General features: G+C 58.5%; 73 protein-coding genes, 3 tRNA genes and 1 other RNA gene. 41 read left to right on the top strand and 36 right to left on the bottom strand.

Features of this window, described 5'->3' with window-relative positions:
- A partial coding sequence (locus tag ABD013_RS10700; protein WP_343805665.1) for a retention module-containing protein occupies positions 1 to 1,697 on the bottom strand: 1,697 nt, incomplete at its 3' end.
- Between the two features lie 380 nt (positions 1,698 to 2,077).
- Between ABD013_RS10700 and ABD013_RS10695 the strand changes: the two genes are divergently transcribed.
- The 7 genes from ABD013_RS10695 (at position 2,078) to ABD013_RS10665 (ending at position 5,210) form a co-directional block, all read left to right on the top strand.
- Positions 2,078 to 2,153: transfer RNA gene (locus ABD013_RS10695), tRNA-Asn, on the top strand.
- Positions 2,154 to 2,181: 28 nt separating this feature from the next.
- Positions 2,182 to 2,257 (top strand) — tRNA-Asn (locus ABD013_RS10690).
- 8 nt (positions 2,258 to 2,265) lie between these two features.
- A tRNA-Pro gene (locus ABD013_RS10685) sits at positions 2,266 to 2,342 on the top strand.
- Between the two features lie 147 nt (positions 2,343 to 2,489).
- Positions 2,490 to 2,621, top strand: coding sequence for a hypothetical protein (locus ABD013_RS10680; RefSeq protein WP_343805663.1), 132 nt, complete (start codon positions 2,490 to 2,492; stop codon positions 2,619 to 2,621).
- 82 nt (positions 2,622 to 2,703) lie between these two features.
- The gene (locus ABD013_RS10675; RefSeq protein ID WP_343805661.1) at positions 2,704 to 3,945 is read left to right on the top strand and encodes a glycosyltransferase; all 1,242 of its coding nucleotides are present in this window, start codon (positions 2,704 to 2,706) and stop codon (positions 3,943 to 3,945) included.
- Between the two features lie 9 nt (positions 3,946 to 3,954).
- A complete protein-coding gene (locus ABD013_RS10670; RefSeq protein WP_343805659.1) occupies positions 3,955 to 4,728 on the top strand; it encodes an ABC transporter ATP-binding protein in 774 nt (257 codons plus the stop codon).
- Positions 4,729 to 4,829: 101 nt separating this feature from the next.
- Positions 4,830 to 5,210 carry a rhodanese-like domain-containing protein gene (locus ABD013_RS10665; RefSeq protein WP_343805657.1) on the top strand — a complete coding sequence of 127 codons (381 nt, stop codon included), beginning with the start codon at positions 4,830 to 4,832 and terminating at the stop codon, positions 5,208 to 5,210.
- On the opposite strand, the gene ABD013_RS10660 is transcribed toward ABD013_RS10665, so the two are convergent.
- Positions 5,182 to 6,144: a LysR family transcriptional regulator gene (locus tag ABD013_RS10660; protein ID WP_343805655.1), complete on the bottom strand. Its 963-nt coding sequence runs from the start codon at positions 6,142 to 6,144 to the stop codon at positions 5,182 to 5,184. The genes ABD013_RS10665 and ABD013_RS10660 overlap by 29 nt on opposite strands.
- A 119-nt stretch (positions 6,145 to 6,263) precedes the next feature.
- Here ABD013_RS10660 and ABD013_RS10655 point away from each other — a divergent pair, with 119 nt between their 5' ends.
- The 3 genes from ABD013_RS10655 to ABD013_RS10645 all read left to right on the top strand — a co-directional run bounded on the left by ABD013_RS10655 (position 6,264) and on the right by ABD013_RS10645 (position 10,945).
- The gene (locus ABD013_RS10655; RefSeq protein ID WP_343805653.1) at positions 6,264 to 7,205 is read left to right on the top strand and encodes a sodium-dependent bicarbonate transport family permease; all 942 of its coding nucleotides are present in this window, start codon (positions 6,264 to 6,266) and stop codon (positions 7,203 to 7,205) included.
- A 75-nt stretch (positions 7,206 to 7,280) separates the two neighbouring features.
- Positions 7,281 to 8,324: a response regulator gene (locus ABD013_RS10650; protein ID WP_343805651.1), complete on the top strand. Its 1,044-nt coding sequence runs from the start codon at positions 7,281 to 7,283 to the stop codon at positions 8,322 to 8,324.
- Entirely contained in the window at positions 8,321 to 10,945 is a 2,625-nt protein-coding gene (locus ABD013_RS10645; protein ID WP_343805649.1) for an ATP-binding protein, read from the top strand. Before ABD013_RS10650 ends, ABD013_RS10645 begins: the two co-directional genes overlap by 4 nt.
- Before the next feature lie 6 nt (positions 10,946 to 10,951).
- On the opposite strand, the gene ABD013_RS10640 is transcribed toward ABD013_RS10645, so the two are convergent.
- From ABD013_RS10640 to ABD013_RS10625, 4 genes are all read right to left on the bottom strand, one after another.
- A complete protein-coding gene (locus ABD013_RS10640; RefSeq protein ID WP_343805647.1) occupies positions 10,952 to 13,990 on the bottom strand; it encodes an efflux RND transporter permease subunit in 3,039 nt (1,012 codons plus the stop codon).
- 5 nt (positions 13,991 to 13,995) lie between these two features.
- Positions 13,996 to 15,078, bottom strand: coding sequence for an efflux RND transporter periplasmic adaptor subunit (locus ABD013_RS10635; RefSeq protein ID WP_343805645.1), 1,083 nt, complete (start codon positions 15,076 to 15,078; stop codon positions 13,996 to 13,998).
- Between the two features lie 274 nt (positions 15,079 to 15,352).
- Entirely contained in the window at positions 15,353 to 16,660 is a 1,308-nt protein-coding gene (locus ABD013_RS10630; RefSeq protein ID WP_425543401.1) for a M18 family aminopeptidase, read from the bottom strand.
- Entirely contained in the window at positions 16,660 to 17,184 is a 525-nt protein-coding gene (locus ABD013_RS10625; protein WP_343805644.1) for an FKBP-type peptidyl-prolyl cis-trans isomerase, read from the bottom strand. Before ABD013_RS10625 ends, ABD013_RS10630 begins: the two co-directional genes overlap by 1 nt.
- A 192-nt stretch (positions 17,185 to 17,376) precedes the next feature.
- Here ABD013_RS10625 and ABD013_RS10620 point away from each other — a divergent pair, with 192 nt between their 5' ends.
- The 5 genes from ABD013_RS10620 (at position 17,377) to ABD013_RS10600 (ending at position 24,393) form a co-directional block, all read left to right on the top strand.
- Positions 17,377 to 19,473 carry a carboxy terminal-processing peptidase gene (locus ABD013_RS10620; RefSeq protein ID WP_343805642.1) on the top strand — a complete coding sequence of 699 codons (2,097 nt, stop codon included), beginning with the start codon at positions 17,377 to 17,379 and terminating at the stop codon, positions 19,471 to 19,473.
- A gap of 3 nt (positions 19,474 to 19,476) precedes the next feature.
- Positions 19,477 to 20,268 (top strand): hypothetical protein, encoded by a 792-nt coding sequence (locus ABD013_RS10615; protein ID WP_343805640.1) that lies wholly within the window; start codon positions 19,477 to 19,479, stop codon positions 20,266 to 20,268.
- Positions 20,269 to 20,462: 194 nt separating this feature from the next.
- On the top strand, positions 20,463 to 22,145 hold the full coding sequence (rpsA, locus tag ABD013_RS10610; RefSeq protein WP_343805638.1) for a 30S ribosomal protein S1: 1,683 nt from the start codon (positions 20,463 to 20,465) through the stop codon (positions 22,143 to 22,145).
- A 35-nt stretch (positions 22,146 to 22,180) separates the two neighbouring features.
- On the top strand, positions 22,181 to 23,146 hold the full coding sequence (locus ABD013_RS10605) for an eIF2B alpha/beta/delta subunit family protein (protein WP_343805636.1): 966 nt from the start codon (positions 22,181 to 22,183) through the stop codon (positions 23,144 to 23,146).
- Positions 23,147 to 23,445: 299 nt separating this feature from the next.
- Complete coding sequence (locus ABD013_RS10600; protein ID WP_343805634.1) at positions 23,446 to 24,393, top strand: LysR family transcriptional regulator; 948 nt, start codon at positions 23,446 to 23,448, stop codon at positions 24,391 to 24,393.
- A 33-nt stretch (positions 24,394 to 24,426) separates the two neighbouring features.
- Here ABD013_RS10600 and ABD013_RS10595 read toward each other — a convergent pair whose 3' ends face one another.
- Genes ABD013_RS10595 through dnaX form a run of 6 tightly spaced genes read right to left on the bottom strand, consistent with a single transcriptional unit; the run spans position 24,427 to position 29,228 of the window.
- Positions 24,427 to 24,873, bottom strand: coding sequence for a YcgN family cysteine cluster protein (locus ABD013_RS10595; protein WP_343805632.1), 447 nt, complete (start codon positions 24,871 to 24,873; stop codon positions 24,427 to 24,429).
- 2 nt (positions 24,874 to 24,875) lie between these two features.
- Complete coding sequence (locus tag ABD013_RS10590) at positions 24,876 to 25,166, bottom strand: YcgL domain-containing protein (RefSeq protein WP_343805797.1); 291 nt, start codon at positions 25,164 to 25,166, stop codon at positions 24,876 to 24,878.
- A gap of 3 nt (positions 25,167 to 25,169) precedes the next feature.
- Positions 25,170 to 26,351 carry a ribonuclease D gene (gene rnd / locus ABD013_RS10585; protein ID WP_343805630.1) on the bottom strand — a complete coding sequence of 394 codons (1,182 nt, stop codon included), beginning with the start codon at positions 26,349 to 26,351 and terminating at the stop codon, positions 25,170 to 25,172.
- A 21-nt stretch (positions 26,352 to 26,372) separates the two neighbouring features.
- Complete coding sequence (gene recR / locus ABD013_RS10580; protein WP_343805628.1) at positions 26,373 to 26,984, bottom strand: recombination mediator RecR; 612 nt, start codon at positions 26,982 to 26,984, stop codon at positions 26,373 to 26,375.
- 2 nt (positions 26,985 to 26,986) lie between these two features.
- Entirely contained in the window at positions 26,987 to 27,313 is a 327-nt protein-coding gene (locus tag ABD013_RS10575; protein ID WP_343805623.1) for a YbaB/EbfC family nucleoid-associated protein, read from the bottom strand.
- Positions 27,314 to 27,338: 25 nt separating this feature from the next.
- The gene (dnaX, locus tag ABD013_RS10570) at positions 27,339 to 29,228 is read right to left on the bottom strand and encodes a DNA polymerase III subunit gamma/tau (RefSeq protein ID WP_343805621.1); all 1,890 of its coding nucleotides are present in this window, start codon (positions 29,226 to 29,228) and stop codon (positions 27,339 to 27,341) included.
- A 176-nt stretch (positions 29,229 to 29,404) separates the two neighbouring features.
- On the opposite strand from dnaX, the gene ABD013_RS10565 reads away from it, so the two are divergent.
- On the top strand, positions 29,405 to 29,893 hold the full coding sequence (locus tag ABD013_RS10565; RefSeq protein ID WP_343805619.1) for an Lrp/AsnC ligand binding domain-containing protein: 489 nt from the start codon (positions 29,405 to 29,407) through the stop codon (positions 29,891 to 29,893).
- 485 nt (positions 29,894 to 30,378) lie between these two features.
- Entirely contained in the window at positions 30,379 to 31,728 is a 1,350-nt protein-coding gene (locus ABD013_RS10560; protein WP_343805617.1) for an alanine/glycine:cation symporter family protein, read from the top strand.
- Positions 31,729 to 31,814: 86 nt separating this feature from the next.
- Here ABD013_RS10560 and ABD013_RS10555 read toward each other — a convergent pair whose 3' ends face one another.
- Positions 31,815 to 32,615 carry a M48 family metallopeptidase gene (locus ABD013_RS10555; RefSeq protein WP_343805615.1) on the bottom strand — a complete coding sequence of 267 codons (801 nt, stop codon included), beginning with the start codon at positions 32,613 to 32,615 and terminating at the stop codon, positions 31,815 to 31,817.
- A gap of 263 nt (positions 32,616 to 32,878) precedes the next feature.
- Here ABD013_RS10555 and ABD013_RS10550 point away from each other — a divergent pair, with 263 nt between their 5' ends.
- Together ABD013_RS10550 and ABD013_RS10545 are read left to right on the top strand one after the other, a co-directional pair.
- Positions 32,879 to 34,321, top strand: coding sequence for a YcjX family GTP-binding protein (locus ABD013_RS10550; protein WP_343805613.1), 1,443 nt, complete (start codon positions 32,879 to 32,881; stop codon positions 34,319 to 34,321).
- Complete coding sequence (locus ABD013_RS10545; protein ID WP_343805611.1) at positions 34,318 to 35,382, top strand: TIGR01620 family protein; 1,065 nt, start codon at positions 34,318 to 34,320, stop codon at positions 35,380 to 35,382. The genes ABD013_RS10550 and ABD013_RS10545 overlap by 4 nt, the downstream gene beginning before the upstream one ends.
- Before the next feature lie 44 nt (positions 35,383 to 35,426).
- Here ABD013_RS10545 and ABD013_RS10540 read toward each other — a convergent pair whose 3' ends face one another.
- Positions 35,427 to 35,708, bottom strand: coding sequence for a hypothetical protein (locus ABD013_RS10540; protein WP_343805609.1), 282 nt, complete (start codon positions 35,706 to 35,708; stop codon positions 35,427 to 35,429).
- 361 nt (positions 35,709 to 36,069) lie between these two features.
- Between ABD013_RS10540 and ABD013_RS10535 the strand changes: the two genes are divergently transcribed.
- Positions 36,070 to 36,573, top strand: coding sequence for a phosphate-starvation-inducible PsiE family protein (locus ABD013_RS10535; RefSeq protein ID WP_343805607.1), 504 nt, complete (start codon positions 36,070 to 36,072; stop codon positions 36,571 to 36,573).
- Positions 36,574 to 36,585: 12 nt separating this feature from the next.
- Positions 36,586 to 37,863, top strand: a complete 1,278-nt coding sequence (locus ABD013_RS10530) for an MFS transporter (protein ID WP_343805606.1) — start codon at positions 36,586 to 36,588, stop codon at positions 37,861 to 37,863.
- Between the two features lie 193 nt (positions 37,864 to 38,056).
- On the opposite strand, the gene ffs is transcribed toward ABD013_RS10530, so the two are convergent.
- Both ffs and ABD013_RS10520 read right to left on the bottom strand, forming a co-directional pair.
- Positions 38,057 to 38,153: signal recognition particle sRNA small type (gene ffs / locus ABD013_RS10525), an RNA gene on the bottom strand.
- 84 nt (positions 38,154 to 38,237) lie between these two features.
- Positions 38,238 to 38,849 carry a LysE family translocator gene (locus tag ABD013_RS10520; protein ID WP_343805604.1) on the bottom strand — a complete coding sequence of 204 codons (612 nt, stop codon included), beginning with the start codon at positions 38,847 to 38,849 and terminating at the stop codon, positions 38,238 to 38,240.
- A gap of 105 nt (positions 38,850 to 38,954) precedes the next feature.
- On the opposite strand from ABD013_RS10520, the gene ABD013_RS10515 reads away from it, so the two are divergent.
- Both ABD013_RS10515 and ABD013_RS10510 read left to right on the top strand, forming a co-directional pair.
- On the top strand, positions 38,955 to 39,497 hold the full coding sequence (locus ABD013_RS10515) for a DUF2058 domain-containing protein (RefSeq protein ID WP_343805602.1): 543 nt from the start codon (positions 38,955 to 38,957) through the stop codon (positions 39,495 to 39,497).
- Between the two features lie 97 nt (positions 39,498 to 39,594).
- On the top strand, positions 39,595 to 40,395 hold the full coding sequence (locus ABD013_RS10510; RefSeq protein WP_343805599.1) for a response regulator: 801 nt from the start codon (positions 39,595 to 39,597) through the stop codon (positions 40,393 to 40,395).
- Here the strand turns inward: ABD013_RS10510 and alr are convergent.
- From alr to ABD013_RS10490, 4 genes are all read right to left on the bottom strand, one after another.
- A complete protein-coding gene (gene alr / locus ABD013_RS10505; protein ID WP_343805597.1) occupies positions 40,386 to 41,468 on the bottom strand; it encodes an alanine racemase in 1,083 nt (360 codons plus the stop codon). The genes ABD013_RS10510 and alr overlap by 10 nt on opposite strands.
- A 21-nt stretch (positions 41,469 to 41,489) precedes the next feature.
- Positions 41,490 to 41,879, bottom strand: coding sequence for a RidA family protein (locus ABD013_RS10500; protein WP_343805596.1), 390 nt, complete (start codon positions 41,877 to 41,879; stop codon positions 41,490 to 41,492).
- 83 nt (positions 41,880 to 41,962) lie between these two features.
- On the bottom strand, positions 41,963 to 43,219 hold the full coding sequence (locus ABD013_RS10495) for a D-amino acid dehydrogenase (RefSeq protein ID WP_343805594.1): 1,257 nt from the start codon (positions 43,217 to 43,219) through the stop codon (positions 41,963 to 41,965).
- A 459-nt stretch (positions 43,220 to 43,678) separates the two neighbouring features.
- Positions 43,679 to 44,347 (bottom strand): response regulator, encoded by a 669-nt coding sequence (locus ABD013_RS10490; RefSeq protein ID WP_343805593.1) that lies wholly within the window; start codon positions 44,345 to 44,347, stop codon positions 43,679 to 43,681.
- A 157-nt stretch (positions 44,348 to 44,504) separates the two neighbouring features.
- On the opposite strand from ABD013_RS10490, the gene folE2 reads away from it, so the two are divergent.
- From folE2 to ABD013_RS10460, 6 genes are all read left to right on the top strand, one after another.
- Entirely contained in the window at positions 44,505 to 45,449 is a 945-nt protein-coding gene (folE2, locus tag ABD013_RS10485; protein WP_343805592.1) for a GTP cyclohydrolase FolE2, read from the top strand.
- A gap of 55 nt (positions 45,450 to 45,504) precedes the next feature.
- On the top strand, positions 45,505 to 46,260 hold the full coding sequence (locus tag ABD013_RS10480; protein ID WP_343805591.1) for a TlyA family RNA methyltransferase: 756 nt from the start codon (positions 45,505 to 45,507) through the stop codon (positions 46,258 to 46,260).
- Positions 46,261 to 46,339: 79 nt separating this feature from the next.
- Complete coding sequence (locus ABD013_RS10475; RefSeq protein WP_343805590.1) at positions 46,340 to 47,869, top strand: GNAT family N-acetyltransferase; 1,530 nt, start codon at positions 46,340 to 46,342, stop codon at positions 47,867 to 47,869.
- An 83-nt stretch (positions 47,870 to 47,952) separates the two neighbouring features.
- Positions 47,953 to 48,951: an HlyD family secretion protein gene (locus ABD013_RS10470; protein ID WP_343805589.1), complete on the top strand. Its 999-nt coding sequence runs from the start codon at positions 47,953 to 47,955 to the stop codon at positions 48,949 to 48,951.
- A 10-nt stretch (positions 48,952 to 48,961) separates the two neighbouring features.
- Positions 48,962 to 51,691, top strand: a complete 2,730-nt coding sequence (gene rbbA / locus ABD013_RS10465) for a ribosome-associated ATPase/putative transporter RbbA (protein WP_343805588.1) — start codon at positions 48,962 to 48,964, stop codon at positions 51,689 to 51,691.
- Position 51,692: 1 nt separating this feature from the next.
- Positions 51,693 to 52,814 (top strand): ABC transporter permease, encoded by a 1,122-nt coding sequence (locus ABD013_RS10460; RefSeq protein ID WP_343805587.1) that lies wholly within the window; start codon positions 51,693 to 51,695, stop codon positions 52,812 to 52,814.
- 99 nt (positions 52,815 to 52,913) lie between these two features.
- Here ABD013_RS10460 and ftsZ read toward each other — a convergent pair whose 3' ends face one another.
- From ftsZ to ABD013_RS10445, 3 genes are all read right to left on the bottom strand, one after another.
- On the bottom strand, positions 52,914 to 54,125 hold the full coding sequence (gene ftsZ, locus ABD013_RS10455) for a cell division protein FtsZ (protein WP_343805585.1): 1,212 nt from the start codon (positions 54,123 to 54,125) through the stop codon (positions 52,914 to 52,916).
- Positions 54,126 to 54,183: 58 nt separating this feature from the next.
- A complete protein-coding gene (gene ftsA / locus ABD013_RS10450; protein WP_343805795.1) occupies positions 54,184 to 55,422 on the bottom strand; it encodes a cell division protein FtsA in 1,239 nt (412 codons plus the stop codon).
- Positions 55,423 to 55,612: 190 nt separating this feature from the next.
- Complete coding sequence (locus ABD013_RS10445; RefSeq protein ID WP_343805583.1) at positions 55,613 to 55,786, bottom strand: hypothetical protein; 174 nt, start codon at positions 55,784 to 55,786, stop codon at positions 55,613 to 55,615.
- Positions 55,787 to 55,900: 114 nt separating this feature from the next.
- On the opposite strand from ABD013_RS10445, the gene ABD013_RS10440 reads away from it, so the two are divergent.
- The gene (locus ABD013_RS10440; protein WP_343805581.1) at positions 55,901 to 57,607 is read left to right on the top strand and encodes a phosphoethanolamine transferase; all 1,707 of its coding nucleotides are present in this window, start codon (positions 55,901 to 55,903) and stop codon (positions 57,605 to 57,607) included.
- Here the strand turns inward: ABD013_RS10440 and ABD013_RS10435 are convergent.
- From ABD013_RS10435 to ABD013_RS10410, 6 genes are all read right to left on the bottom strand, one after another.
- Positions 57,594 to 58,814 (bottom strand): sensor histidine kinase, encoded by a 1,221-nt coding sequence (locus ABD013_RS10435; protein ID WP_343805579.1) that lies wholly within the window; start codon positions 58,812 to 58,814, stop codon positions 57,594 to 57,596. The genes ABD013_RS10440 and ABD013_RS10435 overlap by 14 nt on opposite strands.
- The gene (locus tag ABD013_RS10430; RefSeq protein ID WP_343805577.1) at positions 58,811 to 59,500 is read right to left on the bottom strand and encodes a response regulator transcription factor; all 690 of its coding nucleotides are present in this window, start codon (positions 59,498 to 59,500) and stop codon (positions 58,811 to 58,813) included. The genes ABD013_RS10435 and ABD013_RS10430 overlap by 4 nt, the downstream gene beginning before the upstream one ends.
- A 30-nt stretch (positions 59,501 to 59,530) precedes the next feature.
- Positions 59,531 to 60,247: a phosphatase PAP2 family protein gene (locus tag ABD013_RS10425; RefSeq protein ID WP_343805575.1), complete on the bottom strand. Its 717-nt coding sequence runs from the start codon at positions 60,245 to 60,247 to the stop codon at positions 59,531 to 59,533.
- Positions 60,248 to 60,310: 63 nt separating this feature from the next.
- Positions 60,311 to 62,113 carry a methyl-accepting chemotaxis protein gene (locus ABD013_RS10420; protein WP_343805573.1) on the bottom strand — a complete coding sequence of 601 codons (1,803 nt, stop codon included), beginning with the start codon at positions 62,111 to 62,113 and terminating at the stop codon, positions 60,311 to 60,313.
- Positions 62,114 to 62,258: 145 nt separating this feature from the next.
- Positions 62,259 to 62,885, bottom strand: coding sequence for a gamma-glutamylcyclotransferase (locus ABD013_RS10415; protein ID WP_343805571.1), 627 nt, complete (start codon positions 62,883 to 62,885; stop codon positions 62,259 to 62,261).
- A 4-nt stretch (positions 62,886 to 62,889) separates the two neighbouring features.
- Entirely contained in the window at positions 62,890 to 63,243 is a 354-nt protein-coding gene (locus ABD013_RS10410; RefSeq protein ID WP_343805569.1) for a hypothetical protein, read from the bottom strand.
- Between the two features lie 119 nt (positions 63,244 to 63,362).
- Here ABD013_RS10410 and ABD013_RS10405 point away from each other — a divergent pair, with 119 nt between their 5' ends.
- The 10 genes from ABD013_RS10405 (at position 63,363) to gcvP (ending at position 74,782) form a co-directional block, all read left to right on the top strand.
- Positions 63,363 to 64,421 carry an ion channel gene (locus ABD013_RS10405; RefSeq protein ID WP_343805567.1) on the top strand — a complete coding sequence of 353 codons (1,059 nt, stop codon included), beginning with the start codon at positions 63,363 to 63,365 and terminating at the stop codon, positions 64,419 to 64,421.
- A 48-nt stretch (positions 64,422 to 64,469) separates the two neighbouring features.
- Positions 64,470 to 65,111, top strand: a complete 642-nt coding sequence (locus ABD013_RS10400; protein ID WP_343805566.1) for an O-methyltransferase — start codon at positions 64,470 to 64,472, stop codon at positions 65,109 to 65,111.
- Positions 65,112 to 65,182: 71 nt separating this feature from the next.
- Entirely contained in the window at positions 65,183 to 67,504 is a 2,322-nt protein-coding gene (locus ABD013_RS10395) for an intermembrane phospholipid transport protein YdbH family protein (protein WP_343805564.1), read from the top strand.
- A gap of 147 nt (positions 67,505 to 67,651) precedes the next feature.
- Entirely contained in the window at positions 67,652 to 67,846 is a 195-nt protein-coding gene (locus ABD013_RS10390) for a YnbE family lipoprotein (RefSeq protein WP_343805562.1), read from the top strand.
- Positions 67,847 to 67,856: 10 nt separating this feature from the next.
- A complete protein-coding gene (locus ABD013_RS10385) occupies positions 67,857 to 68,195 on the top strand; it encodes a YdbL family probable chaperone protein (RefSeq protein WP_343805560.1) in 339 nt (112 codons plus the stop codon).
- Positions 68,192 to 69,235 (top strand): lipid A deacylase LpxR family protein, encoded by a 1,044-nt coding sequence (locus ABD013_RS10380; protein ID WP_343805558.1) that lies wholly within the window; start codon positions 68,192 to 68,194, stop codon positions 69,233 to 69,235. The genes ABD013_RS10385 and ABD013_RS10380 overlap by 4 nt, the downstream gene beginning before the upstream one ends.
- A gap of 80 nt (positions 69,236 to 69,315) precedes the next feature.
- Positions 69,316 to 69,684 (top strand): response regulator, encoded by a 369-nt coding sequence (locus ABD013_RS10375; protein ID WP_343805556.1) that lies wholly within the window; start codon positions 69,316 to 69,318, stop codon positions 69,682 to 69,684.
- On the top strand, positions 69,684 to 70,307 hold the full coding sequence (locus ABD013_RS10370) for a hypothetical protein (protein WP_343805555.1): 624 nt from the start codon (positions 69,684 to 69,686) through the stop codon (positions 70,305 to 70,307). The genes ABD013_RS10375 and ABD013_RS10370 overlap by 1 nt, the downstream gene beginning before the upstream one ends.
- On the top strand, positions 70,291 to 71,751 hold the full coding sequence (locus ABD013_RS10365) for a diguanylate cyclase domain-containing protein (protein ID WP_343805553.1): 1,461 nt from the start codon (positions 70,291 to 70,293) through the stop codon (positions 71,749 to 71,751). Before ABD013_RS10370 ends, ABD013_RS10365 begins: the two co-directional genes overlap by 17 nt.
- A 124-nt stretch (positions 71,752 to 71,875) precedes the next feature.
- Positions 71,876 to 74,782 (top strand): aminomethyl-transferring glycine dehydrogenase, encoded by a 2,907-nt coding sequence (gcvP, locus tag ABD013_RS10360; RefSeq protein WP_343805550.1) that lies wholly within the window; start codon positions 71,876 to 71,878, stop codon positions 74,780 to 74,782.
- A 95-nt stretch (positions 74,783 to 74,877) separates the two neighbouring features.
- Here gcvP and ABD013_RS10355 read toward each other — a convergent pair whose 3' ends face one another.
- Positions 74,878 to 75,879, bottom strand: a complete 1,002-nt coding sequence (locus ABD013_RS10355; RefSeq protein ID WP_343805548.1) for an SPOR domain-containing protein — start codon at positions 75,877 to 75,879, stop codon at positions 74,878 to 74,880.
- Positions 75,880 to 76,081: 202 nt separating this feature from the next.
- On the opposite strand from ABD013_RS10355, the gene rfaH reads away from it, so the two are divergent.
- Positions 76,082 to 76,576 (top strand): transcription/translation regulatory transformer protein RfaH, encoded by a 495-nt coding sequence (gene rfaH / locus ABD013_RS10350; protein ID WP_343805546.1) that lies wholly within the window; start codon positions 76,082 to 76,084, stop codon positions 76,574 to 76,576.
- 1 nt (position 76,577) lies between these two features.
- On the opposite strand, the gene ABD013_RS10345 is transcribed toward rfaH, so the two are convergent.
- The 6 genes from ABD013_RS10345 to ABD013_RS10320 all read right to left on the bottom strand — a co-directional run.
- Positions 76,578 to 77,126: a YaeQ family protein gene (locus ABD013_RS10345; protein ID WP_343805544.1), complete on the bottom strand. Its 549-nt coding sequence runs from the start codon at positions 77,124 to 77,126 to the stop codon at positions 76,578 to 76,580.
- A gap of 72 nt (positions 77,127 to 77,198) precedes the next feature.
- On the bottom strand, positions 77,199 to 77,891 hold the full coding sequence (locus ABD013_RS10340) for a response regulator transcription factor (protein WP_343805542.1): 693 nt from the start codon (positions 77,889 to 77,891) through the stop codon (positions 77,199 to 77,201).
- Positions 77,891 to 79,834: a sensor histidine kinase gene (locus tag ABD013_RS10335; protein WP_343805540.1), complete on the bottom strand. Its 1,944-nt coding sequence runs from the start codon at positions 79,832 to 79,834 to the stop codon at positions 77,891 to 77,893. Before ABD013_RS10335 ends, ABD013_RS10340 begins: the two co-directional genes overlap by 1 nt.
- Positions 79,834 to 81,945 carry a site-2 protease family protein gene (locus ABD013_RS10330; protein WP_343805538.1) on the bottom strand — a complete coding sequence of 704 codons (2,112 nt, stop codon included), beginning with the start codon at positions 81,943 to 81,945 and terminating at the stop codon, positions 79,834 to 79,836. Before ABD013_RS10330 ends, ABD013_RS10335 begins: the two co-directional genes overlap by 1 nt.
- On the bottom strand, positions 81,939 to 83,285 hold the full coding sequence (locus ABD013_RS10325) for an efflux RND transporter periplasmic adaptor subunit (RefSeq protein WP_343805536.1): 1,347 nt from the start codon (positions 83,283 to 83,285) through the stop codon (positions 81,939 to 81,941). Before ABD013_RS10325 ends, ABD013_RS10330 begins: the two co-directional genes overlap by 7 nt.
- A 9-nt stretch (positions 83,286 to 83,294) precedes the next feature.
- Positions 83,295 to 85,244 (bottom strand): putative Ig domain-containing protein (locus tag ABD013_RS10320; protein ID WP_343805534.1); only part of this gene is annotated, 1,950 nt, incomplete at its 5' end.

Here is an 85,244-nt window from a genome sequence, read left to right as displayed (position 1 = left end):
GTCCGGCTGGTGTCGGACACGCTGCCGCTCGCACCGTAGGTCAGGGTCTCGACATCCACGTCGTCGCCCTGCAGGGTGCCGCTCAGGTTGCTGCTGCTCAGGTCACCGCTCAGGCGCACTTCGCTGATCGCGCCATCGCTGACATCTTCCAGAGTCGGTGGGTTATTCAGACCTTCCAGATTGATTGTCACATCAGCAAAGGAACCCGTATTGACGCCATCAGTGACCTGATATGCGTCCGCAAACTGAACAGGGAACTCTTCCCCCTCATCCAGTTCCTGAAGTTTCTGCTGCCCTGCCGCGTTCAGAACAAACTGATAGCTGCCATCTGCATTAATGGTCAGGTCGCCATACTCATGACTCAGCTGGATGCTCTGCTGTCCGTCAGGGAGAACAACGGATACGGCGTCACCATCTTCATCAGAATCGTTAACCAGCACATTGCCTTCTACGACCTGCTGTTCAGGGCCGATATCTGCGAAGTCATCCTGCGCCACCGGACGATGATCATCGTCATAAATAGTGATAGTACCGGCATCAGCTTCAGAGTTAATAATGGCGTTATCCGCACTCAGCAGCTGGATACCAAAGCTTTCGGTATTTTCTACCAGCTTGTCCTGAACGATATAGACAGTCACCGGGAAGCTGGTGTCTCCAGCGGCAATGGTAACGGTGTAGGTATGGTCGGGACTAGGCCCATCCAGCCAGTCTTCCCCGTAGATGGCAGTACCACCATTGAGTCGGTAGGTAACCGTCACGTCCTGGTCAAACGCTTTATCGAGTACCAGGTTGAAGGTCACTTCCCGGACATTTTCGACATCCGAGCCTTCCAAAATCTTGACGCTGTTACCGCTTACCAGAACAGGATTATCTGGTGTCGGGATTGCCGGTACCGTGGGGTCTTCAGGATCCACCGGAACAATGGGTTGCCCTGGGTTGTTCGGATCCTCAGCAGAGACTTCAACAGTAACGACCGGCAGTGCCTCAATCAGCGGCTCCTCACCTTGCGGGGTCTGTGCTGTATAGTCCAGCCCAATGGTATCGAAGCCGGCTTCGGGTGTGGTTTCACCGGCGGTACGGTTAAGCAGGACGAAATCAGCCCCTTCATTACCGCCCGCAGGTGCACCACCAGCCGGAGCACCGGCCGCAGTGGGTTCGAGGATTTCAGTCGGATCCTGACCGGCCAGGATCGCCTGCTGCAGCGCAGTCACATCAGCGGTCGCTTCGCTGGTGTCAAACTGATCAGCCGGGGTATAGGTGTCAGCACTGGCCAGCCAGCTTTGGCCACCGGACAGCGCCACCGGGTTACCGCTTTCCATGGTGATCTCAGCGCGGCCGTCAGGCGAGGTACGGATCACTTCATCGGCATAGATTACGTCGCCTGCCACCAGCACACGCTCGCTGCCATCCGCTGCAACCGCGACCACCTGACCGGAGGTTACGGATACTACGCCGACGCCACCTTCCAGTCCGGAGGTCGCCATACCAGCTTCAGCGGCCAGCCAGCTCTGGCCCGAGGCCAGCGCCATCGGTTCGCCATTCATCATGGTGATTTCGATGCTTGCATCAGGCCCTGTGCGGATGACCTCATCCGCCATCACCTGATCCCCAAGCGCCAGCACACGTTCAGTGCCGTCCGGCGCTACTGCAACTACTTGTCCTTCTACGAATGAAACAGAACCGATTGCCGTGCTCATCGCTGCTACCCTGCTTTGGTTTTTGTTACTGTTAACTAAAGACACTGACCACTGTTTCAACAACTGTACTCTGGTACACCCCCGCCTCCAGCCCTTGATCCTGGTCAATTTTCAACGGGTTCAACACTGCACAGGCACACTAGCGAGCACTATTCAGTTTCAGAACTGAAACACTGCCGTTTGTCATAACCAGCCCGCTGTCTCCCTTTCACGCGAAGCATCCCCCCTTGCTGCAGCCCCCAGCCCCTCGTTTACGGCAGTCTCAAGAACCCTGATCAAGAGTCGCCACTATATCCTTGATGCAACAAGAAATTTTTTTCACATTTATGCTTGACGATCTGCGATCTCATCACTAATATACGCCCCCACAGTTCAGGTGTTCCTCGATAGCTCAGTTGGTAGAGCAGTAGACTGTTAATCTATTGGTCGCTGGTTCGAGTCCAGCTCGAGGAGCCAACTGCCTGATCTGTGAACAATTCGGTGTTCCTCGATAGCTCAGTTGGTAGAGCAGTAGACTGTTAATCTATTGGTCGCTGGTTCGAGTCCAGCTCGAGGAGCCAACCGAAGTCGGAGTGTAGCGCAGCCTGGTAGCGCATCTGGTTTGGGACCAGAGGGTCGGGGGTTCGAATCCCTCCACTCCGACCATTTTTCCTCCCTGAATTGCCTAATCCTAGATTTTTTCTTAAAAACGCCCTTTATTCCGTGGCGAGTTTCCTATTTATCTCCTTTTTTGACTCTAACTAAGCCTCCCCTGATGCCTTCGGCTGGAAGGTGCATACTGAACAGGCCTTGATGCCAATGTTCAGCGTATTTCCCGTTATCGCCGGTGGTTACGGCTACGGCCGCCAGTGCGCCGGCATGCTGCTGGTCACCACAGCGTTGGCCTTTATCAGCCTGACTCTGATTCTGGCACTCATGGGCTAAGACAGTCCCGATTTCTCCGGACAGGTGGTAGTATCCGCGCCTGATTCATTTTCAGGAGGCGACGCCCGTCGCATATGTGCCCATGCAGGTTCTGGTAATTGGTTACGTTTGGCCCGAGCCGGCCTCAAGTGCAGCAGGCTATCGCATGCTTGCCCTGCTCGATGCCTTTCGTCACCAGGGCTGGCAGGTGACATTTGCCAGTCCCGCCGAGAAAAGCATCCACCGGGCCGATCTGCCTGCACGCGGCATCAACGAGGTCAACATCGCGCTCAACTGCTCCAGCTTCGATGACTTTATCCGCGAGCTTCAGCCTGACCTGGTGATGTTTGATCGCTTCATGATGGAAGAGCAGTTCGGCTGGCGGGTGGAGAAACACTGCCCTCAGGCGGTCCGACTGCTCGATACCGAGGATCTTTCCTGCCTGCGCCACGCCCGCCATCAGGCCACAAAGCAGAGCGGCAATGTCAGCCTTGATGTATCGACAGAACTGCTGTTCACGGAGCACGCCAAGCGCGAAATCGCGGCCATTCTGCGCAGCGACCTGACACTGATGATCTCCCAGGCGGAGATCGACCTGCTCACAACAAGGTTCAAAGTGGATTCAGCCCTGCTGCTGGACAGCCCCTTCATGCAGCCGCCTGTACCGGAAGAGCAGCAGCGACAGCTCCCCGATTTTGATCAGCGCCAGCATTTCATCGTGATCGGAAACTTTCGCCATGCTCCCAATTGGGATGCTGTGCTCTGGCTGAAACAAACCATCTGGCCGCTGATACGCAGCCGCTTGCCGGAAGCCGAACTGCATATTTTCGGTGCCTACCCGCCCCCCAAGGCCACACAACTGCACAACGCTCAGCAGGGCTTCCTGATCAAGGGCTGGGCGGACGATGTAAACCGGGTGATGCAACAGGCACGCGTCAACCTTGCTCCCCTGCGGTTCGGTGCCGGCCTCAAGGGCAAACTGGTCGATGCACTCGCCTGCGGTACCCCCTCAGTCACCACCTCCGTCGGTGCAGAAGGCATGAGCGGTGAGCTCGACTGGCCACAGCCGGTCACGGACCATCCGGAACAGTTTGCCAACCTTGCCGTCGAGCTTTATACCGAAGCGCATCAATGGCGCGACTGCCAGCAACAAGGCTTTGACCTGCACAATCAGCGCTTTGATTTTGGCCGACATGCCGATACATTGATCAAGCGCCTGCAACAGCTCAGGGACGATCTGGACAGCCACCGTCTGGCCAATTTTACCGGCGCCATGCTGCGGCACCACAGCATGAAAAGCACTCAATACATGGCACAGTGGATCGAAGCCAAAAACCGCAAGTGAGCCCCGTTTATGATCGACATTCAGGACGTCACGGTTTACCAGCAGCAGACCCCCGTACTGCAAAACTTCTCGCTACAGATAAAGGAAGGCGAAAAGGTCGCACTGCTTGGCCCAAATGGAGCTGGCAAGAGCACCCTGCTCAAACTGATCAGCCGGGAGCTTTACCCTGTCGTCAGGGATGGCAGCCATGTGCGCCTCTATGGCAGCGAGACCGTCAACCTCTGGGAACTGCGCCGGCGTATCGGCTTTGTCTCCGGCGATCTTCAGGATGACTACACACCCTACGCCAGCGCGCTGGATGTCATCCTGTCAGGCTTTTTCGGCAGCATTGGTCGCCATGATCATCTTCAGCCCACCGAGGAACAGCGACAACAGGCCAGCCGCTTGCTGGAAGAGATGGGACTGGCCGACTACGGCCAGCACATGTATCAGCGTCTTTCCACCGGGCAGAAACGACGCCTGCTGCTCGCACGCGCCCTGATTCATCAGCCGCAAGCACTGATCCTGGACGAGCCGGCCAGCGGTCTCGACATGGGCGCGTCGGTCAAGATGCTGCAGCTGATGCGCGACTTCTGCCAGCAGGGCGGCTCCATGTTGATCGCAACCCACCATATCGACGAGATCATCCCCGAGATCGACCGCGTCATCCTGTTGCATCAGGGCCAGATACTGGCCGACGGCTCCAAACAGGAAGTACTGACCAGCGTTAATCTGTCACGCCTTTACGGCACCCCGCTGGAAATCAGCCAAAGGAATGACTGGTATCGTCTCTGGCACGACTAGCAGCACAAGTTATAACCAAACAGACCATTTATATATCTTGTTTTGCTAATATATATCCCCCTACAATAGGGCTGTCCATCTCATCGCCACAGGAGACACCCATGAAGACAGCCCACGATCTGGTCGCAGCCGCCAAGGAACAGATTCACGAAATCCCGGTCAGCGCCGCCGATGAAGCCATTCAAGCCGCCGACCTGCTGGTTGATGTTCGCGAAGGTGACGAATACCACAACGGCCATATCGCAGGCGCCATCAACATCCCGCGCGGTCTGCTGGAGTTCAAATTCAGCAATGACGAAGCACTGACATCACGCGACCTGAACATCGTGCTCTACTGCAAGAACAGTGGCCGCGCGGCCCTGAGCGCCCAAAGCTTGAACGCCATGGGTTACCTGCACGTGCAGTCAATCTCCGGAGGCATCGAAGCCTGGGAAGCCGCCGACAAGCCGGTTGTTACGCCAACCCTGCCGTCGTTTGACTGAACAGCTCCGACACCTCGTTACAGAGGTATTCGGCCGGCAGACACTGCTCCAGTGAGCCGGCCGCATACTCCAGAAAACCCCGTGCAGCGTGAGGCAGACGCCGATCCCGTCGAATGATGAAATGCCAGTGACTTTCGAGCGGAAACCCCTGCACCGGCAGGATCGCAATTCCCGGATGCGTCTCCGGCAGCACATGACGTGACACCACGGCCAGTCCCATACCGGACGCCACCCCCACCCTTATCGCCCCATTGCTGGCCATCTGCAGCCCGTGGGACCACTGTGCACCCTGCCCCTGCAGCCAGCTCTCGAACAGCATCCGGGTCGCCGATCCCGGCTCACGCAGCAGCAAGCGCTCCTGCAGAATCTCTGTCAGACTGACCTCCGGCTGTTGGGCCAACGGGTGCTGCGCCGGCGCGATCATCACCAGCGGATTACGCAAAAAGCGCGCTGCGTGCACCTGTTCCAGTGACGGCGGATGGCTGAATACGTAGATGTCATCCAGTTGGCGCTCAAAGCGTTCCAGCAACTCCTGACGGTTGCCTATCTCGACGGTCATATCCACATCAGGAAACGCGCGGGAATAGGGCCCCAGCAGCCTGGGCAACACGTACTGAGCAGTATTAACCAGCGCAATACTGAAACGCCCTCGTTGTCCGCCATGAAGTTCCGTCAGGTAGTCCTGAAAATCGGCAAAACGACCGGTCACATCCAGCGCCGTGCGATACAGCTCACGACCCGTATCGGTCAGATCGGTAGCACCTGAGTGCGCCTCAAACAAAGGCTCCCCCACCGTTTCCGCCAGTCGCTTGAGCTGCTGGGATACTGTGGGCTGGGTCAGGTGCAGCTGCCGAGCGGCCGCCGTGACAGAGCCTGTCCGCACGACGGTGACATAGACCTCCAGCAAACGAAAAGTGAGATGGCGCAGGTTCATAACGGCTCAAAGCATAGATAATTATCTATATATCATTACCCAATAATTAATTAGAGACAATGTATTGATCAAGGCACAATCCCAGCCATCTGAAACCAACGGATCAACAAGGGGATTCCATGCCGGACATAGTTGTCATGTTTTTTCTGCTGGGCGTTATCGCCGGGCTGGTCAAATCGGACCTGAGCATACCCAAAGCGGCCTACGACACGCTGAGCCTGCTGCTGATGCTGACCATCGGCCTTAAAGGCGGCATGGGGCTGCATGGCAATCTGGATCTTGAACTGGTGCCCGAACTGCTGCTGGTGATGGCATTGGGCGCACTGATCCCCCTGATTATCTTTCCATTGCTGCGCAAGATACTGCGCCTGTCACTGGCTGACAGCGCCAGTATCAGCGCCCACTATGGATCCGTCAGTGCCGGCACCTTTGCCGTCGCCCTGGCCTATGCCGAAAGCCACAACCTGCTGACAGGCCCGGAGGTAACACTCTACCTGGTGTTGCTGGAACTGCCAGCGATCATGGTGGGTATCGCTCTGTTTCGCCACTTTGATACCAGCGTCGGCGTCAAACATTCCCGCCTCAGCCTGCTGCATGAGACCCTGACCAACCGGGGCGTGATTCTGCTCGCCGGCGGCGTCGTGATCGGCTACCTGTATGGCCCGCTCAATGGCGCACCGGTTACAGACCTGTTTACCGGTGCCTTCAAGGCCGTACTGGCGCTGTTCCTGCTGGAGATGGGCCTGACGGCGGCTGAAACACTGCGTCCCATTCCCTGGCAACAGTGGCGCCTGCTGACCTTTGCCTGCCTGGCCCCCACGGGACTGGCCGGCTTCGGTATTGCCGCAGGACTGATGCTGGAACTGCCGCTGGGCAGCACCCTGATCCTGGCCAGCCTGACGGCCAGCGCATCTTACATCGCCGCCCCGGCCGCGATTCGCGCCGCCATCCCTCAGGCGAATATCGGCCTGGCGATGCTGGCTTCACTGGGATTCACCTTCCCATTCAACGTGATCATCGGCATTCCGCTGTACCACCAGCTATTGCTGGCCCTGAACTGAAGCTGAGCCGATATACATCCTCGGGCGAGTGTGCAATCCTTGAATCAAGGGCCTGCCTCTCTCCCGAAGGTGACAATGGAACATATTTCCGAACTGGCAGTGCTGGTCGTGGACGACCAGCCAATCATCAACGAGTTTTACCGCAAGATCCTGGAGCAGTTGGGCTGTAAATGGATCTACTCGGCGCTGAGTGGCGAGGAAGCTGCCAAGCTGCTGGCCAGCCGCGGTGACATCAACCTTGTATTGACCGATATCGACATGCACCCCGGTAACGGACTGGAACTGCTGCAGGCGATACGTTGCGGAGATATTCCCAATACCTCCCGAGACCTCTGCGTGATGGTGGTGACTGACTACAACTACCGGCATAACGTCATGAAAGCGGTTGGTCTGGACTGCCAGGGTTTCCTGAGCAAGCCGCTCAACGCCGGCCTTCTGGCTGACAAGATCCATGCAGCCCTGCATCGCACAGTCAACCTCGCCCCGGCTGAAACCTACAGAGGCATAGAGACTGATATTCGACTGAACAGAGCCATCGCGTCGCCGGACAGCCTGCCACCACTGGAAAGCAGATCACCATCAGTCTCTTCCCCGGCAGAATCCTCTGCAACCATGATTCAGGACCGCGCCCCCCCCCTGGAGAACGAGGGCTCAACCCATCCCTCTGTTGCGCCCCCCGGTCCATCTGATGCAGAAGCCGCACTGGAGACGGCTCTCAACGAGCTGCTGCCCGCCGGCATCAAGGACGGCTTTCTGATCCATAAACAGGGAGCTATTCGTGAAATTCTCAACCTGCTGGATCACATTGGTAAAGCCCTCAATTTTGCCAGCGAAGCCGAACTGGTCGAGATGATTGACCAGCTGGAGCAGATGAGCACCGACCTGTTCCAGCAGGAATACCTGCACCAGCGCGAGCACAGTTACCAGCCCCTGTCCGCTCACCAGGCCGAGCACGGACTGATCCTGCAACGCACCCAGATGCTAAGCGGCAAGCTCGGGCGTCACCCTGAACGGGCCATCAAGGCACACCAGCAACTACGCGAAGCGTGGTACCGGCACATCAGCGGCAAGGACCGAATGTACGTCAATTTTTTGCAAAATCAGGGAAGCCGGGCATGATGCTTGACTGGGAACACTGGAAAACCACATTTCTACTCCTGACCAGTCTGGTGGCTGCCGGAGCAACGGGTTTCGCCCTGCTGAAGACCCGCCAGCACCTGCGGGAAACCCAGCGACAGCAACAGGTGCTCACCGCCGTTTCAAAGGTCAATAACAACTTCCTGCTGCATAAGGACCCCAAGCGCCGGTTTGGAGAGCTGCTGGAAGTCCTCAAGGAGCTGACCGGTTCCCCGATGGGCCTGATTGGCGAACGGATGGAAATGGATGGCCAACCCTTCATGCGCTGCTATGCCATCACCAACCTGGCCTGGGACAAGACTTCCCGAGCACTGTATGACGACAATATCGAACAGGGGATCGACTTTTTCAGCCTCGACAACCTGTTTGGCAATACGCTTAAATCCGGTGAGGTCATCATTTCAAACCAATATGATGCCCCCCCTGGCGGCAGGCGAGTACCCAAGGGACATCCGGAGATCCGATCGTTCATCGGCATTCCATTGAAATTTCAGGGTGAAGTTCTGGGCATGTTCGGACTGGCAAATGCCAAGTCCGGCTACTCGGACTCCCTGGCAGAGTGGCTGAAGCCCCTGACCGACACTCTCACCGGCCTCATGTACGCCTTTCGCATCGAGCGAGCGCAAAGGGAAGCCAGCCACAGGATGCTGCTGGCCCTGAACGAGGCGGAAGATGCCAACCAGGTCAAAAGCGACTTTCTCGCCACCATGAGTCATGAGATACGCACCCCTCTCAATGCAGTGGTCGGCATGCTCGATTCCCTGGGCAACACCCAGGCCCTGTCTCCGGAACAAAGGGATTACATTCGTACCGCCGACAGTGCAGCTGACACCCTGCTAAGCCTGATCAACGATGTGCTCGACTTTTCCAAGATAGAAGCCGGCAAACTCAACCTGGAGGCCATCCCGGTCAATCTCTGCCAGCAGGTGGATGCTGTCATGAGCCTGGCAGCAACCACGCCAGGCGCACATGAAATAGACCTGTATTTCAGTCCTACACCGAATACCCCCCTTGAAATCATCGGCGACCCGGTTCGATTGCGCCAGATTCTGCACAACCTGATCAACAATGCGGTCAAATTCACGCGCCAGGGGCACGTCAGTGTTTCGCTTCAGCCCTGCAACCCTGAAGATCAGCCAGGCGATGGCATTAGTATCAGTGTAGAGGACACCGGCATCGGCATTGCCCCCGAACATCAGTCCATTATTTTCAATGCTTTTCGCCAGGCGGATCACTCAACGACAAGGGAGTACCAGGGGACGGGGCTAGGCTTGGCCATAACGCGCCATCTCGTAGAGGCCATGGGTGGCACTATCAGCGTAACCAGCCGGTTAGGCGAAGGCTCCCGATTTACCGTCAGCCTGCCACTGCAACAGCACGGTAGCTCTACGCTTGCGAGCAGCTTGGCACAACTGCCGCTGTCGCAGTGCCGCGTACTCTGCGTGAGCAACTCGCACCACTTCTACCAGTTCCTTTACACTTTACTGTCACCCCATGTGGCCTGCATTGACTGCCATTACACACCGTTGGCCGAAGACGCAGAGGCTGGTGGATATGATCTTCTGCTGGTGGATGATCGACGTTATCCGCTCGATAACGACAGCCTGCGCCACTGGATCCAGCAGCAGTCAGGCCAGGGTGAGTTGATTGTTTTCAGCAACCGGAACCTGGCCGAACTGTTCATTCCGGTCAGTGCGCAAATTCCGCTGCCCCTATCCACTCTGGATCTTCTGCAGGCGCTTACGGCCCTTTATCGCCCTGAACTGCTGCCACCTGAGACACAAGGGCTTGCCTTGCCCGATGGGCCAGACGACAACCTGGCGTCTATCACTCAGGGCTTGAACATCCTCATCGCCGAAGACCACCCGGTCAACAGGAAGATGATGGAAGTATTAATGGAAAGGGCCGGTGCGGAGTACACCCTCTGCGGGGATGGTCTGGAAGTGCTGGACGCCTTGAACTCAGATGAAGACTACGACCTCATCCTGATGGACCTGCACATGCCCAACCTGGACGGCTTTGACACTACTGAAGCGATTCGTGCCCTGCCCTCCCCTCTGTCAGGGATTCCGATCATCGCCGTCACCGCGGATGCACTATCAGGCGATCGAGAGAAATGCCTTACGGCAGGCATGGATGATTACCTTGCCAAACCGGTAAGACTGACCGATCTGCAGCGGGTAATCAGCCGAACGCTGGCGGCTTCCTTTATGCCTGCAAACGAAATCGTCGAACATCCGGCACAGCCAGAAGCTGTCGATTTTGATGCTGAAGGCTTGATTTCCGAACTGGGCGGTACCGAAAATGCGGTGCTGTTGATCCACGAGTTTGCCGCCAGCCTGCACACAGAACTCAGCCGCATTGAGCAGGCACTGAGCAACAGTGACAATGAAAGCGCCAGCTCTGCTTCACACCGGGTCAAGGGCAGTGCCCGTACTCTACGCTGTGGGCTGCTGGCAAAGCAGCTGGAAACGGTAGAACATTTCAGCCGTGCCGGCCAGACCGATCAGGCACGCTCAGCCTACACGGCACTGCAGCAAGACCTGCCCGCGCTGGAGCTCAAGCTGCTGCGCTTTTGCGCCCAGCACCTGCATCACAGCTAAACAGGATCAGTCACACCTGATCCTGAACAGCACGCAGTAGAACAACGGCAGCACTACCAGCGTCAGTGCAGTCGCGAACAGCAAACCGAACATCACCGTCACCGCCATGCTCTTGAAGAAAGGATCCACCAGCAATGGCGCTACGCCAAGAATGGTGGTCAATGCCCCCAACACAACCGGGCGAGCACGACTGAGACAGGCGTTGACGACCGCATCATAGGCAGGCATCCCATCGTGGATATTGTGGTCAGCCTCATCCACCAGCACGATGGCGTTCTTCACCATCATCCCGATCAGACTGAGGAAACCCAGTATCGCCATGAATTCGAAGGGCGTCTGGAACAGAATCAGCCCGATCACCACGCCGATAACCGCCAGTGGCGCCGTCACCCAGATCACCAGCGGTTGCCTAAGGGCGTTGAACATGAACACCACAGCCAGAATCATGGCGGTAAAGCCATAGGGTGCCGAGGCCGCTATCCCGGCATTGGCCTCACGTGAGGAGTCATACTCACCGTACCACTTCAGCTTGTAGCCAGGCGGCAGCTCCATCGCCTCAATCTGCGGCCGGATCAGGTTGAAGGCTTCGTTAGTGTAAACGCCAGGCGCAGGGTCGGACTGCACCTTGATCGTCGGTTCACGATCGATGCGGCGAATCATCGCGTCTTGCCACACCATATCGACGTCTGCCATCAACTGGTTGACCTGAACCGTCCGTCCTGCGGCCGGGCTGTACACCTCAGTGTTCTCGATCGCCCGCAGCTCGGAACGCTCCTCGATCGGCGCCCTAACCACCAGCGGTATCAATTTATCGCCCTCGCGATAGACACCGATCTGACGGCCACTTAGCGTCTGTGCCAAAGCGGCATTCACATCAGACTCCGTCAGCCCCAGCCGCTGCAGCTGTTCCTGCAGCCAGCGTGGTCGCGCCACCGGCACCTGCTGCCGCCAGTCATCCTGGACGGCGATCAACGCCGACTGCTGCTCCATCCGCGCCTTGGCCACTTCCGCCAGCCGTCGCAACACTCTGGGATCCGGCCCAGTAAACGCAGCTTCAATCTTCTTGCCGCCGCCACGGCCGAGCATGAACTTCCACACCTTGATCGAGGTATCCGGGAACCGCCGTGACAACTCATCCTGCAGCTGCGCCACCAGCGGGACGATGCGTGCATAGTCGTCAACATCGATCAGCAGTTGCGCATAGCTTGGGTTCACCGGCTCAGGGGCATAGCTGAGCATGAAGCGCAGTGCACCACCGCCGACAAAACCGCTGGTATGCGTAACGCCCTCCCTGGCGGCAACCCATTGCTCTACCTGCGCCAGCCGTTCGGCGGTGCGCTGAATGTCAGTCCCCTGGGGCAGGAACAGGTCCACCACAAACTGCGGACGCTCGGAGTCAGGCATAAAGCCGGGTGGTATCAGCCGCGCCGCCGACACTGCCCCCGCCAGGGCAAGCAACAGCATGACGATGGTCAGGCCACGATGCGACAGCGCCCAGTGCAGCAAGACCGAATAACGTCGCGTCACCCAACCCGGACCATCAACCTTCTCCTTCGGACTCACTTTAAGGAACTGGTAACACAGCAGTGGCGTCACTGTGATTGCAAAGATCCAGCTTAACAACATGGAGTAAAGGATCACCCAGAACAGGGAGCCGGCATACTCGCCCATGTCACTCGGCGACAGTCCGATGGCACTGAAAGCCAGAATACCCACCAGGGTACCGCCTAGCAGCGGCCAAATGGTGCTTTTCACCACGGCTGAGATCGCGGCCAGGCGCTCCTCGCCCTGTTGCATACGCACCAGGACACCGTCACTGACCACGATGGCGTTATCGACCAGCATGCCGAGCGCGATGATCAACGCCCCCAAAGAGACGCGCTGCATGGCAATATCATCGATCAGCATGACGATCAGGGTGCCCGCAACGGTCAGCAACAGGCCAAAGCCGATAATCACGCCAACCCTGAGCCCCATGAACAACAGCAGTACCACAAAAACGATCACCACAGCCGCGCCAAGATTACCGATGAAGGCGGACACCGAAGTGCGTACCGAGTCGGACTGTAACGAAATCGGGTGCAGCTCCATACCGACGGGTTGCTGGCCCTCGAGCGCCAGCAGGCGCTGCTTGACCGCATCCCCCATCTCGACCACATTGCCCCCTTGCACGTTGGAGATGCCCAGACCGATGGCTGGCATGCCATCGTAGGTCATCAGCATGTGGACCGGGTCCTTGTACCCCCGCTTCACCTCGGCGATATCGGACAGGTGCAGCACGGTATTGCCGGCCCCAACTCCGATCTGCAGGTGTTTGAGGTCATCGAAAGCGCTCACCGAGCGGGTCGGCACAACGGGCACACGCATGCCGTCCGCTTCCATCTCTCCAGCCACGGTCACCAGATTCTGCTTTTGCAAGACCTGATAGACCTGCTGCGACTCCAGGCCAAAACTGGCCAGCCGCTCACGCGAGAGCTCAATGAAAATCTGTTCCTGCCGCTGCCCCAGCAGCGCGGTCTTGGCTACTCCGGGCACCAGGGCAAGATCACGCGCCAGCCCGTCGGCATACTCCTGCATCTCACGATAGCTGTAACCATCACCGGTAATGGCATAGAACTGAGCATAGACATCGGAAAAGTCGTCATTGACGACCACCGGCCCCACACCCGGCGGCAGACTCCGCTCCACATCGGAAACCTTGCGGCGAAGCTTGTCCCATACCTGCTGAAGTTCGGCCGTGCTGGAGGCAAACTCCAGCTTGATCTCGACCGTGACCTCTGAGTAGCCCTGACGCGAAACGGAGCGTACTTCGTCCAGCTCCTGCAGCGCCTGTACCGCCGCCTCGATCTGGTCCGTCACTTCATCGGCTACCTCCTGAGCACTGGCACCCGGGTAATAGGCAGAAATGACCGCCTGACGGATCACGAATTCAGGGTCTTCGAAGCGGGCCAGCTGGCCGTAGCTGATGTAGCCGCCCAGTAGCACCATCAGCACGATGACCCAGAGACTGGTCCGCTTGGCAATGGAATAGCGGGCAATATCCATCAGCACTACTCCCCGCTTTCACCCATGGGACGCACAGGCATACCTTCATGCACGCTACGCACACCAGCGGTGATGATACGGTCTCCCGCCCGTAATCCCTGGGTAATGACAACCTTATTCCCCAACAGCGTCCCTACAGCCACATCCTGGCGTTGCGCCCGGCTCTCGTCATTCACCTTCCAGACGTACTGCTGCCCCTGGTTGTCAGGCACCACCGCACTGAGCGGCACGGCCACCTGCTTACCGGCCGACTCTCCGGAGGTTACAAACACTTGAGCCGACATGCCCGGCAGAACAGGCGCATCACCCTTTTCACCCAGCCCGAAAATGGCCTGATAAGTCTGGGTAACGGGATCGGCCTCGGTAGCAAAAAACTTGAGTGTCAACGGGAAGCTTTGCTCCAGACCGACGATTCGGGCCACCACCTCGCGATCACGCCGATTCTGCAGCACCACCTTGTCCGGCACCTGAATCATCACCTCAAGCTCCTGCAGGTTCTGCAAAATAATCAGCGTCTGGTTAGCCCCAATCTGGGCGAAGTCATCTACCAGTTTGCGCCCCACGATACCGGCAAAGGGGGCCAGCAGCCGAGTTTCCTCCAGCGCCAGCTGTGCCTCCTTCAGTCGGTTGGCTGCCAGGCTGCGCTGGGTGGCCAGCTTCTCCAAATCGCTCTTGGAGATCGCCTGGCTGCGATCATAGATCGCCTTGCCTCGCTTGTAGTCGGCATCAGCACTGGCATATTCGGCTCGTGCGGAACCCAGCGCGGTCTGGAATTCACGGTCATCCAGCTGCGCCAACAGGTCGCCCTGCTGTACCCGGTCACCCTCATTGACCAACACCTTATCGACGCGGCCTCTGACCTTGAACGCCAGCTCAGCGCGCTGGGCCGCTCTTACAGTGCCGTTGAAAACCAGACCATCCGACTGCAGCGGTTGCACCTGCTCGATGCGGGCCGGCCTTTCGATATCCGCGACCGTAGACGGCTCCGATTCAGGCTGCTTATCGCACCCGGTCAGCAAGGCACTCGACAACGCCAGCAACATAAGACCACCAACGCCCCTCTGTTTACGCGACAGGAAATGCAGCATCCGAACCTTCCTTATCATGACGGCACTTAACGGTGTGATAGATAGCAGTATAGAAACAAGACGCGCGATCTGGCATCACGCCAGTTTGAGGCGCAAACGCACAGCCTACTTCAACGAAGACTGCAGGACCGTTACAGGACGAATGGTAAGAAGGTTGCGGGAGATACCTGGCGGTGTGCCGTCCGAGGATAAGAGGTTTACTGGGTAAGCGAAGAGAAAGCTCGACTGCCGCCTGAGGCATGCGCCTGGCGACAGTCGTGCCCCTGAAACAGGCTCAGACCTGATCAGTCTGCAGGAAACGCTGCAGCACTTTATACAGGCCGTGAGCATCCTGGCTGCCGGCCAGTTCACGGATCGAGTGCATGGCAAACTGGGGCACGCCGATATCCAGGGTTTTCACGCCCAGTTCAGCCGCCGTGATCGGACCGATGGTGCTACCGCAGGCCATATCGGTGCGCACAACGAAACTCTGTACCGGCACCTCGACCTGCTCGGCCAGATGGCGGAAAAGCGCACTGGTTTCGCTGTTACTGGCGTAACGCTGATTGGCGTTGATCTTGATCACCGGGCCGCCATTGAGCAGCGGGCCATGGTTGCCATCATGTTTGTCGCTGAAGTTGGGATGAACGCCATGGGCATTGTCCGCCGAGATCAGCATGGAGCGTGACAGCGAGCGGTTGCGCTGATCGGCGTCCGGCAGCACCCGCTCCAGCCACTGACTCAGCATCGGGCCCTGAGCGCCGCAGGCACTCATGCTGCCCACTTCCTCGTGGTCATTGCACACCAGCACCTGCCCAGCAGCGGCCTCGCCACCGTCGATCAAGGCCTGCAGGCCGATAAAGCAGCTGAGCAGGTTATCCAGTCGCGCCGAGGCCAGAAACTCCTGATTCAGGCCCACCAGCGCTGCGCCCTGGGAGTCATAGAAGCAGAGTTCGTAGTCCAGCACCGTCTCGACCTCTGCCACACCCTGAACTTCCAGGCGCTGCTTCAGCAGTGCGCGGAAGTCAGGCTTTTCATCCGCCTGCCCCATCACCACCGGCAGATAGGTCTGAGCATTGATGCTGCGGCTGGCGTTGGCTTCGCGGTCCAGGTGGATCGCCAGGCTCGGCAGTACCGCGACCGGCTGCTCAAAGTCGAGCAAGGCGCTTTTGATACGGCCCTCATCGTCGCGGTAACTGACCCGGCCGGCCAGCGACAGATCGCGGTCGAACCAGGGGTTAAGCAGTACACCGCCGTAGACTTCGACACCCAACTGGAAATAGCCCTGACGGTGCAGCTCCGGGTTGGGTTTGACCTTCAGGCAGGGCGAATCGGTGTGCGCACCGACCAGACGCCAGCCCAGATTAACCGCGGCATCCACGGCCGGCTGACGCCAGGCGATGATGGACGAACCATTGCGGGTGATGTAATAGCCCTTGCCCGGCTCCAGCACCCAATCATCCGACTCATCCAGCCTCTGGAAACCTGCCACATCCAGGCGCTGCGCCATTGAAACGACGGCATGAAAGGGTGTCGGCGATGCATCAAGGAAGGCTTGCAGGGAAGCATTAAAGTCCTGCAGCGGAAGACTGTCGTTCATCATTAGTTGCTCCCTTCGGTCTTGACCACTTCCAGCAATTCAACCTTGAAAATCAGCGTGGAGTTGGCGGGAATATCCGGTGCCGGGCTGGTCGCACCATATGCCTGCTCAGGCGGCAGGTACAGCATGGCCGTGCCGCCTTCCTGCATTCGAATCAGGCCATTGCGCCAACCTCGCACCACCTGCTTGAGCGGAAACTGAGTCGGCTTGCCGCGCGCGTAGGAGCTGTCAAAAACATGGCCATCAACCCGCTTGCCTTCATAATGCACGATCACGGTGTCCGCTGCCGTCGGGCTCGCACCCGAGCCTTTGACCAGATGCTCGATCTGCAAGCCGTTTGCCAGCACTTCCACCCCTTCCCGCTTGGCATTTTCGGCCAAAAAGGCGTCTCCGGCCTTGCGGGTATCATCGTTCAGGGCACGCTCCAGGCGCTCCTGGCGCTGACGCTCCTGTTCAGGGTCTTCACCACAGCCTCCCAGCAGCAGTGCGGCCGCCAGCGCCAGAGCGGTTGTTTTCCAGATCGGCATCAGTATTGACTCCGTATATTCAGAGGTAAGCCAATGATTTTACATTACCAGGCACGATGACTACACTCACAAAGCTCTAGCTGATGGAACTGATGACCGTTACCGCCGTCCTATATAGGAGCCGAGTGCAGGAACGGACCTCTGTGCCCTCGGGACTCAGCTCCAGCCATACGATCCGGAGATCCGCTGCTCATGACCAAGCGATTCGCCCAGCCCCTTGTCGCCGCGCTGACCCTCACCCTGTCGATGGGGATCAGTGCAGCCAACGCCACTCTTGCACCGGCCCCTGTATATTCACAGACGATGCTGGATGTGGTCACGGCGCTGCAGCAGGGACACTACAATCAGGTCGCTTTCGATGACAGTTTGTCGAGTGCCGTACTTGATCAGTACCTGGAAACACTGGACCCGGAGCGCAGCTATTTCTACACCAGCGACATCGCCGAGTTCGAGGCCTACCGCAACCAGCTGGATGACGAGATCCTCGCCGGCAAAAGCAATGCTGCTTTCGACATTTTCAACCGCTACCAGCAGCGTCGCAGTGAGCGTATCGACTATATCCTGACCCAGCTGGACCACGCCGAATGGGACTTTTCCCTTGACGAAAGCCTGTCCACCGATCGCAGCGAAGCCCCCTGGCCGGTCAATCAGGCCGAGATGAACGAACTCTGGCGCAAGCGCCTGAAAAGCGCTGTGCTGAGCCTGAAGCTGGCAGATAAAACCGCCGATGAGGCGCGGGACATTCTGCGCAAGCGCTACCAGAACCAGAAGCAGCGCATGGAGCAGACCAAGGGCGACGATGTATTCGAAAGCTTCGCCAACGCCCTCACCCATGAATTCGACCCGCACACCCAATACTTCTCGCCACAGGGCTCAGAAAACTTCGAAATCAACATGAGCCTGTCTCTTGAAGGCATAGGCGCCGTACTCCAGGCCGAAAACGACCAGACCAAGGTGGTGCGTCTGGTCCCGGCCGGACCGGCCGATAAGGGTGGCCAGTTGCAGCCTGCCGACCTCATCGTCGGTGTTGGCCAGGGCGCTGACGGCGCAATTGAAGATGTGGTCGGTATGCGTCTGGATGACGTAGTGAGCAAGATCCGTGGCCCCAAGGGCACCATTGTCCGTCTCGAGATCATCCCGGCCGATGCAGCCGATCGCCAGAAGCGCAAGGTGATCAGCATCGAGCGCAACAAGGTAAAACTTGAAGAGCAGGCCGCCCGCAAACGTGTGCTCGAACTGACCCGAGACGGCAAGCCTTTCCGCCTTGGCGTAATTGAGGTGCCGACCTTCTATATCGACTTTGCCGCGCTGCAAAGCGGCGACCCCAACTACAAAAGCACCACCCGTGACGTGGAAAAACTGATCAATGAGCTGCGCAGTGAAAATGTCGACGGCCTGGTCATGGACCTGCGCAACAACGGCGGCGGCTCACTGCGCGAAGCCAATGAACTGATCGGCCTGTTCATTCAGCGCGGCCCCACCGTACAGATTCGCGATGCATCGGGTCGTGTCGATATTCTCGGTGATTTCGACCCCAAAGTGGTCTGGGATGGCCCTCTGGCCGTAATCGTCAACCGCCTGAGCGCGTCAGCTTCGGAAATCTTCGCCGGCGCCATTCAGGACTATAATCGTGGCCTTATCGTCGGCAACCGCACCTTCGGCAAGGGTACCGTACAGACGCTGCAACCGATCGATCACGGCCAGGTCAAACTGACGCATGCCAAGTTCTACCGCATCTCCGGTGACAGCACCCAGCACCGCGGCGTTGAACCGGACATTCACTTCCCGTCCCTGTACACCGTAGAAGAAATCGGTGAAAGCTCTCTGGACAGGGCATTGCCCTGGGATCAGGTGCGCCCCGTTCGTCACGGCCGCTTCCCCAGCCTCAGCCCCTTCATGCAGCAACTGATCGATCGCCACGAACAGCGTACGGCGCAAGACCCCGATTTCGTCTTCATGCGCAAGCAGGTGGCTCATCTGGCCGAGCAGAAAGACAATTCGATGCTGACCCTCAACGAAGCCAAGCTGCGCGCCGAGCAGGAGCGCAACGAAGCCTGGATGCTGCAAGCGGAGAATGAACGCCGCGTTGGTCTGGGTTTGCCCCCGATCAGTCAGCTCAGCGAAGCCGATGATGACCTGCCCACCGATGACCAGGGCCGACCGATCAACCCTGAAGCCGAGGCCATTCTGGCCGAGAGCGGGCAGATCCTGCTGGACCTGATCGATCTGTCGATCAGTCATACCGCAGCGGCTCAACCGCTGCGCACCCCTGCCCTGTCAGCGGAGTAACGGGTGAAGCTCAATAAAGTCGGTATACTGCTGCTGGTCCTGATCCCCCTGCTGCTGATCATCGGGGGGACCGTCAGCTTTTTCGCCTACCAGAAGATGCAATCGCAGCACCAGCTCAATCTGGCCGAGCTGGAAAAGTTCGGCTATGAAATGGTCCCCACGGACGTGTATACCGAAACCGTGGGTGAACTGGGCGCCAACCAGTTGCCGCCGACCTTCGGCGAGAAAAAGCTGACCCCGACTGAACGGGTGATTCGCGGCCTGATGCAGGACAAGGAAAACCTGCTGACGGAGCAGCAGGCGCTGAAAGACCAGATCACAGCTCTGCAGCAACAGATAGCGGAACTGGAAGATTACAAGCGACTGAACCAGCATTTTGCACCCGATACCTTTGCCGAAGAGCTGGCAGAAACCAGGTCGATCCTCAAAAGCACTCTGGCCCGAATGCCGGAGTCTGAGCCGTTCGACAACACTCGTCTGGACGTGATGGCCGCCGCCGGCACCCACGAATACCGTCGCTTTGTCAGTGCTAACCGGCTGATGCTGGAGCGCTCGCACAAAGCCCGCATTATCGAAGAGCTGCTCCCGGTTTATGCCTTCTGTGTCGGTAACGCAGTCGACCTTGCGGCCAACAGCCGGTCCGAAGAGCGCCTGTTGACCAACTGGTTCAACGATCCTGACAACACCCGCCTCCCGACAGCACTGGCCACCGACATCAACAAGTTGCTGCCGGCCTGCCAGCGCCCCCTGCGCGAAGCCCTGCACGCTACACTGGCCACAGGAACAGCTGGTTAAAATTGACCCTGCAGACTGGCGCAAATCGCCATACGCCTGTATAATTTTGCAACTTTATATTTCCCACGCCGTCTGCACATCGCCAGCCCAGTGCAGACTGACGTGGTTATCGACAACCGACCCTGTATAGCTGGCATACAGGCTGGAAGCTGTTCCTTTGATCTCGAAGGGCAGCGACAATATAGGACACTTTCATGAGCGAAAGCTTTGCTGAACTGTTTGAAGAATCCCTGCAAGACATCGCAATGACTCCGGGCACCCTGGTAATGGGTGAAGTTGTCGACATCGACAGCGACTGGGTCACTGTTAACGCAGGCCTGAAATCTGAAGCAGTTATTCCCCGTGCGCAGTTCCTGAACGACAACAACGAACTGGAAATCCAGGTCGGTGATTCTGTTAAGGTCGCACTGGAAGCGGTTGAAGACGGTTTCGGTGAAACTCGTCTGTCCCGTGAAAAAGCCAAGCGCGCCGAAGCCTGGGAAGTTCTGCAGGCCAAATTCGACGCAGAAGAAGTGGTCAAAGGCTACATCTCTGGCAAGGTCAAGGGCGGTTTCACTGTCAGCATCAACAACATTCAGGGCTTCCTGCCGGGCTCCCTGGTTGATGTTCGTCCGGTACGTGACGTTGACCACCTGGAAGGCAAAGAGCTTGAATTCAAACTGATCAAGCTGGATCCGAAGCGCAACAACATCGTTGTGTCTCGCCGTGCCGTTCTGCAGGAAGCTAACAGCGCTCAGCGTGAAGAGCTGCTGGCTACCCTGGAAGAAGGTCAGGTTGTTAAGGGCTACGTCAAGAACCTCACCAACTACGGTGCGTTCATCGATCTGGGCGGTGTTGACGGCCTGCTGCACATCACTGACATGGCGTGGAAGCGCATCTCTCACCCGAGCGAAATGCTGAACCCGGGCGACGAGATCTCCGTCAAGATCATCAAGTTCGACAAGGAAACCAACCGTATCTCCCTCGGCCTGAAACAGCTGAGCGAAGATCCGTGGGATGACATCAAGGATCGCTACCCGGCCGGTACCAAGGTTGCTGCTCGCGTCACCAACCTGACTGACTACGGCTGCTTCGCGTCTATCGAAGATGGCGTTGAAGGTCTGGTACACGTATCCGAAATGTCCTGGACCAACAAGAACATCCACCCGTCCAAGATTGTAAACATCGGCGACGAAGTGGAAGTGATGATCCTGGACGTCGACGAAGAGCGTCGTCGTATCTCCCTGGGTATCAAGCAGTGCACTGCTAACCCGTGGGTATCCTTCTCCGAGCAGAACGCAGCCAACGACAAAGTCAGCGGTACTATCAAGACCATCACTGACTTCGGTATCTTCGTTGGTCTGGACAACGATCTGGACGGTCTGGTTCACATGTCCGACATCTCTTGGGACGCTGATCCGGAAACCGCTCTGCGTCAGTTCAAGAAGGGCGACGAAGTTGAAGCCGTTATCCTGTCTATCGACGCCGAGAAAGAGCGCATCTCTCTGGGCATCAAGCAGCTGGAAAGCGATCCGTTCGCTGAATACCTGGCCGCTAACGACAAGGGCAGCATCGTAACCGGTACTGTTAAGAGCGTTGAACCGAAAGCCGCTATCGTTGAGCTGGCTGAAGGTATCGAAGCGACTCTGAAGGTTTCCGAAATCGCTGCTGAGCGCATCGAAGACGCTACTACTGCTCTGAAAGTGGGCGAAACCGTTGAAGCCAAGATCACTGGTGTTGACCGTCGCAACCGCGTCATCAACCTGTCTATCCGTGCGAAAGACCAGGCTGACGAAAAAGCGGCTCTGAACGCGGTTCGCAACCAGGAAGTCGACGTTCCGGGTCCGACCACTATCGGCGATCTGATCAAGCAGCAGATGGCCAACCAGAACAACTGATTTTCCTCTTCAGTTGCATTCTCAAGGGGCGCCTGATGGCGCCCCTTTTTTGTGCTGACAAACACCCTCATCCCAACCATCAATCCCTCCATACCCCTTCTATACTGGAGGTAGCACCAGCCCTAACCCCCCCCTACTCATACCCGACTGGTGATTGTGAGCCCTCGAGACAGGACTGCATCATGGACCACCATGCCCTCACCAGCCTGCTACGCCGAGACACTACCTCCGGAAGCACAGCACTGACACTCAGGCTACTGCAGACACTTAGAAAACAGCTGAGAGCCGACCAGACCCTGAGCAGTAGAATACTGGATCAACTGGTATCGGAGTTATCAGCCATACGCCCAAGTATGGTTGTGCTAGCCAATGTACTGCACCGCTGGCAGCACAGGCTAGCCGACTGCCCTACCGCAGAACTGTACGCCCAGGCACTGAACAGCCTCGACCAGCTTGAGAGCTGCTTGAAAAGTGCCAGCACCAGACTGCAGACCCAGGCCCGGCAACTGGTACACCCTGGCATGACCCTGCTGCTGCATAGCCGCAGCTCAGCTATCAGTCAGCTACTGATAGAGCTGGCCGCCGACAATATAGCGTTCGACGTCATTTTGACCCAAAGCCTTCCCGGCAGAGAAGGCGCACTTCTGGCTCAGGAGCTGCAAGCCGCAGGAATACCTTGCCAACGAATCCACGATGCACAACTGATGCTTTTCATGGAGCAAGCAGACCTCTGCCTCAGCGGATGTGACGCCTGGTTGAGCGATGGCTATTTCATCAACAAGTGCGGCACGGCACTCCAGGCTCTGGCCGCGCGCCAGTGCAACATTCCCTTCTGGGTACTTGCCGACAGCTTCAAGGAGAGCCCATTGCAACACACCGCGTTTCCACTGGAAATCCTGCCGGGCGAAGGCGACATGACAATCAGCAGGATCGCTTTCGAACCCATACCCACATCCTGGGCGAGCGGACGAATTACCGAACATGGCCTTCAATCAGCATAAAAAAGGCCGCTCACTTACGTGAACGGCCAATCCGTCTAATTAAACACTGTGTAACCTTGTCAATCGATCTCGATAAGTACCTCCTCAGGCGTAACTTAATTACCCCTGACACCACACTCCAGAGTCATGCAGCCAAACAGAGAGCACGAGGCTCCCTCTCTGTGACCGCATACGTCACAGCGCATGAATTTAGTACAACAGCAGAAAAAGAAAAAATTGATATTTTTTCTATCTACCATAAGCTATTACTTATACCTATGACTATTTCCCAAGATTTCAGATAGTTACAACACCTCATCATGCCCTATTCTCTTGCCCGATTACTGACCCGCCTGTCCTTTCGCCAACTGCAAGTGTTTCACACCGTATGCCATCATCTGAGCTACAGTCGTGCCGCCGAACAGCTCGGTCTGACCCAGCCAGCGGTCAGCTCACAAGTGCGACAACTGGAGCAGGCCCTGGGCCAGCCGGTATTCGAATACGTGGGCAAGCAGCTGTACATCACCGCAGCAGGCCAACGACTCGAACAGGCCGTCGGTTCAATCTTTTCCGATCTGGAGCGATTGCAGATGGAGCTGGCGGAGATGGAGGGGCAGGTGCGAGGAGAGTTGAAACTGGCGGCCGTCAGCACCGCCCAGTATGTAGTGCCCTACCTGCTGCAGGGTTTTCTGCGGCAGTACCCCCAGGTCGATGTGCATCTGGAGATCGTCAACCGTGCCCGCGCCACCCAGCGGCTGACCGAGAATCGCGATGACCTGGTGATCATGGGCATGCCGCCCGAGTCCAGTGCGCTGCGCAGCACCCCCTTTCTCGACAACGTGATGATTCCGGTGGTCAGGGTGGACAACCCGCTGCTGCGCAGCAAAAAGGTCGACCCACAAACGTTTTTGAATGCAAAATTGCTGATCAGGGAACCGGGCTCCGGCACCCGCAAGGCACTGGAACAATGGTGCCAACAGAAGCGACTCACGTTCAATCCGCATATGGAGCTGGGATCCAACGCCGCGATCAAGCATGGTGTTCTGGCGGGACTGGGGGTCGCAGTACTGCCCAAACTCAGCGTCCGTGCCGAGCTGAAACTGGGTGAACTGGCCAGCCTTGACCTGGAAGGCTTTGCACTACGGCGCGCCTGGTGCTCGGTCTACCCGGCAGCCAAGCACCCGACCCCGGTCATGCAGGCGTTTCTGGATTATATTCGGAATACGATGGGCGAGCTTGAACAGCTGGTCTATGGCGAGGCTCTGTAGCCAGAGGCCCTGCCACTTAACACTCCGAGGGACTCAGTAGTCCTCGTCCAGCACATAATCGATCAGCTGGTCCTCGCTGATCTCGTTGTCCTTGACTTCGTACACACTGAGCACCGAGGCATTGGCTTCAATTACGGTCTTGCGATCACCGGTCAGCAGCGGGTGCCAGTCCGGCAGATCCTGGCCTTCATGGATCAGGCGGTAGCTGCAGGTGGGTGGCAGCCAATCGAAATTTTCCACATCTTCCGGCTGCAGGCGGATGCAGGTAGGTACCAGCTCACAGCGCCGCTCGTACTCGGTGCACTGGCAGTTTTCCATATCCAGCAGATGACAAACCACCGTGGTGTAGAACACCTCTTCGGTATCTTCGTCTTCTACCTTGTGCAGACAGCAGAGCGCGCAGCCATCACAAAGTGATTCCCACTCGGTACGCGTCATTTCACGCAGCGTCTTGCGCCGCCAGAACACCTCCTGAGCCATGCTCAACGCACCCCTGTTTCGGGGCGATCCTTGAACAGGTCCAGCATGTATTCTTCCTTGGGAGGCGGCATCTGAAGATAGTAGCCCTTGTTTTCGACTTCATCCATCAGCTTCTGCGTATCTTCCACTCGCGCCAGCTTGCGATCCGCCTTCAGCGGCATATCCATCACATGAACCGGTGCACCGAACAGTTCCATCAGCTGTTCAGGCACACGTTCCAGCTGCTCGCGCTTGTCCACGTAGAGGTACATCTCGTCCTTGCGAGAGCTCTTGAAAACACTGATGATCTTCATCATTCAACTCTTATCAAACTGTTCAATTCGCGCCAGCAGCGCATCTCCCACCAGCGGCTTGCGCCAGCCGGACAGGCTCGGCGGCAAACGGTAGTGGCCAAATTCATCATGCGTCCTGATCAGTGCGTCCAGGTCACGCTTGCGCAGCAGCACTTCCGGCATCAAGCCATGCTGTTCCGCCGCCTGACGACCGATGGCACGCAACTGCTTGAGGCGCTTGTTCCAGACGTAATGCAGTGGCCGATCAATCTCGGCCGGCGGGTTTTCACGGGCCGACTCGCCTGCGTTGGCGATCACCCTCAGAATATCGGCCCCGAACTCACGCACCACACGGCCACGCTGGATGATCTTGTCCAGCTGGTTCTCCGTGGTCGGCAGCTTCTCGGCGATTTCCAGCAACGCCTGGTTGCGTAGCAGTCGGTTGCGCGACACATCACGCGTGCGGCAGGTCCGTTCGCGCCAGGCCGCCAGATCTCGCAGCGCCGCCCGATGCAGATCATCGAAGTGCCAGGCTTGACTGAAGCGCTGAAAATAGGCTTCAGGATCCTGCTCGTCCTGCGAGGCCACCGCTTCGGCCAGCGCCGCACACTCCTCTTCCGCCCAGGTCAGACGCTCCTGCTTGGACAGCTGCTCACGCTGTAACAGTGCCAGTGCTGGCAGGTAAGCCACGTCCAGAGCCGCATAGTGCTCCTGCTCGGGTGTCAGCGGGCGCTGCAGCCAGTCGGACGTGGTCTCGCCCTTGCCAAGCTCAACCTCCAGCACCTCGGACACCATACGCTGCAAGCCCATACTGAACCCCCAGCCAACAAAGGCGGCACCGATCTGAGTGTCGTACAGCGGGCTCGGCAAGACGCCATAACTGTGGCGGAAGAGTTCCAGATCCTCACTGCCGGCATGTACCACCTTGAGCACTCCGGGCGCCGCTAGTACACGGGCCAACGGCGCCATGTCCTTAACCTTGAGCGGATCGATCAGGTAGCAGCCCTGCTCATCCGCGACCTGGACCAAACCAGGAATCGGATAAAACGTCTCGGTCCGCATGAACTCGGTATCCAGCGCCAGCAGCGGCTGCTCCAGCCAGCGCTCGGCATGCTCGGCCAGTGCAGCGTCATCGTTGATGCGCACAGGATCCGCGGCCTGGCGCTCAAGCGAGCGCCAGTCATATCGTTGGCTCAGATCAGTCATCGGCACTCTCAATCGACATTCTCAATCGGCATTCCGTTTCAATGAACGACGCCCGGCAAAAGCATGCGCCAGGGTTCCGCCATCGACAAATTCCAGCTCCCCCCCGACCGGCACGCCATGTGCGATGCGGGTGATGTTGACCGGGCTCTGCTGCAATTGTTCAGCAATATAGTGTGCAGTCGCCTCACCCTCTACGGTCGGGTTGGTCGCCAGAATCAGCTCGCCAACCTCCCCCCGGTCGACGCGCTCGAACAGCTGCTCCAGCCCAAGTTCGTCCGGACCTATACCGTCGATGGGTGACAGATGCCCCTTGAGCACGAAGTAGACGCCATTGAAACCGCCGGTCTGCTCCACCGCCATCAGGTCAACCGGCGATTCCAGTACGCACACCACACCGGTATCGCGGGTCTCGTCTTCACAGATGGCACAGGTCTCGTGCTCCGACAGGTTGCGGCAGACTCGGCATTCACCGATCCGCTCCACAGCCTGTTCAAGCGCCGCCGCCAGGCTCAGGGCGCCACTACGATCGCGCTCCAACAGGTGCAGCGCCATGCGCTGGGCCGACTTGGGCCCTACACCGGGCAGCGCACGCAGTGCACTGATCAACTCTTGCAGTAAGGGACTCAGGCTCATTATCAGAACGGCATCTTGAAGCCCGGCGGCATACCCATGCCGCTGGTGACCTTGGCCATGCGCTCCTGAGTGGTCTGCTCAACCTTGCGTACGGCGTCATTGACCGCCGCGGCGATCAGGTCTTCCAGGATCTCCTTGTCCTCTTCCATCAGGCTTTCGTCGATCTGCACCGCCTTGACATCATGACGACCGTTCATGGTGATCTTGATCAGGCCGGCACCGGACTCACCGGTCACTTCCGCACGCTGGATCTCTTCCTGCGCCTTTTGCATATCTTCCTGCATTTTCTGGGCCTGCTTCATCAGGTTCCCCATGCCACCTTTCATCATGGTGTCGTTCCTCTTATCTAATCAGTCAATCGATCGGCCGTACCGAGTCATATTCGATACTGGCACCAAAATGTTCAATCAATGTATGCACGGTCGCATCGGTTTCAATGGCCACAACAGCCTCAACCAGACGCTCGCCGCGCTTGCGTTCAGCACGCTGTGCCGGCGTTTCCAGGGTTTGTGCAGCCTGGATGAACTCAATTTCGCACTCGGCCCCGCGTACCTGACGCAGCGCCTCAATGATCCGCTCGCGACGGTCGCCGCTGAGCAACGCTTCCTGTTCGGGTGTGTAGTGGAAACACAGCCGTCCCTTCTCTTCGACCTCCAGTGACAGGTTCCGTGCCAGGCTTTCCGCCATGCCGGTCAGGCCCAGGCTGGCCATCAGTTCAGCCCAGCTCTCGTTCTCGGGCGCAACCGCTGTCGGGGTTACAGGCCGGGAGGTTCCCTCTGCCACCACCTGAACAGGAGGCGAAGACGGTTGTTCAATGGAGACTCGTGACTGCCGAGGAGGTTCCGCCACCGGCTGCACAGAAGCTATGTCAGCCGGTCGGGACTTTTTTGGCTCACTATCTCCCATGGCAGCCAGGTCCGGCGGCAGATCCTCCCAGGGGGGGACCTCCTCCGACTGCACCGGTGCCGACGGCTGAGGCGCAGCAGGAGGCGGCTCGACCGCGGCAGGCTGCGGCGCGGGCCGGGGCGCAGGCTTGACCTCAGGCTGGGGCGCAGGACGCTCAGGCTCGGGCGGGGCAGAAGCCGCCGAAGATGTAGCTGCGGCGATGGGAGCCTGTGCCTCGGATGCCCTGAGGGCCCGAGTCGGCAGCGGCTCACTGCCGGCCGGCCGGAACGCCAGCATGCGCAACAGGGTCATCTCAAGCCCTTCGCGAGGTTCAGGCACCAGCGGCAAGTCCTTGCGCCCCATCAGCGCGACCTGATAGTACAGCTGCACCTCTTCGGCGCGCATCTGCTGCGCCAGTGCCAACACTTGATCACGGTCGCCCAGACTGTTGTCCACGGCGGCCGGCACCACCTGGGCCAGCGCGACACGGTGCAACAGGCTGACAATATCCCCCAACACACCGTGATAATCCGGCGAGAATTCGGCCAGGGACTGTACCGCTTCCAGCACGGCCTGCGGTTGCTGAGCCGCGACCTGTTCGACTATGCGATAGACCAGGTGCTGGTCAATCGTACCCAGCATGGCCCGCACATCGGTTTCGTTTACAGCACCGGCACCAAAGGCGATCGCCTGATCGGTCAGACTGAGCGCATCACGCATGGAGCCATCCGCTGAACGCGCCAGCAACCAAAGTGCCGCCGTTTCGAAGGGGATGGATTCAGCCTGGAGCACATGGTCCAGGTGCTGCTGGATACGTTCAGCCGTCAGGTTCTTCAGGTTGAACTGCAGACAACGTGACAACACCGTCATCGGCAGCTTCTGCGGATCGGTTGTCGCCAGCAGGAATTTGACGTGGGGCGGCGGCTCTTCCAACGTCTTCAGCAGCGCGTTGAACGAACTGTTGGAGAGCATGTGCACCTCGTCGATGAGGTAGACCTTGAACCGCCCGTGGGTCGGCGCATACTGCACGTTTTCCAGCAGTTCGCGGGTATCCTCGACCTTGGTACGCGAGGCCGCATCGACCTCGATCAGGTCAACAAAACGCCCCTCGGCGATCTCGATACAGGCACTGCACTGGCCGCAAGGCTCGGATGATACGCCCTGCTCGCAGTTCAGGGATTTGGCGAACAGGCGCGCGATCGAGGTCTTGCCGACCCCTCGAGTACCGGTGAAAAGATAGGCATGGTGCAGACGGTCGTCATCCAGGGCATTAACCAATGCCTTGAGGACGTGTTCCTGCCCCACCATTTCCGCAAAGCGTTTGGGCCGCCATTTACGTGCCAGTACCTGATAGCTCATGCTGCCTCGTTGCCGAATTTGAACATATTCATGGGCGCGAATCTTAACATGCTTTCCCGGCCGGCGCCGCACCACTGCCGTACGACCTTCTACCCCATAGGTCGAGCATGGATTGCTTTATCGAGGGTTTCGATTAAAACTAGGGAGCAGGCCCATTTTCAAGGCAACCGGGATCGATGAAAGCGAATAAAGTCAAAAAGATAGACCGAATCGACCGCAACATTCTGACCATTCTGCAGCAGGAAGGGCGCATCTCCTATACCGAGCTGGCCGACCGGGTCGGACTGTCGACCACTCCCTGCATGGAAAGGGTCAAACGTCTCGAACGCGACGGCATTATCACCGGCTACCGCGCCACCGTGGATCCGGAAATGCTCAACTACAACCTGCTGGTCTTCGTCGAGATTGCCCTGTCCTATCAATCTCCGGATGCCTTCGAACGTTTCAGCCGTGCGGTCCGCACTCTGCCCTATATCCTGGAATGCCACCTGGTCTCCGGCGATGCCGACTACCTGCTCAAGGCACGCTTGCACGACATGTCTCAGTATCGTGAACTCCTGGGCGACATGCTGCTGACCCTGCCCGGCGTCAAGAACTCGAAATCCTACATCGTTATGGAAGAAGTAAAGGAAGAAAGCACCCTTCCGGTCGAGATCAGCAAATGATTCTCCACAATCCAGCCATTTTTAAAGAGAATACCTCTTTGACCTGAAAGTCATATCCACTACGCTTATGAAAGGTCCGGCCAGCCCATAATAACAACACGAGGACAGAGCTGATGACGACCCACTCTTATCCAGCACACCCAACGCTGCCCACTCCTGGTGCATCTAGGCTCCAACGCCGTACCACCGAGCCCATTTCGGCCCTCCAATACCTCTATTGGTGAGAGGGACTGGCTCGAATCGTTGATTCAAAACAGAAATTAATTCCGAAACAAGAACAAAAAATAGACCTTTACTCGGTTTTTCACTAAAAATAAAAAATGAATCAATAGCAAAAAGCGAATTGGCATCTTTTCTGCTGGAACTTAAAGGACTATCCCGCTCATACACGGATACGAAGATGACCAATACTGGAGTACTGCTCTACGGCTTACTCACGTTTTCGCGTTCAGCTATTGAAGAACACCTGATGGAGGTACACACTGATGGAAGCCATTGAATCCGCCATTGGCGCGGTCAACGGAATCGTCTGGGGCCCTATGATGCTGGTCCTGATACTCGGCGTCGGGCTCTTCTTGTCGATCGGCCTTAAATTGATGCCGATCCTCAAGATCGGAACCGGCTTCAAGCTGCTATGGAGCGGCCGTACAGCCGCCTCCGGCGATGAAAAGGAAGGGGAAATTCCACCATTTCAGGCCCTGATGACCGCCATGTCCGCCACCGTGGGTACCGGCAACATCGCCGGCGTCGCGACGGCCATCTTCCTTGGCGGCCCTGGCGCGCTGTTCTGGATGTGGATTACAGCGCTGATAGGCATGGCGACGAAATACTCGGAAGCCGTCCTGGCGGTGCGTTACCGTGAAACCGACGAAAATGGCCAGCATGTCGGTGGCCCCATGTACTACATCAAAAACGGACTGGGCAAAAACTGGGCCTGGATGGGTGTACTCTTCGCCATCTTCGGCGCTTGTGCCGGTTTCGGTATCGGCAATACCGTACAGTCCAACTCGGTTGCCGATGTCCTGCATGCCAACTTCGCCATTCCGACCTGGGTCAGCGGCCTGATCATGGCAGTTCTGGTCGGCGCCGTGCTGATTGGCGGTATCAAGCGTATCGGCCATGTAGCCGGCGCTCTTGTTCCTTTCATGGCGATCTCTTACCTGGTAGCGGGCCTAGTGGTACTGGGCATCAACTCCCACCTGCTGCCGCAGGCAATTGACCTGATCTTCACCCACGCCTTCTCACCCGTTGCCGCGCAGGGCGGCTTTGCCGGTGCTGCGGTCTGGGCCGCCATTCGTTTCGGTGTAGCCCGTGGTGTCTTCTCCAACGAAGCCGGCCTGGGCTCCGCTCCAATTGCACACGCGGCCGCGCAGACCCACGATCCGGTTCGCCAGGGTCTGGTCGCCATGCTGGGTACCTTCCTAGACACGCTGGTGATCTGTACCATCACCGGCCTGGTCATCGTCAGCTCCGGCGCCTGGACCGGCGGCGAATCCGGTGCCGCCCTGACCAGCCAGGCCTTCGCCACCGCACTGCCATCCCTTGGTAATTATCTGGTCGCAATTGCGCTGGCGATATTTGCCTTCACCACCATCATCGGCTGGTCTTTCTATGGCGAACGTTGTGTCGAGTTCCTGTTCGGCATCAAGGCGGTGCTGCCCTACCGCATCCTGTGGATCCTTGCGATCCCGCTGGGTGCAACCCTCAGCCTGGACTTTGTCTGGCTGGTGGCTGACACCCTCAATGCAATGATGGCAATCCCCAACCTGATCGCCCTGGCATTGCTGAGCCCGGTAGTGTTCAAGCTGACCCGGGAATATTTCAACAAGAACTGATTCATCAAACAGTGACGGCGTCACTTAAAAAAACACCCCGACAGAGTGATCTGCCGGGGTGTTTTCATTTGAAACGAGCCGATGAATCAGGCCGCCTGAGCCGCCACCGGCTGAACCGAGCGGCTATCGTAGAAGGCTTCGATTGCCAGAATGCGTTTGGTCATGCGCGGATGCGATGACAGGATCTCCTGCAGGAAGCCGAACACGGCCGGAATCTTCTGCTCCTGACGCTTGAATGCCTCAACACTGGTATGCGGTGTCAGCACCTGGCTGCCGGAAGCCAGCGTAATCATCGCGGTCACGGCCGCTTCACGGTTGGCCGGGATGCACGCCGCAGCAATACGGTCGGCGGTCAGTTCGCAGGAACGGTTGTAGGCCGCACCCAGGAAGGGAATCATCATCGCCGGCTTCATCAGCAGGCCGACCCAGAAGTTGACATGACCGGCCGCGTGATGCGCCAGTTCATGAGCCACGATCATGCGGACACGATCGCTGTCTTTCTCGTCCCAGAGCAGGTCCACCAGGCTGGAGAACATCAGCACGTACTGAGTCGACAGGAACTTCACCGCCAGAGCGTTGGTCAGACCACCTGCATTGACAACGAAGGTTTCCGGAATACGGCTCAGGCCGAGCTTGTGACCCACATCCTTCACGATCGCATTCAGCTCGGCATACTGCTGCTCATCCACCAGCACACTGTTACCGAACAGGGCGGCTCGGAAAAAGCGACCGGCAATCCACAGCATCAGCGCGAGAGGCAGCAGCATGATCAGGATCGAAAACATGGTACCCAGCAGCAAACCGGCCCATATCAGGCCACCGAACACCATGCAGAGCATCCGATAGAGTTTTTCTTTCGGATGGCGCAGTTCATTTACGGAAATCATCACTATTCCTTTATCAAGATGGTAAACGAAACCAGCAGGGAAGCGAGGACTCAGGAACAGCAGGCGCACGCAGGGCGACAGGGCACGCGAAGGCAGGCTGATATGGAAGTCCTTTTCCATTGCTGGGCGCGACTATATACAGCTTTTGTGACAAGTGGAATCAATGATCGAGCTACAGTTGAATAACAACTGATTTTCAGGTGTTCTCAGCTCCATTTCAGCTTAATCCTGTCACAATAAAGCAAACCACATCTGGAGCGATGATGAGCCTACCCAAACGACTGCGTACGCTGGCACGTAAAAGCGGCCTGAACACGCTTCCCGCGCAGATCAGAACCGGGGTCGAGCGAGGCCTGGAACAGCGAGTCAAGCTCGCCATTACCGGCCTCAGCCGCAGCGGCAAGACCGTTTTCATCAGCACCCTGGCCCGACATCTGCTGCAAAGTGATCAGGGCCAGTCGCTACCGTTTTTTGCTGCCTCCGCCGAAGGCCGCATCATCGGCGCCCGAGATCTGAGCCAGCAATCCGAACGCCCGTTCCCATTACAGACAACATTGGCTGGACTGCAAGCCTCCCCTCCGCACTGGCCGGCCTCCACCGAGCAGTTGTCTGAAATCAGGCTCGCGCTGCGCTATCGTCGCGCACCGGGACTCAGCCGTGCACTGGGCGAATACTCCACACTATATGTTGACCTGATCGATTACCCCGGTGAGTGGCTGCTGGATCTGCCGCTGCTGCAGCTGAGCTTCGAGCAGTGGTGCCAACAGCAACAGGCCCTGTTTGCGGCCGAGCCACGCGCCCAAGTCGCCGCCGAATGGCTGGCACGTCAGCACGCGATAGACTGGCTGGCCCCGGCCAGTGATGAGCAACAGGCCCGGCTCAGCGAGGCGTTTCGCGCCCTGCTGCAACAGCTGCGAAAATCGCCGCACAGCCTCAGCCTGCTGCAGCCCGGCCGCCTGTTGATGCCAGGGGACCTCAAAGACAGCCCACTACTCAACCTTTTCCCGATCATTGTTCCCTTGCCGGAAAACATGGACCAGGCCGCTACTGACAGCCTGTACAGACGGCTGCAGCAGGCCTATGAGGCCTATCGTGATCAGGTGATTCGTCCCTTCTACGAAGACCATTTCCGCCACTTCGATCGCCAGATTGTACTGGTTGATTGCCTGAAAACCCTGAATCAGGGCGAGGCCTGTTTCAACGACATGCAGCAGGCCCTCAATACCCTGCTGCACAGCTTTCACTATGGCCGCAACGGCTTGCTACGCAGGCTGTTTCGACCCCGTATCAACCGGGTATTGTTCGCTGCCACCAAGGCCGACCATGTAACCGCCAACCAGCACCACAACCTGGACCGCTTCCTGCAATTAATGGTCGAGTCGGCACAGCGCGAGATCCGTTTTGAGCAGGTGGATACCCGCTGTCTGGCGCTGGCCTCACTGCGAGCGACCACCGCCGCCGAGGCACGAATGGATGGTCAGCACCTGTCCTGCCTGCACGGCCATCGCAAGGACAATGGCGAGGAGATAGCCCTTTTCCCGGGCGAGGTGCCGGTCGAATTGCCACGCGCCGAAGACTGGAACAGCGATCGCTTCCGCTTCGTCGACTTCGCCCCTCGCCCCCTGCCTGCCGGCCCCTTGCGGCCGGAGCACCACATCCGTCTGGATCAGGCAGTCGAATACCTGCTGGGAGACCTGTTTCGATGAGCAGCAAAGAAAATTGGCAGCGCCCGGTCGAGCTGGCGCCGGAAGACCTGTCATCCGGCGATCAATCCGATACCTCTCAGCCGAGCGCGGCCCGACCGAACGCGGCCCGACCGAACGCGGCCCAACCGAACGCGGCCCGAGAAATACCGCTGGAAATGACACATGCAGTTGATGACGCAGAGCCTGTCATCCCGCCGCCCCAGCCTCCGGAACGACACCGCTCCCGACGCTGGCTCTGGGGCTCCTTGGGCGCACTGGTCATCGCGGCCTTCGGTGCAGAACTCTACCGCCTGCTCAACTGGAGCAGCAACCTCCACCCTTTGCTCGGCATGACCTTCGGACTGCTCACGCTCGTGCTGCTGGGCGCCCTCGGGCTGGAGATCCGTCGAGGACTAAAGGGCAGCCGACAGCTGAAGCAGGTCCGCTTGCTGCAACATGAGGCACTGGCACTGCAGGAGCAAAGCACCCACGGCAACAGCACCCGGCTGACCCGACAGCTGGAACGGCAGTACCGCCACAGTTCGCTCAACCGTGAACTGCAAGGTGCCCTGCAACAGCTCGACAGCAGTTACAACGACGGGGAGATTATCCACTACCTGAACCGGCACGCACTCACCCAGGCCGACGAGGCGGCACAAGCCTGCGTGCAGCGCTACAGCATCGAATCCGGTGTACTGGTCGCTTTCAGCCCCTGGGCCAGCTTCGACATGCTCCTGGTAGCCTGGCGCAACCTGCGCATGCTACGTGAAATTTCGACAATCTACGGGGTCGCGCCGGGGCTGTTGACACAGGGGCGGCTGTTGAAACAGGTACTGCAGAACCTGGCCTTTGCCGGAGCGAGCGAGATGGCAATGGAAGCTGGCTCAGCCCTGCTGAGCAGCTCGGTGACCGCCAGCCTGTCCGCGCGAGCCGGTCAAGGGCTCGGCGCTGGCCTGTTCACGGCTCGAACCGGCTTAACGGCAATTACACTCTGTCGTCCACTGCCCGATCCACGCCAAAGCACCGGCATGCTGAGCAAGATCGCCAAAGGGATCATGCAGCGCCTGGCCTCCAGAACCTAGCCCCTGGAGGCCACTTCCCGCAACACCCAAAATCCAGCGCAGCCTCACGCACCCGATTTTTTGGTTACCCTGGCCTGATATTTGGCCAGTTCAGCCTTGAGCAGCGCCACCTCATCGGCGTTCAGCCACTCTTCAATCCAGTCACGGATATGACGACGCCTGCGCGGGGTATTTGACCAGGTTTTGTACGCCCGGATATGGGACGGGCATACACAGGAGTCACCTTCTGCAGGTGCCGAGCATTCACAGGGAAACAGGCGGTTACTGTCAAACTGACGATCGATCCACCCTGCCACCCAGACTTTTTGATCTTTGCTGAATTCCATCGTACTCCCCCATTGAACAATCGGTGCTCAATTTTAAGAAGCTTCGAGAACATTCTTGTTACATGCCACTGCTCAATGTGGTCAATAAATAGAAGACCATCACAGAAGGTCTGTGAACGAACGCTCATGCGTTACGTGAGAAAGTAGTCGGTACGCTCAAATCACACTGGGGTTACGGACCGACCACGCGCCAGGCTAAAAACATATGCTGCATTGAAGCACGAGATTGAAAAAGACCTTTCAGTCCACCTGATCACCTTCCAAATGCCGGCGACAGACACTAATGGCACGACACTGAATCTTCACCCAAAATGTAGTGACAAGCACTGCCGTTTAACTTCATTAAGTTGAGACGTCTTCAATGACCGAAAACAACGATTCTCACCCGCTGATTCATGAAGAGCTCCCTAAAGAGCATGCCGATCCATTCATCGCTTTTCTACACCGCATCATCAGGCTGGCCATCAAGGTGCTGGCTGTTTTGATGGTTCTGGTTATCATCTGGGGGATTGGAGATGTCATCTACGTTCTCTATCAGCGGCTAGGCACCGAGCCGTACTTTCTACTTGATGTGAATGACATCTTTCAAACGTTTGGCGCCTTCATGGCGGTGCTTATAGCGGTCGAGATTTTTATAAACATCCGGCTCTATTTGGGTACAGATGAACTCCCCGTACGCCTGGTTACAGCAACCGCATTGATGGCTATAGCCCGAAAGGTCATTGTGTTGGACCTCGATAAAATCAGCGCGGACTACGTACTGGCAATAGCCGCTGTAACCATCGCACTTGGGGTTACCCACTGGTTGATATCCATAAAGCCTCAGAACAGCGGCAAGAACCTCCGAACGGATAGCGAGTCTTAAAAAGGGAATTTAATGACCCCTGATCAACAAAAATCAATTTGGTCCTGGGCTTTCTATGATTGGGCCAACAGTGCATTTTCCACCGTCGTGATGGCTGGTTTTTTCCCGCTGTTCTTCAAAGAGTTTTATGCAGCCGGGGCATCTTCTACAGACAGTACATTTTACCTGGGCCTTATCAACTCAATTGCCAGTGTCATTGTGGTAATGATATCCCCAGTTCTGGGTGCGATTGCTGATCAATTAGGGCGACGCAAAGGCTTACTGATACTGTTTGCCAGCTTTGGGTCGATATCAACAGCGGGCCTTTTTTGGGTGGAACAGGGCCATTGGATACAGGCAGCCTGCCTTTACATTGCCGCTGTAATCGGCTTTTCCGGAGGCAACCTTTTTTATGACGCCCTACTGACCCTTGTGTCGCCAGAAAAGGACCTGGACCGGGTTTCAGCGCTGGGGTTTGCTCTGGGGTACCTGGGTGGCGGCTTGCTGTTTGGCCTGAACGTCTGGATGACATTGCACCCCGAAGCCTTTGGGTTAGGCAGTAGCTCTGAAGCTGTAAGAATAGCCTTCATTCTGACTGCCCTCTGGTGGATAGGCTTCACCACCCCCCTTATGCTTTTTGTTCATGAACCACACCCTCCTGAAAAAAAGGTCATGAACATTGCGAAATCCAGCTTAAACCAACTATTCCTGACATTAAAAAAGATATCCTTACTTCCACAAACCTTCCAATTCCTGATTGCTTACTGGCTTTATATCGATGGTGTTGACTCCATCGTACGTATGGCTTTGGATTACGGACTATCTATCGGTTTAAACTCAAAAGACCTGATTAGAGCCCTGCTGATTACCCAATTTATTGGCTTTCCTGCCGCCATTCTGTTCGGCCGTATTGGAGAGAAAATTGGCGCCAAGCACGGCATCCTGATTGCCTTGGGGGTTTATATACTGGTAACCATCTTTAGCGCATTCATGGATGCTGCCTGGCAGTTTTACCTGCTGGCGGTTGTTATCGGTCTCGTTCAGGGTGGTGTACAAGCCTTAAGCAGGTCTGTATATGCGCGTATGGTTCCACCAGAGTATACGGCTGAGTTTTTTGGTTTCTACAACATGATGGGTAAGTTTGCAGCCGTACTTGGCCCCGCCCTGATCGGCTGGGTTGCCATGATGTCGGGCAGTAATCGAATCGGGATCCTGTCTTTAGTAATCCTGTTTGCGGCAGGCAGCTATCTTCTATGGCAGGTCGACATCAGGAAAGGTCATCAACTGGCCAAAGCATTCCAGGTCGAATGACTTCGTTATGGGTAACCACTGATGCATCAGTATCGTCGACACATCCCACGCAGTTGAAAGCTACGCATTACCCACAGTTATACAGGGCATTTTCACTATCCCGATACAGCGCTGGGTTTATGCCTGTAGCTATAGCAAATACGAATCGGGGAAAAACGTTCAGATCATGTGCGGGGGAAGGCAATGGAGGCAGCCCCGCCAGCCACATCCCGGCACACGAATCCACCGCTGTGGCTGCTCCCTTCCGGGCCTGACCAGGTTCACGGTTTATCGTTGCGAGAGGACCAACAGGGCCACCATAAAGTGGCATTGCGCCCTGTCTCAACAAGACAGGCGCGCAGTATAAGCATAGATTCAGTGAAATGCAAACAGGATCAAGGCATTGCAACCCGAACAGCCAGCCCGATCAGCACCACGCCGGTCAGTTGCTCCACCCGCTTCAAGTGACGACGCAGCCAGTCCAGAAGCCTCGGCTGCGAAAACAGCAAAGCCACAAGCGTGTACCAGGCACCGTCCACCAGCGTGGCCGTCAGTACCAGAATCAGCTGATCGGACAGAGTTTGCCCGGCAGTGACGAACTGGGAGAACAGCGCCGTGAAAAATACTGCCAGTTTCGGATTCAGCAACGAAATGAACGCTCCTGAGCGTGCCGCCTGCCAGTAGGACTCCTTAGCGCCCTGCCCAGCCTGAAGCTGCGGCGTCGCCGCCAGCCGCAAGGCGTTAATCCCCAACCAGACCAGATAGCCGGCTCCCAGCCAGGTGATCAACTGATACAGAGGCTGGTACTCGTTGACCAGCACTCCGAGCCCCCAGACCGTCATCGCCGCCCATAGGCCCACGCCCAGCGCATGGGAGCAGCCGGCCAGGATACCGTGACCACGACCGTTACTGACCGTCTGCCGGAGCACCACCGCCAGGCTAGGCCCCGGCGACATCGCCCCGAGCACACAGATCAACAGCAATGACAGCCATAACATCAACGACATAGCAATTCCTTATCAATATTACTGAATAGCCAGCCCCTGCCTGCCTGCAGGCAATATGCTATAGTCCTGCTCCGAAATACCGAGCATCTGATTCGAGGAACCACGATGGCAGGCTCACTGCAGGACCAACTGCTCAAGGCAGGTCTGGCCAACAAGAAACAGGCCAAACAAGCTAACGAGCATAAACGTAAAAAGACGAAACAGAAACGCTCCGGTCAGGCGGTTGATGAGCAGCAACAGCAACAGGCCGCACTGGAAGCAGCGCGCAAGGAAAAAGCCGAACGCGACCGTGAGCTGAATCTCAAACGCCAGCAGGAGCAAGCCCAAAAGGCTGCTCAGGCGGAAGTACGTCAGTTGATTGAAGCACACCGTATCGCACTGCCCAAGGATGCCGAGCTGCGCTACAACTTCGCCCACGGCAGCAAAATCCACCACCTTTATCTGGATCAGAAGCTGATCGATCAGCTGGCCCGTGGCCAGCTGCGCATCGCATTTCTGGATGAAACCTACCATCTGGTGCCGGCTGAAATCGTCGAGCGCGTCGAACAACGCCAGGATGAAGTGATCCTGCCGCGCCCGGTGGACGACACCCCAGCCGAAGACGACCCTTACGCCGACTACGTCATTCCCGACGACTTGATGTGGTAACGCCCCTGGAGCTGACCCCGGTCAGCTCCAGGACTGTCCTCAATCCCTGACACCTGCTAGTCTCAGCTGTTTCCGCTTGAAATCAGGACAGGCCCCGATGAGCACACTCTGCATCAGTGAACTCAACATCCTGCTGGTGGAACCATCCGCCCTGCAGCGCAAAATCATGATCCAGCAGCTGCGGGATGAACAGGTCACCGCCATTGACACGGCGGCCTCCCTGCATGAAGCACTGGAAAAGATGTTGAAGGTCACACCGGACCTGGTCATCAGCGCCCTTCATTTTGACGACGGCAGCGCGGTAGAACTGCTCGGCGCCATGCGACGCCTGCCCCAATTGGCTGAGATTCCCTTTATGCTGGTATCCAGCGAAACCCGCAAAGACCACCTTGAAGTATTCAAGCAGTCCGGCGTGGTTGCCATCCTGCCCAAGCCGTTCACCCGCCAGCACTTGGGCTCGGCCCTGAATGCCACCCTGGACATTCTCGATCCGGACCATATCGAACTGGAGCATTATGACATCGAAAACCTGCGCGTTCTGGTCGTCGATGACAGTCGCATGGCACGCAACCTGATACGACGCGTATTGGGGAACCTGGGCATCCGCCACCTGCTGGAAGCTACTGATGGGAGTGAAGCGATGCAGGTACTGGCCCGGGAAACGGTTGATCTAGTGGTCACCGATTACAACATGCCCGAAGTCAATGGACTGGAATTGACCGAGTTCATTCGCCGCTCAGAACTGCATGCCCACCTGCCCGTGTTGATGGTCACCTCGGAAGCCAACGAAGCCCACCTGAGCCAGGTTGCACATGCAGGCGTAAACGCACTGACCGACAAGCCGTTCGAACCGGAAACAGTCAAACGACTGCTGGTACAGATGCTGGATCAGTCGTAGTCGTAACAGCGCGGCACACGCGGCGTCAGGCAGGTCAGCAGCGTATAGGGAATGGTATCGCACCAGCGAGCCACCTCGGAAACGGCCAACTGCCGCCCCCACAGCTCTACCCGGCTGCCAACACCGGCCTGTGGCAGATCGGTCAGATCCACGGTCAGCATATCCATGGACACACGCCCAACCAGCCGAGTCCGCTGCCCCGCCACGATCACCGGCGTCCCAGTGCGGGCATGACGCGGGTAGCCGTCGCCGTAGCCCATGGCAACCGTACCGATACGGTGCGGGCGATCACAACTGAACGTCGCACCATAGCCAACCGCTTCACCGGCCGGCACTTCACGTACTGCAATGATTTCGGAACTTAGCGTCATCGCCGCCTGTAGCTGATCCGCCACCGGGTTCGGCTCTTCGAAAGGCGTTGCTCCGTAGAGCATCACGCCGGGACGCAGCCACTGGTGATGAGCTTCGGGCCAGGCCATCACCGCTGCCGAGTTGGACAGACTGGCATCCAGGCCCAACTCATCAGCCAGCCTGCCAAAGCGCGCCAGCTGTACTTCAGTCATGCCATGCCCCGGTTCATCTGAACAGGCAAAATGGGTCATCAGCAGGATATCGGCCACCGTTTCACAGGCACGCAAGCGGGCCACCATGGCGGGTACTGCCTCAGGCTCAAACCCCAGCCGGTGCATGCCGGTGTCGACCTTCAACCAGACCGGAATAGGCGCCGGCAACTCGACCTGCTCCAGCATCTCCAGCTGGTGCTCAGAGTGCACGGCCGGCCAGAACCCCTCCTGGGCGATAACCGGCAGTTCGTCGGCATCAAAGAAGCCCTCAAGCAGCACGACCGGTTGAGTCAGCCCCGCCTCACGCAGCTCCAGCGCCTCTTCAATGCAGGCCACGCCAAAAGCATCGGCTTCGACTGCCAATGCGCGTGCCACCTGCACAGCACCATGACCATAGGCATTGGCCTTGACCACAGCCACGGCTCGCGCTCCAGGGGCCTGGGCACGCGCCAGGCGATAGTTTTGAACAATCGCACCCAGATGGATATCGGCGCGGACCTTGCGGCTCATAGTGGCCCTGTCCCCCTCAGATCAGTCCTTGAGCACCATCACGGCGTCGATCTCGATATCAGCCGCTTTCGGCAGCTCTTTGACCGCGAACGCGGCACGTGCCGGGTAAGGCTCACTGAAATAACGCGCCATCACTTCGTTGACTTGAGCAAAGTGGCCCATATCGGACAGCAGGATGGTCAGCTTGACGCACTCGCCCAGAGAGCCACCCGCTTCTTCTGCAATCGCCTTCAGGTTTTCAAACACACGCACCGCCTGAGCCTCGAAGGATTCAGTCACCATTTCCATGGTGGCCGGGTCCAGAGGAATCTGGCCGGAGATGTAAACAGTGTTGCCAGCCTTAACCGCCTGAGAGTAGGTGCCGATAGCCGCCGGAGCCTTGTCGGTCTTAATGATGCTTCGATTGGACATTCTGTTGTTCCTGATCGCAAAGTTTCAATTAGCGGCAAACTATGGCGCAGAGCCATCGCCTTGCCAAGAAAACGCTTTGTTGCTCAACGATTATAACGGCTTATCGCCAAACCTTCGGTATCGATTGCCGGTGTCTTACCACAGATGATATCGCTGATGTAACGAGCCGACCCCATCGACATGGTCCAGCCCAGTGTACCGTGACCGGTATTCAGATAGAGCCCCTGGTAGCTTGTGCGCCCCAGAATCGGTGTGCCATCCGGCGTCATCGGGCGCAGACCGGTCCACAGCTCAACCGATGATGGGTCACCGCTGCCCGGGAAGAGGTCGTTGACCACGAACTCGACGTTGGCACGACGGCTATCCGGCGTCGAGAGGTCAAAACCGGTCAGCTCGGCCGTACCGCCTACGCGAATGCGGTCACCCAGACGACTGACGGCCACCTTGTAGGTTTCATCCATCACGGTTGACTCGGGCGCACGGGAGGCATCAGTAATCGGGATGGTCAGCGAGAAGCCTTTTACCGGGTAGATCGGTGCCTTGATGCCCAGCGGAGACAACAGTTCAGGGCTGTAGCTGCCCATCGCAACCAGATAGGCATCGCCGCGCACCAGACCCGCATCGGTTTCCACGCCAGTGATTTTATCCTGCTCCACCTGCAGCTTGTGAATATGGGTATTGAAGCGAAACTCCACACCCAACTCACGGCAGCGCTCAGCCAGCCGCTGTGTAAACATGAAGCAGTCACCGGTCTCGTCACCCGGCAAGCGCAAACCGCCAACAAGCTTATCACGCACGTGCTGCAGCGCTGGCTCGTGCTGGAGGATCTGATCCACGTTCAGCGACTCATAACGCACCCCGCAGGATTCAAGAATACGGATATCATCAGCCGAAGCCGCCAACTGTTTCTCCGAGCGAAACAGCTGGATCAAGCCTTTGGCACGGTTGTCATATTCGATCCCGGTTTCCTGGCGCAGTTCGATCAAGCAGTCACGGCTGTATTCAGCGATGCGCAACATGCGCGCCTTGTTGCGGGCATAGGCCTTCTGCGTGCAGTTGCCCAGCATCCTGGCCAGCCAGCCCAGCATGACCGGGTCAAGGCTGGGCTTCACCCGAAGCGGCGCCAGGTCCTGCATCATCCACTTGATCGCCTTCAACGGCACCCCAGGCGCAGCCCAAGGGGCCGAGTAGCCCGGCGAAATCTGGCCAGCATTGGCAAAACTGGTCTCCATGGCAGGCTCCGGCTGACGGTCAACGACGACCACCTCATGCCCTTCCTGCGCCAGATACCAGGCCGAGGCCACTCCGATCACACCACTTCCAAGAACGACAACACGCATACCAGCACCTTTATTTTTGTATTCAAAAGATACCGCTATTCTTAAGCAAAAAAAGCAGAATTAATTACTATATTTAAGATTTAAATTAGATTTATTTACTGCATACATCAGGTATCACCACGGATTGATGAGCATGAAGCCCTTCAATCCAGCTGTTTCTAAGCATGGCTCGAATTGCTGAAAAGTCGACCGTATCTGCCGCGCGTATCGAACCGAAGCACTGGAAAAGGAGAAAAGGAGAAAAGGAGAAAAGGAGAAATGGAGAAATGGAGAACAGAGAACAGAGAACAGAGAACAGAGAACAGAGAACAGAGAACAGAGAACAGAGAACCGTAGAGGGAGTGGCCCTAATAAACTACATCAGATGGCCCCCACCTTACTGATATAGCCGTTCAGGCCATAGAAGCGAAACCAGACCGGTTCCGCTTTTTCCGAATATAGGGGGTCAAAAAGCGAAAATCAAGAAAAAACTTCCCGAGCCGTGAGAATTTCTTCAATACGCTCACGAATTCGCTGGAAGGGAATAGGCTTCGGCAGCACCTCTATCCCGGGACGCAACGCATCCACCCGACGCTGCACCTGTCCCTGATTCAGCGCCGTTACAACGACCAGCTGCATCTGCTCCAGTATTCCCTGTTGCTCCAGCGCCTGAATGATACTGAAACCATCGATATTGGGCAGATTAAGATCCAGCACCAACAACTCCGGGTCGAACTGCCCCAGTTCCAGTAGCCCCTGATAGCCATCGGTCGCCTGCTTCAGCTCGATCGGCAGCCCCCAATTACGGAAGGTCAAGGCGTAGAGGCGCTGCAAGCTGGGCTCATCCTCAATGACCTGAACCCTGACATGACCCGCACTGTCAGTCGCCGGCTTACCTTCAGGCCGAGCTGCACTCGACGGGATACCGCCAGAACCAGGGCCTCGACTCTTCAGCTCCCCTGGCCGAACGTCACCATTACGAATCTCGGCCGCAAGGCGCTCGATAGCGCTAATGCTGAAACGACGATGCCCACCAGGCGTCTTCCAACTCTGCAGAATGCCCGAATCAGCCCACAGCTGCACTGTCCGAGAGGTAACCCCTAACAGTTCGGCGGCCTTGCGACTGGTACAAAGATCTTGATTAGACACCTGGGACTCTCTCTTTGATGGCAACCGCCTATGTTAATCCTTCGCTTCATTTTTGCAAAAACCAAATCGGCCTTCCCCTGCTTGATGCCAATTAAATCAACGGGACAGCACCGCAATAGATATGTTATAAAATAACAAAACAAAGCCGGTAGCCACCATGAACATTGCAACACACCCACTCCCCGACATCGCTCACCAAACCCATGCCGACCAGCAACAAGCACTGAGCTGGGTCGGCATGAGCGGTATCGACCTGCCTCTACTGATGAATGATGAGAGCCAGGCCACTACCCTGCCCGCCAAAATTGACCTGCATGTCGACCTCTACGACCCGCGGCAAAGAGGCATTCACATGTCGCGTCTCTACCTGGCATTACAGGATACCCTGGCACAGTCACCGCTCAACCGCTCCAGCCTCGAACAGCTGCTCAGCCGCGCCCTGGATAGCCATACCGATACCAGCTTGCAGGCCTCCATCAGTATTCACTTCGATCTGCCGCTGTTGCGCCCGGCGCTCAAAAGCGAGTTCAGCGGCTGGAAAGCCTACCCGGTTACGCTGCAGGCACAACTGGGTCTCCGGGGGCTGACCACTGAACTGGCGGTCGAGATACCCTACTCCTCGACCTGTCCCTGCTCGGCCGCGCTCTCGCGCCAGTTGCTGCAGCAGGCTTTCAGCCAGCAGTTCGCCCCCGATGTACAATTATCGGTCGACCAGGTAAACGACTGGTTACAGGAGCACGGCAGCCTGGCCACCCCGCACAGCCAGCGCAGCACGGCCCGACTAAGGGTTGAACTGCCTCAGGATCGATGGGTCGAACTGCCGCTACGCAAGCTGATCGACTGCGCTGAAGCGGCCCTGCAAACTCCCGTACAGACAGCGGTCAAACGTGAAGACGAGCAGGCGTTCGCTGCCCTCAACGGCAGTAACCAGATGTTTGTCGAGGATGCCGCCCGACGCCTTAAGCAGGCCCTGCTGGCCAATGATGACTGGCAAGATTTCTGGATTCGAGTCGAACACCATGAGAGCCTGCACGCCCATGATGCCGTGGCGGTCTGCACCAAGGGTATCCCCGGCGGCTACAGCCCCTTGCTGACACGCTGATATCCGCCTGTGACCAGTGCTGTATAATGACGCCGGTTTCAGCGGGGAAAAACAGATGCAGCGTTTGGATATTCTTATGGTCGAACGAGGTTTGGCCGACACACGTACACGGGCTCAGCGGCTGATCAAGGACGGCCGGGTGCAGGCCGAGCTGGGCCAGTGGCAAACCCTGACCAAGCCCGGCTTCAAGCTGGCCGAGGATACCCCCTTACAGGTGGAAGCCCGCGACGAGGACCGCTTCGTCTCCCGCGGCGCCCTCAAGCTGCAGCATATCCTCAAGGCATTGGCACTGGACCCCAAGGGCCTCACAGCCATCGACGTGGGCCAGTCCACCGGCGGCTTCACCGACTGCCTGCTGCAAGCAGGTGTCGCCCGTGTGGTCGGCATCGAGGTCGGCCACGATCAGCTGCACCCCAGCCTGCGCGCCGATGAGCGCGTCACCTGCCTGGAAGGCTATAACGCCCGTGAACTCAAGACCGAGTTGCGCGACTACACACCCGACTCGCAGGGCTTTGACCTGGCGGTGATGGATGTCTCCTTCATCTCCCAGCGCCTGATCCTGCCATCATTGGCCCCGCTGATCCGCCCCGGCGGCTGGCTGCTGACCCTGGTCAAGCCCCAGTTCGAGGTAGGCCCCCAGCATATCGGCAAGGGTGGCATCGTACGCGACACCGCGCTCTACCAGTCGGTGCGCGCTTCAGTCGAGGCCTGCTGCCTGGAGCAGGGCCTGCAGCCACTGTACTGGGATGAGAGCCCGATAAAGGGCGGCGACGGCAACCGCGAGTTTTTGCTTGGCGCCCGCCAGCCCTGATACTGCCGTTGTAATCTTCTTGCGCCAGGATCAACGCTATCGCACACTGAGTGACGGTATCTGTTGAAGAGGATTGAGCATGCGCATCGAAGATATGCATCTGGTCATCCGCAACCTCGAGCATGATGACTACCCCAGGCTCCAGGCGCTGATGGATCAGGTCTACAAGGACATCGGCGGAGCCTGGCCCGAACACACCATCAACAAACTGATCGACGATTTTCCCGAAGGCCAGATCTGCGTCTTCGACGGCGAGGAGCTGGCCGGCATTGCCCTGACCGTGCAGGTTCGCTATGACCGCTTCAGTAATCCGCACTCCTACGATGATCTGATCGGCAAACGCATGACCATCCTGAACGACCCGGATGGCGACGCCATGTACGGGCTGGATGTGCTCATCCACCCGGATTACCGCGGCTTCCGGCTGGGACGGCGTCTCTATGAAGCCCGCAAGGAGCTGTGCCGGCAGTACAACCTGCGCGCCATTCTGGCGGGCGGTCGCATCCCCAACTACTACAAGCACGCCAAGGAGATGACCGCCAGCGAATATATTGGCAAGGTGCGCCAGCGGGAGATCTACGACCCCATCCTGACCTTTCAGCTGTCCAACAACTTCCAGGTCAAGCGTCTGCTCGGCAGCTACCTGCCGGAGGATGCCAAATCCAAAGGCTACGCTACCCTGCTGGAATGGAACAATATCCTGTTCGAACCGGAAGAGAGCGTGATCAGCAGCCGCCCGACCCGGGTGCGTATCGGCGCCATTCAATGGCAGATGCGCACGGTGGAATCCGTGGAGGAACTGCTGCAGCAGGTGGAATACTTCGTCGACACCCTGTCGGAGTACCAGAGCGATTTTGCCCTCTTCCCCGAATTCTTCAATGCCCCGCTGATGGGCCTGACAGACCAGACCAGCCAGACCGAGGCGATCCGTTTCCTCGCCGGCTTTACCGAGCGCTTCCGCAATGAAATGTCACACTTGGCGGTGAGCTACAACATTAATATCGTTACCGGCTCCATGCCGCTTCTGGAAGGCGAAACGCTCTATAACGTCAGCTACATGTGCCATCGCAACGGCACCGTCGAGGAACAGCGCAAGCTGCATATCACGCCACATGAACGTCGTGATTGGGTGATCAAGGGCGGCAACCAGCTCAAGGTTTTTGAAACCGATGCCGGCCGGGTCGGCATCCTGATCTGCTATGACGTCGAGTTTCCCGAACTGGCACGCCTGCTGTCCGACCAGAACATGGATATTTTGTTTGTACCCTTCTGGACCGACACCAAGAACGGCTACCTGAGGGTGCGTCACTGCGCCCAGGCACGTGCGATCGAGAACGAGTGCTACACCGTGATCTGCGGCAGCGTCGGCAACCTGCCCTCCGTCGAGAGCCTTGATGTCCAGTACGCCCAATCTGCCGTCTTCTCGCCCTCCGACTTCGCTTTCCCGCATGATGCCGTGATGTCGGAAACCACGCCCAACACTGAGATGATCATGTTCTCCGACCTGGATCTGGACCAGATCCGGGTGATCCGTAACGAAGGCTCGGTGACCAACCTCAAGGACCGACGCAAGGACCTCTACCGGCTCAAATGGCGGCACGAAGTCTGACCTGAAAGTGCACGCTGCTCTGGCCCGCGCCGGAGCGGCGGAGTAGACTGATCGGATAAGGAACTGGCTACAAGGAGTCACATGTGCGCCGTCTGCTCCCCTTCGTTGTGATACTTTCCCTACTGGCCATCGCCGGCATCTACCTGCTCAATCCGCTGACCGGTGACCGCCAGCTGCCACCGGGCCTGACAGCCGCCAACGGCCGTATCGAGGCAGCCGAAGTCGATATCGCAACCAAGGTTGCTGGCCGGGTCATCGAGGTACTGGTCCATGAGGGCGACATGGTCAAACCGGGACAGCCCCTGGCACGCCTGGACAGTCGTCAGCTGGAAGCCCAGCTGGCCGCCGCCGAATCGGCCGTGCGTCAGGCCGAACAGCAGCACCTCTATACCCTGGCCGTTGTCCAGCAGCGCGACAGCGACCGGGTCCTGGCCCAGAAGGAACTGACCCGCGTACGCAGCATGGTCGACAAGAAGCTGGTGTCCCAGGACAAGCTCGATCAGGCGCTCAACGCCAGCCAGAGCGCTGCGGCGGCTCTGCTGGCCGCTCGGCGCCAGGTGCAGCTGGCCCTGGACCAGATCAGTGCCGCCAAAGCCAATGTGGAACAGATTCAAAGCCTGCTGGATGACACCCTGCTGACAGCCCCCGTTGCCGGGCGGGTACTCTACCGCCTGACCGAGCCGGGCGAGGTACTGGCGGCGGGCGGCAAGGTGATCACTCTGCTCGACATCGGTCAGGTCTACATGCCGGTCTACCTGCCAACCGCCGAGATCGGTCGCCTGAATCTGGGTGACGAGGCGCGCATCCTGGTCGATGCCCTGCCGGAGATTGCCATCCCGGCCCGGGTGACCTTCATCTCGCCACAATCCCAGTTCACGCCCAAGGAGGTCGAAACCCGCAGCGAACGCGACAAGCTGATGTTCCGGGTCAAGGTCAGCATCGAGACCGCCGTGCTCGAACAGCACCGCGACAAGGTCAAGACCGGCTTGCCCGGCATCAGCTACCTGCGTCTCGATCCTCAGGCCGGCTGGCCTGAATGGCTGACGCCTCCTGCCAGTCTGACAGCCGCCAGCGTCCTCTGAGGAGACAACCATGTCAGACACTGTTGCCCATTTGGACAGTGTCGGCCACCGCTATGGCGATGTGACCGCACTGGAGCCCACGACCCTGACACTGCCCGCCGGCCGCATGATTGGCCTGATCGGGCCGGACGGTGTCGGCAAGTCCACCCTGCTCAGCCTGCTGGCCGGTGTTCGCACGATCCAGACAGGCCGTATCCAGCTGTTCGATGGTGACCTGGGACAGGCCCGCTTTCGGCGCCAGGTTTGTCCCCGTATCGCCTACATGCCCCAGGGTCTGGGCCGCAACCTGTACATGACCCTGACGGTGGCTGAAAACATCGACTTTTTCGCCCGCCTGTTTGACCAGGATCGGAGCACCCGCGCAGCCCGCATCGACGAACTGCTGCACAGCACCGGACTGACGCCCTTTCGGGACCGGCCCGCCGGCAAGCTGTCCGGCGGCATGAAACAGAAACTGGGGCTCTGCTGCGCCCTGATCCATGACCCGGACCTGCTGATTCTGGACGAGCCGACCACCGGTGTAGACCCGCTTTCACGCCGCCAGTTCTGGCAACTGATCGAACGGATACGCACTCAACGCCCCGGCATGAGCGTACTGGTCGCCACGGCCTATATGGACGAGGCCATGGGGTTCGACTGGCTGGTGGCAATGAATGCCGGTCGCGTACTCGCAACCGGCAGCCCACATGAACTGCTTGCGCGCACCGGTGCCCGGGAACTGGACACCGCGTTCGTGCGCCTGCTGCCCGAGACCGAAGGGCTGACTCACCAGCCCCTGCAGATTCCGCCACTCGAACTGGATGACCAGAGCATCGCCATCGAAGCCGAAGGATTGACCCGCCGTTTCGGCAGTTTTACCGCCGTCAATGACGTCAGCTTTCGAATCAGACGCGGCGAAATCTTCGGTTTCCTCGGCTCCAACGGCTGCGGTAAAACCACCACCATGAAAATGCTGACCGGACTACTGGAACCCAGTGATGGCCGAGCCCTGCTGTTCGGACAGCCATTGGATGCCCGCGACCTGACCACCCGCTCCCGTGTCGGCTTCATGTCGCAGGCCTTTTCCCTGTATGAAGAATTGAGCGTCACCCAGAACCTGCTGCTGCACGCTCGCCTGTTCCACCTTCCTGCCGAGCAGGTCACCCTGCGTATCGAGCAATTACTGACGCAATTCAGCCTGAGCGAGTACGACGATCAACTGGCGGCACAGCTGCCACTGGGGATCCGCCAGCGCCTGTCACTGGCCGTCGCGATCATTCACGAGCCCGATATCCTGATTCTGGACGAACCCACCTCCGGCGTCGATCCCCGCGCCCGTGACGACTTCTGGCGCGAACTGGTACGCCTGTCCCGCGAACAGGGTGTCACCATCTTCATCTCGACCCACTTCATGAACGAGGGCGCCCGCTGCGACCGTATTTCGCTGATGCATGCTGGCCAGGTGCTCGCCTGTGACACACCCGAGGCACTGACACTAAGCCGTGGCAGAGACACATTGGAAGAGGCATTTATCGATTACCTGCAGGATGCCGCCCAGCCCTCCCGGGAGCAGCCGAAGACAACACCCCGAACGGCCCCAGGACAGGAGCAGTCCTCCTCCCGACACAACCGGAGATTCAGCCCGCGTCGCCTGCTGGCCTATTCCCGTCGTGAAACACTGGAGATCCTGCGCGACCCCGTGCGTACGGCCTTTGCACTGCTGGGCTCGGTCATCCTGATGCTGGTACTCGGCTACGGCCTGTCATTCGACGTGGAAGATCTGAGCTTCGCCGTGCTGGATCATGATCGCAGCCCGGAAAGCCGGGCCTACATTGACAACATCGCAGGCTCACGCTATTTCAATCGGCAGGCAGATGCCACCTCGGAAGCCGAGCTGGAACGGCGCATGCGCCACGGTGAACTGGCCGTGGCTCTGACCATCCCGGCCGGGTACGGACGGGCATTGAAGCTGGGGCAGTCACCGGAAATCGGTGTCTGGATCGACGGCGCCATGCCCTTCCGGGGCGAAACCATCCAGGGCTACCTGCAGGGCATGCACCTGCAATACCTGCAGCAGCTGGCCAGCGAGTTACGTCTGGACATTTCGGCATTGCAACCGGCCAGTCTTGAGGCTCGTTACCGCTACAACCAGGATTTTCGCAGCTTGAACGCCATGGTTCCTGCGATGATCCCAATCCTGCTGATTTTCATCCCGTCCATCCTGATGGCACTCGGGGTGGTACGTGAAAAGGAACTGGGCTCCATCACCAACCTTTACGCGTCACCGGTCACGCGGCTGGAATTTCTGCTCGGCAAGCAGCTGCCCTACATCCTGTTGAGCATGATCAGCTTCATCGGCCTGGTACTGCTATCAATCGCGTTTTTCAAAGTCCCGCTGAAAGGCAGCTTCCTGCTGCTGACGCTGGCAACCCTTCTCTATGTGACCGCGACCACCGGGCTCGGCCTCTGCATCTCGGCCTTCACCAGAACTCAGGTAGCGGCCCTGGCGGGCACTGCCATCCTGACTCTGCTGCCGGCCATCAACTTCGCCGGACTGACGCAGCCCGTCTCATCTCTGGAGGGGCTCGCTGCACTGGTTGGCAATGGCTATCCGACCACCTGGTTCTTGACCATCAGCCGCGGCATTTTCACCAAGTCACTGGGGCTGGCCGAACTCTGGCCACATCTGTTGATACTGGCCGCCTTCATTCCGATACTGACGCTGCTGAGTCTGGCACTGCTCAGGCAGCAGGAGCAGTGACATGAACATGGCCAACATCACCCAACTGGGGGTCAAGGAACTGCGCAGCCTCTGGCATGACCGTGTCCTGCTGTTGCTGATTATCTGGGCCTTTACCGGCGGCATCTACACAATGGCCAAAAGCAGCTCGGTTGCGGTCCACAACGCCCCTATCGCCATCGTGGATCAGGATCGCTCACCGCTTTCGGCTCGCTTGCAGACGCTGTTCACCACTCCCTGGTTCAAGTCGCCGGACCTGCTGGAGGAACAACAGATCGACCTGGCACTGGACAGAGGCAGCTACACCTTTGTATTGCTGATTCCCCACCGCTTCGAAGCGGACCTTCGTGCCGGCCGCCAGCCCGAACTCCAGCTGATCATTGATGCCACGAGAATGACCCAGGCTTTCCTCGGCAGCCACTATATTCAGCAGATCGTTCAACAGGAACTTCTACAGACGCTGAACGGACGCGCTGACCACACCGCCCTGCCAATCCGCCTGAAAACACGCACCTGGTTCAACCCCAACCTGGAAAGCAGCTGGTTCGGCAGCGTCATGGAAATCATCAACAACATTACTCTGCTGTCGATCATCCTGACCGGGGCCGCTTTGATTCGAGAACGTGAACACGGCACGCTTGAACACCTGATGGTGATGCCTCTCAAGCCCGCGGAGATCATGCTGGCCAAGTTGACGGCCAATACCTGCGTAGTCCTGCTGGCCGCGACCCTGTCACTGTATCTGGTGGCTCAGTGGGCTCTGGAAGTGCCGATCAGAGGGTCGATCCCTCTCTTTCTGGCGGGCGCTGCCATTCACCTGTTTGCCGCCGGCAGCATCGGCATTTTCCTCGGCACCCTCGCCCGCTCCATGCCTCAGTTCGGTCTGATGCTGATTCTGACTATCCTGCCACTACAGCTGCTGAGCGGCGGCATAACGCCACGCGAAAGCATGCCCGAAACGGTTCAGCAACTGATGCTGATGGCGCCCACCACCCATTTCGTCAGCTTTGCCCAGGCGATTCTCTACCGTGGGGCCGACTTCGCCGTGGTATGGCCGGCATTTCTGGCGACGGCCGGTATCGGACTGGTGTTTTTCCTGCTGACGCTGAGCCTGTTTCGGCGCAGCCTGGCACGCGAGCACTGACACCGTCGGTCAGGGCAGGAGCCAGCAAAAAACCCGCCGGGCCTGAGGCCGGGCGGGTAAAAGCAGAGAGGTTGGTCCCGGTATTACCGGGACGGGGTATCAGTCAGCCTGGCGGCGCAGAAATGCCGGAATATCCAGGAAATCCATGTCATCCGTACCGGTTTTCTTCACGACCGCTGCTTCAGCGGCAGGTTCGGACTTCTCGACGGCAACAGCGCGCGGCTTGTCTTCCGGCTGACGGTTACGCAGCACGGTCGGCAGCTCCAGCTGACTGAAGTCAGTTGTGGACGCGGCTTGGCGCGGCGCGGCAGACGCAGTGGTACTGCCGTTGACCACACGGGACTCTGCCGCCTGTGCACGGGCCAGGCCCGTAGCCACGACGGTCACCTTGAGCTCGTCGGTCAGTTCTGGATCGATAACGGTACCGACCACTACAGTCGCATCTTCATGGGCGTAGTCTTCGACCAGATCACCCACTTCGGAGAATTCACCCAGGCTCAGGTCCAGGCCGGCCGTGATGTTGACCAGCACGCCGCTGGCACCCTTGAGGTCGATATCTTCCAGCAGCGGGCTGTTGATTGCCGCCTCTGCCGCTTCGCGGGCACGATTCTCACCACGAGCGACACCGGTGCCCATCATCGCCATACCCATTTCGGACATCACGGTACGCACATCAGCAAAGTCCACGTTGATCATGCCCGGGCGGATGATCAGATCCGCAATCCCCTGCACGGCGCCCTTAAGAACATCGTTGGCCGTGCCGAACGCACTGACCAGACTGCAGTTCTTGCCCAGCACCGGCAGCAGTTTTTCGTTCGGGATGATGATCAGCGAGTCAACATGCTCCTGCAGCTCACGGATACCCTCTTCCGCTACCTTCTTGCGTCGACGACCTTCAAACGGGAACGGCTTGGTCACCACCGCTACTGTCAGGATACCCAGCTCACGCGCCACCTCGGCCACGATCGGTGCGGCACCCGTACCGGTACCACCACCCATGCCCGCGGTGATAAAGACCATATCGGCACCGGACAGCGCCGTCGCGATGCGCTCACGATCCTCAAGCGCCGCCTGGCGACCGATTTCCGGGTTGGCACCTGCACCAAGGCCCTTGGTCAGCTCACCACCAATGTGCAGAGCCGTTTTGGCAACCATGTTGTGCAGTGCCTGGGCATCGGTATTGGCGCAGATGAACTCGACCCCTTCCAGGTCGGTGCTCACCATGTGGTTAACGGCATTACCGCCGCCACCACCGACACCCACGACTTTGATTACGGCACTCTGCGGTACACTATCGACGAGTTCAAACATATTCTATTCCCTCTCCTGCAAGGACCCCGCTCTTGTACGGCGGGTACCCCGTTAGTACTCAATAATTGCCCTGCAGCCAGTTTTTGAACCTGACCAGCAGGTTGTCTCGATCTGCCTCTGCGGGGGCCACTTCGACAAAGTCATTTCTTTCCGTGATCGGCCCGACCGGTTCCTGATCCTGTCGGGCATAGTGCAACAAACCGATGCCAGTCGCATAAATCGGGTTGCTCAGCTGTTCCTCCAGGCCGCGCACACCCTGTGGCTTGGCCAGACGCACCGGCATATGGAAGATCTCTTCCGCAAGCTCAACGGCACCTTCCATTTTGGAGGTTCCGCCCGTCAAAACGATGCCCGCAGCCACCAGATCTTCGAAACCACTACGGCGCAGCTCTGCCTGCACCAGGGAAAACAGCTCTTCGTAACGCGGCTCCACCACCTCGGCCAGTGCCTGTCGTGACAGGTTCCTGGCCGGACGGTCACCCACGCTGGGCACCTTGATCATCTCGTCCGCATGCGCCAGCTGAGCCAATGCGCAGGCGTATTTTACCTTGATCTGTTCTGCATGCAGGGTCGGCGTACGCAACGCCATGGCGATATCACTGGTCACCTGATCGCCGGCGATCGGGATCACCGCCGTGTGGCGAATCGCACCCGCCGTGAAGACGGCAATATCGGTCGTCCCCCCGCCAATATCGACAATACAAACCCCCAGGTCCTTTTCATCATCGGTCAGCACGGCATAACTCGATGCCAGCTGCTCGAGCACGACGGCGTCGACCTCCAGACCACAGCGGCGCACACACTTTTCGAGGTTCTGAATCGCATTGGTTGCACCGGTCACCAGGTGCGCTCGTGCTTCCAGACGCACACAGGACATGCCCAGGGGTTCCTTGATCCCCTCCTGGTTATCGATCAGGTACTCCTGCGGCAGGATGTGCAGAATTTTCTGGTCTGCCGGGATCGCGACCGCACGGGCTGCATCAATCACCCGCTCCAGATCATAATCGGAGACTTCACGATCACGTACCGCAACAATACCGTGGGAGTTGTAACCGCTGATATGACTGCCGGCGATGCCGACGGTGACGCCGTGAATCTTGCACCCGGCCATCAGCTCGGCTTCTTCCACCGCACGCTGAATCGAGTTCACCGTGGACTCGATATTGACCACTACCCCACGCTTGAGACCACGTGACGGGTGAGAACCGACCCCGACGATCTCGATAGTACCCTGCGGCGTCTGCTCGCCGACCAGGCACACCACTTTCGAAGTGCCGATATCGAGTGCGACGATCATGTTATGTGCTGTCACCGGTTGTCCCTGTCAGAGCCTGCTATCAGGCGGATACTATCCAGAATATACGCAAAATCCGGGCCAGATTATTTCGCATTCGGATTGCATATTGATTAATACTAAGTATCGCCGCTACATGGTCAAAAAATCAACAATCAATTACCGAACTATATCGGCAACTCTTTGCCGCTATTTAGCATTTTTCTTTATTTTTCAGCCAGATATTTTGCCAGAGGGTGAATAATTTTGCCGCCTGAATTGCAGACAGAGCCAGCCCCGTCAATTTTTGGGATGCAAGACCAGGTTCTGAATAGCCATGATGAATCATTTTTTTATTTTGAAGAAACGGGAATAAATCAAAATTCAATATTGATTTTCATGCCGCCTGGTTTCCATTCAGGCTTTCCGCCACCCAGCTTTCACGCTGTCCTCACACAGGCTGACCGATACTGCATCATCCATCAGCTTCAGGACGGCTCCCATGACCAGCCAAACAGCAACAATCACCCCGCCATTTTGGCAACAACCACTTCATCCCGTGGTGCTGAGTGCAGTTGTTACCCTGCTGCTATGCTTGTTCTACAACGGCCCGCTCTGGCGACTGATCGGAGAACAGCCCTACCCATCCACACTGGATCGCTGGCTGTTCACGGCCGCCTTTTTCAGTTTTGTCGCAGCCATCATGCAGCTGTTTCTGGGGGCACTGGCCTGGCCACGGCTGGTCAAACCGATCGCGATTTTTCTGCTGATCAGTGCCGCCAGCGTCAACTACTTCATGGAAAGCTACGGCATCCTGATCGACAAGACCATGGTGCAAAACCTGTTCGAAACGGACACGGCCGAAGCCACCGATCTGCTGAGTATCCAGTTGTTGCTGCACATGCTGATCAAGGGGATTGTGCCAGCCGTTATCGTCTTGCTGATTCCGCTGAAACGTACGACACTGAAGCCCCAACTGACCGCGCAAAGCCTCAGCCTGTTTTGCTGCATCACACTGATCGGTCTCAATGCCGCCGTGCTGTACAAGGACTTCTCTTCACTGTTTCGCAATCATCGCGAAATCCGCAACCTGGTCGTTCCGTCCAACTACCTCTACTACACCTCGCGCTACCTGGCCGGCGCCTATGACCCGGTAGATCATACCTTTCAGGCTCTGGGGACCGACGCCGTGCAGAAGCGACTGGTCAGCGCCGGCAACCACAAACCTGATCTGTTGGTGGTGGTACTGGGCGAAACAGCTCGCAGCATGAACTTTTCCCTGAACGGTTATGCCCGTGATACCAACCCCGAGCTGGCAAAGCAGCCGGTGGTCAGCTTCCGTCAGGTGGAGTCCTGCGGTACCAGCACCGCGGTATCGGTACCTTGCATGTTCTCACTGATGGCCCGTGACAGCTACAACGAAGATCAGGCCAACTATCAGAGCAACGTGCTGGACGTACTCCAGCAGGCCGGCATCAGCGTGCTCTGGCGTGACAACAACTCGGGGTGCAAGGGTGTGTGTGAGCGAGTTCCGCATGAAGATGCCGGCCAGTTCAACCCCGACCGAGACTGCCGTGATGAAGAGTGCTTCGATGAACAGATGCTGACAGGACTGGAGCAGTGGCTGGCGCAACAGACCGGCTCAGCGGTCATCGTACTGCACCAGAAAGGCAGCCATGGCCCGGCGTACTACAAGCGTGTTCCCGAGTCCTATGCTCATTTTACGCCTGTCTGCGACAGCAACCAGCTGCAGAGCTGCTCCCAGGAAACGATCACCAACGCCTACGACAACAGCATCCGCTACACAGACCACCTGCTCAGCCGGGTAATCGACTTTTTGCAACAGCAGAACGGCCTGTTCAACACGGTGATGCTCTATGTCTCCGACCATGGCGAATCGCTGGGGGAAAACAATATCTACCTGCATGGCATGCCGAGGATGATTGCCCCCGATGAGCAGAAAAAAGTCCCGCTGATCACCTGGCTATCGGATGATTTCCAGCTGTCTCACCGGTTGCCAACCAGCTGCCTGCAGTCCCGAAAGAATACTCCACTGAGTCATGACAACCTGACCCACTCACTGCTGGGGCTGATGAACGTCAGCACCCAGGTTTACGCGCCTGAGCTGGATCTGTTTGCACCCTGCCAGGGCAGCAGCGCCACACTGGCCCAGCACGCCGGCAGCTCGCCCACCACTACGGACGGCTGAAGCGGATTTCGGCTTCGAAGTGCCCGTCAGCGATTCTGGTACTGAAGCGGGCACCCGCCTTGCCGGCGAGCAGCTCGACAATAGGCAAACCATAGCCAAAGTTAGCCCTTTTAGCGCCCCCTGTTGCCGGCGGCACCTCAGAACTGTCCAGCCGGTTACGTACCAGCAGCCGGTCCTGCGATGCCCGCACTTCGATATCCCCGTCACCATGCTCCTGGGCATTGCGCAACAGGTTATCCAGCAACACAGACAGCACAAAGGGATGAATCGACCAGCACCAGTCCGCCTGCAGTTCCAGCACCAACGTTTCGGACAATGCCGGCGTCAACAGCTGCAACTGTTCCAGCAGCTCCTCCAGCATCTTCCGGTCAACCCGGGTCCCCTCCGAACTGTCTTCCCGCGACAGCCAGAGAAAGGAGTCCGTCAACTTTTCCATGCGTTCCAGCGCCTGTGCAATGCGCCGCAGCGCCCGCTGCTGCAGCGGGCCGGGCTCAGCTGCCGCCATCTCCTGCAGCAACGTCAGTGAGCTGCGAATGGTCATCAACGGCGTACGCAGCTCATGACTGGCAAAACGAGTAAAGTTCTGTTCACGCTGGATGAATGCCTGCGTCCGCTCCAGCAAGGCTGCAAACTGGCGGCTCAACTCACCCAGCTCGTCAGAGCGCGCCAACGGCTGCAAGCAGGGGGATTCAGGACTGACACCGGCAACCGCCTGCATCAGCTGTCGCACCGGCACCGTCTGCTTCCAGATCAGCAGCAGTGTCAGTCCCATGGACCCCAGGGTAAACAGCAGTATCCCGCCAACGACCACCAGGGCTTCAGCCGTTTCCGAGGTCTGCGGCTCTACCAGTCGCTCCAGCTCCGGCAGGTAAACCGCATACGTCTCCCCGGTATCGGGTTGCACCCGTACCAGCAGGGCGCCCTCATGCTCAACCTCGTAAACACCGGGAGTCTCAAACCCCTGCCAAGCCTCGGGCCTGGGGACGCCCTCTCGATACAGCAGAGCTCCCGGCACCAGCGCCAACGCTTCGGGCGCCAGTTGTCCAGCCACAACCAGGTCCGCTCGCTGCCCGATAAACTCCTGCAACACTCTGTCTTGCTGGGCTTCAAGCTCTTCAACATAGTGCCAGCCCACCAGCCAGTAGAGACTGGTCAGCAACAGCGCAGAAAAGCCGACGGTCAGGATAATGCGCGTGGAAAACCTCATTGCAGCTCCTCAGGCAGCGCCAGGCAAACGCCCTGGCCACGACGGGTATGCAACAGAGGATAGGAAAAGGGTTTGTCCAGCTGACTGCGCAACTGGTACAGCAGGGAACGCAGCGCATCACTGTCCGGTGGCATCTCTCCCCAGATCGCCTGTTCAAGTTCACCGCGACTGACCACCCGGGGCGCTCGGGCCAACAGGTAACGCATCAGCTGGAATGCCTGGGGTGTTAGCTGTAACAGCCGGCCATCCCGTCGAACCTGCTGCTGTTCCACGTCCAGTTCGACCGGGCCGTGGCGCAGCCGCCTGACCTGCTGGCGGGACACTCGCTGGCTCAACGCCTGCACCCGGCAGACCAGCTCATCCATGGCAAACGGCTTGACCAGGTAGTCATCAGTGCCGGCCTGAAACCCGCGCACCTTATCGTCCAGCGTGTCCAGTGCGGTCAGCATCAGAATCGGCGTGGTCACCCCTTCGCTGCGCAGCTGTTCACAGAGGCTCAGGCCGCTCATGCGCGGCATCATGATATCGAGCACAAGCACATCGTAATGATGCTGGCGGCAGAGGCCCAGCGCCTGCTCACCATCACGCGCACAGTCCACTTCGATACCTCGCCACTGCAGAAAATCGGCAATACCCTCCTGAATACCCGGGTCATCCTCCGCCAGCAGAACTGTCAGTGCCGTCATCCTTTCTCTCCCAAACCATCGACACCCCGATCATATCGCGGGCTGCAGACTTGGCCTAGGAGAACGGGACAGCATCAGCGGAGCCAGTCCGGCACAGATCGACCAGCAAAGCGTCAAACTCCACAGGTCATGGGACAGGAAATGGGCACCGCGCAGCTGCTGTGCAAGACCGAACAGAACACCGGTCAGCATGACGCCCAACAGTATCCGCAGGCGCACACGGGGCCAGACCGTTGCGGCAGCAAAATAGAGTGCGAACCAGGCATAGCCGGCACTGGCATGCCCCGCCGGAAAGCAGGCGCCGTCACCGGGTGACAGCAGCTGCTGCAACAGCGGCCGGTAAGGCACTTCTCCGCCAAAGGGGGAGAGACTCCAGGGGCAGTCGACACCGGAGAGCCGCTTGCCCAGCAGCACCGCGGCACTGGCCATCAGGGGCGCAACCGCCAGGTAAGCCAGTACCCGACGACCGGAGCGCAACCGCTGCAATTTGAAACTGGCGGCATAGAGCAGGATGCAGGCCAGGGCCAGCAGAATGCTCAACCGACGCCCACCACTATGAATCAGGTCTGAGAACAGCCAATGCTCCTTGAACAGCCATTGTCCACCCTCCTGCTCATACAGCCAATGCGTCCAGGCGTAGTCCAGTTGAAAGGCACTGATCAAGGCTTGCAGCAGCAGCGCTACAGCCAGTACAGGAAGGATTGAGCGAACCCCGCCGACAGGCGGGGCATAGACAGTCTCGGACATCTGACTTCCTCGGGCACAAAGCCCGACTCTGGCACGTGCCCTGTGAATTCAGCGTGAAAGCACTCAGTCCTTGGTCGCTTTCATCAGATGGTCCGGGGTAAAGGCAACACAGAAGCTGCCCCAGCGGCGTCCGCCAACAAACAGCGGCACCGACAGCGAGTTGAGGATCTCACCGGTATCACGGATGAAGGTTTGCAGCAGGAAGGGTGCATCGTGGTTGGCACGGCGCTTCTCGGCGCGCGAACCCGCGTAGATACGACGATGGCGACTGAGCGCATTGTCGGTTTCGAAATCACCGGTCATCGGCCTGGACAGCTGGCTGACATGGGTAGGACAGTAACTGTTCAGGTCAAACGCAGAGGCGAACAGGAAGGCCTCGTTCTCCCGCGCACAGCGGTCAAACAGTGACTGCAGGCGCTTTTCAAAGCGATCCACATAACGGGTATCGTACTTCTCCGGCAGCTGACCGGGGTTGGTACGCACATACTGGGTATCGAACAGGTCGACGCCCTCACCGGCAAGGGCCTCCAGCTCGCTCTCGGTATACTTGGCCCATTCCTGGGTTGCCTTGATCAGTTGCTCGAAACCGCCGTAGCCGATAGTGAAACGGGACAGCAGCGCCTGCATCTCTTCAGTGGCGCCGTCCAGCTGTTGCGAATACCCGGTCGACACCACCATTTCCTCGCGGATTTCGTCCGCCAGCCGAGTGATATCGGAGACCTGCTCATGGCTGCTCTGATTGGTGCAGGACAGCTCCTCGATCGCCGCGCTGATCTCGTTCAGCTGACCGTTGAGAGCCTCGAAATCGGTGACCAGGGTATTGAAACGGCCGCTGGTGTCACCAATAAAGCGGTCGGTGTCACTGACATTCTGCAGGATCACGTCCGCCCCGGTGCGCGTACTGTCCACCAGCGACACCATCTCATTGACCCGGCTGTCGATCTCCACGGTAGCCGTGCTTACCTTCTGCGACAGGGTACGCACTTCGTCGGCGACAACCGCAAAGCCCCGCCCCGCTTCACCGGCACGTGCAGCCTCTATCGAGGCATTCAGCGCCAGCAGGTTGGTCTGTTCGGAAAAGCCCTGTACCAGTGACAGGATACTGATGATGCTGGCCGAGTTATCCGCCAGCTGTTCCACCACCTGCTGAAACTCGCGCACACGCGACTCTACCGTCGCCACCTGTTCACTGACCCGTTGCAGCTCGGCAGTCGACTCCCGAATCTCCTCCAGGTTGTGGCTGTTACGCTCGGCAATGATCTGGGTATGCCCGGCAATACCGTCAATCGCCGACGTTGACTCCTGGCTGGCCTGAAACACGGCCTGCGCCTTGGCCACCTGCTCTTCAGCGGAGTGCTGCGCCTTGAGTACCACCTGCTGCAACTGGCTGGCATTGAGCGACACCTGCACACTGCGCTGACGGGTATCGGCGATCATCTGCTTGAGACTGCCGGAGAAGTGGTTGTAGCTGTTCGCCATCTGGGCGATCTCGTCATGGGTCGGCGCCGGCAGTGTGGCCGAGATATCACCATCCTTGTTCTGCACGGCACTGAGCACCTGGGTCATGTTGTCGATCGGCTTAAGGAACAGATGACGCATGAAAAACAGGGCAAACAGCGCGGCCGCCAGCGTGATGACCAGCATCACCGCCGACAACCAGCCGGTTGTTGACGCCAGTTCGGTGATGCGCAATTCAGCTTCAGGGATGGACCCCAGCAGCTGGTTGAGTTCACGCATGGAGCTGAACAGCCAATAGTTCAGCCCGATCAGCACCAGACTGGGAAAGATCAGGAAAAGTACGTTACCGAGGATCTTGCGGGTCAGGGTATGGAAAAATGTTTTCTCGATACGCCGGTAGAGACTCATAAGGGCAGCACTCTTTTATTGTTATGTCGCAACTGGCATGCAGTCGCTTCTTGCGGACAAAAAGAGTAATGCCGATTACGTCTACTGACAACCCAAAAGTGTTACACCCTTCCCATAAAGGTGTAACACTTTGTAACGAGCTGTATCAGCGATAGGAGTAGTTCACCGGAGCGGCCGGCATCAACTCGGGCCGCTGGCGAAGGTAGTCGCGCAATGCACGCCCATCAGCCGTAAAGCTGCTGTCGAGGAAGTTGTCCAGTACGGCAGCGCCCTGACTGGCCGCCGCCTGCAGGCAAAAGCCAAGGTAGCGCGGGTTGGGCAGGATATCCTGACGCCAGAGCACCCCCTGATAATACTGCCCGACCCGGCGATGGTATTCCTCTTCGGTAACACATTTATTGAGGCGGTAATCCAGGTCGGAATAACCGGTGCACATGCGCCCAAGCGTCGTCTCGCCCGTTTGGCAATGCCATGTTTCCACCTCAACCCAACGGTAGCGGTGTTCGCGCTCGTATAGCTGCAGGAAATCTGCCTCGGAACACTCGAACTGGGCCGCGATGATCTCGCAACTCGGATCGGCTTCGGTCGAGCAGGACGCCAGTTCCAGGCTGTCAGGCGACTCGCCATGGCGACTGATGAACACGACACCCACCTTGTCGAACACCCGACGGTAACCGGGCACCCGCACCAGACGGTAGTTGTCCAGCGCCGGCACCGTTTCCCGGGCCGATTCTTCCGACAACAACGACCCGAAACCGACCACAGAGATCATGACATCACCAATAGTAGTAAAGTGCAACAATAGCGGCGATCACCAGCGGCATCATCAGCACCAGTGTCTTGAAGTCACCCAGCAAACGCTGGAACAAAACCACATGCACCAGCGGGAAGGTGATAAACAGGCAGCTGACCGGAATCCACCAGTCCAGATGGCGTACGCCATAGGCCAGCGCCCCGATCAGGGTCAGCGCCCCCAGGTTGCCCGCCATGATCACCGCCACCAGGCCGTTGCGGCTGCTCATAAAGGCAGGACGCTGATCTTCCGGCAATTTATTCAGTGCCCCGGCACTCAGCGCCGCTGACATTGACACCAGGCCCGTGGCCAGAAACAGATACAAGGCTTCGTACATGCTTACCCTCCGTTGACAGAACCGCGATTGTACAAGATCCGCCGCCGTTTCGTTATCCACAAATCTGTGCCTCGGACGCCATCCCTGATACTCTTGCCCGCCGGTTCAAGGAGGAATACATGTACCTGTTAACACGCCTCAAGGTCGAACTCTATCGACACCTGAAATCACTCAGCTGGCAAGGACTTTTGCTCATACTGGCGAGCTACCTGCTGATGAGCTGGCTACTGCTGTGGCTGGCCGATGAACACGCCCTGACCGGTCAGGATTTTCTGTACTGGATGGTGGTCACCGCCTCCACTGTCGGCTACGGCGACCTGTCGCCCTCGACCCAGACCGGGCGCTGGCTTACCGCCCTGTTTATCATACCGGCCGGGCTCAGCCTGTTCGCCGTCACCATCGGCCGCGTGGCCGCCTTCAGTGCACATCAATGGAGAAAAGGGATTATGGGACTCAAACAACTGGAACTGGATCAGCACATTCTGGTGATCGGCTGGGATGGCAAGCGCACGCCGCAACTGGTCAAACTGTTGTTGCTGGAAACCGCTCAGCACCGCAAGCGCCGCGTCTGCCTCTGTGTCACTGATGAACTGGAAAACCCGCTGCCCGGCGAGATCGACTTCGTTCGCGCAGAAGCCTACAACCACGACGCCGAGATGGACCGCGCCTGCATCACCCGTGCCTCCAGCATCGTGATTGATACTCCCAGCGACGACCAAACGCTGGTCTGTGCGCTCTACGCCTGGCAACGCAACCCCGATGCCCAGATCATCGCCTACTTCCGTGACGAATCGATCGGCGAACTGCTGCAGCACCATTGCCCGTCGATCGAGTGCACGCCTTCCGTATCGGTCGAGATGATGGCCAAGGCCACCATGGACCCGGGCTCGACTCGCCTGCACCAACAATTGCTGAACGCCTCCGACGGCATGACCCAGTTCTCCATTCTCTACCCGGAGCAGGAACCGGCGATGAACCTGGGTCAGCTCTACGCGCCGCTGAAGCAGCACTACCAGGCCACCCTGCTGGGCATCCAGCACCCCGGGGATGCCCACCCGACACTGAACCCGACACTGGATGAGACCATTGAACCCGGCGCACTGGTTTACTACATGGCCGAGCGGCGTATCGCCGATATCGACTGGACACAACTGCGCGGGCAACAGACCGCCAGTTAAGTGGTAGAATGAGGCTTCACGTTTATTGCTGTTTCAGGTTGTACCAAAATGCCCGAATTTCTCGTCGACGAGACCATTGAAGACTACGCGTTCGTAAACACCAGCGCCGAGCCACCGCTGTTGCAGGAGCTGATCGACCAGACCAACCAGAACATGGGCTGGCCGCAGAAGCTGTCTGGCCGCCTGGTCGGACGTACCCTGAAGATGTTGTCGGCTCTGACGCAGCCCAAACATGCCCTGGAAATTGGCATGTTCACCGGCTATTCGGCGCTCTCCATTGCCGAAGGCATGCCGGATGACGGCAAGCTGATCTGCTGCGAAACCAACCCCCGCGCGATCGAGTTTGCCAAGGGGTTTTATGATCGCAGTGAACACGGTCACAAGATCGAGGTGATCTTCGGCCGCGCACTCGACACCATCGAGACACTGGATATCGAACTGGACTTCACCTTCATCGACGCCGACAAGCGCAACTACCTGAACTACTATGAACGCGTTAAAGAGATGACCCGTCCCGGCGGACTGATCGTACTCGACAATGTGCTCTGGTCCGGCAAGGTGGTTCAGCCTGAATCGGAGATCGACGATATTCTGGTGGAGACCAACCGCCGCATCGCCGCCGACGCCGACGTGGAAAACGTGTTCCTGACGGTGCGGGACGGCCTTAACGTGGTGCGCAAGCTCGGCTAAAAAGCCAGGCCAAACCCACACAAGGCCAAGTGCCAGGATCGAGTTCGAGGAATCCGCCTGAGGAGAGCCGAATGCGCAAGGGACTGATCGGACTACTGGTACTGGCAGTAATGCTGCCCCTGCTCCTCTGGCTCACCCTGCCCTGGACCGCCCAGTACCTGCTGCAGCAATGGCTGCAGCAGCAGGGCTTTGAGCAACCTCAACTCAGTCTTCAACACCCCTCCTGGCAGCAGCTGCGCATCGACCACATCAGTGTCGGCCAGCACTCTGACGGCCGCCGCCTCCACCTGGAAGCAGACAATATCAGCATTCGCTTCAGCCCTCTGGCCCTGCTGCAGGGCCATATCCGGGAGTTGCGCATCGAACAGGTACGCCTGCACGTAGAGGCGGACGCGTCCCTCCAGGGCCGCCTGAACCAGCTTGAGCAGCAGACAGCCCCTGTCCCGCTGGATCATTTCAACCCCGCCCAGCTGTTTCGCTATGCCCCCTCGCAACGACTGGTGATCGCCCAGCTGGCACTGGGCTACAATGCCCCCGAACAGCCGACCTGGCAAGCAAGAGGCAATATCGACCTGGAACCCGACCTGCTGCAGGGGCGATTCCAGTTGTTCAAAAACGAAATCGCGCTGGGCTATCTGGACCTGAGCCTGGACCCGACACTCAATCTGGCACTGAGCCTGAGTCGGCATAACCAATACCTGCTGCGCAGCGCACACCAGCTGACCTTCCCGAAGCAGGCCTGGCAATTGCGCTCGGACCTGCGCATCGATGCTGAGCATCTGCCAGACTGGCTGAGACTGCTGCAGCCTGGTCTCGAACTGCCGATCACCGCCCCGTCCGGCCAACTGAGTCTGAATACGCGCCTGCACCTACCCAACCCGCTGCCGACAAACATGACAGAACTGCTCAACAGCTTGACGCTGCAGCTGGGCAGCGAAGTCAACCTGGCAATAGAAGCGGGCCCTGACGTCGGCCGCAGCAAGATTGATCTGCAGCTATCGGCCCAGTTGAATCAGGGCCAGTTCAGCCTGACCGCTGCCAAGGACTCAGGCATCTCCACCAGCGACCTCAGGCAGCCAGGCCTCAGGATTGATTCCTTCAGCGCCTCGCTGACGGAACCGCTGCAGCTGTCCGGCCACTGGCAGCAACCGGACCAGTGGCAACATTCCGACCTCGCGCTGGCACTGACACCTCAGGGACTGCAACTGCCCCAGCCACTGGAGCTGACGCTGCAACCGGTGCAACTCAGTGTTACAGCCGGCAAGCTTGTTCGCCCTCAGTACCCGCTCAAGCTCAGCCTGCCCGACATCCGCCTGAAGCCCGAGCACCACCCCGCCGTAAACCTGTCCGTGCAGACCGAGCTGCAGCTGGACAGGGAGCGACGACTGGTCAGCGGCCAAGCCCGGATCGACAGCCGCCAACTGCCGCTGCACCTGACACTGAACGGCCATATTGAAGACAACCTTAAAGGTCAGATCCAGTTCCAATTGCCCAATGCGGACCTCAAGGCACTGCACACAGCCCTGACCCCCTGGCTACCCAGCGATCTGAAACCGCTCGATATTGTACGTGGCAGTCTAAACGTCCAGGGCACGGCGCATATCGACGGCTCCCAATGGTCACTGGACGCCCGCCCGACTATCCACCACGCCGACCTGATCTGGGATGAGCACACCAGGGTCAGCGACATCAACCTGACGCAACGCCTGCGGCTGAACTCGGCGGGACAACTGCGCAGCAGCGGACAGCTTGAGATTGACCACACCGACAGCGGTATCCGAGTGTTTGGCCCTCGGCTGGATTATGACCTCAGCCTGCCCGCCAAAGGCACGCCCCGTCTTAGCCTCTCCTCGTTCAGCCTGTCGGCACTGGACGGCATCATTGCGGTACCGCCACTGAGCTTCAATCCGCTCCACCCCGTGATCGACACCCGCATTGCCGTTTCCACACTCGAACTGGAACGGATGCTGGAGCTCTATCCACAGGAAGGCCTCTATGGCAGCGGCGTACTGGGCGGTGCCCTGCCACTGAAGATCAATGGCAGCCAACTCAGCATCAACCAGGGCCAGCTGGTCAGCCAGGGGGAAGGCGGGGTGATCCGCTACCAGCCCACGCCAGAAGTGCAGCTGATGGGGCAGCAAAATCCGGGCATTCAACTGGCGCTCAGCGCGCTGACAGATTTTCGCTTCGATCTGCTCGATCTTACCCTGGACTATACGCCCAGCGGCGATGCCATCATGAAGGCGCGCCTCAAGGGTCAAAACCCCGGGTGGCAACAGGGGCGACCGGTCGATCTTAACCTCAATATCGAGGAAAACCTGCTGGATCTGCTGCGCACCCTGCGCCTGACCGACAATGTCACCGACGCCATTGACCGCCGCTTCCGGCAATAACGGGCCAGGTGCTTTTCTTGAGACCTCGAGGGGCTGTTGATTCGCTTGCCGTTCAGCTAAGCTGCGGTTGAATGGAACCTGGAGCATCAGCCAGCGTCTTATAGTGCACAGGCTGAAGCCTCACCCCACAACCTATAAGGAAGACCGATGCGCGTTCGTCATCTTTCACCACTGCTCTGCGCCCTGGCGCTACTGGCGGCCGGCTGCACTCCGACGGTTCAAGTGGCCGCTCCTTCGGAGCCGATCACCATAAACCTCAATGTCAAAATCAAGCATGAGATCCTGGTCAAGGTCGACAAGGAAATCGACGACATGCTGGACGAAAACAGCGAACTTTTCTGAGGCCCCCGACATGACTTTCAAGACCTATCGTACTTTGGCCGCGACCCTGCTTGCGCTGCTGCTCAGCTTGCCGGCGTATGCGATCTCTTTGGATGACGCCAAGGCCCAGGGCCTGGTCGGTGAGCGCAGCACCGGCTACCTCGGCATCGTTACCACCTCGCCGTCCGCCGACGTCAAACAACTGGTGCAGCAGGTTAACAGCAAACGCCGTGCCCTCTATCAGCAGAAGGCCGGCAAGGCCGGGGTTTCCTTGGAGATCATGGAGTTGCGCACCGGTGAGCGACTGCAGCAGATGACACCTGCCGGCGAGTACATTCAGGATGACAACGGCCGCTGGGTTCGCAAGTGAAACAGCGTTCGGCGTTAAGTTCAGCCCTGCTGCTGGCGGTGCTGCCGGCCGCAGCAGGGGCCGAAGAAGTCGACAACAGCTGGACCGCCAATCTCTATTTCGAGAACGACCTGTTCAGTGAAACCGATGAGCAGTACACCAACGGTCTTCGCCTGTCCTGGGTATCCCCCGAGATCGACAGCTTCATCGATGACCCCCTGCTTCCGGACTGGCTCCGCTCCGCCAACCGACTGCTTGCGCCGTTGGACCCTGAACCGGTCAACCTCGGAGACGACGTCAGCCGTCGGCTGATCTTCACCATCGGCCAACTGATCATGACGCCGGACGATCTTGACCGCACCACTCTCGACCCTGACGACCGCCCCTATGCAGGCTGGCTCTATGCCGGCTTCGGCTACCATACCCAGACCCGCACCCGGATGAACTCTTTCGAGGTCAACCTGGGCATGGTAGGCCCGGCGTCCCTGGCACAGGAAGCCCAGGACTTTATCCACGACCTGCGCGGTTTCGAGAAATTCCAGGGCTGGGATAACCAGCTGGACAACGAGTTCGGCCTGCAGCTGATATATGAATACAAGTACCGCTGGATGCGCGAGGCACTGGCCCACCGCTGGCAGCATGAAACGATCCTGCATGGCGGCGGCAGTCTGGGCAATATAGCGACCTACCTCAATGCCGGGCTTGAATACCGCATCGGCAAGCACCTGCCCCATGATTTCGGCACCTCGGCTCTGAGACCCGGTGGCGACAACAGCGTTCCCGGCCGTGGCGACCCGCGCTTCAGCCACCAGTGGGGATTCCATGGCTTCGTGTCACTGGATGGCCGCTATGTGTTGCGGGATATTTTTCTCGACGGCAACACCTTCAGCGACAGCCACAGTGTCGACCGTCGGCCCTGGGTGGCGGATGCAGCCTTCGGGGTTGCCGCAACCTGGGAGCGCTGGAAACTGTCTTACGCACGTATCTATCGTACCCGTCAGTTTGAACAACAGAACGGCAGCCACAATTTCGGCTCGCTGGCAATCTCGTACACTTTCTAAGCTTTTGCCTAAAACCGGCTGACGCCAGCGACCGGGGTTGATAAACTTCTGTTTTACTTACGCGACCATATTTGGGAACCATGACCAAGACGCCTATCAGTCTGCTGCTGGTTGATGACAGCCGCATTGCCCGTTTAAGCCTCAAGCGTCAACTTCAGTCTCTGGGACTGGAGCTGAATCTGCTGGAAGCGGAGTCCGCTGACGCAGCGGAAGTTGTACTGGCCTCCACCGTACCCGATATCGCGTTGATCGATTTCAACATGCCCGGCCGGGATGGCCTGCAGCTGGCCGAGAATATCCAGCAGACTCATCCCCAGATGCGCATGGCTCTGGTAACCGCCAATATCCAGGATGCCCTGGTCCAGCGTGCTAAGGAAATGGGCCTGGCCTTTCTGCCCAAACCGACAACCGCTGAACAACTGGGCGCCTTTATTCAGCAGGAACACTGATGGACCTTTTCAGCGCTGACGAGCACGACCTGATTGTCGAATTGATGAACCTGGGCGTCGGCCGCGCTGCCCATGCTTTATCCCAACTGGTCAGTGACGAGGTCCTCCTGTCGGTCCCAAGGCTGGAGTTCATCTCGGTACCTGAAGCTCAAAAAGCCTTCCATAACGACCTGCCACCATTCCTGGCGGGGGTGATGCAGAACTTTGAAGGCTTCATCAACGGCCGGGCGGCTCTGCTGTTTCCGGAAGCCCGCAGCCTGGAGCTGGTGAACGCGATGATCGGTGAAGAACTGTCCGCCGACGAAATCACCGAGCTGGAGCACGAGACTCTGGCCGAGCTGGGCAATATCCTGCTCAACCACTGTCTGGCCACCCTGGCCAATCAGCTGCAACAACAGATCAAGACTGACATACCGCTGGCGTTCAGCATCAGTGCCGACGAACTGCCCGGCACGCTGAGTCTGCACCAAAGCGATTCCGACAACACGCTGGTGATGCTGGTACAGATCGACTTCAGCCTGCGCAATAGTGCCCTGCGCGGCTACCTGGCCTTCATCATCGACCTGCACTCTGCCGACACCTTTGTGAATGCCCTGAGGTCCTATCTTGCTGAGCTCATCTGAATCGTCCGGCTTCTGCCTGACCGAGATCCTCGACAATCTGGACTGCACGGACCTGTTGCACAGCCTGGATGGGGGCGTGCTGCTGCTGGATGCCCAGTGCCGCATCATCTTCTGTAACCGCTGGTTTTGCCGTCACACCGGCTTTGCCGAAAGCACCATACTGGGCCAGACGCTGAACCAGCTCTTTCCCGGCCAGTTGCCGCTGCCACTGCACGACGCGATCGAAACGGCCTGTTACCAGCGTATGGGACGCATTCTGTCGTACCAGCTGCACAAACGCCTGCTGCCGCTGAAAAGGCGCACCCCCAGCGGTGAGCTACAGCCGCTGCACCAGTCGATCCTGATCAAGCCACTCAGCCAGAGCGAACTGACCCTGGTGCAGTGCCTGGACATCACCAACGCGGTCAAGCGAGAGCAGCACCTGCGTGCCGGTGAACGTATTCTCAAGCTGGAACGCAAGGTATTGGAGCTGATCGCTACCGGCGACTCCTTCGATACCGTACTGGACGAGATCTGCAGTACGGTCGAACAGCTGATCCCAAACGCCGCAACCGCCATCATGTTGCTGGACGAGTCAGGTGATCAGTTACGGATAAAAAGTGCCCCCGGCTTTCCGCCCAGCTTTACCCGGCGTGAAGACACACTACAACTCGGCGCTTCCCTCACCACCTGTACCCGCGCAATGCAGCAGCGCACCCTGGCCGTCACGCCCGATATTCAGCAGGATGAAAGCTGGCAGCTTTGGTCCGATACCGCCGAGCGCTTACAGATTGCCGCCTGCTGGGCGCAACCGATCCTCGCCGCCTACGATGAAGTGGTCGGTGTCTTTGCCTGCTATCCGCAGACCAGTGGGACGCCCAGCGAGCCCGAACGCCAGTTGCTGCAGCGCATGGCCCATCTGACCGCCATCGCGCTGGAGCGCCACCGTCGCATGGAGCGCATTCGCTTCCTCGCCATGCATGACCCACTGACCGGCCTGCCCAACCGCAGCTTGCTCAACGAACACCTTGGCCGCAACCTGCGTCGCGCACGGCGTGAAAACCAGCAATTTGCATTGATGTTCATCGATCTGGATGGCTTCAAGCAGATCAACGACCAGCATGGTCACGATGCCGGTGACGATCTGCTCTCGGTGCTGGCTGGCCGCATGACCGAACAGCTACGCGGTACCGACACCTGTGCCCGCATTGGTGGCGATGAGTTCGTGGTGATGCTGGAAACCGTACAGTCACCGGAAAGCGCAGGCATGGTTGCGACCAAGATCCTGCGCTGCCTGAGTACACCAGTGCAACGCGGCCAGCTCTCGCTGCAGGTTTCTGCCTCAATCGGCATCGCGCTCTACCCCCATGACGGCATCAGCGCCGATGCCCTGTTGACCCGTGCCGATGACGCCATGTACCAGGCCAAGGCCCGGGGCAAGAACTGCTGGTTCCGGCTCGACTGATCCTTTGGCTCGATGCAGCGCACCATAGGCGCGTATGGATCGCTTTCAACCAATCGCTGATCACGTCCGAGGCTCATCTCTGCTAACATAGCGCCCATTACATGAACAACCGGGACCATCCGCCATGAGTGAACAGAACCTGCCCCCGCTGCATGCCCTGGAACAGCAAGACGCCTTTATCGGCCGCCACATCGGCCCCTCTGCCGATGAAGCCGCCGCCATGCTGGCCGAACTGGACGTCGACAGCCTCGACACCCTGATCGACGAAACCGTACCAGGCAGCATCCGCGTGGAGCAGCCGATCCCGCTGGCCGCACCAAAAACCGAAACCCAGGTGCTGACCGAGCTGAAAGCGATCGCGCAACAGAACCAGCTCAAGCGCTCGCTGATCGGCATGGGCTACAGCGATACCCTGACCCCCAACGTGATTCTGCGTAACGTGCTGGAGAACCCGGGCTGGTACACCGCCTACACGCCCTACCAGCCGGAAGTGTCCCAGGGTCGCCTGGAAGCCATTCTGAACTACCAGCAGATGGTACTGGACCTGACCGGTCTGGATCTGGCCAACGCATCCCTGCTGGATGAGGCCACCGCTGCCGCCGAAGCGATGACGCTGTGCAAGCGCATGAGCAAGGCGAAGAAGGCCAACGCCTTCCTGGTAGACGAGCAGCTGCACCCGCAGACCATCAACGTGATCCAGACCCGCGCCGAGCCACTGGGCTATGACGTCATCGTTGGTGATGTGGAAGCCCTGCTGGACCAGCACGAAGCCTTCGGTGTGGTCTTACAGTACCCGGGCACCAGCGGTGAACTGCGCGACTTTGGCCCACTGATCGAAAAGGCACACAACAATAAGGCACTGGTCTGCGCTGCCGCCGACCTGCTCAGCCTGGTACTGCTGAAATCCCCGGGCGAGATGGGTGCGGACGTGGTGTTCGGCTCCGCCCAGCGTTTCGGTGTTCCCATGGGTTACGGCGGCCCACACGCGGCCTTCTTTGCTACCCGTGACGCCTACAAGCGCTCTGTACCGGGCCGCATCATCGGCGTATCCGTCGATACCCGCGGCAACCCGGCGCTGCGCATGGCGATGCAGACCCGCGAGCAGCATATCCGCCGCGAAAAAGCGACCTCCAACATCTGTACCGCTCAGGTGCTGCTGGCCAACATGGCCGCCTTCTACGCCATCTACCACGGCCCTGAAGGCCTGAAGACCATCGCCGGTCGCATTCACCGCCTGACCGACCTGCTGGCTGCCGGCCTGCAGCAGAAAGGCCTGAAGCTGGTGCACGACACCTGGTTCGACACCATCACTATCGAAGCCGGTGCCGACCGTGACAGCCTCTACCATAGCGCTCAGGAAGCCGGGTTCAACCTGCGCAAGCTGGGTGACGAACAGCTGGGCATCAGCCTGGACGAGCGCAGCGACCGCGCCGAGATTGAAGCCCTGTGGACTGCCCTGCTGGGTTCCGATCACGGTTTGGATATTGCGGCACTGGACGCAGAGCTGGTCGCCAACGGCTCCACCAGCATCCCGGCCGAGCTGGAGCGCACCTCCGACTTCCTGACACACCCGGTGTTCAACGAATACCACAGCGAAACCGAAATGCTGCGCTACCTCAAGCGTCTGGAGAACAAGGATTTGTCACTGGCGCACAGCATGATCGCGCTGGGTTCCTGCACCATGAAGCTCAACGCCACCGCCGAGATGATCCCGGTGACCTGGCCCGAGTTCGGTGCCCTGCACCCCTTCGCGCCGCTGGAGCAGGCTCAGGGCTACAAGGTGATGATCGATTCGCTGGAAGAGATGCTGAAAGCGGTAACCGGCTTTGACGCCATCTGCATGCAGCCCAACTCCGGCGCCCAGGGCGAGTACGCTGGCCTGCTGGCGATCCGCCACTACCACCAGTCACAGGGCGACGTCCACCGCAACATCTGCCTGATCCCGACCTCGGCGCACGGCACCAACCCGGCGTCAGCGGCGCTGGCCGGTATGAAGGTGGTACTGGTCGGCTGTGACGATCAGGGCAACGTGGATATCGACGACCTGCGCAGCAAGGCCGAAACCCACGCCAACGACCTGTCCTGCCTGATGATCACCTACCCGTCCACCCACGGCGTTTACGAGGAAGGCATTCGCGAGATCTGCGACATCGTGCACGCCAATGGCGGCCAGGTCTATATGGACGGTGCCAACCTCAACGCCCAGGTGGCGCTGACCCGCCCGGCCGATATCGGTGCCGACGTGTCGCACATGAACCTGCACAAGACCTTCTGCATCCCGCACGGCGGTGGTGGTCCGGGCATGGGTCCGATAGGCGTCAAGGCACACCTGGCACCGTTCGTCGCCAACCACCCGGTGGTCGGTATCGACGGTCCCAAGGCCGGCAACGGTGCCGTCTCCGCTGCGCCCTGGGGCAGCGCCAGCATCCTGCCGATCAGCTGGGTCTACATCGCCCTGATGGGCGGCGAAGGTCTGCGTCAGGCCACCCGCCATGCGATCCTCAACGCCAACTACCTGGCGAAGAAGCTGGGCGCACACTACCCGGTGCTCTACTCCGGCCGTAACGGTCGTGTAGCGCACGAGTGCATCATCGACCTGCGTCCGCTGAAAGAGGTGTCCGGCATCTCCGAGGAAGATGTAGCCAAGCGCCTGATGGACTTCGGCTTCCACGCGCCGACCATGTCCTTCCCGGTACCGGGCACGCTTATGATCGAGCCAACCGAGTCCGAGTCCAAGGCCGAGCTGGACCGCTTCATCGAAGCGATGGTGAAGATTCGCGGGGAGATCGCACTGGTGGAGGCCGGCGAGCTGGATGCGGACAACAACCCGCTGAAGAACGCGCCGCACACCCAGGCCGACATCATTGATCCGGAATGGAACCGCCCGTACAGCCGCGAACAGGCCGCTTTCCCGGCCAGCTGGCTTAAGCAGTCCAAGCTGTGGCCGACGGTGAACCGTATCGACAACGTTTACGGTGACCGTAACCTGATGTGCAGCTGCCTGCCGGTAGAGGCGTACGCGGAAGACTGAGTAAGCCGGTAAGAGCGGGAGCGCCTTCGCACATGAAGCGCGCTCCCATTATTGTCCAATAACGCCAGACCATCAGAGGTCGGTTCAGCGTTTTATTATCCTTTCACCACGAAGCAGGGCTGCTGCTGTTGCTTCAGCTCACGACACAGCATGTTGGCTGAGGAATGGTCAGCAAATCCGGTGACCCTGACCTTGTAGGCCGTTTTAGCTCCCGAAGACACGGGCACAACGGCTATCGTCCGTCCCAGCAACACCGCTTCCAACTGCTGCTTCAGCCGATCGGCCAGGGATACTGCAACCGCCTGCTCGGACAGCGACGCCAGCTGAACGGCAAAACCACCTCCGGCGGCCTGTTCACGCACTGCCACCATTTCCTCTTGCGGCAGTTCAGGCGCTGTATGACTTACCGCCTGCGTGGCGCTGTCCGATTCTGCGACCACACCCCGCTCATCCGAAGGCTCTTCCTCAGACGCGTCGTTGTTCTCGCCTGCCCGAGCCACGGGCTGCGAGAAGGTATCAACCTCCACAGAATCCGACGCTGGTCCCAGCTCGCGGATACGTGCTTCCAGTTGTGCCGGGATGATCGACAATTCCTGAGCCAGCAGTGCCTGCGCCTTAACGGCCTGGGTGTCACCCGCCCGTGCTGCCAGTGTCATCCATGCCAGTGCGTCCAGGGGAACGGGATCAGGCTGTTTCAGATACAGTATGGCCAACTGGTACTGGGCATCAACATTACCCTGCCGCGCCGCCTGCAGCCACCAGTGGCGACTCTGATCATAATTGGGGGTACCACCGTCAAAATAGTACAGGGTTCCGAGATTCAACTGCGCTTCGGGGTGCCCCAGCTCGGCCGCACGAAGATAAAACCGGCGCGCCTGCTCCAGGTCCGGCTTGATACCTACCCCCTTGCGAAAATACTGCCCCAGGTTGAACAACGCGCCAGCATCGCCCTGCTCCGCACGCTCATACCAGGTCGCGACCTGCTCAGCCAGGCGCTGGCTCAGTGTCTGATCGGAGCCGGCCCAGGCCGGCGGAGACAGAAACAGCCAAGCCACTAACACCCAGCCAAGCGATAATACCCGTTGTTTGTGCAACATGACCTCCAAAGCTGCCACGGTGAGTCGATCTGTAAGCGCGCCCTCACGCTCAGGGACCAACGATATAGCAACTCACGCCTCCCGAGCAACGACAGTACCGCCCCTGAAGCTGATTCGCGCCACCTTGTGCAGGAATGATGCCTTTCGGTCTTACCTGTACGAAACTGTTATACTGAGCGCGGAGCTTAAAAGATGGATACAGATGTCCGATTACAGATGGTATGTGCTGCAATCCAAGCCTGGTCAGGCGGAGAAAGCAGCTCAGGAGTTGATCAATCAGGGGTTTGAGGTGTTTCTGCCCCTGGTCAAGGTGGAAAAGCTGAAACGCGGCAAGCGTGTCGAGCAGGAAGAGCCGATGTTTCCCGGCTATCTGTTTATCGAGCTTTCGGAGGTTGCCAGCAACTGGCGGCCCATTCGCTCCACGCGCGGCGTGGCACGGATGATTACCTTCGGCAACAAGCCGGCGGCCGTGCCCGATGATGTGGTCGAGCAGCTGCGTGACAGCCTCAAGCAGGCGGCCGAGCAGCGTTCACTGGAACCCAACCAGCCGGTACGCATCACCGAAGGTCCCTTTGCCAACCTCAATGCGGTGTTTGCCGAGTATGATGGTGAGAAACGCGCCTTCCTGCTGCTCGAACTGCTGGGGCAATGGCAACGGCTGTCAGTACCCCTGGGCGCGTTGAAAAAGCTCGACTGATTCAGCCCTGAGGCCACAGCGACTGCGGCTCGATCATCAGGGTGCGCTCACTGTCGGTGACCCAGAGCTGACCGTCTTCGATAGTGCACTGCAGGTGCATGCCACGCTGCACCCAGTCCGCCAGCTGCTGGCTCTGCTCCATCGGCACACGCAACACCTGCAGGTTGTCGAACCGGTGCAACTGCCCCTTGATCCCCTCCCACCAGGGTGTGACCGCCTGATCGGAGCCATAGGCCAGCACCAATACATGCTGAGCCCGGTTACAGGCCTTGCGAATACGCTTATCGCTGGGGAGTCCCACATCGATCCAGGACTCGATCTCGCCGGAGTAGTTTTTCAGCCACAGATCCGGCTCATCATCGGCGCAGAGACCACGGGTGAACTCCAGCTGTTCGTCCGCCTTCAGCATGAACGCCAGCAGGCGCATCATCAGCCGCTCTTCCGTTTCAGAGGGGTGCTGCGCCAGAGTGTGGCTGTAGTCGGCATAGTGATGCCGATCCATATCAGCCAGTTGCAGGTGAACTTTGTGGACGGTTGCGTTTTGGGCCATTAGGTTGATCCGCTCAAGTATCCAGAACAGGGGCGGGCATCATCGCACCATTGTGCCTGCATCGCCAGATAATCATTCCGCCAGCTCGACCGGCTCACTGAAGACGTAGCCCCGGCCACGCACCGCCTTGATCGGGCTGGCATCGCAGTATTCACGTATCTTTTTGCGCAAACGGCTCATGATCTGTTCCAGGCGACGCTCATCGTACTGCAGGTAGTCTTCGCCAAGCCCGGATACCAGTTCAGCCCTGGGCGCATGTTCCGGATGGTATCGCGCCAGCTGTTTCATGATGCAGGCTTCCGTCGCCGTCAGCTCCAGTGCCGAGAGCGCATTTGGCGCCACCAACTGGTAGTTGGACAGCTCAACCCGCCAGTGCACACCACCAGTGTAGTAGCTCTTGCGGCGTATCAGCGCATTGATATGCGCCAGCAGTTCAGCTAATTCAAACGGTTTGGTCAGGTAGGCATCAGCCCCGGCCATCAACCCCTTTACCCGCTCGCCCAGCCCCTCACGGGCGGTCAACATAATGATGCCGATGTCATCCTGCCGGTTCAGCAGTGTTCGCGCCACATCGATTCCATCCCGATCCGGCAGCCCAAGATCCAGCAGCAGCAACTCGAAAGGAGGAGCACTATGCGCCTGAAAAAAATCGGCCGCGGTACCGAACACCTCAACCGCATAGCCCTCTTCCTGTAACAGGAAAGCGATCTCTTCACGCAGCGCCTTGTTATCTTCCAGCACAGCAATACGGTGCGTTCTAGTCATCAACATTCCTCCACGAAGTAACAGGTCATACAGGTTCCCTCTGTACCCGTGTCGACCTCAATACGCCCGCCGTAGCGGTCTATGACTTCCTTGACGACAAACAGCCCCAGCCCCAACCCCGGTACATCCTCGCGCTCGCTGGCCCGAAAGTAGCGTTCGAACATGCGCTGTTGTACATAGTCACTCATGCCTTCGCCATGGTCACGCACACTGATTCCCATCGACTTATGACCAGGCAGCACAGCGACTTCGACGGGTGAATCGGATGGACTGTACTTCAAACCGTTATCAATCAGATTACGCACGACCACACCCAGCATTGGCTCGGACAAGCCAAGGCTTATTTTCCTTTCAGTAGCCAGTGCCTGAAAACGTATACGCTTGCGTTGTGCAGGCTCTAATCCGTTTATCACCTCCATCACCAGCCCGGTCACATTATAGGGTTCCCACAGCTGCCCCGAGCTGACGGACTCCTCTTGCCCACGCACCAGGCTCATTTGCAACAGCTGATCAATCCGCTTGATGGCGTCTCGAATGCGCTGATAGCGCTGCTGACGCTGCTCTCGGGTGTTGCCCTTGCGCTCCAGCACACCCAGAGCCTGGGCTGCGGTATCAATAACCGTCAGCGGCGTACGTACTTCATGTGCAAACATCGCAAAGAAGGTTTCATGGGCCAGCCGCTGGGAGCGTTCCAGCCCAGCTTCTCGACCGGAAAGCTCAGCCCGGCGCTGCGCATCCAGCAACGTGCGTTCGGACTTGCGCACAGAGAACATGATGATGAAGTGCAAGCACAGCTGAAATGACAGAATCATGACAGGTGCAATGTAAGTGGTTCCCTGTGTCACGGGCACCATACCGATGGTATACAAACAGTTGACCGAAACAAACACCCCGAACACCAGGCAACCACCGGCTCGAAATTTCTGCTCGGCGTTAAACGCCGTCCAGTTCAGGAGCAACGGCACTGATACCACTAACGGAAACAGCGAGACATACAGGTTGATATATGCCATGGCACGCACAAACTCATCCTGTAGCACAAAGTACATGCCCACCAGACTGTGACCGATGCCGAGCCAAAACATCAGGTACACCAGCCAGTTCCAACGAAACGGGAATGCCAGCATCTGCCTGAAGAAAATAAACGCCAGGCATCCGGAGCCCAGCACGCCCATCTGCATCAGCAGGTTCTGCTCATCCGCACTCAATGCCGGAAACAGGTCACGCATGAGGCCGCTTATCAACAACATTGTAACCAGGAGGCAGGTTTCATAAGCAACGAAATAGATGAACAGCGTCCGTCGTAACCAGACCCCATTCAGTAGGTTGATGACCAGTACCATTAACAGAATACCGATCATGATACCCTCGCTGAGCAGGCGACCGTCGATCACTGCACCTACCTGTGCGCCCGGAATGGCCTGCACCAGCAAGACCGAGGTGCTGCTGGCTTGCAGACGAATCAGCAGTTCACTCTGCCCCTGCGGAATGCGGGTGCCTACGATATGCAAACGATGGTGCAGATCATGCTCAGGGTCCTCAACCCGGTCCCCTGCCGAAAAGCGATCCAGCAGTTGACCATCGTGCAGCAGGTAGAAATCGACCTGGTCCAGATAGGTAGGCCCAACCATGAACGCCCAGTCATCCGAGACCTCGTCACCCCGCTCCAGTGTGGCATAAACCCAGAATACTGAAGGGCTGTAGCCCTCACCGACACCATAAGGAATATCCCTGAAAGCGCCTGCCCGCTGTGCTGCCAGCGCCTGATGCCAATCCAATGCATGGCCACTGTCTTCCAGCAGGCTCAATTGGCCGTCATCCAGCGCAATACCGCCCTGCCCCAGAACCACTGGGGTTGCGGCATTGGCCGACAGAGCCATCATCAGGGCCAACAGCGTGATAACCGGCATCAGCCAAGTGCCAATGGTTCCAAGTCGCTGCATCAGAACCCCGACTCACGAATAAACAGGGCAGCCACCCGCTGCAACTGATGCAGCAAGGCACTGCGTGGCTTGCCGTTTATCACCAGCACGCCCGCCTGTCGTGCCGGTTGCGACACTACCGGCTCTCGGCTTTCAGGCGTCAGTTGAACACGATAATGAGCCGCTTCAGGGATCAGTTGTTCATCCTGACGACGTACCGCAACCGGCCCGCCCGCCTCCGAGCCGAGTTCCGGATATGGCAGTGATGGAACCGCACTGATATCGATCTGTTGCAACCTGACCGGCACACTCGGATGCTCACCGCTGGCCGCGATGAACACACCCGCTTGCCCAGGCTGCAGCAGGTTCAAATCACGCTCATGCACCAGACCTTCGACCATAACCTGCCCCGTATCGACAAGTGTCAGCAAAGGCTGATCGCGCCCCACCCACTGCCCGGGGGACAATGTTTCCATGGCACTGACGACACCACCGAAGGGCGCACGAATGACCAGTTTTTGTTCACGTAAAACCAGCCCTGCCAACTGCTCTTTGAGCTGACGCAAGCGTTCGAGGTTGACGGCCTGATCCGTTTGCGCATCCCGCGAGGCAGACTGACGCGACAGTTTCAACTCTACCAGCTGCAGTTGTTCACGAGTCTGTTCCATTTGTTGGTTCAACTCCGGGGCCGTCAGTCGCAGCAGGGTCTGCCCCTCGACAACCCGCAGCCCGGCGCTTACCAGTACTTTCTCCACCTGTGCCGCTTCAGTCGCAAACAGCGACTGCACCTGCCGGGCTTTAAGCACCGCCGGCACCCTTACATCCACCGACAAGGGCAACAGCGCCCATAACAGGAGACCCAGCGGCAATGACCAGACGGCCCGCCGCCAAGGCGTCCAGTGAAAATCGGCCCGTCGCTCTCGCCAGACCCGCAGCTCTTTGAAAATCGGCATCGCAATAAACCAGAGAACCTCAACAATAAACAGAAATATGCCCAGCAACTTGAAGAAAAAATGGTAAACCAGCAGGGCAATACCCAGAAACAGAAAAAACCGGTATATCCAGGTGCCCCAGGCATAGAGGGTAAGAAGGCGTGCCCTCTGGCGCGGCATGGGTTCGGGTAAGGGGTCATCCAGTCCCCATAGCCAGCGACGCAGACGCCATCGCCCCAGCGCAAACGCCCGCTGCTGCAGGTTTTCCACACCCAGCAGATCAGAGAAGGCATAGTAGCCGTCAAATCTCAGGAAAGGGCTGATATTGACCAATACCGAAGTTATCCAGCTGGTCGTGGCGACGAAGAATGCGGCGCTACGCAGAGCACCGTCCGGCAGGATACCCCAGAGGAAGGTGGCGATCAGTGCCAGATACAGTTCGGTTCGCACGCCGGCGGTAACGATACGCAAACGATCGCGCCGTGAGCGCAGTTTCCAAGCATCGGTCGTATCGGTATAGAGCACCGGGAACATCACCAGAAAGGCAACCCCCATAGACGCTACCCGGCAGCCCAGCCGTTGCGACACCAGCGCATGCCCAAGCTCGTGAGCACTTTTAACCAGCACCAGCGTCAGGCCATAGAGCACCGCGCCCTCCAGACTGAAAAAATACAGGAAGGTAGCACTGAAATTGTCCCATTGGCGCAGTACCAGCAAGCCTCCTAACAACCCCAGCAACAGCACCATCCGGTGCGTCGTGGCACTGAACAGCCATGACAGCCGAGGCCCGATACGGTTAAGCCAGGGGTCGGGCCGAAACAAGGGGATGCGGATGAACAAGTAGTTGTGCAACAACCAGCGCCATGGACTCAACCGCCCTTCACTACGCAGTCGGACGAAGTGATCGCAGGCCCCTTCGGAGCGCGCCAGTACCAGATTGTTGGCGATCAGGAAGTCGATAAACGCGCGGATCTCGTCCGGTTCATGATCAAGCCCCCGATCAGCCAGATAGGCCTGCATCTCATCCAGCGTGCGGCCCGGCTGCCAGTGCCGGATCAGGCTCAGTGCATCGGCGGCCAGGGTGAAATAACGGTTGCGCACCCGATCATGCAGCAACCAGCGCGGTGCGCCATCTTCATCATGACGCCCCGGCAGCAACTTCAGATCCTGCCTCAGCGCGGGCAAGCGTACCTCTACCATCCCAGCCACTGCCGCAGCGAGGTGATCGGACGCCGGAACAGGTAAAAGAACAGGCTGACCCGGTCACCATACACCTTGGCGGTGCCGCGCAGTCCTATACGGGGTGGCGTGGCCCCCGCTTCAGCCTCACTCAGTTGTGCGATCATGCGATAGGCAAATTGCTGGTCGGGCGTCACCTTGGGCTCGTAACCGGCCTGACTCAGCTTCGCCGACCTGGCATGCAAGGGGTCATTATCCAGGAACACTTGCACTTCAGCACCCAGTGCCAGCGCGATGGAGTCCTTAACCGGCAACATGATCTTGAATTCGACCCGCTGCGGGTCTGCCACCAACATGATGCGCTCCCCCACCCGTACCGGGCGCCCCTTCCATTCGTCGGGGTTGTCCAGCACTGCCACGCCGGGTCGATCTGCCCTGATGGACGAACGGGCCAGACGTTGACGAGCGTACCGCAACTCAGCCTCTTTCAAGCGAGACTGAGCCTCCAGCTCGGCCAGGCGGGCCTTCTGCTTCGGGTCCATGAAACCGCTCTGCTGGACCGTTTTCAGCTCTGCCTGGGCCACCGACAGGGCCTGCCGGGCCACGGCCTCCCGGCTGGCCAGTTCCGTATCCTCAAGAAACGCCAGCGGCTGACCAAGCTTGACCTGCTGATTGGGCGCAGCCACCACTTGCTTGACCACACCATCCAACGGCGCTGCAACGACATGTGGGTCTTTCGCTACTACTTCCACCGGTGCCAGCGTACTCAGCCGGACCGGAAGTGCCAGCAGCACGGGGATCGCCAGTGCGGCAGCCAGCCAGACGCGGCGTTGACGCAGGCCCGCTCCAAGTCCCTTGAACCTCTGGTGCCTGCGCAACGCAAAGAGCGCATGCCCGGCACTGCCCGCTAAATGCTGAGCAATGCCCCGCTCCGCTTCGCTCCAGTCCGTGTCGCGCAGCAGCAGTAAGGCACCGGCCACTTCGTTGTCACGCGCTTCAACCCATAAAGGCTGCCAGTAGAGAAAGTCGGGCAGTTCCAGCTCACGCCACTCGGCCGCCAAATCGGCCGGCAGCTCAGCCGGGCGGATCAAGTGGGGTTGATCCGCCTTTCCCTGGGCAATCACAGCCTTACTGAGCCGCTCAGTCCAGTTGATGTAGGGAGAGGTGTAATCAACGGTGGGCAGATCCGACACCGCAACAACCTGAGGGTGCTGCAGCCCCTCCCCCACCAGCAGTAATGCCTGGGTGTAGGGGACACAGCGGTGGGTCTGGTTGACCAAGGTATAAAACAACTGCGCAAGGTCTGATGCCTTGCGCAGTTGTTGCTCCAGCCCCAGCAGGGCGGCAACAGTTTCGCTCACAAATGCTCCTTATGCGGACTGAAGCAGCGCCATCAAACGATCTCCATATTGATCCTGGGCAGCCAACTCTGCTTCCAGCTGGTCACTCAAGGGGACAAAGCCAGCCGTGTCGGCGTCACCAGCCTCAACCGCTTCTCCCTCTCCAGGCAACGAACGCTTGAGCAGCTCTTCCAGATCCAGTTTAAGCTCGAGCACACGGACCTGGCCGTCTGCTCCCACAGCCTGAATGCGGATACTGACCTCTTTCTGGCCGACCGGCGGATTCGTGATGGTCACGGAGCCGGTAGTCGGGTCCAGCTGAATCCAGCCCGGCAACTGCTCACCGCTAGCCAGGCCACCGCTGTACAACGGAGCGCTGGCAGAAGCACTTGTATCCTCGATGGCAATGACCAGCTGCCCTTCCGCAGTGTTATCAATACTGGATACCGCCAGCGACACGGCATCAAAAGCCCCCTGCTGATCCTCGGAAAACTCGACCTGACCGGATTCATTCACGTTGACATCGACAGAGGCACGTACGCTGGTGCTGCCGTCTGTATTCTTGCTCTCAACGACCAGCGCGCCTGGCTCGGACAGGATCACCTGCTCGGTTGCGCCGCCGCCCTCGGCACCTTGATTCTGAGGCTCACTGACGGGTTCTGTTGGCTCCAGTTCAACCTCTTCGGCACTGCTTTCAAAGCCTCCGTCATTCGGTGCCATAAAGCCTGTCGAGTCTGTCGGATCATTTGTAGAGCCACCTTCACTGACCAGGCCATCCGGCAGACCCGACAGATCATTCTCAACCGGCTGAGTATCAGTTTCCGGCGCCGGTGGCGGTGTGTCATCACCACCGGTGCTGGCCGGATCTTCGGACACGACCGCAGTAACCGTCAGCTCGAAGGTACGTGAAACGCTGGCACCCTCAATGTCGATTGCGGTGATCAGGATCTCAAACACACCCGATTCCCGTGCAGCGCCACTGATCGCGCCCGTTTCCGGATTGTAACCGATACCGTCCGGCAAGCCGGTAATGGTGAAATCCAGATCTTCACGGCTGAGCGTGCTGTCCTTGTCACTGAAAAGGCTGGCCACTTCAAGGGCATAATCGGCGCCCATCTGTACGATGATTTCATCATCGGTCAGTTCGCGGGCTGTTACCTCAGGCCCATCATTGGTGCCCACCAGGGTTACGGTGACAACCGCCGTATCCGTCGCCCCCTGGCTGTCTTCAGCCGTTACCGTGAAGCTGAAGGTGATCCGGTCGCCTTCGTTGAGGAAGTCCAGATCCACTGAGGCGACATTATAGGTCCAGTTCACCTGGCCATTATGCGGCTGGTCATCGGCGCCCACGCTGAAGCCGTCTACCAACGTGGTCACCAGGTCCGCCGGCAGAGGCGCAACCGCTGAGCTGTCCTGACGCGCCCAGACAATATCGTCATTGCTGACAAAGCTGATATCGATAGCGTCGGTCAGGTCCTTGTCGGTGAAGTCGACGCTGCCGGTGTCCGTCAGCGCCTGTGCGGAAGCATCTTCAGCCTCGGTAAACGGACCTGCGTCTTCCGCTGAGACCTCTGGCGCATCGTTGCTGCCGGTGATGGTAAAGCTCAGCGTATCGGTCGCAGTGCCACCGTTACCGTCATCCGCAGTCAGGGTATAGCTGAAGGTGATGGTTTCACCCACCGCCAGGAAGTCCAGATCCGCGTCATTAACGCTGTAGTTCCAGTTCACCGTACCCGGCGCCGCGGCATCGGTCGCCCCCACACTGAAACCGGCGACCAGTGCAGCGGCCAGATCACCATCCAGAGTGCCATCACTCCAGGCAATGTCGTTATTGGATACAAAGCTGATATCAATCAGGTCGGTATCATCCAGATCCGCGAAATCAACCTGGCCACTATCGCTCAGATTCTGGGCACTGGCATCACCCGCTTCGCTGAAACCGCTGGATGCGGCGGCGGTCACGGTAGGCGCATCGTTGCT

This window comes from Marinobacterium maritimum, assembly GCF_039523155.1.
In the GTDB taxonomy this organism is placed as follows: domain Bacteria; phylum Pseudomonadota; class Gammaproteobacteria; order Pseudomonadales; family Balneatricaceae; genus Marinobacterium; species Marinobacterium maritimum.
Note: the sequence above shows the minus strand (reverse complement) of the source record. Positions and strands in the feature narration are given on the sequence as shown.

Bases quoted from the DNA above. Each gene is read 5' to 3' on its own strand.
- ABD013_RS10565 (WP_343805619.1), top strand. From the start codon at position 29,405: ATGAAAGCGAATAAAGTCAAAAAGATAGACCGAATCGACCGCAACATT.
- ABD013_RS10435 (WP_343805579.1), bottom strand. From the start codon at position 58,814: ATGAGGTTTTCCACGCGCATTATCCTGACCGTCGGCTTTTCTGCGCTG.
- ABD013_RS10520 (WP_343805604.1), bottom strand. From the start codon at position 38,849: ATGTCGTTGATGTTATGGCTGTCATTGCTGTTGATCTGTGTGCTCGGG.
- ABD013_RS10590 (WP_343805797.1), bottom strand. From the start codon at position 25,166: ATGAAGATCATCAGTGTTTTCAAGAGCTCTCGCAAGGACGAGATGTAC.
- ABD013_RS10540 (WP_343805609.1), bottom strand. From the start codon at position 35,708: ATGGAATTCAGCAAAGATCAAAAAGTCTGGGTGGCAGGGTGGATCGAT.
- recR (WP_343805628.1), bottom strand. From the start codon at position 26,984: ATGAGCCTGAGTCCCTTACTGCAAGAGTTGATCAGTGCACTGCGTGCG.
- ABD013_RS10430 (WP_343805577.1), bottom strand. From the start codon at position 59,500: ATGACGGCACTGACAGTTCTGCTGGCGGAGGATGACCCGGGTATTCAG.
- ABD013_RS10625 (WP_343805644.1), bottom strand. From the start codon at position 17,184: ATGCCGATCTGGAAAACAACCGCTCTGGCGCTGGCGGCCGCACTGCTG.
- ABD013_RS10660 (WP_343805655.1), bottom strand. From the start codon at position 6,144: ATGAACCTGCGCCATCTCACTTTTCGTTTGCTGGAGGTCTATGTCACC.
- ABD013_RS10605 (WP_343805636.1), top strand. From the start codon at position 22,181: ATGGCGCCCCTTTTTTGTGCTGACAAACACCCTCATCCCAACCATCAA.
- ABD013_RS10420 (WP_343805573.1), bottom strand. From the start codon at position 62,113: ATGAGTCTCTACCGGCGTATCGAGAAAACATTTTTCCATACCCTGACC.
- ABD013_RS10645 (WP_343805649.1), top strand. From the start codon at position 8,321: ATGATGCTTGACTGGGAACACTGGAAAACCACATTTCTACTCCTGACC.
- ABD013_RS10640 (WP_343805647.1), bottom strand. From the start codon at position 13,990: ATGGATATTGCCCGCTATTCCATTGCCAAGCGGACCAGTCTCTGGGTC.
- ABD013_RS10630 (WP_425543401.1), bottom strand. From the start codon at position 16,660: ATGATGAACGACAGTCTTCCGCTGCAGGACTTTAATGCTTCCCTGCAA.
- ftsZ (WP_343805585.1), bottom strand. From the start codon at position 54,125: ATGTTTGAACTCGTCGATAGTGTACCGCAGAGTGCCGTAATCAAAGTC.
- ABD013_RS10620 (WP_343805642.1), top strand. From the start codon at position 17,377: ATGACCAAGCGATTCGCCCAGCCCCTTGTCGCCGCGCTGACCCTCACC.
- ABD013_RS10415 (WP_343805571.1), bottom strand. From the start codon at position 62,885: ATGATCTCTGTGGTCGGTTTCGGGTCGTTGTTGTCGGAAGAATCGGCC.
- ABD013_RS10655 (WP_343805653.1), top strand. From the start codon at position 6,264: ATGCCGGACATAGTTGTCATGTTTTTTCTGCTGGGCGTTATCGCCGGG.
- ABD013_RS10440 (WP_343805581.1), top strand. From the start codon at position 55,901: ATGACCAGCCAAACAGCAACAATCACCCCGCCATTTTGGCAACAACCA.
- ABD013_RS10600 (WP_343805634.1), top strand. From the start codon at position 23,446: ATGCCCTATTCTCTTGCCCGATTACTGACCCGCCTGTCCTTTCGCCAA.
- ABD013_RS10355 (WP_343805548.1), bottom strand. From the start codon at position 75,879: ATGTTGCACAAACAACGGGTATTATCGCTTGGCTGGGTGTTAGTGGCT.
- ABD013_RS10425 (WP_343805575.1), bottom strand. From the start codon at position 60,247: ATGTCCGAGACTGTCTATGCCCCGCCTGTCGGCGGGGTTCGCTCAATC.
- ABD013_RS10560 (WP_343805617.1), top strand. From the start codon at position 30,379: ATGGAAGCCATTGAATCCGCCATTGGCGCGGTCAACGGAATCGTCTGG.
- ABD013_RS10545 (WP_343805611.1), top strand. From the start codon at position 34,318: ATGAGCAGCAAAGAAAATTGGCAGCGCCCGGTCGAGCTGGCGCCGGAA.
- ABD013_RS10515 (WP_343805602.1), top strand. From the start codon at position 38,955: ATGGCAGGCTCACTGCAGGACCAACTGCTCAAGGCAGGTCTGGCCAAC.
- ABD013_RS10495 (WP_343805594.1), bottom strand. From the start codon at position 43,219: ATGCGTGTTGTCGTTCTTGGAAGTGGTGTGATCGGAGTGGCCTCGGCC.
- ABD013_RS10530 (WP_343805606.1), top strand. From the start codon at position 36,586: ATGACCCCTGATCAACAAAAATCAATTTGGTCCTGGGCTTTCTATGAT.
- ABD013_RS10480 (WP_343805591.1), top strand. From the start codon at position 45,505: ATGCAGCGTTTGGATATTCTTATGGTCGAACGAGGTTTGGCCGACACA.
- ABD013_RS10475 (WP_343805590.1), top strand. From the start codon at position 46,340: ATGCGCATCGAAGATATGCATCTGGTCATCCGCAACCTCGAGCATGAT.
- ABD013_RS10395 (WP_343805564.1), top strand. From the start codon at position 65,183: ATGCGCAAGGGACTGATCGGACTACTGGTACTGGCAGTAATGCTGCCC.
- ABD013_RS10330 (WP_343805538.1), bottom strand. From the start codon at position 81,945: ATGGTAGAGGTACGCTTGCCCGCGCTGAGGCAGGATCTGAAGTTGCTG.
- ABD013_RS10665 (WP_343805657.1), top strand. From the start codon at position 4,830: ATGAAGACAGCCCACGATCTGGTCGCAGCCGCCAAGGAACAGATTCAC.
- rnd (WP_343805630.1), bottom strand. From the start codon at position 26,351: ATGACTGATCTGAGCCAACGATATGACTGGCGCTCGCTTGAGCGCCAG.
- ABD013_RS10510 (WP_343805599.1), top strand. From the start codon at position 39,595: ATGAGCACACTCTGCATCAGTGAACTCAACATCCTGCTGGTGGAACCA.
- gcvP (WP_343805550.1), top strand. From the start codon at position 71,876: ATGAGTGAACAGAACCTGCCCCCGCTGCATGCCCTGGAACAGCAAGAC.
- ftsA (WP_343805795.1), bottom strand. From the start codon at position 55,422: ATGATCGTCGCACTCGATATCGGCACTTCGAAAGTGGTGTGCCTGGTC.
- ABD013_RS10390 (WP_343805562.1), top strand. From the start codon at position 67,652: ATGCGCGTTCGTCATCTTTCACCACTGCTCTGCGCCCTGGCGCTACTG.
- ABD013_RS10635 (WP_343805645.1), bottom strand. From the start codon at position 15,078: ATGCTGCATTTCCTGTCGCGTAAACAGAGGGGCGTTGGTGGTCTTATG.
- ABD013_RS10650 (WP_343805651.1), top strand. From the start codon at position 7,281: ATGGAACATATTTCCGAACTGGCAGTGCTGGTCGTGGACGACCAGCCA.
- alr (WP_343805597.1), bottom strand. From the start codon at position 41,468: ATGAGCCGCAAGGTCCGCGCCGATATCCATCTGGGTGCGATTGTTCAA.
- ABD013_RS10675 (WP_343805661.1), top strand. From the start codon at position 2,704: ATGCAGGTTCTGGTAATTGGTTACGTTTGGCCCGAGCCGGCCTCAAGT.
- ABD013_RS10335 (WP_343805540.1), bottom strand. From the start codon at position 79,834: ATGCAGCGACTTGGAACCATTGGCACTTGGCTGATGCCGGTTATCACG.
- rpsA (WP_343805638.1), top strand. From the start codon at position 20,463: ATGAGCGAAAGCTTTGCTGAACTGTTTGAAGAATCCCTGCAAGACATC.
- ABD013_RS10385 (WP_343805560.1), top strand. From the start codon at position 67,857: ATGACTTTCAAGACCTATCGTACTTTGGCCGCGACCCTGCTTGCGCTG.
- dnaX (WP_343805621.1), bottom strand. From the start codon at position 29,228: ATGAGCTATCAGGTACTGGCACGTAAATGGCGGCCCAAACGCTTTGCG.
- ABD013_RS10375 (WP_343805556.1), top strand. From the start codon at position 69,316: ATGACCAAGACGCCTATCAGTCTGCTGCTGGTTGATGACAGCCGCATT.
- rfaH (WP_343805546.1), top strand. From the start codon at position 76,082: ATGTCCGATTACAGATGGTATGTGCTGCAATCCAAGCCTGGTCAGGCG.
- ABD013_RS10460 (WP_343805587.1), top strand. From the start codon at position 51,693: ATGAACATGGCCAACATCACCCAACTGGGGGTCAAGGAACTGCGCAGC.
- ABD013_RS10535 (WP_343805607.1), top strand. From the start codon at position 36,070: ATGACCGAAAACAACGATTCTCACCCGCTGATTCATGAAGAGCTCCCT.
- rbbA (WP_343805588.1), top strand. From the start codon at position 48,962: ATGTCAGACACTGTTGCCCATTTGGACAGTGTCGGCCACCGCTATGGC.
- ABD013_RS10550 (WP_343805613.1), top strand. From the start codon at position 32,879: ATGAGCCTACCCAAACGACTGCGTACGCTGGCACGTAAAAGCGGCCTG.
- ABD013_RS10555 (WP_343805615.1), bottom strand. From the start codon at position 32,615: ATGATTTCCGTAAATGAACTGCGCCATCCGAAAGAAAAACTCTATCGG.
- ABD013_RS10345 (WP_343805544.1), bottom strand. From the start codon at position 77,126: ATGGCCCAAAACGCAACCGTCCACAAAGTTCACCTGCAACTGGCTGAT.
- ABD013_RS10370 (WP_343805555.1), top strand. From the start codon at position 69,684: ATGGACCTTTTCAGCGCTGACGAGCACGACCTGATTGTCGAATTGATG.
- ABD013_RS10400 (WP_343805566.1), top strand. From the start codon at position 64,470: ATGCCCGAATTTCTCGTCGACGAGACCATTGAAGACTACGCGTTCGTA.
- ABD013_RS10680 (WP_343805663.1), top strand. From the start codon at position 2,490: ATGCCAATGTTCAGCGTATTTCCCGTTATCGCCGGTGGTTACGGCTAC.
- ABD013_RS10500 (WP_343805596.1), bottom strand. From the start codon at position 41,879: ATGTCCAATCGAAGCATCATTAAGACCGACAAGGCTCCGGCGGCTATC.
- ABD013_RS10595 (WP_343805632.1), bottom strand. From the start codon at position 24,873: ATGGCTCAGGAGGTGTTCTGGCGGCGCAAGACGCTGCGTGAAATGACG.
- ABD013_RS10405 (WP_343805567.1), top strand. From the start codon at position 63,363: ATGTACCTGTTAACACGCCTCAAGGTCGAACTCTATCGACACCTGAAA.
- ABD013_RS10670 (WP_343805659.1), top strand. From the start codon at position 3,955: ATGATCGACATTCAGGACGTCACGGTTTACCAGCAGCAGACCCCCGTA.
- ABD013_RS10410 (WP_343805569.1), bottom strand. From the start codon at position 63,243: ATGTACGAAGCCTTGTATCTGTTTCTGGCCACGGGCCTGGTGTCAATG.
- ABD013_RS10340 (WP_343805542.1), bottom strand. From the start codon at position 77,891: ATGACTAGAACGCACCGTATTGCTGTGCTGGAAGATAACAAGGCGCTG.
- folE2 (WP_343805592.1), top strand. From the start codon at position 44,505: ATGAACATTGCAACACACCCACTCCCCGACATCGCTCACCAAACCCAT.
- ABD013_RS10575 (WP_343805623.1), bottom strand. From the start codon at position 27,313: ATGATGAAAGGTGGCATGGGGAACCTGATGAAGCAGGCCCAGAAAATG.